The organism is Mycobacterium sp. FW102-FHT13B02, from assembly GCF_058790275.1.
Genome location: NZ_JBYTCM010000012.1, coordinates 1 through 111,338 on the forward strand (window position 1 = coordinate 1; position 111,338 = coordinate 111,338).

Below are 111,338 nucleotides of genomic sequence, written 5' to 3' on the forward strand. Positions count from 1 at the left end.
CATCGAACTTCCTTGGTGCACCCATATCTGCATTCTCCTGGTGAGATCACAGTCTCCACCAGCCCCAGGGTGGTTCACTCGTCGCGTGGCAGAGCGCTACCGCGCGCCTGTTGCCGCGGATGCTGGCCGACCGCACGAGCGGTCCACTGTTCCTCACCGCCCGAAAAGCCCGATCGTCCGTGGCTGCACGCGATGTCGACTCGTCGACGGGGCGGGCACGGCTGTCTTATCGGCGCGCGGCCGAGATGTTCGAAGGCCACACCGTCCACTACGACGACGGCCCGTACACGCTGCACCAACTACGGCATTCACGGCTGACGCATGCGGCCGAGGATGGCGCGTCGATGCCGGTGTTGATGACGCTGTCGGGTCAGATGTCGGTGCGAGGCCTTGTCGAGTACGCAAGAATCTCCGACGATGGGCTACGGCGCTTTCAGGCCGAGAGCGATCCGGCGGCGCGTCGGCCAGGGCGGTGATCGGCGCAGTGAGTCGCACCGTCAATCGCTCTCGTGGGCATCGGGATCGCGCAGCGGCCGGTGTGTTCCACCGAGGTCTGGTAAGTGGAAGGCGTAGTGGCCGTCGATACCGATGTGGGTGCGGATAAACGCCGATAGTCGCTGCGCGTCGGCGTCGAGCACCGGATAGCCCTGCGCGCGTAGCTGTTCCAGAGCGCGGTTGGTGTATAACGTATTCCACAGAACTGTGCAGTTGAGCACCAACCCCAGTGCGGAGAGTTGATCTTCCATGCCTTCGTAGTAGGTACGGGTCATCTCCCCCTTCTTTCCGTGGTAGATCCGGCGCGCCAGGTCGTGACGCCCTTCTCCGAGATTGGCCTGAATCTTGCCTTCCCTGCGGTACGGTTCGTCGTCGGCCAGGCGCAGGATGTGCAGGGTTTTGAAGATCCGCCCATAATGGGCGATCGCTTGACCCAAGGGGGTAGGTTTCCCGTCCCGGGAGATCATCCGGGTGACGTCGTGAGCGGAGACCTCACACTCGTTGATCGACACTGCAACTCGGCACATGTCCTCCCAGTGCGCGGCGATCTTGTCGGTGTCGATGTGACCCCGAGCGGCCTGGTTGAGTGGCCCGTAGTCCGCGGACCGGTCGAACCGCCATAACCGCTGATCGGGCAGATTCGCTAACTGCGGCCGGTATCTCTTGCCGATCAGGTGCATCAGACCGAACACGATGTCGCTGTAGGAGCCGGTGTCGGTGACGATCTCGTCGGGAGCTTTTCCGCCCTGCTGAAGCTGCACCACATCGATGAAGTTCAGGGAGTCGCGGGGCGTCCCGGACACGACCTTGGCCGCCAGCCCGGCGGACTGGTCGTTGAGCATGTTCAACCAGGTGATCCCGCGCTTACGGCCGAAGTACTTCGGGTTCGGTCTCGCGTGGATGGTGCGGACCGGAACCACGAACCGCATACCGTCCACCGAGGCGAGTAGCCCACCACCCCACAGCTGCGCCAATTCGATCTCGGACTGGGCCTCTACCAGCTCGACGTTGGCCGCAGTCAACGTCTCCACGCGAACGTAGTTCTGGTCGACATGGTGCAGACGGTCACGGGTCAGCGCGTGAACACCAGGGCTGGTCACCGGTGTGAAACCCACGTTCATCGCGTGCGCGCACAGTACGGCCGCGACCGACAATCCGAGATCGGCGACGCGGGCACCGTTGCCGGAGGCGTGGGTGAACGACTCGGTGAACCGGGGCACCCAGGACATGACTTCCAAGACCAGCTCGGGCAGGTCGACCTCGGGCAACATTGTCTGGACCCGGCGACGTAGATCGACCAGCGACGGCGGGTCCGGTTCTGCTTTCAGCGAGGCGAGGTGGAGACGCCCGTCCTCGCCGACGCTCGCCGGACCGTCACTGTCCAACCTCGCGGCGACCTCACGGTAGGCAGTGTCCATCGTGGCGGCATGCTCGGCGAGCAGCGGTGCCGGATCGCCCGGTAGGTTCAACGCGTTCATCCCGGCCTCGCGGGAGCGATCCCATGCTTGCCCGACCAGCAGCTGGGCTCGAGGGTCACGCCATCGCGTCGAGTGCGGGGCAAAGATGTTGCGATACTTGAGATGTCGATGGAACTGCTCCAGTAGGCACAAGGTGTAGGCGGCGCGGTCGACCGTCTCCGGTGGCCGAGGATCGCGATAGACCAGCCTCTTCCAGCCGCCACCGATGAGATCATGGTCGATCTGGCGGGCATCGAGCCAGCTCGCGGGTAGTTTCGACTTCGTCGACATCAGCTCACCGAGGGTCTTCATCGCTGCCAGTACCGCCGCACCGTCCGCGGTCGCTCCGAACGTCACGGTGTTCATCAGCCGGGGCAGGAACACCCGGACCGTGGCCAAGCGTCCCGCCAACTCTTCCAGGCGCTGCCCATCGAGTTCCGCGTCATCGACCGGCACCAACTCGTCGATCACCGCTACCGACGCGCGCAGCTCACTTTTGGTCGCGATGTTCTCGATCAGATCCCACAGCATGTTGACGCTGAGGTTCGGCTCGACCTCACTCATCTCCAACAGCATCTTGACCGCTGCCGAGAGCTTGCCTGCATGACGTGAGACGCGTGGGTATCGGCGCAGCTTCTCATCGCGTGACTCACGTTCGGCCTTCGACATCAGGTTCGTGACCATCAAAAGATCGAACAACTCGAGCACGTCATCAGTTGCCCTGTTCGACAGCACTTTCACCGTGGCGACCAGCACCGCCAGGCGATTGCGGCGGGGCTCGATGCGCCGCAATGTAGGGGCCTTACTCGATAGCCCGTAGGTGGCCAGTGCGATCACTCGACGCTGCGGAACCATCGACACATCCAGTGATTGCCCGCCCAGCCCGATGAGGTCGGTCAACCGTTCCAGGGCGTCGAGCATACCCTTCGAGCTGGTCCGGAACACGCCCCGGCGAAGCCGCTCCAGTTCGCTGACACGACGTTTGCCCTCGGGTACATCGAGCAACGCCAGTAGCGCCGAAGCAGAACCAGCAGTGAGTTGATCGGTCAGCTGACTCCACAACCGCTGATCAGCGGCCTGTCGCCCGTCGGTCACCACACGTACCAGAGTGCGGGGACCGGGAAGCAGCGCCTGATGTTCACGTAACCAGTCGACCGCACTGGCGAATATCGCTTTCGGCCCATCGCCGGTGACCCACGCCTGATCGGCGACCCACGCCGCCAACTCCGCCTCGACCTCAGCATAGGAACTCAAGCCGTACTCGCGCTGGATCTCCCAAGCGTGTTCGAGTTTGGTTTTCTTCCGCTCGGTGTACTGCTTCACACACGAGGAGTCCTCGATACCCAACTGCTCGGCGAGATAGTCGACCAGCTCCAGGGGCGCATCGAGCGGATCAGCCAAAAACATTCCGAGTTGGCGGACTGTCACGATCTGAAGGGCGAACCCCAACCGGTTGTAGTCACGACGCCGACCAGCGATCAGCTTCCGGTCCTCGTCATCGAGGTAGAAAAACCGTTCCAGCTCAACACGGGACAACGCCCCGAACCGGCCGTAGCCGCCCTCATCGGTCATGCCGACATGAAATCACCTGTAGGTCCACGCCGCCGACGTCACCGCTCGATGTTCATCGCTTAGCGCCGGATTGGGCGGGTTTTGCTCCTCGACCCCCGAGGCGGCGCCGCAGGCAATCCAACTGCCGGTCGAGCTGGCGGCACACCCCCGAGCCACGATGATTGCGGCCTGACGAGTGCAAATGATCAGCGTCTGCGGCAACCTCAGCGCGCCCGGCGATGACCGTGACCATCCACTCCCCTGCCTCGAGGTCGAATCGTGACCGATGTCAACACGTTCCATGGCGTGCATGGCCAACGGGTCGGTGGCGCCGGCAGCTCTGCCCAGCTGCGATCCATGCGCGTTCAACAACCGTTCGGAATGTTGCTCCGCAGATTCTGCGCGGGCGACAGCTCCCGAACTATGTCCGCAACCGACGAAAAAACGAGAACTGCCCGCCCGGCTCTGTCCTGACACAACAAACCTGTGCATGAGCAAACCGCCGGCCGGGCTTTGGCGACCGCCTACAGATAGGCGGTCTGATTCACCAACCGCACTGCGGAACCACCGTCACCGAAAAACTCGGCGATGCTCAACGACGCCAGGTCCAAGTGCAGCCGGTACAGGATGCCCGGGCCGGCATCGAGCGCCTGCCGCAGGATTGTCTTGATCGGTGTGACATGCGAGACCACGAGTACCGTCGCGGCGCCGTGCTCGGTGATGATCCGGTTGCGGGCCCGCCGAATCCGCTGAGTCACCGCGTCGAAGCTCTCGCCGCCGGGCGGCGCCACGCTGGTGTCACCCAACCAGCGGCCGTGCAACTCCGGATCCCGTTTCGCCGCTTCGCCGAACGTCAGGCCTTCCCAGGCACCGAAGTCGGTCTCGATCAGGTCATCGTCCACGGTGACGTCGAGGCCGAGGACATCCGCGGCCGCCTTTGCGGTGTCCAGCGCCCGCTGCAGCGGAGAGCTGACCACCGCCGAGACTCCTTCGATACCAGCGATATACGCGGCAGCCGCCGCGGCCTGCTCACGACCCACCTCGGTCAGCGGTGGATTGCCCCGGCCCGAGTACCGGCGGTGCACCGACAGTTCGGTCTGCCCGTGCCGCAGCAGCAGCAACCGGGTCGGCGCGCCGAGCGCGCCCGTCCAGCCCGGTGGAGACGGCTGTGCCGCAATGACTTTGGGATCAGGCGCCGCCACCGGCACCGAAGCCCGAGCCGACACCACCGCCGCGTCCATGGCCTCGTTGGCCAACCGGTCGGCATGTGCGTTCTGCGCTCGTGGAATCCACGTGTAGCTCACCCGCCCGAACCGCCGGGCCAACGCCACCGCCTCCCGGTTCAACGCGAGCAGGTCCGGATGCTTGACCCGCCAGCGGCCGGACATCTGCTCGACCACCAGCTTCGAATCCATGGACACCGCAACGTCATCGGCACCCAACTCCGCCGCCGCCTCCAGACCCGCGATCAGGCCCCGGTACTCGGCGATGTTGTTGGTCGCCACTCCGATGGACGCACTGCTCTCGGCCAGCACCTCGGACCGGTCAGCCGAAAACACCACGGCGCCATAGCCGGCGGGTCCCGGATTGCCCCGCGATCCGCCGTCGACTTCGACCAGAACTCTCACAGACCGTGCACTCACAGATCACTAGAACCGGCGCGGAAATCCTTGGCCCGCACCAGAATCACCCCACACTCGGGGCAGCGCAGCACGTCGTCGTCCGCCGCAGCGGAAATCCGGGACAGCTCACCACGATCCAGGTCGATGCGGCAGGCTCCGCACCGGCTGCCCTGCAGCAACCCGGCGCCGGCGCCGCCCTGCTTGCGCTGCTTCTCGTACATCTCGGCCAGCTCCGGGGCCACCGAGCCCAGCAGCGCCACGCGGCGGTCGGCCGCCACCTTGCGTGACTCGTCGATCGACACGAGCGCGTTGTCGCGCTCCACCTGCGCCGAGGTGAGATCACCCTGCAGCGCGTCGATCAGCGCCAGCTCCTCGTTCTGCTCGGCCTGCAATTGTTCGCGGCGCTCCATGATCTCCAGCTGCTGCTCCTCGAGCGCGGCCTGCCGGCGCTGCAGCGTCTCCAGCTCGTGTTGCAGCTCGGCCACCTGCTTGGCCCCGACCGAACCGCTGTCCATCAGCTTCTGGTCACGGGTCTCGCGCTGGCGTACCGCGTCGATCTCGGACTCGAACTTGGCCACCTGCGCGTCCAAATCTTCGACGGCGATGCTCAGCGCCGCCAGCCGATCGTTGGCTTCGCGGTGTTCGGCCTGCACGGCGTCGAAGCGCTGCTGCTCGACCAGATGCGTCGACCGGTGCGTCAAACGGGTCAGCGCGGCGTCCACTTCGGCCACCTCGAGCAACAAACGTTGTTGCGACACTTCAGCTTTCATGTTCACGTCTCTCAGCAGGTTATCTCGACGTTCCAGGGGTCGGTGCGGATCTGGCTGACCCGTACCGGCAACGCATCACCGAATTGTGCACGCAAGACCCCGGCGGCCTGCTCGCACCACGGAAATTCACTGGCCCAGTGCGCCACATCGACCAGCGCCACGTCCGATGCGCGGCGGTGCTCGTCGGCCGGATGATGGCGCAGATCGGACGTCACATAGACGTCGACGCCGGCGCGGGTCACCGCCTCCAGCAGCGAGTCGCCCGCGCCGCCACAGACCGCAACCCGCGACACCATCGCATCCGGATCACCCGCGGCCCGCACCCCCCACGAGGTGGCCGGCAAGCCACGCGCGACGCGAGAAGCGAAGGCCGACAACGGTTCCGGCGCCGCCAACGAGCAGATGCGGCCGATCCCGACATCCGACGGCAGCGGCGCCAGGGTGAGGACGTCGAACGCCGGTTCCTCGTACGGGTGCGCCGCGCGCATCGCCGTCAGCACCGCGCGGCGCAGCCGGGACGGCGCGATCACCTCGACCCGGTCTTCGGCGACCTGCTCGATGGCACCGACGATGCCGATGGTCGGCGTGGCGCCCGCGTGCGGCAGGAACTGGCCGACACCCATGGTGGCCCAGCTGCAGTGCGAGTAGTCGCCGATCTGCCCGCCACCGGCGGCGAACATCGCGTCCCGGACTGCGTCGGCGTTCGCATGGGGCACGAAGACAACCCATTTGTCCAGGTCAGCGCGCGCCTCGGCAGGGGCGAGCACCCCCTCGACCTGCAGGCCCAGCGCCTCGGCCAGGGCGTCCGACACTCCGGGTGCGGCCGCATCGGCATTCGTGTGCGCGCTGAACAGCGCTGCGCCGCGGCGGATCAGCGAGTGGATCAGTGCGCCCTTGCCGGTGTCGGCAGCCACGGTGTCGACCCCGCGCAGCAGCAGCGGATGGTGTGCCAGCAGCAGCCCGCCGTCGGGCACCGAGGCCGCCACGGCCGCCGTCGCGTCGACCGCGACGGTCACCGATGCCACGTCCTCGGACGGGTCACCGCACACCAGGCCCACCGAATCCCAGCTGTGCGCGAGCGCCGGCGGGTACGCGCGGTCCAGCGCGGCGATGACGTCACGCAACAGCACACTCACCAGAGCACCTCCTGTAGAGCCTCGACCAGGACCGGCCACTGCGGCCGGACCGCCGCGCGCAGGTGGCCGTCGGGCAGCCCGAAGAACGTGTCGCAACGGCGCACCGCGATCCCCTTCTCCGCCAGGTGCTTCCGGGCGAGCTCGGCGTCGGGCACGGAGAACAGGACGAAGGGTGCGACACCGTCGACCACGGGAAACCCGGCCGCCGACAAACCCGCCGCCATCTCGGCGCGCAGCGCGGCCAGCCGCTGAGCCCCAGCCTCGGCCTCCGCCACCGCGGCCGGCTCGCTGCAGGCCTTCAGGGCCTCGAGTTGCAGGGTGCCCAGTGGCCAGTGCGGGCGTTTGGCGGTCAGGCGCGCCAGAACTTCGGGCGCACCCAGTGCGTAGCCGACCCGCAGCCCGGCCAGCGACCACGTCTTGGTCAGGCTCCGAAGCACCACGACGTCCGGCAACGAGAGGCCGGCCACGGACTCCGGTTCACCGGGGGCCGCGTCGGCGAAAGCCTCGTCGACGACCACGATGCGCCCGGGCGCCCGCAGCGCCAGAATCTCGTCGCGGCGGTGCAGGACGCCGGTCGGATTGGTGGGATTGCCCACAACCACGAGGTCGGCGCCGGACGGCACCGCGGCGCCGCCGGCGAGCCGGTACGGCGCCTCCAGCACCACCTGTGCGACCTGTACCCCCGCGGCGTCGAACACGGCTTCAGGCTCGGTGAACGACGGCGCGATGAGCGCTGCCAGGCGCGGCTGCAGCAGCGGCAGCAGCGCAAACCCCTCGGCGCCGCCCGCGAGCAGCGCCACTTCGCCCAGGTCACGGCCATGTCGAGCTGCCACGGCCACGCGCGCTGCGGCCACATCGGAAGAGGTCGGGTAGCTACCCAGATCAGCCAGCCGGGCCGCGAGCCGGTCGGCCAGCCACGAGGGCGGGCCGGCGCCGCGAACGTTCACCGCGAAGTCGAGCATGCCGGGGGCCACAGCCTGATCGCCGTGATAGCGCGCCCCGGGTTCCACAGGTAGACCCTAATGCGCGGCATGGGCACCCTGTGCATCGCGGACTCCGTATCAGGGACAATGACACTGTGACCCCGCAGTTGGTGCTATTCGACCTCGACGGGACGCTGACCGACTCCGCCGCGGGCATCGTCGCCAGCTTCCGCCATGCGCTCGACGCGATCGGCGCCGCCCAGATGTGTGCACTGCCCGATGACGACTTGGCCAGAAAGATCGTCGGCCCGCCGATGCACGTGACGCTGGGCTCGCTGGGCCTGGGCGAGAAGGCCGACGACGCCATTGCCGCCTACCGCGCCGACTACACCACCCGCGGCTGGTCCATGAACCGCATGTTCGACGGCATCGAAGACCTGCTGGCCGACCTGCGGGCCGCCGGAGTGCGCCTGGCCGTCGCGACGTCGAAGGCCGAGCCGACCGCGCAGCGCATCGTCGAGCACTTCGGCATCGACGACCACTTCGAGGTCGTCGCCGGCGCCAGCATCGACGGCGTGCGCTCAACCAAGGCCGACGTCGTCGCACACGCACTGGCGCAGCTGGCCCCGGTGCCCGAACGGGTGCTGATGGTCGGTGACCGGTCGCACGACGTCCACGGTGCCGCGCATCACGGCATCGACACCGTCGTCGTCGACTGGGGTTACGGCGCCGCCGACTTCACCGAGGACTCGCCGGTCCGGCGCGTCGCCACCGTCGAGGAGCTACGGGAGGTGCTGGGTGTCTGACCTCCTGCACGTGACGTTCATCTGTTCGGGCAACATCTGCCGGTCGCCGATGGCCGAGAAGATGTTCGCCCACCAGATCAGCGAGCGCGGGCTGGCCCACCTGGTCCGGGTGACCAGCGCCGGCACCGGCGGCTGGCATGCGGGTGACCCCGCCGACAGCCGGGCCGAGCGGGTGCTCCGCGCGCACGGCTACCCCACCGCGCACGCCGCCGCGGCCATCGATGCCGACCACCTGGCTGCCGACATGGTCGTCGCCATGGGCCGCAACCACACTCGCATCCTGGGCGACCTGGGCGCCGACCCGGGCCGGGTCCGCATGATGCGCTCGTTCGACCCGCGTTCGGGCGCCCACGCGCTCGACGTCGAAGACCCGTACTACGGCCGCATCGATGACTTCGAAGAGACCTTCGTGGTGATCGAGGCGTCGCTACCGGGTCTGCACGAGTGGGTCGACAAGCAGCTGGCGGAACGGGGCGACTGATGCGCCGCTTCGCGTTTCTCTTCCGGCCGCAGTGGCTGGCGCTGTTCGTCGTGGTCATCGCGTTCGCCTATCTGTGCTTCACCGTGCTCGCGCCGTGGCAGCTGGGCAAGAACACCCGCACCTCGCGGGAGAACAACCAGATCGCCTCGTCGCTGAACACCGAGCCCGCGCCCCTGACTTCGGTGCTGCCGCACCAGGATTCGTCGGCCCCGGACGCGCAGTGGCGACGGCTGACGGCGACGGGCCGCTACCGCCCGGAGGGCGAGGTGCTGGTCCGGCTGCGGACCGACGACGGTGACCCGTCCTACGAGGTGCTGACGCCGTTCGCGGTCGACGGCGGCCCCACGGTGCTCGTCAACCGCGGGTACATCAAGGCCGGCGAAGGGGTGCCACCGTTCGCGGCGCCGCCGCCCGGCACCGTCACGATCATCGGGCGGCTGCGGGACTCCGAACCGCTCATGGCGGGCAAGGAGCCGTTCACTCAGAACGGCATTCGGCAGGTGTACTCCATCAACCTGACCCAGATCTCACAGCTGACCGGGGTCCCGCTGACCGGCGACTACCTGCAGCTCGTCGACGGCCAGCCGGGTGGTCTCGGCGTCATCGCGCTCCCCCACCTGGATGCCGGCCCATTCCTGTCGTACGGCATCCAGTGGATCGCGTTCGGCATCGTCGCACCCATCGGCCTGGGCTACTTCGTGGTCGCCGAGATCCGGCAGCGCCGGCTGGAAAAGGCCCAATCCGGTTCCGGCCCGGAAACATCCGGCGGTCCCGACCCCGAGGAGCCGGCGGCCCCGGTCACTGCCGAGGAAAAACTCGCCGACCGCTACGGTCGCCGGCGCTAGCTTCCCCGAGCCGCGGCGCGTGGACGAAGCCACAAACTGCGAAAGCAGCGCAACGGGGATTTCCTGAGCGTAAGTTCCGAAGTTATCGGCTGGACAATCGCTGGGCGCATTCGTGAGCTCAGTGGTACCGATCGCGGCGTCCGTGAGATCGCGAAGTCGGCGGCACCGGCCATCTTTGCCCGATCGGGCGGAGACGGCTGGAACAGCCAGCCGCAAGTAGGACCTGTCGCGCCACGGCGCTCGAGGTTCCGCTGGTGCACGACATCGCGACGACGCGCTTTGGAAGGCGATCACCATGGGTCTCCAAATCGATGTGTCCGGGCTGAGTATGTCGTTTGGTTCCGCGACCGTGTGGGAAGACGTCACGTTGACCATTCCCGCCGGTGAGGTCAGTGTGCTGCTGGGCCCGTCGGGTACCGGTAAGTCGGTGTTCTTGAAGTCGCTGATCGGTTTGCTGCGCCCTGAGCGCGGCTCGATCGTGATCGACGGCACCAACGTCCTCGAGTGTTCGGACCGGGAGCTCTACGAGATCCGCCGGTTGTTCGGGGTGATGTTCCAGGACGGCGCGCTGTTCGGCTCGATGACCATCTACGACAACACGGCCTTCCCGCTGCGCGAGCACACCAAGAAGTCCGAGTCCGAGATCCGCAAGATCGTGATGGAAAAGCTCGCTATCGTGGGTATGCCCAACGACGGGAACAAGTTCCCGGGCGAGATTTCCGGTGGCATGCGCAAACGTGCCGGCCTGGCCCGCGCGCTGGTGCTGGACCCGCAGATCATCCAGGTCGACGAGCCGGACTCGGGTCTGGACCCGGTGCGTACCGCGTATCTGTCCCAGCTGCTGATCGACATCAACGCCCAGATCGACGCCACGGTGCTGATCGTGACGCACAACATCAATGTGGTGCGTACGGTGCCGGACAACATCGGCATGTTCTACCGCAAGCACCTGGTCATGTTCGGGCCCCGTGAGGTGCTGCTGACCAGTGAGGAGCCGGCGGTCAAGCAGTTCCTTTGCGGTCGTCGTATCGGCCCCATCGGCATGTCGGAGGAGAAGGACAACGCGACCACGGTCGCGGAGCAGGCGGCGGTCGATGCGGGTCATCCCGATGGTGGTGTCGAGGAGATCGAGGGGGTGCCGCCGCAGATCGAGGTGACCCCGGGGATGCCGGTGCGTCGGGCGGTGGCTCGTCGTCAGGCTCGGGTGCGCTCGATCCTGCCCACCCTGCCCCCGGCCGCCCAGGCCGCCATCCGCAGGGAGCTGGACAAGGCTGCTACGTCTCCGGGTGCCGACGCGCCGGGTGACCGCGTAGATCCCTTGGGCCTGATGTAGTCATTCGATTCGCGCACGGAAACTGCGCCCAACTTTGAGTCCTACCGCAATGGCCGCCGCCAGCGTCTGAACCCGGCGGGTCAGCCGCACCGCCCTTTTCAAATCAGTCACAGCCGGTGGTGGACCGTCGCCCAACGTCGGTCGCAGCTCCAAACGGTGCGCGTACTGCGTCGGTCCCCCGAGTTGCACGCCGAGGGCGCCGGCGAACGACGCTTCCGCCACACCGGCATTGGGGCTGGGGTGCTTGTGTGCGTCCCTGCGCCAGGCGCGCCACGCCGCGCCGGGCCGACGGGACGCCACCATCACACACAGACCCGTCACGCGCGCCGGCACATAGTTGATGACGTCGTCGAATCGTGCTGCCGCCCAGCCGAATCGGGTATAGCGCGGGTTGAGGTGCCCGATCATCGCATCCAGGGTGTTCGCGCCTCGATAAACCAGCAGTCCAGGTACTCCCGCGACGGCACCCCACACGATCGGGGCGACCTCCGCGTCAGAGGTGTTCTCCGCCACCGATTCCAGCGCCGCCCGCGCCAGCCCGTCCGCGTCGAGTGCCGAAGGGTCCCGCCCGCACAACGACGGCAGCAGCTCTCGAGCCGCGGCCACGTCGCCGCGCTCCAGCCGCGCTGCCATGTCAGCGCCGGTACGTGCCAACGACGTCCCACCCAGCACCGTGTAGGTCGCCGCGGCGGTGACCAATGTCCTCGCGACCGGCCGGCGTGCGGCGCGCTCCAGACCGACGCCCAAGACCCCCAGCCCCACCAGCAGTGCAGCGGTATGACCGACTCCGGCCAACCGGTTGTCGCTGTACGTACGCCGTTCCAGGGCGGCGGCCGCCGTTCCGAACAGCGCTACCGGATGGCCGCGGCGCGGATCGGCCCAGCACACGTCGGCCAGGTAGCCGAGCGCCAAGCCGACCGCCCGCGGGGCGCTTCTGTCAAACACGCCGGGCAGCGTCTCACAGGGTGTTTACTCTCCCAACATGCGGCTCGGTCCACCTCGGCATCCCAGGCGGGTTGTCGACCTCATCAACCCCGCGGCGGCACTGGCGCCGGCGGCCAACGTGATCATGCAACTGGCCCTGCCGGGAGTGGGCTACGGCGTGCTGGAGAGCCCTGTCGACAGCGGAGACGTCTACAAACACCCGTTCAAACGGGCCCGCACGACAGGCACCTATCTGGCAGCCGCGGTGTACGGCACCGACGACGACCGGGCGCTGATCCGGCGCGAGGTCGACCGGGTGCACGCCCAGGTGCGGTCGACGGCATCCAGCCCGGTCCGGTACAACGCGTTCGACCCGAGGCTGCAGCTGTGGGTGGCCTCGTGCCTCTACCGCTACTACGTCGACCAGCACGAGTTCCTCTACGGACCACTGCGCCCCGACGCTGCCGACGCCATCTATCAGGACGCCCGCACTCTGGGCACCACGCTGCAAGTCCGCGAAGACATGTGGCCGGCTGATCGCGTCGCGTTCGACGAATACTGGAAATGCATGCTCGACGAGCTGCAGATCGACGAACCCGTCCGCGAACACCTGCACGGTGTGGCGTCACTGGCGTTCCTGCCCACGCCGCTACGGCAGCTGGCCGGTCCCGTCAACCTCTTCGCGACGACGGGCTTCCTGCCCGCCGAGTTCCGCACCCACATGCAGCTGCGGTGGACTCCCGGTCAGCAGCGCTGGTTCGACCGGCTCATGACCGCACTGCGGCTGGCCGACAGGGTGATCCCGCGCGACGTCTGGCTGTTCGGCTACCAGCTGTACCTGTGGGATATGCGGGCCCGCGCACGGCGCGGAAAATCGGTGGTATGAAACAACATTCACAATCAGGAGGCATTTCATGGCGTTCGCGGCCCTGAACCATGTCGCAGTCACCGTCAGCGACATGGCGGTCAGCGGTCCCTGGTATCGCGCCCTGATCGGCGCCGACCCGGTGCTCGACGAGCACACCGACGCGGGCTACCGACATCTGGTGTGGGCGCTGCCCGGCGGCACGCTGTTCGGCATCCACGAGCACGACCGCGCCATCGAGCCCGGCCCGTTCAGCGAATTCCGGGCCGGCCTCGATCACGTCGGCTTCGGCTGCGGCTCACGGGCCGACCTCGTCGAGTGGACCGCCAAGCTCGAAGCGCTGGGCATCACGCACGGCGGCGTGGTCGACGCCCCCTACGGCTCGGGCCTGAGCTTCCGCGACCCCGACGGCATCGCCCTGGAGTTCTTCGCACCGCCTGAGTGATCTCAGTGGTGCTGGCGCTCGCCGCCCGCGCCACCACCACACGCACCGTTCACCGCCGGACGCACCAGAGCAAACGTGGCCTGCAGCGTGCCGCTGCCGTCCTTGGTACCGCGCGCACCCAGACACATGCCGGTGGCGATGGCCTTGGCATCCGCGCTACTGCCCTTGGTGTAGTGGGTATCGGGCGTCACCGTAACGGTGGTCTGGCTGTTGTCGGCGGCAGTGACCACGATGGTGTTGCCATTCACCGACGCGACCGTGCCGTTGATGCCGTGCTCGCGCTGCTCACCCTTCTGACCGGCACCCTTCGTACCGCACTGGGTGTTGCCCGCTTGGTGGACGAGCACGTCCGCGGCGCTGACGGCGGAACCGTTGTTGTCGCTGCCCTTGACCGGGCGGACGGCGACGCACTCGCCGGCCGTGACATCGGTCAGCTGACCGGGGCCGAGTTGGGTGACACGGGTCGTGGACGTGATGGTCACCGTGCCTTGCTGGCCGTCTTTCCCGGTCACCGAGACCGTGCCACCCGATACCGAATTCACCAGGCCGGAGACGCGGTCCTTACCGCCGGGACCTCCGGGAGCGGGGCTGGCGGATGCCGGCGACGAACTGGCGGCGGCCGAGGAGGTGGCCGATGGGGTACTCGATGAGCCGCACGCCGCCAGGGAGAGCGCGGCGAAACCGGTGACGGTGGCAACGGCGTAGCGCCGGGCACGGGATGTAGTGGACATGAGCCCACAGTGACCGGTCCAGCCATGAATCAGCTCAGATCTTGATGTGAAGATGCTAGGCGCGGGCGCCAGCACACTCACGCCAAAGCGGCCCCGAACGACGACGGCAGGTTTAAGGTCGGTCACGTAGTCATGTGAGCGAGGACGCGGGGGTGCGTTTGGTCCTGCGCACGTGTTGACGCCCAATCGGCCCTCGCGTGAGTTCGATGCGTCTGCACAACACGAGGAGCTGTCATGAGCACAGCGGCCGAGCGCGCAGCCCAACTGGGCTTGGTGTCCCGACTGAAATCGTCCTATCCGGAACTCCCGGACGCCCCCTACCCCGACATGCTGGACTCCGCCCGCATCGCGGCCTATCTCAAACCGGTCCACGACGTGGGCGGCGAGCCCGACGCACCCATGGAGTACGTCAACAAGCAGTACGAGCTGTGGGAACACATGACCTATGTGATCTGCGAAGTGCTGGCCTGGCGTGGGATCTGGGTGTCGGAGGAGCGTCGTCGCATCGGCAACGTCGACGTGGGGCGTGCCGAGTATCTGGGCCTGCCCTACTACGGGCGCTGGCTGCTGTCGGTCGCCCGCATCCTCCTCGAGAAGCACCACATCACCCTCGGTGAGCTCATGGAGCGCATGGCCGAGGTCAAGGGCCGGTACGCCGACGGGCTCGACGGCAAGGCCCTCGAGGCCCGGCCCAAATCCGAGGGCGACGGCGCGAACGTCAAGCGCAACAAGCACCACATTGATGCCGTCGGCATCGGCGATCCGCAGATCTACGCCGGCAAGGCTGGTGAGCCGAAGTTCCAGGTCGGCGACAAGGTGGTGGTGCGGGAGCTGCCGGTCATCTTCTACACCCGCACCCCCGAGTACGCCCGCGGCGCAACCGGCACCATCGCCGTCGTCGCCTACGAGAGCCCGGCGGCCGAGGACGAGACCTGGGACCTCCTCGAGGCTCCCCCCGAGTGGTTCTATGTCGTCGAGTTCAACCAGTCGGAGCTGTGGCACGACTACACGGGAACGACGAAGGACACCTTGCGCACCGAAATCCCCGAACGCTGGCTGGAAGCCGCCACCTAGCTCGATTCACTGTTGCCAGAAAGGATTTGCATGTCGGATCACCACCATGATCATGACCACGACCACGCCCGCACGGTGAAGCCCATGGTCGACGAGGTCACCGACTTCGAGGTGCTCGAGATCGCGCTGCGCGAATTGTGCATCGAGAAGGGCATTTTCACCGCCGAGGAGCATCGGCGGTTCACCGAATTCGCCGAACAGATCGGGCCGACGCCCGCCGCCCGCCTGGTCGCCCGCGCCTGGCTGGATCCCGAGTTCAAAGAACTCGCCGTCAACGATTCGCTGGCCGCCAGCAAGGCCGTCGGCGTCGACTGGCTGGAGCCCACCGGCTTCGGCACACCAAGCGATTTCGTCGCGTTCCAGATCCTCGCCGATACGCCGACGGTGCATCACGTCATCGTCTGTGCGTTGTGCTCGTGCTATCCCCGGCCGATTCTGGGGAATTCGCCGGAGTGGTATCGCACGCCCAACTACCGGCGGCGCCTGGTCCGCTGGCCGCGGCAGGTGCTGGCCGAATTCGGGCTCTATCTGCCCGACGACATCGAGGTCCGAGTCGAGGACTCGAACCAGAAGCATCGGTTCATGGTGATGCCGATGCGTCCGGAGGGCACCGACGGCTGGACCGAAGATCAACTCGCAGAGATCATCACGCGCGACTGCCTGATCGGCGTGGCGCTCCCCAAGCCGGGCGTGACGACCAACGTGATCCAGAAGACCCGTCCGGCCGTGCACCCGGGAACGGCCGGATGAGCGAGATCGAGCCGCTGCGGGACATCGTGGCCCGCGACCAGGTGTGGTCGCGCATGGCTGCCAAGTGGGGCGTGGAAAACCCGGTTCCCCCTTGGAAAACCAGCCTCGACGGTCTGTGCGACGCACTCGACCATTCCGCGTGTGACACGGAAGTGCTCAGCTTCAAAGAGCGCCGCGACGAGGAGGACGCGCTCTCGGCAACCGTGTACGCCGGTCTGCCGTACCCGGAAAGCCAACTCGTCTCGCTCGCACACTCGCTCGTCAGCCGCGGGGTCATCGGCGAAGCCGAGCTGCAGGAACGACTCGCGAGCGTGCGGGCCCGGCTGGAGGCCTGACACGCCGATCAGGGCTACCAGCTCAACGCCATCGACGGTCCATTTCCCGCCGTTCGCGAATCAATGAGTGGGCGCGGACGGTATCGAACCGCCGACCGCTGGTGTGTAAAACCAGAGCTCTACCACTGAGCTACGCGCCCCGCCTCGGGCACGCTACACGCCGATGGCGGGTCAGGGAAAATCAGTCCAGGGCATCCAGCGCCGAAACCCAGACCGACTGGTCCCGCGCCTCGCCCGGTGACCTGCACTCGGCGAACCGCACGACGCCGTCCCTGTCCACGAGGAATGTCCCGCGGTCCGGATACCCCGCAGCCTCGTTGAAAACCCCGTAGAGCTGGGACACCGCGCCATGCGGCCAGAAGTCCGACAGGATCGGGAACTCGAAGCCCGATTCCCGGGCCCACACCTTATGGGTGGCCGGCGGACCGACGGAGATGGTCAACGTCTCCACCGACGAATTGCGATACCGGTCCAGATGTTCCTGAATCTCGCCCAGCTCGCCCGCACACACCGGAGTGAACGCCAGCGGGAAGAAGACCAGCAACACGGACTTCCCGCGCAGCGCCGACAGCGTCACCGCCCGGCCGTGCTGGTCTTTCAGGGTGAAGTCGGGTGCCGCGGCACCAACCGGAATCATCGCTGCCCCCGCGAATGCAACGCAGCGGCGGTTTCCAGGCCGATTTTCCGCCGTGCGGTTACGTTCGCGACGGCAGCCAGGCACAAACCAAGGGTCTGTCGCGCGGAGGCTGGCCCTTCGGCCGAACCGCCCAACCGCGCCACTCGAGCGCCGACCACTAGTGCCGGCCCGCGGCCTTCGACTTGGGCTGCACCAGGCGGCTGGCAATCCAGTCCCCGAGGTTGGCCGACGAGGTGACCACCAGCCCGGCTGTGGGCGCCGACTCGGCGATCTCGGCAGGCTGGACGTGGCCACCCTTGCCGGTCTTCGGAGTGATCACCCAGATAACGCCGTCGTCGGCCAGGGGGGTGATCGCGTCCATCAAGCGGTCCACCAGGTCGCCGTCGTCATCGCGCCACCACAGCAGCACGACGTCCACGACTTCGTCGGAATCCTCGTCGAGAAGCTCTCCGCCGCACGCATCTTCGATGTCGAGACGGATGTCGTCGTCGGTGTCCTCGTCCCAGCCCAACTCCTGGACGATCTGATTTTTATGAATGCCCAGTCTCTGGGCGTAGTTCGGCGCGTCCGCCGGGGCCACCGGTGTCCTCCTCTAACCTGCCTGTTTGCAGTCCGTGTGTGTGGAACCCAATAGTCGCATGCGGCGACGATTCATTCGACGCAAGACACATCTTTGATCGACAAGATCGGCACGTGTCTTACGAGCATGCCGTCTCAGTGGCCGACTTGGCCGTATTGAACGAGTCGACCGCCGCATTGAAGTCAGAGGTCGACGCATTGGTGCTGATCGCCGTGGCCAGCGTCTGAGCCGCCGCAGCCCAGCCGGCCAGCGCCGCCTTGAGGGCGGGCGACTGTACGGTGGCCGCGCTCTTTGTCACCGAGTCGGCCGCGCGGTGCAGTGCGTCGATGGCGGCCTGCTGCTTGGCGGCGTCGGTACCGCCGGCGTTCTCGGCGTCGACGTAGGCGTTCACCGCCTCCATCGACGGCTTGCCGGTGTCGACGAACACCTTGCAGGCAGCTTCGGTCGCCGCCGCCGAGGCGCTCGACGAACTCGAACTGGCCGACGCTGCCGCCGACAGCGACACCGACGTGCGGTACGCCGCTGCACCGGGCTGGTCGACCGTGGAATTGCCCTCGACGGACTTACTGCAGCCGACGATCACCATGGCGCAGACCGCCACGCCCCCGAACGCCAAAGCGGCTGCGCGAAGCCGCGAGACACCTGCCGCGCTGGTCATCATCAGCTGACCGTACAGGGTGAATAGGTCAAGCAGGGTCATCCGAACGCGTACTCGCCGGTAGCCCACCCCAACGCCTAATCTGCGCAACGATGGGGGGACGATGGGTAGTGCCAAAAGCATCCCCAAAATCGAATACCAAGGAGTGGCAGTTGACCACTGAGTTCGTGCGCCAAGACCTGGCTCAAAACTCCAGTACCTCAGCCGAACCCGACCGGGTCCGGGTGATCCGTGATGGCGTCGCGTCGTACCTACCCGACATCGACCCAGACGAGACCGCCGAATGGCTGGAATCGTTCGACGACCTGTTGAGTCGGTCGGGGCCCGCGCGGGCCCGCTATCTGATGCTCCGGCTGCTGGAGCGCTCGCGCGAGATGCGCGTGTCCATCCCCGCGCTGACGTCCACCGACTACGTCAACACCATCCCCACCGATCTGGAGCCGTGGTTCCCCGGTGACGAAGAGGTCGAGCGCCGCTTCCGCCGCTGGATCCGCTGGAACGCCGCGATCATGGTGCACCGCGCGCAGCGGCCGGGAGTCGGTGTGGGCGGCCATATTTCGACGTACGCGTCGTCGGCGTCGCTGTACGAGGTCGGCTTCAACCACTTCTTCCGCGGCAAGAACCACGCCGGCGGCGGCGACCAGATCTTCATACAGGGCCACGCCTCCCCCGGCATCTACGCCCGCGCCTTCCTCGAGGGCCGAATCGACGAACACCGCTTGGACGGTTTCCGGCAGGAGCGCTCGCACGCCGGACTGGGCGGCGGCCTGCCGTCGTACCCGCACCCGCGCCTGATGCCTGATTTCTGGGAATTCCCCACGGTGTCAATGGGTTTGGGTCCCATGAACGCCATCTACCAGGCACGCTTCAACCATTATCTGCACGACCGCGGCCTCAAGGACACCAGCGACCAGCATGTGTGGGCGTTCCTCGGCGACGGCGAGATGGACGAGCCCGAGAGCCGCGGCCTGATCCAGGTCGCCGCCAACGAGGCGCTGGACAACCTGACGTTCGTCGTCAACTGCAACCTGCAGCGGCTGGACGGCCCGGTCCGCGGCAACGGCAAGATCATCCAGGAGCTGGAGTCGTTCTTCCGCGGCGCCGGCTGGAACGTCATCAAGGTGGTGTGGGGCCGCGAATGGGACGCCCTGCTGCACGCCGACAAGGACGGCGCGCTGGTCAACCTGATGAACGTCACGCCCGACGGTGACTACCAGACCTACAAGGCCAACGACGGTGCGTACGTGCGCGACCACTTCTTCGGCCGCGACCCGCGCACCAAGGCCCTGGTCGAGTCGATGACCGACCAGGAGATCTGGAACCTCAAGCGCGGCGGCCACGACTACCGCAAGCTGTATGCCGCCTACCGCGCGGCCATGGAGCACAAGGGCCAGCCGACCGTGATCCTGGCCAAGACCATCAAGGGCTACACCCTGGGCAGCCACTTCGAGGGCCGCAACGCCACGCACCAGATGAAGAAGCTGGCGCTCGACGACCTCAAGAAATTCCGCGACGCCACCCGGGTGCCGATCACCGACGCCCAGCTGGAAGAGAACCCATACCTGCCGCCGTATTACCACCCGGGTTCCGAGTCACCGGAAATCCGGTACATGCTCGACCGGCGCCGGTCGCTGGGCGGTTTCCTGCCGGAGCGGCGCACCAAGGCCAAACCGCTGCCGCTGCCGGGCCGCGAGGTCTACAAGTCGCTCAAGAAGGGTTCGGGCAACCAGGCTGTGGCCACCACCATGGCGACGGTGCGTACCTTCAAAGAACTGTTGCGGGACAAGAACATCGGGCCGCGCATCGTACCGATCATCCCCGACGAGGCCCGCACGTTCGGGATGGACTCGTGGTTCCCGAGCCTGAAGATCTACAACCGCAACGGCCAGCTGTACACCGCCGTGGACGCCGATTTGATGTTGGCGTACAAGGAAAGTGAAATCGGCCAGATCCTGCACGAGGGCATCAACGAGGCGGGGTCGACGGCGTCGTTCACCGCGGTGTCGACGTCGTATGCCACGCACGACCTGCCGATGATCCCGATCTACATCTTCTATTCGATGTTCGGGTTCCAGCGCACCGGCGACGGGTTCTGGGCGGCGGCCGACCAGATGGGGCGCGGCTTCGTGCTGGGTGCCACGGCCGGGCGCACGACGCTCACCGGCGAGGGTCTACAACACGCGGACGGCCATTCACTGCTGCTGGCTTCGACCAACCCCGCGGTGGTGGCGTACGACCCGGCGTTCGCCTACGAGATCGCGTACATCATCGAGAACGGCCTCGAGCGTATGTACGGCGAGAACTCGGAGAACGTCTACTTCTACATCACCATCTACAACGAGCCGTACGCCCAGCCGGCCGAGCCCGAGAACTTCGATCCCGAGGGCGTGTTGCGCGGCATGTACCGCTACCGCGCCGCGACGGACAAGCGCTCGAGCACGGCGCAGATCCTGGCCTCGGGTGTCGCGATGCCCGAGGCGCTGCGGGCCGCGGACATGCTGGCCGCGGACTGGGATGTGGCGGCCGACGTGTGGTCGGTCACCAGCTGGGGCGAGCTCAACCGCGACGGTGTGGCCATCGACCGGCACGCGCTGCGGCACCCCGACCAGCAGGCCGGCGTGCCGTACGTGACCGCCAAGCTCGCGAACACCGCAGGCCCGGTCGTCGCGGTGTCGGACTGGATGCGCGCGGTGCCCGAGCAGATCCGTCCCTGGGTGCCGAATACCTACGTGACGCTGGGCACCGACGGGTTCGGCTTCTCCGACACCCGCCCGGCGGCCCGTCGCTACTTCAATACCGACGCCGAGTCGGTGGTGGTGGCGGTGCTGGAGGCCCTGGCTCGGGACGGCGAGATCGACCCATCGGTGGCCGTCGCGGCGGCCAAGCAGTACCGGATCGACGACGTCTCGGCCGCCGAGGTCTCGTACGCGGACACCGGCAGCGCTTAGGCATACATGCGCCGAGATGACGGTTTCTGACGAGAATTGCCCGATACACGTCAGAGACCGTTATCTCGGCGTCGCCAGTTGGCAGAAATCTCCAGAATTCAGGCGTAGCTTTTAGAAGTGCCCGACAATACGCCCGGCAAGCGGTTCGTCCCACCCAAGTCCACCCTCGAGGTGCTGGAGAACGTGCCAGACACCGTGCTGCGCCGCCTCAAGCAATACTCCGGCACGTTGGCCACCCAAGCGGTGCACGCACTAGAGGAGCGCCTGCCGTTCTTCGCCGAGCTGGAAGCGTCCCAGCGGGCCAGCGTCCACCTGGTGGTGCAGACGGCCGTGGTCAACTTCGTCGAGTGGATGCGTGACCCGAACAGCGATGTCAGCTACACCGCAGAAGCCTTCGAGGTGGTGCCCCAGGACCTGCGACGCCGGATCGCGCTGCGGCAATCGGTGGAGATGGTGCGGACCACGATGGAGTTCTTCGAGGAAGTCGTGCCACTCCTGGCCCGCACCGAAGAGCAGCTGACCGCACTGACCGCCGGCATCCTGCGATACAGCCGCGACCTGGCCTTCGCCGCGGCCAGCGCCTATGCCGACCAGGCCGAGGCCCGCGGCGCCTGGGATACCCGAATGGAAGCCAACGTCGTCGACGCCGTGGTGCGCGGCGACGTCGGCACCAGCCTGCAGTCGCAGGCCGCGGCGCTGAACTGGGACGCGACCGCCCCCGCGACCGTCGTGGTGGGGTATCCCCAGCCCGACCGCGCCGACCTGGCCGGCGAGGACGTGCACGACGTCGCCAGCCGGCACGGCCGCGTCGCACTGTCCGACGTGCACGGCACCTGGCTGGTGGCCATCGTGTCCGGTCCCATCGCGCCCACCGACCGATTCCTGGGCGAGTTGATGGCTGTGTTCGCCGACGGCCCGGTGGTGATCGGGCCGATGGCCGCGACGCTGGCGGCCGCCCACTACAGCGCCACCGAGGCAATCGCGGGAATGAATGCGGTGAGCGGTTGGACCGGCGCGCCGCGCCCCGTCCCCGCTCGCGAGCTACTGCCCGAACGCGCGCTGCTTGGCGACCGCTCGGCCGTTGCCGCACTGGAGTTAGAGGTGGTCCGGCCGCTGGCAGACGCGGGTCCGGCGCTTTCTGAGACGCTCGACGCCTACCTCGATACCGGCGGCGCCATAGAAGCGTGCGCCCGCAAATTGTTCGTTCATCCAAACACCGTCCGCTACCGACTCCGCCGCATCGCCGACTTCACCGGCCGTGATCCGATGGTGCCCAGGGATGCGTATGTGCTTCGCGTGGCCTCGACGGTCGGTCGATTGCACCGTCAGGCGTCTCAAGCCAACTCACAAACCACCTGATCAGGGCATACGGACGCGGCCTACCCAGCAGTAACTAACGCCACGGCAGAGTGATCCACGTCGCAGCGAGGTCTCGGCAACGTTGCATAACGTGCGTTTTTGTAGACATTCCACAAAACTTTAAGACGAGGTTCATAATCTCTTACACGGCATAAAACCCGCTTCACAGTGTTTTCTTAATCCGTGCCCCAAACACCTGTGCTTGCGCTGCTTGCCCCCGGGCAGGGATCTCAGACGCCCGGCATGCTCACCCCTTGGTTGGAGCTGCCCGGCGCTGCTGACCGGCTGGCCACCTGGTCTGAGATCAGCGGCCTCGATCTGGTCCAGCTCGGCACCACCGCGACCGCCGAGGAGATCACCGACACCGCGGTGACCCAGCCGCTGGTCGTCGCGGCCACGCTGCTCGCGCACGAAGAACTGACCAAGCGCGGCCTGTTGGCCGGCGCCACCACGATCGTCGCCGGCCACTCCGTCGGTGAGATCGCCGCCTACGCCATCGCCGGCGTCATCTCCGCCGACGAGGCCATCAAGCTCGCCGCCACCCGCGGCGCCGAGATGGCCAAGGCCTGCGCCCTCGAGCCCACCGGCATGGCCGCGGTGCTCGGTGGCGACGAGGCCGAGGTGCTGGCCCGTCTCGAAGCGCTGGAACTCGTCCCGGCCAACCGCAACGCGGCGGGCCAGATCGTTGCCGCCGGTGCCGTCGCGGCGCTGGAGAAGCTGGCCGAGGACCCGCCGGCCAAGGCCCGCGTTCGCGTGCTGGCCACCGCCGGTGCCTTCCACACGCACTACATGGGCTCGGCGCAGGAGCCGTACGCGGCTGCCGCGGCAACCGTGACCCCCAGCGAGCCGACCACCACCCTGCTGTCCAACGCCGACGGCCAACCGGTCGCCGACGCCGCGGACGCCATGGCCAAGCTGGTCGCCCAGATGACCCGCCCGGTGCGCTGGGACCTGTGCTCGGAAACGATGCGGAAGCGCTTCAGTGCCGCCCAGGAAGGCCAGGAAGTGACCGGCATCATCGAGTTCCCGCCGGCCGGCACCCTGGCCGGCATTGCCAAGCGCGAAGTCAAGGGCGTGCCGACGCATCCCATCAAGACCCCCGCAGACCTGGACGCACTCACCGAGTTCTGACAGGGCTGTTTGCCGAAACATCCAACCCGGCGCACCAAATCCGGTGTGCCGACACAACAAAAGAAGGAGCCATCGTGGCTGCCAGTCAAGAAGAAATCATCGCCGGCCTCGCCGAGATCATCGAAGAGGTCACCGGTATCGAGCCGTCTGAGGTCACCCCGGAGAAGTCCTTCGTCGACGACCTGGACATCGATTCGCTGTCGATGGTTGAGATCGCCGTCCAGACCGAGGACAAGTACGGCGTGAAGATCCCGGACGAGGACCTGGCCGGCCTGCGCACCGTTGGCGACGTCGTCGCCTACATCCAGAAGCTCGAGGAAGAGAACCCCGAGGCTGCTGCCGCACTGCGCGATAAGTTCACGAAGTGACCAGGCCTTCCACGGCTAACGGAGGCTTCCCGAACGTCGTGGTGACCGCCGTGGAGGCAACCACGGCGCTCGCTGCTGATATCGAGAGCACGTGGAAGGGCCTCCTGGCAGGCGAGAGCGGTATCCGCGAACTCACCGACGACTTCGTCACCAAGTGGGACCTTCCGGTGCGTATCGGTGGTCACCTGGTCGACGACATCGAAAGCGAGTTGACTCGCGTCGAGCTGCGCCGCAACTCGTACGTGCAGCGCCTGTCTCTGGTGCTGGCCCGACGGTTGTGGCAGAACGCCGGCGCGCCGGAGGTCGATCCCGATCGATTCTCCGTCGTGATCGGCACCGGTCTCGGCGGTGGCGAGAAGATCGTCGAGACCTACGACGCCATGAACGAGGGCGGCATCCGCAAGGTCAGCCCGCTCGCCGTTCAGATGATCATGCCCAACGGTGCGGCCGCGGTCGCCGGCTTGGAGCTGGGTGCCCGTGCCGGGGTCATCACCCCGGTGTCGGCGTGCTCGTCGGGTTCTGAGGCCATCGCCCACGGCTGGCGTCAGATCGTCATGGGTGACGCGGACTTCGCCGTCGTCGGCGGCGTCGAGGGCACCATCGAGGCGCTGCCGATCGCGGCGTTCTCGATGATGCGCGCGATGTCGACCCGCAACGACGATCCGGCCGCCGCGTCGCGGCCGTTCGACAAGGACCGCGACGGATTCGTGTTCGGTGAAGCCGGCGCGATGATGATCATTGAGACCGAAGAGCACGCCCTGGCCCGTGGCGCCAAGCCGATCGCTCGGTTGCTCGGTGCTGGTATCACCTCGGACGCGTTCCACATGGTGGCTCCGGCGGACAACGGCCTGCGGGCCGGTGCCGCGATGAAGCGGGCGTTGGAGACCGCGGGGCTGTCCCCCAAGGACATCTCGCACATCAACGCCCACGGCACGGCCACCCCGATCGGTGACACCGCCGAGGCCAATGCCATCCGGGTTGCCGGATGTCAGGACGCCGCGGTGTACGCGCCGAAGTCGGCTCTGGGTCACTCGATCGGTGCGGTCGGTGCGCTGGAGTCGGTGTTGACGGTCCTTGCGTTGCGCGACGGGGTCATCCCCCCGACGCTGAACTACGAGACGCCGGACCCCGAGATTGATCTCGATGTGGTTGCGGGCGAGCCGCGGTACGGCGACTACAAGTACGCCATCAACAACTCGTTCGGGTTCGGTGGACACAATGTCGCCCTGGCCTTTGGGCGCTATTAAGTCGAAGGGACATTGGAGCAGTAATGGCAGGGGTAACCACACGAGGGTTGTCTACGGGGAATGGTCTCCCCAACGTGGTCGTCACTGGTATAGCCATGACGACTGCGCTGGCAACCGACGCTGAAACCACGTGGCAGAAGCTCCTTGACGGAGAGAGTGGGATTCGTCTCCTCGATGACCCGTTCATCGAGGAGTACGACCTTCCCGTCCGCATCGGTGGGCATCTGCACGAGGATTTCGAAAGTGAACTGACGCGCGTCGAGCTGCGTCGGCTGTCATATCTGCAAAAAATGTCGACGGTCATCGGCCGGCGAGTCTGGGAAAACGCAGGCTCGCCGGACGTTGATCCGCGTCGGCTCATGGTGTCGATCGGCACCGGTATCGGTTCCGCCGAAGAGCTGGTGTTCGCCTACGACGGCATGCGTGAACGAGGCCTACGAGCGGTGTCGCCGCTGGTGGTGCAGATGTTCATGCCCAATGGGGCGGCGGCTGCCGTCGGGTTGGATCGCAAGGCCAAGGCTGGGGTGAGCACCCTGATCTCCGCCTGCGCGTCCGGTTCGGAAGCCATCGCCAACGCCTGGCGCCAGCTGGTGCTGGGCGAGGCGGACGTCGCCATCTGTGGTGGCGTCGAAACAAAGATCGAGGCAGTGCCGATCGCCGGGTTCGCCCAGATGCGCATCGTGCTGTCCAATACCAATGACAACCCGGCCGGTGCCTGCCGCCCGTTCGACCGCGACCGCAACGGCTTCGTGTTCGGTGAAGGCGGCGCCATGCTGGTGCTGGAGACCGAGGAACACGCGAAGGCCCGCGGCGCCAACATTCTGGCCCGCCTCATGGGTGCCAGCGTGACCTCGGACGGCTACCACATCGTGGCCCCGGACCCCAACGGTGAGCAGGCCGGCTACGCCATGACCCGGGCCATCGAACTCGCCGGACTGGTGCCGTCCGACATCGACCACGTCAACGCACACGCGACTGGCACCAGCGTTGGTGACGTCGCCGAGGGCGTGGCCATCAACAACGCCATGAAGGGCCACCGGCCCGCGGTGTACGCCCCCAAGTCGGCGCTGGGCCACTCGGTGGGCGCGGTCGGTGCGGTGGAATCCATTCTCACCGTGCTCGCCCTGCGCGACGGCGTCATCCCGCCCACACTGAACCTGGAAAACCTGGATCCGGAGATCGATCTGGACGTGGTCTCCAAGGCTCCCCGACAGGGCGATTACAAGTACGCAATCAACAACTCGTTCGGGTTCGGCGGTCACAACGTCGCGCTCGCCTTCGGCCGGTACTGAGCAACCCCGGAAAATCCAGCGCAGTCCTCGGGATGCGAGATCAAGGAGATTAGAAAATGACGACCCTGGCACCTGAGGCGACGGCCGCCGAATCACTTGATCCTCGCGACCCGCTGCTGCGCCTGCAGACCTTCTTCGACCCGGGCAGCGCGAAGCCGCTGCACGAGCGCGACAAGTCGGGCGTCCTGGCCGCCTCCGGCACCGTCAACGGTGTGCACACCATCGCGTTCGCCACTGACGGCACCGTCATGGGTGGCGCCATGGGCGTCGACGGCTGCGCGCACATCGTCCGCGCCTACGACACCGCCATCGACGAGCAGGCCCCCATCGTGGGTATCTGGCACTCCGGTGGCGCCCGTCTGGCCGAGGGCGTCAAGGCACTGCACGCGGTGGGCCTGGTCTTCGAGGCCATGATCCGGGCCTCGGGCTACATCCCCCAGATCTCGCTGGTCGTCGGCTTCGCCGCCGGTGGTGCCGCCTACGGCCCGGCGCTCACCGACGTCATCGTCATGGCCCCCGAGGGTCGCGTCTTCGTCACCGGGCCCGACGTGGTCCGCAGCGTCACCGGTGAGGACGTCGACATGGTCTCGCTCGGTGGCCCCGACACCCACCACAAGAAGTCGGGCGTGTGCCACATCGTCGCCGACGACGAGCTGGACGCCTACGAGCGCGGCCGTCGCCTGGTCGGACTGTTCTGCCAGCAGGGTCATTTCGACCGCACCAAGGCCGAGGCCGGCGACACCGACATCCGTGCCCTCATGCCCGAGTCGGCACGACGTGCCTACGACGTGCACCCGATCGTCGAGGCCCTGCTCGACGAAGGCATGCCCTTCGAAGAGTTCCAGTCCAAGTGGGCGCCGTCCATCGTGGTCGGCCTGGGGCGCCTCGCCGGTCGCTCCGTCGGCGTCATCGCCAACAACCCGCTGCGTCTGGGCGGCTGTCTGAACTCCGAAAGCGCCGAGAAGGCAGCACGTTTCGTCCGCCTGTGCGACGCCTTCGGCATCCCGCTGGTCGTCCTGGTGGACGTGCCCGGCTACCTGCCCGGTGTGGACCAGGAGTGGGGCGGCGTGGTGCGTCGCGGCGCCAAGCTGCTGCACGCGTTCGGTGAGGCCGAGGTCCCCCGCGTCACCCTGGTGACCCGCAAGATCTACGGCGGCGCCTACATCGCGATGAACTCGCGGTCGCTCGGAGCGTCGAAGGTCTTCGCCTGGCCGGACGCCGAGGTCGCCGTCATGGGCGCCAAGGCTGCCGTCGGCATCCTCCACAAGCGCAAGCTGGCCGCTGTCGAAGACGCCGCGGAACGCGAAGCCCTCCATGAGGAACTCGCCCTCGAACACGAGCGCATCGCCGGTGGCGTCGACTCGGCCATCGAGATCGGCGTGGTCGACGAGAAGATCGACCCGGCCCACACCCGGTCGAAGATCACGCAGGCCCTCGCCGAGGCCCCGGCCCGCCGCGGTCGCCACAAGAACATCGCGCTGTAATCACGTAAACAACCGCAAAGCTGCCCCTCTCCTGTGGAAGAGGTGCAGTTTTGTCTCGTCGCGATGAATATTGCCGACCGCGGAGGTCTACACGGCATGACTCAGCTGGTGAAAGTACAGAACTTCTGTGTGTCGGCCGACGGCTTCGGCGCGGGGACCGGCCAGAGTTTCGAGCGGCCCTTCGGCCACGCCGACCCGGCGACACTCGTCGGCTCCTGGGCCGGTGCCACCGCCAGTTGGCCCACTCGCACCGACGCTGGTGGTAGCCGCGGTCTCGATGACTACCTGGTGCGGGATTTCTCCAACAACATCGGCGCAGAGATCATGGGCGCCAACAAGTTCAGCCCCTACCGTGGCCCGGCCAGGCTCGACTGGCAGGGCTGGTGGGGCGACGAACCGCCATTCCACACCCCGGTCTTCGTGATGACGCACCACCTGCGGCCGTCATTCACGCTGTCGGACACCACGTTCCATTTCGTCGATGCTGCACCGGCCGAGGTGCTGGCGCAGGCCCGGGAAGCCGCGCAGGGCAAGGATGTTCGCATCGGCGGCGGCGCGCAGACCGTGCGGGAGTTCCTCGACGCCGACCTCATCGACACCCTGCACGTGGCGGTGTCCCCCAGCGTGACGCTCGGCGCGGGCTCACGACTCTGGGAGTCCCCCGACGAGCTGCTCGACCGCTACCACTGCGACGTGGTGCCGAGCCCCAGCGGCGTCATCCACCACTTGTTCTGGCGCCGCTGAGCTTCACCGCCAACTGGCGGCACCTCCCACTGGGCGGACTGCTCGGCTGGTGATTACCGCGTCGTGTAGCCACCGTTGGCGAAGATGGTCTGGCCGCTCACCCAATGCCCCTCGTCGGCGAGGAACACCACCAGCGGGGCGATGTCCTCGATACGGGTCAGTCGGTTCCCCATGGCCTGCGACTTGTGGAACGCCACGCGCTCGGGCGTCTCCTGGCCGTAGAAGAACGGGGTGTCCATGGGTCCGGGTCCGACGTTGTTGACGTTGATCCCGCGCGCCGCAAACTCTTTCGCCGCCGCGCGGGTGAAGTGCTCGACGGGGCTCTTCGCGCCGGCGTAGGTGCTGTACCCGTCGGTGAAGGCGGCCAACAGCGCCGTCACGATGGTGATCACCGAGCCGCCGTCGTTCAGCCGCCGGCCGGCCTGCTGCAAGAAGAAGTACGCCGCCTTGGCGTTGATGTCGAACATCGAATCATATTCGGCCTCAGTGGTTTCCACGATCGGCTTGCGCAGCACCTTGCCGACGGTGTTGATGGCGATGTCCACGCCGCCGAAAGCTCCGACGGCCGCATCGAACAGCTTCTCCACGTTGCCGGGGACGGTGAGGTCACCCTGAACCCTGATCGCCTTGGCACCGGACGACTCGATCGCAGCGATGGTCCGGTCGGCGTCGGCCTCGGTGGCCGCGCTGTTGTAGTGCACCGCGACGTTGACGCCCCGCTCGCCGAGCGTGGTGCTGATCAGACCTCCCAGGTTCTTGGCTCCGGCGGCGACGATTGCTGACTTCCCCTCGAGATTGCTCATGGCGCCCACGCTAGCCACGGCGAACCACAAACAGAAACGCAACTTTTCTACCTATTCACAAGCATCATTTGTGGATAAGGTGAACCTCGATGACCAGGCCATACCCCGACCTGCGCCGGCTGCGGCACTTCCTGGCCGTCGCCGACGCCGGCGGATTCACCCGCGCCGCCGACGAGCTGCACCTGAGCCAGCAGGCCCTGAGCAGCTCCATCCGCCAACTCGAAAAAGAGCTGGGTGCAACGCTTTTCGATCGCGACGGCCGACGCGTCACGCTGACACCAGCTGGCCGACAGCTACACAGCGATGCGCGCGCCCTCCTCGCTGCCGCCCACACCGTCGCCGACCACGTGCAGCGGGCAGCCAGCGCGGCGCGGGAGAACTACGTAGTCGGGCACACCCCCGCACTCAGCAGCATCGAGGCGTACGCGCTACTGGAGCCGGTGATCGACGCCTTCGACGACGTCTCCTTCACCTTCCGTCAGATGTTTCCCGATCAGCTGTCCCCTGCGCTGATCGACGGATCGATCCAGCTTGCGCTGCGCCGCGGCGTCGTACCGGATCGGGATCTCGCGACCGCCGTGCTGGGCTATCACCCGGTCCACGTGGCGGTGCTCACCACACACCCCCTGGCCCGGCGCGACACCGTCGACCTCACCGACCTGACTCACGAACGGATCGCACTCTGGGCGCCACCGGGCGCGTCGTACTACAGCGATCTCCTACTCGGCGCCTGCCGAAGAGCCGGCTTCGAGCCGGACTATGTGGTGAGCCGCGTGCAGGGCGCGGCCACGGTAGCGGCCCCGCTGACGACGGGTGCTGTCGCATTCGTGACGCATCCGGTCGGGCCCGTGATGGACGGCCGGGTGACGGTCGTCGACCTACAGCCGCCGCTGTTGGTGCCGGTTCAGGCCATGTGGCAGCGCCACACCAGCTCGCCGATCCGGGATCTCTTGCTGGCACAGCCGCATTGAACGAGTGCGGCACGCAGCAGTCAGCTCGTCACAGGACCAAGTGCCAGCAGGCTCCGTGCGCTGGCGTCAGTCGGCCACGAATCCCGCAGCTACGGCAGCGACACGCTCGCGGTCGGCGGCGACCAACCCGATCCGGGTACGACGATCCAGGATGTCGTCGGTGGTGAGCGCACCTTCGTGCGTGACGGCGTATTCGAATTCGGCTCGCGTGACGTCGATTCCGTCGGCCACCGGCTCAGTCGGCCGGGAACACGTGGCGACGGCGAACACGTTCGACGCCTCCGCGCCGTAACGCGCCACCAACGACTCCGGCAGCGCCGCAACACGATCGCCCGATACCGGGTTCTCCGGAGCACCGACCAGCGGCAGGTTCCTGGTGCGGCACTCCCCTGCGCCGAGCCCGCGCAGCGCCGCCGCCCGATCCAGTACATCCTCGGCCATGTACCGGTATTCGGTGAGCTTGCCGCCGATGACGCTGAGCACGCCGTTGCCCGATTCGACGACCGCGTGATCGCGGGAGACGTCGGCGGTACTGCCTTCGCCGGTGTCGATCAGCGGCCGCAGACCGGCATACGAACCCAACACGTCATCCGGTCCCAGGCTGGTGGCCAACGCAGTGTTGACGGTGTCCAGCAGGAATTTGACCTCCTCCGGAGTCGGTTGCGGCACATCGGGAATGGGGCCGGGCGCGTCCTCGTCGGTGAGGCCGAGGTATACCCGGCCGAGCTGTTCGGGCATGGCGAAGATGAACCGGTTGAGCGCGCCGGGGATCGGAACCGTCAGCGCCGCAGTCGGGTTCCCGAATGCCTTGGCGTCGAATACCAGGTGGGTGCCGCGACTGGGCCGCAACTTGATCGCGCCGTCGAGCTCGCCGGCCCACACGCCGGCGGCGTTGATCACCGCACGAGCCGTCAGGTCGAAGGACTCCCCGCTGAGCTGGTCGGTCAGCCGAACCGAGGTGCCGGTGGCGTCGGACGCGGCCACGCGAGTGAGAATGCGGGCGCCGTGCTGGGCGGCGGTCCGCGCCACCGCCGTGACCAGACGGGCATCATCGATCAACTGACCGTCGTAAGCGAGCAACGCACCGTCGAGTCCGTCACGACGGACGGCGGGCACCAATTCGGCGGCGCGGGCGGCGCTGACGCGCCCCGACCGCGGCAGGACCGACGCCGAGGTACCGGCCAGTCGGCGCAGGCCGTCACCCGCGATGAAACCAGTGCGCACCAAAGCCCTTGAGGCACGGTTCATCTCGGGTAGCAGCGGCACCAGCTGCGGCATGGCGTGCACCAGATGCGGGGCATTACGGCTCATCAGGATGCCGCGTTCGATGGCACTGCGCCGGGCGATACCGACGTTGCCGGTGGCCAGGTAGCGCAGCCCGCCGTGCACGAGTTTCGAACTCCACCGGCTCGTCCCGAAAGCCAGGTCATGCTTCTCCACGAGCACCGTCGACAGTCCGCGGCTGGCAGCGTCGAGGGCGATGCCCACCCCGGTGATACCGCCGCCGATGACGACGATGTCGACCGTGCCCCCATCGGCCAAGGCCGTCAGTTCGGTCGCGCGACGGGCCGCGTTCAGTGCACTGCGGCGGGCTGCCTCAGGGGTGTTCATGCCTTCAGGTATCCGTTCAGCGAGTGAGCGAGTTCGATGTCCAGTGCGGTGACATCGAGGACGGGCGCGACCATCTGTGCGGACTGGATGGCCGACTGCACGATCAGCAGACACATGGCCGCGAGTTGCCTGGGATCACCGGGGCGGACGCTGCCGTCGGCTTGTGCCGTGGCCAGCGCACCGGCGAGCACTTCCAGCAGAATCTGCTGGCTGGTACCCATCCGCTGGGCGATGTAGACCATCGCCAGCGCAGGTGCGCTGCTCAGCACGGACATGATGACCTCGTCGTCGCGCAGCCGCTCGGCCATGCCGACCATCCGTTTGACGATCGCCTCACGGTCGGTGCCGTCGACGGTGACTTCGCCCAGCACGTTGGTGATTCGTGTCGTCAACAGTGCCGCGAGGATCGCCTGGGTGTCCGGCCAGCGCCGGTACACCGTCGGCCGACTGACGCCGGCCCGGCGCGCGATCTCGGCCAACGTCACCCGATCGACCCCGAAGGCGATCACGCAGTCGGCCGCAGCGTCGATGATTCGGGCATCCGTAGACTCCACAACATCATCGTTACTGATTGACATCATATGTAATACTGTAACGCATGAGCGCGACACGTGACCACCTCGAACCGCCGATGAAGTGGAACGCCTGGGGTGACCCCGCTGCAGCCAAGCCGCTGTCTGAAGGCATCCGCGGACTGCTGACCGCGGCCCTCGGCATCGACGCCACCCCGGCCGACGAACTGGAGGCCGATCAGGTCACGTTGCGCCCCTCCGCCCTGACCGACGCCGACCGTGGCGCACTTGCCGGCATCGTCGGCGACGAGTTCTCCCGCACCGGCGATCACGACCGCCTGCTGCGGGCCGGCGGCAAGTCGACACTGGACCTGTTGCGCCGCAAGGACGCCGGCGAACAGGACGCGCCGGATGCGATCCTGTTGCCCAGCGCTGAAGACGAAATCGCCGACGTGCTCCAGTACTGCACCGAGCACCGCATCGCCGTCGTACCCTTCGGCGGTGGCACCAGCGTCGTCGGCGGACTGGACCCCATCCGGGGCGGCTTCAACGCCGTCGTATCGCTCGATCTACGCCGCCTGGACCGGCTGGTCGCCCTCGACAAGGAGTCCGGCGAGGCCGAACTCGAGGCCGGTGTCACCGGCCCACAGGCCGAAGAACTCCTTGGCGCCGAGGGCTTTTCCCTCGGCCACTTCCCCCAGAGCTTCGAGTTCGCCACCATTGGCGGGTTCGCGGCCACGCGGTCGTCAGGTCAGAACTCGGCCGGCTACAGCCGCTTCGACGACATGGTGCGCGGCCTGACCGTCGTCACCCCCGCCGGTGTGCTGGACCTGGGCCGCGCCCCGGCGTCGGCGGCCGGCCCGGACCTGCGTCAGCTGATCGTCGGGTCAGAGGGCACGTTCGGCGTCATCACCCGGGTGCGGGTCCGCGTCCACCCGGTGCCCGAGACCACCCGCTACGAGGCCTGGTCCTTCCCCGACTTCCCCACGGGCGCGGCGGCTTTGCGCGCCGTGGTGCAGACGGGTACCGGCCCGACGGTCATCCGGCTGTCCGATGAGGTCGAGACCGGGATCAACCTCGCGACCACCGAAAGCATCGGCGAACAGACCATCACCGGCGGCTGCCTGGCCATCACCCTGTTCGAAGGTTCTGCCGCGCATACCGCGAGCCGCCACGACGAAACACGTGCGCTGCTGGCCGCCCAGGGTGGCACGTCGCTTGGCGAGGCCCCGGCGCGCGCGTGGCAGCACGGCCGGTTCGGTGCGCCGTACCTGCGTGACTCGCTCCTGACAGCCGGGGCCCTGTGCGAGACGTTGGAGACCGCAACGACGTGGTCCAACCTGCCGGCGCTGAAGCAAGCCGTCACCGAGGCGCTCACGACGTCGCTCCAGGAAAGCGGCACAACGGCTTTGGTGATGTGCCACATCTCGCACGTCTACCCCACCGGCGCCTCGCTGTACTTCACCGTCGTGGCGGGCCAGCGTGGCAACCCCATCGAGCAGTGGCGGGCGGCGAAGACCGCCGCGTCCGAGGCGATGGTGCGCTGCGGTGCCACCATCACCCATCACCACGCGGTCGGCGCCGATCACAAGCCGTGGATGACGGCCGAGGTCGGCGACCTGGGCGTCCAGGTTCTGCGGGCCGTGAAGAACGTGCTCGATCCCGGCGGAATCCTCAACCCGGGCAAGCTGATCCCATGACGCGGACGCCCCAGCGTGTCACCCTACTGACCAACCCGGCGTCGGGTCAGGGGCACGGGTCTGTGGCCGCCCAACGGGCTGTGGTGCGGCTGCAGCGCCGCGGCGTCGACGTCGTGGAGCTCATCGGATCGGATGCCGCCCACGCGCGCCGATTGCTCGACGAAGCGCTGGACCGCGGCACCGATGCGGTGGTGGTCGCCGGCGGCGACGGCATGATTTCCCTTGTGCTGCAGGCGCTTGCACAGGGCGATGTGCCACTCGGGATCATCCCGGCCGGTACCGGGAACGACCATGCGCGCGAGTTCGGGATTCCGCGGGACGATCCGGAGGCGGCCGCCGACATCGTAGCCACCGGACGCACCGAGACCATCGACCTCGGGCACATCGAGGCCGCAGACGGCACCGTCAAGTGGTTCGGCACCGTGATGGCCGCCGGCTTCGACTCACTGGTCACCGACCGCGCGAATCGGATGACGTGGCCGCGCGGGCGAATGCGCTACAACGTGGCGATGCTCGCCGAGCTGTCACAGCTGCGCCTGCTGCCCTTCCACGTGAGTTTCGACGGCGGGCCGGTGGACCAAACACCGCTGACGTTCGCCGCGTTCGGCAACACCCGAAGCTACGGCGGCGGCATGCTGATCTGCCCGGGCGCCGATCCGCACGACGGACTGCTGGACGTCACGATGGCCGCCTCGGCATCCCGGACGAAGTTGATCCGGTTGTTCCCCACCGTGTTCAAAGGCACCCATGTCAACCGCGACGAGGTCAAGACGGTCCGCGCGCGCTCCATCACCATCGACTGCCCCGGGATAAATGCCTATGCCGACGGCGAATTCATGTGTCCGCTGCCGGTGACGGTGTCCGCGGCACCTGGGGCATTGCGGGTCCTGGTTCCGTAGCCGGGGCCGGGTCGACCGGGCATTCGAGGCCGAGGCGCCCGAACGCTCAGTCCTGCGTAGCCGCAAGGAGCGCGAGCAGGTTCATCAACCGGGTGATGGCACCGGTGACCGGCCGGGCCGGCAGCGACGGATCGATGGCGCGTTGGATGCCCAGGCCGATGCCGGCGCTGAGAAACAGGTTGCCGATGTCTTCCAAGCTGTCCATCACGCCGAGCGCGACCAATTGTTCTTCGGCAAGCCCCAGATCGTCTGACAGCGAACGCAATACCTCGACGACCATCTGGGCCGCCTCGTTGCGAAGATCGGTGATCATCTGCCCCAGTTCGGGGTCGTTGCGCGACAGCACCACGAATTCGAGTTCGAGCATCGTCCAGCCCACGTCGCCGGCGGTCCGTTCCAGCCAGGCGTTCACCGCTTCGACCCGACTCGGCACATCGGCGTCCGACATCGCCAGCTCGGACATCTCGGAGAACTTCTCGCGGTGGATGGCCTCCAGCACTTCGCGGCACAGGATCGGCTTGCTGCCGAAGTTCGAATACACCGCGCCCTTGCTGTAACCGGCGTCGTCTGCGATGTCCTCGAGGCTGGTGGACGCATACCCGTGTTCGAGAAACCGAGCCTTCGCCGCGGTGAGTATCTCGGCACGCGTCTGTTCCTGACGCTGCACCCTGGTCAATCGCGGCATGCGTTGATGTTAGTGGTTTGCGATACCCGGAGTACTGGCTTTACTGAGAGCATTCGGATACCGTGAGTATTCGAACGAGCCCAGCAAGGCTCCTACCAGCAGATTCGAGGCTATCGATGCGGCTAGCACGACGCTCAATCCCACTCGACGGCGCGACCGTTGTCGTCACCGGAGGCGCCCGGGGAATCGGCGCCAAGACCGCCGAACTCTTCTCACAGCACGGGGCCGACGTCTGGATCGGCGATGTCGACATCGACGTTGCGGAGCAGACGGCGCGCAGGATCCCCCGCTGTCGCAGCGCGCGACTCGACGTCACCCGGCGCGAGTCGTGGGATCAGTTCGTCGCGCAGGTGCTCGAGGAGTCCGGCCGCGTCGACGTCCTCGTGAACAACGCCGGCGTCATGCCGCTCGGCGCCTTCGAGACCGAAGCCGAGGCCACGACCGACCTCATCCTCGACGTCAACATCCGTGGCGTCCTCAACGGCATGCGGGCCGTGGTCCCCGTCATGGTCACCCGCGGCAGCGGCCATGTCGTGAATGTCGCATCGATGGCCGGCATGATTCCGGTTCCGGGCATGGTCACCTACAACGCCAGCAAGTTCGCCGCGGTCGGGGCGTCCCTGGCAGCGCGGACCGAGTACGCCGGGACCGGCGTCACCGTGTGCGCGGTGCTGCCGTCAGCGGTCCGCACCGAGCTCTCCTCGGGCGTCCAGCTCGGCGGCGGCATGCCGACGGTGGATCCCGAAGATGTGGCGCAGGCGGTGCTGAAGACGTTGCGCACCAAGGCTGCGCGCACCTCAGTACCCGAATGGGTGGCGCCCGGCTGGGCGCTGGTGGACGCGCTGGTTCCGGAATTCGTCCAACGTGCCGTGCGGTCAATCATCGACGATCGGCGGGCTCTGAACGGCATGGATCCCGTCGGCCGGTCGGCCTACCTGGAGCGGATCGTGCGGCAGTCGAAAGAGCATGCGGTGGAGTCGGGTTCGGAGTTGCAGGCGTGAAGCGGGCGCTGGTCATCGGCTGCGGCGGGACCATCGGCGGTGCGTGGATTGTCGCGGCCCTGCACGCGCTGCAGGAGCAGACGGGTTGGGACCCGCGAGAAGCCGCTGTGTTGCAAGGCACCTCGGCGGGCGCCGAGATCGTCACCATGCTCGGCGGCGGCGCGTCGGTCGACGAACTGGTGGCGATGCACCGCGGCACCAGCAGCGACGAACGCCTGAGCCGGCACATCGACGCGACGCCGCCCAGCCTGCCGCCGCTGCCATCACCCCGGCCGCTGAACCCCGCGCTGTTGCGCAGCCACAGCGGATTGGCCGCGGTCACCGGTATCGCTCCGACCGGTCGAGCCAACGCAGACTGGTTGCAGCGCTTGGCCTCTGGCTTCGCCAACCAGTCCGGTTGGGTGGACCACCCGGGAGCCCGCATGGTGGCCTTCGACTACCAGCGCGGCGAGCGGGTGGCCTTCGGCGCCCCCGACGCACCGAAAGCCACTGCAGGTGAGGCACTCCGGGCATCGTGGGGTGTGCCCGGCTGGATGCCGCCGGTCACCATCGGCGATCGCAAGTTCGTCGACGGCGGCGCCGCGTCCACTGCGTCGGTCGACCTCATCAGCCATGACGATGCCGATCTGATCTACGTCGTCACCCCGATGGCCTCCGAAAGCGGCGTTCGCGCACCGGGTCTGGGCGGCGTCCTCGAACACCGGCTCCTGCGCCGCCCGATGTCCACGGTGCTGGACGCCGAGATCGCCACCGCGCGCGCCCGCGGCATCGAGGTCGTCGTGATCCAGCCGGACGCCGCCGATCTGGCCGGACTGGGTGCCAACTTCATGCTGCGCAGCCGGCGGCGCGCCGCCTTCGAATCCGCCATGACCACCGCACCGAACACGGTGCACCGAGCTTGGGAGTCCTGATGAGCAACCGTGATCCGCGCATCGTCATCATCGGCGCCGGCGTGGCCGGCATCGCCTCGGCCTACACCTTCCAACAAGCCGGGTTCACCAACTTCACCATCCTGGAGAAGGGTTCGGACGTCGGCGGGGTCTGGCACTGGAACCGCTACCCCGGACTGACGTGTGACGTACCGTCGCACATCTACCAGTTCGCCTTCGCACCCAAGCCCGACTGGAGCCACATCTGGGCCGGCGGCAAGGAGATTCAGGAGTATCACCGCGACGTCGTCGAGCAGTTCGGGCTCGATGCCCACCTGCGGCTCAACACCGAAGTCACAGCGTTGCACTACGAGCAGGACCAGCACACATGGACGGTCACGACCGCGGATGAAACGCTGACGGCAGATTTCGTCATCTGCGCCACCGGCGTGCTGCACCACCCCTTCATCCCGGACATCCCCGGCATGGACATCTTCGAGGGCGCCGTGGTGCACACCGCGCGGTGGGACCCCGGACTCGAGACCGAGGGCAAGCGCATCGCCGTGATCGGCACCGGATCCACCGGGGTGCAGGTGGTTTCGGCGCTGCAGCCCAAAGCCGGCAAACTGCTGCACTTCGCCCGGTCGCCACAGTGGATGCTGTGGGCACCGATGAAGCTGCCCCAACCGGGCGCCGTCACCGCGCTGCTGCAGGCCATGCCGAAGCTGTATCAGGCTGTCGCCGAACGTATTCCACTCTGTGGATCGAGCGTCCTGGTCGACATCGTGACCAAGCCGACGTGGCGCCGCAAGCTGGTGCAGCAGTACGCCAGGCTTAGTCTGCGGGCCCAGATCCGCGACCCGAAGCTGCGCGCCGAGCTCACCCCGGATTACCAGCCGCTGTGCAAGCGTCAGGTGCTGTCGGGAACGTACTATCGGGCGATCACGGCTCCGGGCGCCCAATTGGTCACCGATCGCATCGCCGAGTTCACCCCCACCGGCATCCGCACCACTGAGGGTGAGCATCACAGGATCGATATCGCCGTGCTGGCCACCGGCTTTCAGGCGCACAATTACATGCGCCCGATACAGGTGGTGGGCCGCGACGGCGTCACCCTCGATGACGCCTGGGTCAAAGGCCCGCGCGCCTACCGGATGACCGCGATCCCCGGCTTCCCGAATCTGTTCACCGTGCTCGGCCCGAACTCGCCCACGGGGTCCATCTCACTGCAGTACACCGCGGAACTCACGGCGCGGTACATCGTCAAGTGGCTCAAGCGGTTCGAGCGTGGCGAGATCAATGAGGTCGAGGTCACCGAGCAGGCCACCGCCGAATTCAATGCCGCGGCAGTCGAAGCCATGGAACCGACGGTGTGGAACACCGGCTGCAATTCCTGGTACTTCAGCGAGGGCGGCACCATCGACCTGTGGCCGTTCGACCGCGGGACGCTGACGAAGATGCTGAGCGAGCCCGAGCCGGGGCACTACCGGGTCCGCTGACCCAAACAGTGTCGTACCCCAGGTGCATTCTGGGACCACCGACGACGGGAGGCGATCGATGTGCTGGAAATGCGACCACCCGGAAGCCACCATGGCCGACTGGATTGCCTACATCCGCGACAAGATCGATCGCCGCGGTTGGGCGATTCAATACGTGGAGGACGGTCTCAGGTCGTTCGCCTACACAATCGGGCTACACGGATTCGGACTGCCCGAGTTGCTCGTCACGGGCGTGGTACCGGCCTCCGCAGACCAACTACTCACCCACATGGCGGAGCGAGCGGTTGTCGACGGAGCTCCCGCGCCTGGATTACAGATGGCGACGGATGGACCGCCCTTCGTCGAGATCGTCGAAGTTGACTGTCCCCCAGCCCACATGGGTATGGCCAGCGCCATCCAGGGGTACGGCTACACCGCACGCCAACTGGTCTGGGCCGACGCCCATGGGGTGCTGCCGTGGGATGCCGACTTCGATCACGGGCGTACACGTCAGCCGGTGTTCGGAGTCAGGGCCTCCCACCGTTCCGCTTGATACAGGCCAAAGCCGGAGCCTTCAGTGGCATTTCGTGGATTTCGGGCACGAGTGACACAGCCAACCAGGACGCGACCGCACCGAGAGCAACTGCACGGCGGGAAATGCGACCAGGATTCGCCGTGTGGTTGCTTTCGCGGGGGCAGAGCGGGACCGCCCGACGCTACCCGACGCCCCGGTTCAGCCAGCTGACCTCGCCGGCCTCGGCGCCGCCACCGCGGTAGGGCTCCAGAGCCTCGTCCCAGGCGGTGCCGAGCACCGTGTCGAGTTCGGCGGCGAGCATGTCGGCGCCGGAAGCCATGAGGGTGCGCAGGCGCTGCTCACCGACCATGGTGTCGCCGTTGGCGCTCATCGACCCGCTCCACAGGCCCAGAGTCGGGGTGTGGCACCAGCGGTGTCCGTCGACGCCGGCGCTCGGGTCCTCGGTCACCTCGAAGCGCAGCACCGACCACGAGCGCAAGGCGCTGGCAAGCTGGGCTCCGGTACCGACCGGCCCCATCCAGTTGGTGATGGCGCGCAACTGACCGGGCATGGCGGGTTGGGGCGTCCACTTCAGGTTCGCCCGCGCCGACAGAGTCGACGAAAGTGCCCACTCCACGTGCGGGCATACCGCCGCGGGAGAGGCATGGATATACACCACGCCCGTCGTCGCGTCGGCGAGTTGGTTCGACGCACGCATCTTCTGCTCCTTCAGCTACACGAGGGACGTCTTCCCCAACGACCTGGTGTTGCCGAAATGTTGCAGTTGATTAGTGCGTGTCTATTGTGCCGCGTGAGACCCCTGTTGCGCTAGTCTGTCGCACAATCTCTCAGCGCAGCCTCAGAATCGAGCGCAACCCAACAGTCGCGCGTAGTGCCGGCCAGCCATCTATCTTCTAACGGTGACTGCCCTGGACCGGTTCTTCGAGATCTCCGCACGCGGCTCGACCGTGGCCGCTGAACTGCGCGGCGGCGTGGTGACCTTCATCGCGATGGCATACATCATCGTGCTGAACCCGATCATCCTGTCGAGCACGGCAGATATCGCCGGGCACAAGCTCGCGTTCAGCCAGGTCTCCGCGGTGACATCACTGGCAGCCGGCGCCATGACCATCCTGTTCGGCGTCGTCGCCCGCTTGCCGTTCGCCTTCGCCGCCGGGCTGGGCATCAACTCGTTCCTGGCCAGCTCGGTCGTGGGCGTCCTGACCTGGCCGGAGGCCATGGGGCTGGTCGTGATCGAAGGCCTCATCATCGTCGCGATGGCGGTCACGGGCCTGCGGCGCATGATCTTCGACGCCGTACCCATGCCGCTCAAACTGGCCATCACCGCCGGCATCGGGTTGTTCATCATGTTCATCGGTCTCGTCGACGCCGGCTTCGTCGCGTCGACGGGCCATCCGTCGCCTCCGCTCGGCCTGGGCGCCGGCGGCACCGGCTCGGTTCGCGCCGTGCCCACCCTGGTCTTCGTGTTCACCTTGCTGACCTCGGGCGTCCTCGTGGCCCGCAAGGTGCGCGGCGGCATCCTGATCGGCCTCATCAGCGGAACTGTGGTCGCCGCTGCGGTTGAAGCCATCTGGCACCTCGGCTCGGCAACGCAAAAACCCGGGGGCTGGAGCCTGTCGGTGCCGACGCTGTCCGGCTCCCCGTTCGCGGTGCCCAACCTGTCACTGATCGGCCACGTCGACTTCGGCAGCTTCGGGCGGATCGGCATGATCGCCGCGCTCATGCTGGTGTTCACCCTGCTGTTCACCAACTTCTTCGATGCCATGGGCACCATGACCGGCCTATCCCGGCAGGCCGGCCTGTCCGATGAACACGGCAACTTCCCGCGGCTGCAGTCCGCCCTGGTGATCGAAGGCACAGGCGCGGTGGTCGGCGGCGCGGTCTCGGCGTCGTCCAACACGGTGTTCATCGAATCGGGCACCGGCATCGGCGAAGGTGCCCGCACCGGCCTGGCCAGCCTGGTGACCGGTGGATTGTTCTTGGCCGCAATGTTTTTGACGCCGCTGACGGAGATCGTGCCCACCGAGGTCGCGGCGGCCGCGCTGGTGATCGTCGGCACCCTGATGGTCTCGGTCCTGCGCGAGATCGATTTCTCCGACTTCTCGGTGGCCCTGCCCGTCGTGCTGACGGTGGCCGTCATGCCGCTGTCCTACTCGATCGCCAACGGCATCGGTGTCGGCTTCATCGCCTGGGCAGTGCTGCGCGCGGCATCGGGCCGCGGCAAAGAGATCAGCCCGCTGCTGTGGGTGGTGGCCGTCGGGTTCCTGCTGTTCTTCGCCCGCGGCTGGATCGACAGCATGATCGGCGTCGTCCGCTGAGGCGACCGCTAAGAACGGAACTCGCGCAGAACCGCGGCCGACACGTCCGGCCACACCGCATGCGTCCAGTCCCCGAAGTCGCGGTCGGTCAGCACGACCAGCGCCAGGTCCGCTTCCGGATCGACCCAGAGGAACGTGCCCGATTGGCCGAAGTGGCCGAACGTGCGCCCCGAGTTGGTAGCAGCCGTCCAGTGCGGGCTCTTGCCGTCCCGAATCTCGAAACCCAGACCCCAGTCGTTGGGCCGCTGCGAGCCGAACCCGGGCAGCACCCCGTCCAGCCCCGGGAATTGCACCGAGATCGCATCGGCGTGCATGGGCGTCGAAACCAGAGTCGGGCGCAGCAGCTCACCGGCGAAGGCGGCGAGGTCGGTCACCGTCGACCACGCGCCGTAACCGGCGGTGTCGGCCCCACCGGGCAGATCGGAATCGGCCATGCCGAGCGGTTCGAACACCGCTTCGCGCAGGTACTGCCCGAACTCGATACCGGACTCGTGTTCGAGCACGTGCGCCAGCACCGCAAACCCAGCGTTCGAGTAGATCCGCCGGGTCCCGGGTGTGGCGATCGCGTCGGGAGTCTGCATCGCCAGCCCTGACGTGTGCGCCAGCAGGTGCCGCACCGTCGATCCCGGCGGGCCGGCCGGGGTGTCCAGTTCGACGACGCCCTCCTCCACCGCGATCTGTGCGGCACGCGCCACGAGCGGCTTGGTCACCGAAGCAAGCCGGAACGCGCGGTCGACGGGTCCGTGTGCGGCGACCAGGCCCGCGGGTGACACCACCGCGGCCGCAACATGCGGTACCGGCCAGGAATCCAACAGCTCGAGTGCGGTCACATGCACGACACTGTCATAGGTCACGCTGCCGGTGGGCGACGGCCGAGACGCCGTTAACCAGACATTTGTATGGACACCATTCCGGCTCTGCTCCGAGGCATTAGGTTGTAGCCATGAGTCAGACAGTGCGTGGTGTGATTTCCCGGGCCAAGAAGCAGCCAATCGAGCTGGTCGACATCATCATCCCCGATCCGGGCCCGGGTGAGGTCGTGGTCGACATCACCGCCTGCGGCGTATGCCATACCGACCTCACCTACCGCGAGGGCGGCATCAACGACCAATACCCGTTCCTGCTCGGCCACGAAGCCGCCGGCACCGTCGAATCCGTCGGCACCGGCGTCACCCACGTCGCCCCCGGCGACTTCGTCATCCTCAACTGGCGCGCCGTCTGCGGCGAATGCCGCGCCTGCAAGCGCGGCCGCCCGCACCTGTGCTTCGACACCTTCAACGCCACCGGCAAGATGACACTGACCGACGGCACCGAACTCACCCCCGCCCTGGGCATCGGCGCCTTCGCCGACAAAACGCTCGTGCATGAACGCCAGTGCACCAAGGTCGATTCCGAAGCCGACCCGGCCGTCGCCGGCCTGCTGGGCTGCGGCGTGATGGCCGGCATCGGCGCCGCCATCAACACCGGCAACCTCACCCGCGACGACACCGTGGCGGTCATCGGCTGCGGCGGGGTCGGTGACGCCGCCATCGCCGGCGCGGCGCTGGTCGGCGCCAAGCGGATCATCGCCGTCGACACCGACAACAAGAAGCTGCACTGGGCCCGCGAATTCGGCGCCACCCACACCATCAACGCCCGCGACCTGGACCCGGTCGAAACCATCCAGGATCTGACCGACGGCTTCGGCGCCGACGTCGTCATCGACGCGGTCGGCCGGCCCGAGACCTGGAAGCAGGCGTTCTACGCCCGCGACCTCGCCGGAACCGTTGTCCTCGTTGGTGTTCCGACACCCGACATGACGCTCGAAATGCCGCTCGTGGACTTCTTCTCCCGCGGCGGGGCGCTGAAGTCGTCCTGGTACGGCGACTGCCTACCCGAACGCGACTTCCCCACCCTGATCAGCCTGTACCTGCAGGGCCGGCTGCCACTGGACAAGTTCGTCAGCGAGCGCATCGGGCTTGACCAGATCGAGGGCGCCTTCCACAAGATGCACAGCGGTGAGGTGCTGCGCTCGGTGGTGGTCCTCAAGTGAGCAACATCGCGCGGGTCGTCACCAGCGGCACGTTCAGCCTGGACGGCGGCACCTGGGACGTCGACAACAACATCTGGCTCGTCGGCGACGACAAGGATGTCATCGTGTTCGACGCCGCCCATACCGCCGCGCCCATCATCGAGGCGGTGAACGGCCGCAACGTCGTGGCGGTGGTCTGCACCCACGGCCACAACGACCACATCACCGTCGCTCCAGAGCTGTCCGCGGCGCTCGACGCCCCCGTGCTGCTGCACCCGGCCGACGAGATGCTGTGGCGGGATGTCCACCCGGACAACCCTTTTCACACCGTGGGTGACGACCAGGTGCTCACCGTCGGTGGCCTGGAGATCAAGGCGATCCACACGCCGGGGCACTCCCCCGGCTCGGTGTGCTGGCATATCCCCGCACTCGGCGCGGTGATCTCCGGCGACACCCTGTTCCACGGCGGGCCGGGCGCGACCGGCCGTTCGTACTCGGACTTCCCGACCATCCTGGCTTCGATCGCAGAAGGATTGGGGAAACTTCCTTCTGACACGGTCGTCTACACCGGCCACGGTGACACCACCACCATCGGCGGCGAAATGGTCAACTACGACGACTGGGTGGCCCGCGGGCATTGATTCGGAGCGCGCCACACAGCTCACGGCGCTACCGTGAGACATGCCCGAGTCCAGTGTGGTGGTGCAGCCCGACCCGCTCGGGAGTTCGCGCCTGCAGACCGCCGGACTCCGCACGGCCACAAAGCTTTTCGAGCAAGCCGCGGCCGAGGTCTCGCTGCCGGCGGCACCACACTCAGTGGTGATCGCCGAGTACGGCTGCGGCAACGCCCTGGGTGGCCTGCTCCCGATCGGCGCCGGCATCGCCGCGCTGCGCAAACGCACGCGGCCCGAGCATCCCATCATGGTGACGCACACCGACATCCCCGACAACGATTTCAGTGCCCTGTTCCGGACCCTGCGCGACGACCCATTCAGCTACCTGCGCGCCGACCGGGCCACGTTCGCGTCGGCAGTGGGGCGTTCGTATCTCAGCCAGATTCTGCCGTCGGACGGCGTGCACTTGGGTTGGTCGGCGTGGGCCATCCACTGGCTCAGCCGCATGCCGGCCGAGATTCACGATCATGTCCAGGCGTCCTATAGCGGCGACGCGCAGGTGCGCGCCGCGTGCGCCCGGCAGGCGGCGCACGACTGGCACGAATTCATCGCGTTTCGCGGCCGCGAGTTGAGCCCGGGTGGCCGCCTCGTGGTGATGACCATGGGCCAGCACGACGACGGGCGCCTGGGGCTCGAGCCGCTATTCGACGGGCTGATGCACGCGCTGGCCGACCTGCACTCCCAACGGCTCGTCACCACCGACGAACTGCGGCGCATGCACCTGCCCATCGTGGGCCGCAGTATCGCCGACTTCCGGTCGCCGTTCGCCCCGTCGGGGCGCTTCGAGCGGCTGCAGATCACCCATCTGACGGTCGCCGACGAACCGGACCGCTTCTGGCTTCAGTACCAGAATGACCGTGACGCAATGGCTTTCGCAAAGAGCTGGGTGGCCTTCACCAGGGCCGCGGTGTTCGATTCCCTGTTTGAGGGGCTGGACCCGGCCGACCCGGCGCGACGCTGCCGGCTCGCCGACGCCCTGGCAGCCGCACTGATGGACCAGCTGTCCAGCGCGCCACAACCCATGCCGATCCCGGTGGCGCACATCGTCATGCAGAAACAGTTGCGCTGAGACCCTAGACGAAGACATCCAGGATCAGGACCATCGCCAGACCGACCACCGAGAGCACGGTCTCCATGATCGACCAGGTCTTGATCGTCTGACCGACGCTGAGCTTGAAGTACTCCTTGACCAACCAGAAGCCCGCGTCGTTCACGTGCGAGAAGAACAGCGAGCCGGCGCCGACGGCCAGCACCACCAGCGACAGCTCGCCGGAGCCCATCCCCTGCACCAGTCCGAGAACCAGCGACGACGCCGTGATGGTGGCGACGGTGGCCGAGCCGGTGGCCAGCCGGATGAGGACCGCGAGCACCCACGCCAGCACGAGCACAGAGATGTGCACGCCTTCGGCCCACCGCGCCAGCATCGTGCCGATCCCGGTGTCCACCAGCACCTGTTTGAATCCGCCGCCGGCGGCGACGATCAGAAAGATGCCCGCGACCGGGGGCAGGCTCGACTCGATGCACTTGGTGATGGCGCTGCGATCCATCCCCGCACCCCGGCCGAGGGTGAGCGTGCCGACGACGACGGCGATGAGCAGGGCGACCAGCGGCGTGCCCACAGCGTCGAAGGTCCGGCGGAACAACTGACTCTTGTCGTCGATGAAGATGTCGACCAGGGCCTTGCCGAGCATCAGCGCGACCGGCAGCAGCACCGAGAACAGCGTGACGCTGAACCGGGGCCGTTTGCCATGTGCCCGAAGGGTTTCCGGATCGGTGGCGAAGGTGTCCGGAGCCGCGACGACGACCCACTTACCGGCCAGCCGGCCGAACAGCGGGCCCGCGACCACGATGGTCGGGACCGCGACGAGCACGCCGAGCCCGAGCGTGACGCCGAGGTCCGCATTGAGCAGTCCGACGGCGGTCAACGGACCGGGATGCGGCGGCACGAAACCGTGCATGGCCGACAGGCCCGCCAGCGCCGGGATGCCGATGGTGATCAGCGACTGCTGCGAACGTCGGGCCACCAGATAGATGACGGGCATCAGCAGGACGAGGCCGATCTCGAAGAACATCGGGAGGCCGATGATCGCGCCGACCAGCGCCATGGCCCAGGGCAGGGCGCGCGGCGACGCGGCACCGACGATGGTGTCGACGATCTCGTCGGCCCCGCCCGAGTCGGCGAGCAGTTTGGCGAACATCGCACCGAGGGCGATCAGGATGCCGACCCCGGCCGCCGTGGCGCCGAATCCGTCGGAGAACGATGTGAGGGCGGCGGTGAGGTTCTCTCCGGCCGTCAGACCCACCGTCAGGCCGCCGAAGATCAGGGACAGGAACGGGTGCAGTTTGACCAGCGTGATGAGGACGACGATGACGCCGATGCCGGCGACGAACGCCAGGATCAGCTGGGTGGCCGAGGCGACGGGTTCGACGAGCTTGGGCGCGTCGGCCACGAAGGTGATGGCGGTGTCCATCAGATGTTCTCCCCGTCGCTGTGCTTGCCCCGGTGATCGCCTCCGGTGCGGGAAAGGTATTCCTCGACAATCGAATCGATGCTCTGCGCGACGTCGATGACGACGCCGGCCTCATCGGCGCGCAGCGGTTCCAGGGTTTCGAACTGTGAGGCCAACAGCGACGCCGGCATGAAGTGGCCCGGCCGGCTGGCCTGTCGGGCACCGATGACCTCGGGAGTGCCGAACAGGTGCAGGAACCTCGTGCCCGGACAGTGGCTCCGCAGCTGGACGCGGTACTGGTACTTGAGGGCTGAACAGCTCATCACGCCGCCGTCGCCGCAGTGCTCCCCGAGCCACTGGCCGATGGTCTCGAGCCAGGGCCGGCGATCGTCGTCGTTCAGTGGGTGACCGGCCGCCATCTTCGCGATGTTGGCGGCGGGATGGAAATCGTCGGCATCGGCGAACGGCACGCGGAGCCGCTGCGCGAGAGCCGCGCCGACAGTGGACTTGCCGGATCCTGAAACGCCCATGACGACGATGGGTGATGGCATCTTTGCACCCGCCCCTTGCTGTGGTTTGACTCACACAGCGTGGCTTAAAAGTCAGACTATTGCAATAGTCATGCAACAAAAATCATTTCTAAGCCAGCTAAGCGCAGGTATGACAGGATGTTATTCGTGTCTTCGCCCGCAAACGTCAGCGCTCTGCACGACAGTGTGCTGAGCGCGCTCGGGACCGCAGTGGTGGCCGGAACGTACGCCCCCGGCGAGGTCATCACCCTGGAAGGAGTGAGCGCAGAGCACGGCGTCTCCCGCAGTGTGGTGCGGGAAGCCGTCCGGGTCCTGGAATCGATGGGCATGGTCGCTTCGCGCCGCCGGGTCGGCATCACCATTCAGTCCGCCGCCAATTGGAATGTGTTCGACCCCAGACTGATTCGCTGGCGCCTCGACTCCGGCGATCGCGCCGCGCAGCTGACGTCGTTGTCGGAGTTGCGCCGCGGCTTCGAACCCGTGGCGGCCGCACTGGCCGCCGAGCGCGCGAACCCGCACCAGTGCCGCATCATGGCCGCCGCTGTGTCGGACATGGCGGTGCACGGACGCGACGGCGACCTCGCAGCCTATCTACAGGCGGACAAGGTCTTTCATCAGACCCTGCTGGAGGCCAGCGGCAACGAGATGTTCCGCGCGCTCAATGCGGTGGTGGCGGAAGTCCTGGCCGGACGCACCCACCACGGCATGATGCCCGACTCCCCCAATCCGGCGGCCATCGCGCTGCACGATGAGGTGGCCCGCGCCGTGCGGTTACGCGATTCAGCCGGCGCCGAACGCGCGATGCGCGCCATCATCGACGAGGCCGCGGCAGCGGTCGCCGGGGAGCCAGGTCCGGTCTGACCGACCGTCAGCGGCAGCGCTTGAGGCCGTCGTTCGGGTCGCAGTACAGCGGGTACTGCTGCACCGGAATCGGCAGTGGCTTCTGGAATTCCAACCGGAAGGACTTCTTGGTCATCGCCGCCGGCACGCCGCACTGATCGGTGTTCAAGGTGGTCCGGGTACCGGTCCAGTTGACGTCCTCGAACTCATAGTTCTCGACGATTTTGGACTTGCTGCCGTCCGGGCAGGTGAAGCCAGAGAGATCGGTCTGGGTGAACGCCCAGTGCCCCTCGCCACCGGTCTGGCGGGCGTCACCGCCATAGATGGCGCCGTACTGGTCGGGTGCGATGTGCAGCAGGCATGCCACGGGCAGTTCCATGTTGTTGCGCAGATCGCCGACAGTCGGGGTGCAGACGGGCCAGATGGTCCACACGCCGACCGGTGTGCCCTCCTGGATGAACGTGTAGATGCCCTCGGGCAGCGGGATGTCGGCATGCGCCGGCGCGGCCGCCGAGAAGAGCGAGCCCGCCACGGCGAAACCGAAACTCGACACCATAGCGAGAACACGTTTCATTTTCACCGCCCGAGTATCGCAGGCGCCTTGCCCGCGGCGTGAGAAAGTCACCGTATGAGTTCACTCAGCGGGAAAGTCGCGTTGATCACCGGAGCCTCGGCAGGCCTGGGAGCGGCCACGGTCAAGGTTTTCGCCGAACGCGGCGCATCGGTCTTCGGCATCGCGCGCGACGCCGAACGGATGGCGACGGTGTTCGCCGACGCCTACGACGAGGCGTCGGGTGGCGCGTTCTCGGCGGTGGACATCAGCACAGCCGACGCCTGCCGGCAGGCGGTCGACGACTGCATCGCGAGATTCGGCCGGCTGGACATCCTGGTCAATGTCGCCGGTTTCCACGTGATGCGGCACACGTTGTCGATGACCGACGACGACTGGGACCGCGATCTCGCGGTGAATCTGAACGGTCCGTTCTACCTGACCCGGGCCGCGCTGCCCCAGCTGCTGGAGAACGGCGGCAACGTCGTCAACGTCTCTTCGATCGCCGGTGTCGAAGGCGAGATCTATTCGGCCGGCTACTGCGCCGCCAAGCACGGGCTGATCGGCCTGACCCGGGCGCTGGCCGTCGAGTACACCAAGGAAAAGCTGCGGGTCAACGCGGTGTGCCCGGGTGGCATGCTGACGGCGCAGGTCACCGAGTTCGCCGCGCCGGAGAACGCGGACTGGGACCTGATCATGCGGATCGCCGCGCCGCGCGGCTTCATGGAACCGCGCGACGTGGCGAACGTCATCGCATTCCTGGCCAGCGACGACGCCGCCGCCATCCACGGCTCGGTGTACCGCGTCGACAACGGCAAGGGTCCGGCCTGACCTCAGGTCGGACCGGGTCGACCCCGGACGGCTAGTGAGCGAGCGCGACCAGCAGGTCGTGCTTGTCCGGGCAGTACGTGTCGAACGCGGCGTTGAGGAACTGGTACACCTGCTGCTCCGAGCTGCTGTTGCGCGGCAGGTTCTTCTTCAGGAACGCCGCCGAGTCGGTGGCGTTGTGGTCGACGTTGTTGTCGAGCCGCTGGCAGGTGATCTTGCCGATCCAGGCGTTGTAGTCCTTGGGGCCGTAGATCCCGTAGGTGTGCAGCTGGTTGGCGAAATCGGTGTCCGGGTCAGCCTGCGCGGGGACGGCCATCCCGACAGCAAGGGCGGCGGCGGCGATTGAACCGGCCACCCCGGCCAGAGTGCGTGCCTTCATGTGATGGAGTCTATTCGTGCTGGTTGCCATCTGCCCCTGCTCCCTGAACAGTCGTCGCCGTCTGTTCAATCCCATTGAACAGCTGCGTATTTGGTTCGATCTGCTGCGAGTGACCGGTTACGGTGATAGGGGCCACCCACAGCGGAGGTTTCCCATGATTAACTTAACTGGTCTAATCTAACACTTAAATGACCTAATCTGTCGCGGTCAGGGTCCGGGAAGCGGGGAACAGATAGTGCAGTCGACCATGGTGCCCGCAGCGTGATCGGCACTGCGCTCAAGAAGGCCTGGATCCCGCTGCTCATCCTCGCCGTCGCCCTCGTCGCCGGCTTCACCGTGCACCGCGTACGCGGCTACTTCGGCCAGAACCCCGTCATCGTCACCCCACGCAACTTCGCCGACGACGCCAAACCGTTCAAACCCAAGGTCGTCACCTACGAGATCACCGGCGACGGCACCTACGCCGACATCAACTACCTCGACCTGGACGCCAAGCCGCAGCGCGTCGACCACGCCAAGCTGCCCTGGAAACTCGTCCTGTCCACCACCGCACCGGCAGCATCGCCGAACATCGTCGCCCAGGGCGACGGTGACTCCATCACCTGCACCGTCCACGTCGACGACGAACTCAAAGACACCCGCACCTCCACGGGCGTCCACGCCCAGACCTTCTGCCTGGTGAAATCCGCATGAGCCACCCCCCGAACAACACTGCCGATGAACCGACGGCTGTCATCCCCAAAGCCGGGCAGCCGCCCCACCGGTCGCCGATCGCCCGTCTGATTCGCAAGTTCGCGATCCCGGTGATCCTCTTCTGGATCGGCATCATCATCTTCCTCGGCAGCGCCGTCCCGTCGCTGGACGAGGTCGGCAAGATGCGCTCGGTGTCGATGTCGCCCGATCAGGCGGCGTCGGTGATCGCGACGAAGCACGTCGGCGAGGTCTTTCAGGAGTTCAAGTCGAACAGCTCGGTCATGGTCGTGCTGGAAGGCGATCAGCCGCTCGGCGCAGAGGCACATGCCTACTACGACGAGATGATCAAAAAGCTCCAGGCCGACACCGCGCACGTCGAGCACATCCAGGACTTCTGGAGCGACCCGCTCACCGCGGCCGGCTCGCAGAGCAACGACGGCAAAGCCTCCTATGTACAGGTCTACCTGCGTGGTAACCAGGGCGAGGCGCTGGCCAACGAGTCCGTTCAGGCCGCGCAGGACATCATCAAGAGCATCAAGACGCCGCCCGGCCTGAAGGTGTACGTCACCGGCCCGGCCGCCTTGGCCGCCGATCAGCACATCGCCGGCGATCGCAGCGTCAAGATGATCGAGGGCGTCACGTTCCTGGTCATCATCGTCACCCTGCTGCTGGTGTACCGGTCATTCATCACGGTGCTGCTGACGTTGCTGATGGTGGTGCTGGAGCTGTCCGCGGCGCAGGGCGTCGTCGCGGCGCTGGGCTATTACGACATCATCGGCCTGTCGACCTTCGCCACCAACCTGCTGGTCACGCTGGCCATCGCGGCGGCCACCGACTACGCGATCTTCCTCATCGGCCGGTACCAGGAGGCGCGCGGCGCAGGCGAGTCTCGCGAAGACGCCTACTACACAATGTTCGAGGGCACCGCCCACGTGGTGCTCGGCTCGGGCCTGACCGTTGCGGGTGCCACGTTCTGCCTGCACTTCACCCGGATGCCGTACTTCGTGTCGCTCGGCGTCCCGCTGGCCATCGGCATGGTCACCGTCGTGTGCGCCGCGCTGACGCTCGGCCCAGCGGTGATTTCGGTGGCGAGCCGGTTCCGCAAGACACTGGAACCCAAGCGCGCCATGAGGGTGCGTGGCTGGCGCAAGATCGGTGCCGCCGTGGTCCGTTGGCCCGGGCCCATCCTGGTCGGCACCATCGCGCTGTCCCTGGTCGGCCTGCTCACTCTGCCGGGCTACCAACCTGCCTACAACGACCGGCTCTACCTGCCCGCCGACATCCCCGCCAACGAGGGCTACGCAGCAGCGGACCGGCACTTCTCGCAGGCTCGGATGAACCCCGAGCTCATGCTCATCGAGAGCGACCACGACCTGCGCAACTCCGCCGACTTCCTGGTGATCGACAAGATCGCCAAGGCCATCTTCAAGGTCCCGGGAATTTCCCGGTCGCAGACCATCACGCGCCCTGAAGGCAAGCCGATCGAGCACACCTCGATCCCGTTCCTGATGAGCATGAGCGGCACCTCGCAGAAGATGAACGAGAAGTACGCGCAGGACTCGATGGCCAACATGCTCAAGCAGGCCAACGACATGCAGATCAACATCGACACGATGAAGCGCATGCAGGCCATCACCACGCAGATGGCGGCCACCACGCACAGCATGGTCGGCAAGATGCTCAACATGACGCTGGACGTCGCCGATTTGCGTGACCACATCTCGGACTTCGACGACTTCTTCCGGCCTATCCGGAACTACCTCTACTGGGAACCGCACTGCTACGACATCCCGGTCTGCTGGTCCTTGCGCTCGATCTTCGACACCCTCGACGGCATCGACACCATGACGGACGACATCCAGAACCTGATGCCGGACATGCTGAAGCTCGACAAGCTGATGCCTCAGATGGTCGCCCTCATGCCGGACATGATCTCGACGATGTCGCGCATGAAGCAGTACATGCTGACCATGTACCAGACCCAGAAGGGTCTGCAGGATCAGATGCAGGCGCAGCAGGACAACGCGAGTGCCATGGGCGAAGCGTTCGACAACGCCCGCAACGACGACTCGTTCTACCTGCCACCCGAGGTCTTCGACAACGCGGAATTCAAGCGCGGCATGAAGAACTTCATCTCGCCGGACGGCAAGGCGGTGCGGATCATCATCTCCCACGAGGGTGATCCGATGAGCGCCGAAGGCATCTCGCACATCGACGCCATCAAGAACGCGGCCAAGGAAGCCATCAAGGGCACTCCCCTGGAGGGCTCCAAGATCTACCTCGGCGGCACCGCGGCGACCTTCAAGGACCTGCAGGAAGGTGCGGACTACGACCTCCTGATCGCCGGTATATCAGCGCTCGCACTGATTTTCGCCATCATGCTGATCATCACCCGCTCGGTGGTGGCCGCCGCGGTCATCGTCGGCACGGTCGTGCTGTCGCTCGGCGCGTCGTTCGGTCTGTCGGTTCTGCTGTGGCAGCACCTGATCGGGCTCAACCTGCACTGGATGGTCATCGCGATGGCGGTCATCATCCTGCTGGCCGTCGGCGCCGACTACAACCTGCTGCTGGTCGCCCGATTCAAGGAAGAGATCCACGCCGGTCTCAACACCGGCATCATCCGGTCCATGGGCGGCACCGGCTCCGTGGTCACCTCGGCCGGCCTGGTGTTCGCGTTTACCATGATGTCCATGGCGGTCAGCGAGCTGCACGTGGTCGGCCAAGTCGGAACAACCATCGGTCTGGGCCTGTTGTTCGACACATTGGTCATCCGGTCGCTGATGACGCCGTCCATCGCCGCCCTGATGGGCAAGTGGTTCTGGTGGCCGCAGCGCGTGCGTCAGCGTCCGGTGCCCGAACCGTGGCCGCAGCCCAAGCCGACGGGCGAACTGCAAACAGCCTCCAGCAGCACAGGTATCTAGGAAACAGGAGTAAGGACTATGGTCGAGATCATGCGTGGTCTGAAGCGCGCCGGGATGGCGGTCGCAGCCCTTGGTGCGGTCGCGACGACCCTCGCCGGACCGGCTGCTGCCGACGCCACCGACGACTACCCGATCCCCCACCGGATCATCGTCACCACCTGTGATGCCGAGCAGTACCTGGCCGCCGCCCGCGACACCAGCCCGGTCTACTACTCGCGCTACATGATCGACATGCACAACCGGCCCGCCGACATCCAGCAGATGGCCCAGGACCGCATCCACTGGTTCTTCTCGCTCGATCCCGTGGGCCGTCGCCAGTACTCCGAGGACACCGCCACCAACATCTACTACGAGCAGGTGGCCACCCACTGGGGCAACTGGGCCAAGATCTTCTTCAACAACAAGGGCGTCGTCGCCAAGGCCACCGACGTCTGCATGAACTACCCCAAGGGCGACATGGCCGTCTGGGACTGGGTCCAGGCGCCGTAGGTTTTGTCCCGGATTTCGGCGTGATTCGTAGCGGTTGCTACGAATCACGCCGTTTTCATTGCGCGTGCAAAGCGGTGACCAGGTCCTGCACATCGTCGGATCGCTGCTCGTAACCCGGGGAATAGCAACAGACTTCGCCGACGTGCCCGCCGAACCGCCGGCCGATCTCGGCGGCGCACTCCTCCGGGGTACCGACGATGCCGATGGTCCGGACCATCTCGTCGCTGATCAACGCCCGCATGCCGGCGAAGTCACCGACCTTGGACATGGCATTGAGCGCGGGCTGGAGATCGGCCCAGCCCTCGGTTTCCAGCACCGGTAGATAGGCGGGCGTGGAGCCGTAGAACGCGATCAGCGTGGCGACGCCGTTGATCGCCGCGGTCAAGTCCTCCTCGGTCCGTCCCACTGCCACCATGGCCTGGGCAATGATCTGCAGATCACCCGGCGCACGCCCGGCCCGCTGCAGTCCCTCGTCTACTGCCGCCAGGGTCCGGTCCGCGAAATGCCGGGCGCTGTGGAACGGCATCACCAACAGCCCGTCGGCGACCTGCGCGGCCGTGCGGGTCATGATCGGCCCCAACGCGCCCATGAGCACAGCGGGCGGCCCGAACGGGTTCGGGCCCGGGTTGAAGTTCGGCGGCATCAGGGTGTGAGTGAAGTGCTTGCCGCGAAAATTCAACGGCGCCTTGCCCTCCCAGCAGTCGAAAATGGCCTTGATCGCGGTGACGGTCTCGGCCATGCGTTCGGCGGGCTTGGACCACTGTGCGCCGTAACGCTTTTCGATGTGCACCTTGATCTGCGAGCCCAGACCCAGCCGGAACCTTCCGCCGCTGTACACCTGCAGATCGTAGGCGGCGTGCGCGAGATGCAGCGGGCTACGCGGGCCGGCGATCGCGACGTTGGTCATCAGGTCCAGGTCGGCGGCACCGGCTGCGGCCACCAGCGGCAGGAACACATCGTGCGGGCCTTCGAAGGTGAACACCCCGTCGGCACCGAGGCCGGCCAGTTCCCGGGCATGGCCGGCCGCCCGCTGGGGTGCCCCGTCGATCTGGAGTTGCACACGCATGGTCAATAGCTCCTCGTCAATTCCCGACGTAGTCCAGAATCGCCGCGGCCACCTCGGCGGGGCGGTCGACCTGCAGGAAATGCCCTGCGCCATCGATGGTTTGGACGACCGATCCGGCCGGCAAGGCCTCCGACAGCTGTTCGGTGTAGCCCACCTGCATCGCGCCGTCATCGGTACCGTGCAGGTACAGAATCGGGGTGCGCGGCAGCTCCCGCAGGTACCGCTCGAACTCGGCGTACGGTCCGTTGACGTCACCCGGTCGAACCAGCGCCCGGTAGTAGCCGACCGCGGCTGCCCGATGCTCGGGGGCCGGCAGCGCGGCAAGCGTGGCGGCGACGTCGTCGGCCACATCGGTACCCGCCGGCGACCAGTCCCGCCAGAGCCGCGGAATGACGCGGCGCAGCGTGCGCTCCGGCAGTCCGGGAAGCTGAAAGTACATGATGTACCAACTCATCCGGAGTTGGATCAGGCTCATCCGGACCGTGCGGGCCACACCGAACCGGGCCTGGCTGATCGCCGCCAGCGGCGGGACGGACATCGACACCACGGCATTGAACGGCGAATTCGGATACGCGGCAACGGCATTGGCGGCGAAGGCACCCCAGTCGTGACCCACCAGCACCGCGTCGGGCCCGCCGCCCAATGCGTCGTAGAGATCCAGCACGTCGGACACCAGCGCGCCGACGTGATAGTTGCCGTCGGCCGGCACCCCGCTCGGTGCATAGCCGCGCATGAAGGGTGCCACCACGCGGTAACCCGCCTCCGCCAGCAGCGGGGCAACCCGCCGCCAGCTATGCGCGCTGTCCGGAAAACCGTGCAAGCACAACATCAATCGTCCGTCGGGCGGCCCCCACGCCAGCGCCTGCATACGCAGGCGCGGCAACGCGAGCTCCAGGGTCTCCTGATTGGCCATCATTGCTACGGGGTCAGCGTGACCTTGATGCAGTCCGCGGTCCGCGCCGCGACAGCGGCGTAGGCCTTCGGCGCATCGTCGAGCGACATGGCATGAGTGAAGATGCCGTCGACATCGAGCCGGCCCGCCTGCAGCAGCGGGATCAACGCCGGCCAGGTCTGCTGCACCGGCGCCGTGGTCATGCGCAGCGTGATGCTGCGGATGAGCGACAGCGTCGCCGGGAACGGGAACGGATTGAGGTCGTGTACGCCGACCACGGACACCGTGCCGCCCGCGCGCACGGTGGTCAGTGCCGCGTTCATGGTGGTGTCATTGCCGACCGCGTCGATCACCGAGGCCGCTCCCCTGCCGCCCGTCGCCTCGTGGACGGCGCCGAGCTGATCCGGGGCGATCGCGGTGGCGCCATTGCGGTCAGCCATCTCACGGCGACCCTCGACCGGGTCGACGGCGAACACCTGTCCCGCGCCCTGTGCGATGGCGCAGCGCACCGCACACAGGCCGACAGCGCCCAGACCGAAGACGACGACGGTGCCGCCCGGTGGAATGTCGGCGCGCCTCGCCGCGGCCCAGCCCGTGGCGAGGTTGTCGGTGAGCAGCAGCGCAGCCTCGACGCTGAGATCGCTTGGCAACCGGTGCAACTGGAAATCCGCGGACGGCACGGCGAGCAGTTCGGCCTGCGCGCCGCCGAGGACGCCGGAGCCGAAGATCTGTGGGCCGGACACACAGGTGATCGGATCCAAGCTGGCGCAGCCGACACAGTGGCCGCAACCCGCAACCGACGAAATCAACACCGCATCACCGACTTTGACGGTGCGTACATCCGGGCCGACCTCGACCACCGTGCCGATGGCCTCGTGACCGAGCGCCACCGGCGTCGCGAGCGGGTAGTCACCTTCGTAGAAGTGCAGGTCCGATCCGCAGATGGCCGCCGTGGTGATCTGGACGACGGCACCGTCCGGCCCGGGCAGCACAGGGTCGGGCACAGTGTCGACGTAGATGCTGCCGGGGGCGTCGATCAATACGGTTCTCAACTGCGCACCTCTGCTGATCCGGTATTCCGTAACGGTGTTACAGGGTCACCTTACGGAGTCCGGATCCCGCTGTGTCGAGAACCCTCGACGAACGTCAGACCACCTCGCGGCGGCGGCGCCCGATGTAGACGCTCAGCCCGACGGCACCCAGGCTCAGCAGGCCGCAGGTCACCGCGGCGATGGTCAGCGCCTTGTTCGGGTTCTCCAGCCCCTTCTGATCGTTGACGAGTTGCATGTTGTAATCACCGGGCAGCGGTGCCTCACGCGGCTCGTCGAGACCCGGGAACTGCTGCGTCCGGTGCACCTCGAATTGGCGTTCGCCACTGGGGCTTTGGGTCCACTGGCCCCAGGCCGGGGTGACTCCGTCGAGCAGCACCCGGCGCTCGCCGTACTGGGCGTCATCACCGGCGTCGACGACGCGCTGCACCCGGAACGGCTGGTAGACCGCATCCGAGTAGCGAACCTGGACAGGCACATTCGCGTAGCTCAGCACCGGCGGAGGCGGTGGGGGCAGCGGCACGCCGACGCCCGGGTAATAGCCGCCGCCGAAGAAGCTACCCACCGCCACGTTGACGGCCGTGTTGACGGCGTTCACCACGACCGCGGTGAAGCTGTACGCCGCGAGGTCGGCGACCTCCATGACGATGCGCTGCAGCGGCGGGATGTACACGATGCGCGGCGCGTTCCGGTAGACGTACACGACGCGGACGGGATCGCGGTACGGGTTGAACAGCACCGGACGGTAGTAGTCGTCGTACTGCACCCAGTCGGGCCGCCACTGCCGCACCCGGTTGTCCCAGTCCCGGCCCATGGGCCGGTCGTCGCGACGATCCCAGTCCGGCCGGTTGTCACGACGGTCCCAGTCGGCCCGGGTGTCGTGCTGGAAGTTGGCGACGTTGACGACCTTGGCCAGATCAGCCACGTCGTGCACCGGTGCCGGCTCCGGTAGCTTCACGTCGACCGCAGCGGCTGCCTTTGCCGTGGCGACGTCCTCGACCGGCGCGGTCAGCGTCTCGGGCTTCAGCAGTTCGATCTGCCGCACCTCACGGACTGCCGAGGTCGACGGCGAGGCCGACTTCGACGAGCCGGCCGTCACCGTGGCCGACGCCGTCGCGGACGTATCGACCCGACCGGGCCCGGCCTCGACGGCCGCGTGCTCGCCGAGTTGCCCTTCCAGGCCCGCGAGCGGCTTGCCTTCTGCCACAGCCTCATCGGTGGGAACCGTCGACTTGTCCGGCTTCTCGGCACCGGCCGGCGACGGACGCTCCGCAAGCGCCGTGGTCGGGCCGGGCGCCACCGATGTGGCCGACGGAGCTGAAGTGGACGAGGGCGCCGGCTCGGCGACAGCGGTCGACGGGCGTGCCGGCGTGGTGGGATCCGCAGGGGCCTCCTGCGCCTTGGTGACCTTGGTGGTCGGCGCGGGGGCGTCAGCGGTGTGCGACGGCGGAGCCGCGACGGCGGGCGTCTCGACCGGCGGTGTCGTGGTGGGCGCCTGCGGTGTCTTTTCCGGAGCCTTGTTGTCGGGCATCGCCTTCTCCGGAGCGGTCACCACCGGAGCGACGGGTGCCGCGGGCGGGTCGGCCGGCGGCTTGGGCTGGACCACCGGAACGTCTGCGGGAGCGGGGCGGCTCGGCGCCTCGGCGTCCGTCTGATCCCGCTGCTTGCGTCCGCGCTGGCCGCCGTCCTGCCCGTAGCCGCCTGCCGAGCCGGAGCCGTCCTGCGCCGAGGAAGAGTCCTGCCTGGGCGGCTTGGGCGCCAGCGTCGTGGTGCTCGGACTGTCTGAATCACTGCTCGGTTTGGCGGACACCGGCGCTGCGCCCACGGTGAGCGCCGTCAATGTCGTCGCCACACCGGCGGCGACCACTCCCACGAACCGTCCCTGACGGCGTCCCTGCTGGTAATCGGATTTATCGGTTTGAGTACCCATCACGGATCGACTCCCTGCTATGTCGCAACGACCTCACAGAGTCCATCTACTTAGACCGGCTCAGCGTTACAGCAGCGCGTTACTTCCCTGGGGGCGGCCCGGCTGCGACCGATGTGGCCGCGCCACTGGGTGCCGCGGGGGCGGCCGATCCCGCGGGGAAACCGCTCTTCGGAAGTCCCGGCGTACCCAGTTGACCGGCCAGCCACGGCAGGCTCTTCTGGAACGCCGTAACCGCGAACGGCCAGTCATGTTTACCGGGTTGGGTACCGACAGCACAGTCGATGCCCAACTGCCGGCCCGATGCGCACAGCGTCTTCGCGGCTTCGGTCTGGTCGCCGGGGTTGCCGGCACCATCGCGACCGCCCAGGCCGACGGCGTCGGGACGGGATTTCCCCTTCCACTGAGTCGGGGCATCCGACGAGATGGCGAACCAGCCTGAAACACCTTGATAAGGGCCGTGTTTGGTCATCACCGTGCGGGGGTCGAAGGTGGCCCACTGCGCTTCGCTGCCGCCATAGAGCCGGGCGATGGTCTGCGCCTTGGTACCCGCGTTGGGACCCATGTCACCGGCGATGTCGATGAAGGTGCCGAACTGCTCGGGGTGCATGACCGTGAGGTCGACCGCACAGGTGCCGCCCATGGACCAGCCGACGACACCCCAGTTGGCCGATTTGGCGCTGACCCCGAACGTCGACTCCATGTAGGGCGGAACGTCTTTGGTGAGGTGGTCGGCGACGTTGCCCCGCGGACCGTTGACGCACTCGGTGTCGTTGTTGAACGAGCCACCCGCGTCGACGAAGACGAAGACCGGCGCATATCCACCGTGCGCCGCGGCAAAGTTGTCGAACATGCTCGCCACGTTGCCGATGCGCAGCCAATCCGCCGGCGTGTTGAACTCGCCGGCGATCATCATGACGGTGGGCAGCGCGGGGGCATTCTGCGCGAACCAGGCAGGCGGCAGGTAAACCACTTCACTGCGGTGCTTGAAGCCCGAGGCGCTGTCCGGGATGTCGACGTGAACCACGGCACCATGCGAAGGGACCATGCCGGCCGCCTTCATCGAGGTGACGCTGGACATCTCGGTCTCGTCGGTGAGCGGGCCGGCGGTGAGCTCATTCCACGCGGCCTGCACAGTCATGAAGTAGCCGACCCAGTCGTTGAGTGCCACACCCGCGCTCAGCACGCACAGCGGCACGGCGAGCACCGAGACCGCGCGGCGCCACCATTGCGCGCCACGCCAACCCAGGATGAGTACGCCGACCGCGAGCGCGGACAGACCGATCCAGACCCACAGCGAATCCGGCGCGGGGTTGCCCGCGAGGCCTTCTGAATTGATGAACCAGTTCGCGCCCAAAGCGGCCGCGACGCCGATCGCGACGCAAACCGGCAGCCACACCAAGCGCCACCGACGGACCCGCCATCCGATGGCGAACACCAGCACGACCGCGGCGACCACCTGGATGGTGACCGGCACCCAGCCCTCGAGCAGGGACACGCCGTGGTGATTGGGAGCGACGACAGGCGGTAACGGCGGGAGCGCCGGATTGGGCGGGGCGTCGGCCAGCAGCGTCGTCGTCACAGAATTCGATGATGGCGATGCTAGCTGTGCGCCGGCTGTGTTGACCGCATGAGGCTCGTTAGCTTCTAAAGCCCCAGCCCGATACCGAAATACAGCTCGGGCACGACGCCCGGATACAAGTCACGCGGGTTGGCGCCGCCGGCCTGCCCCGGAATACCCACGCAGACGTCCTCCTCGACGCCGTCGACGTGCCGGCTCTGGCAGGTGGCCGGCGGATCGGCAGCCGCGGCCGGCGCCATCAGGAAGCCGACTCCGAGACCGCCGCATATCGCCAGCAGCCCGACGGCCATCCGCCGTTGCGTTGCCCTGATCGCTGCCTTCGCCATCGCTTGCCCTGCATTTCGTCGGCCACACCGAATTTCGGCCTAAGAGAAGTCTGCGCGCTGATCGACCGCCACGCCAGAGCCGCTGGCCCCGGCACGAGCGAGCAAATTCACTTGAGTCACACCAGTCACAGCTGCCACATAGAAAACTCTAATGTCTTTTTATAACTTTAATCACTTTAATAACAATTGCATCACTAAGCACGACTGAATCACTAATAACAAAAGAATCACAGGCCACTTGAGTGCCTATAACCACACGGTAAACACTAGTCGCGTAACAACGCACTGACCTGCAGCGACACGCTAGGTAACAACTGTCAATGTGGTTTCTTCTGCATCAGAAGTATGCAGAAACACTAAAATTACTCGAAGAATAACAATTACCCCATTAGCACAGCTGATTATCAGGTTTAACGTCTGTATAGACAGCACCATGCGTCAATTGCGAACCATTTGCGGACCGGCATTACGCCCGTTCGCACAACAGGATCGAGGTGGGTATGAGCGGGCACCTATTTGTTCGTGCGGTCGCCATATCCGGCGTGCTCGCGATCTCCCAACTTTCGTTGACGATCTCCGAGGCCAACGCCGAACCCAACTGGGACGCCATCGCCCAATGCGAATCGGGCGGCAACTGGTCGGCCAATACCGGTAACGGCTACTACGGCGGGCTCCAGTTCAGTCCGGGCACGTGGGCCGCCAACGGCGGCATGGGCTCACCATCCACAGCCAGTCGCGGAGAACAAATCCGAGTAGCGCGAAATGTGATGCGGACGCAGGGCATTGGCGCCTGGCCGGTATGCGGAAGCGCGGCAGGACAGGCTCAGGCACCCAACGTGTGCCGCACCCTGGTGCAGTTCATCCCGCTGTCGAACCTGCCGTTCCTGTGCCGGACACTGCTCAGCATCTTCCGCTGACGAGCCCGAGCGCTACTTGCTCAGCAGGGCGAGTTCCTGCTGGGTCACCAAGCGCTCCATCTCAGCGCGATAGGCCTGGTCGTCAGGCGTACGGCGAGTGACGGCGGCGCTGATCTGCGCGACGATGCGTTCCACCTTGTGAGCTGTAGACATTGGACGCTCCCAACCACGAACCGAGTGACCTGACTGCCCTCAAGTCACTCTCATCACACTGGTCTACACGCGTCACATTTCGGACACGTCTGCATCACATGTCGCACACTATGGCGCGCCGCGCGCGTGTCGTCCGCCGCACCGTGCGATGGTGCCGCGCCCGGGCGGCCCGACGCTGCTCAGGCGGCGTCGGCGCGTAGCGCCGCCAACAAGGCCGGGGCCGCTTCGTCGAAGAAGCTGTCTTGGGCGTCTCCGCCGATCTGCACGAGAGCGATGTCGGTGAACCCGGCCTCGCGGTAGGCACTCACCGCTTCGACGACGGCGTCGATGTCGGGGCCACATGGAATCTGCTGTGCCACGTCCTCGGGTCGCACGAACTGCGTCGCGGCGTCAAAAGCCTTGGGATTGGGCAATTCCGCGTTGGTCGGCCAGCCGCCGCCGAACCACCGGAACTGTTCGTGTGCGCGCGTCACCGCTTTGTCGCGGTCCCTGTCCCAGCAGATCGGCAACTGGGCCACCGCCCGCCCCGTCGTGTCCAGGCCTTGCACGCGTCGCTCATGGAGCCACTGCTCGACGATCGGTTTGTCCGGGGCCACATCGATCATGAAGTCCGCGAAATCAGCCAGCCGTTGGACGGACTTCTCCCCCGTCATCGAGATGCCGATCGGAACGGGATCAGCCGGCAGGTCCCACAGTCGGGCGGCATCAACCTGGAAATACTCGCCCTTGTGGTTGACGACTGCGCCGTCGAGCAACTGGCGAATGATCTTCGTCGCCTCGCACAGCATGTCCAGCCGGCGTTCGTACGCCGGCCAGCCCTGGCCCACCACATGCTCGTTGAGGTTCTCACCGGTCCCCAACCCGAGCAGGAAGCGCCCATCCGCGAGGATCTGCGCCGTCGCGGCCTGTTGCGCGACCACCGCGGGGTGGTACCGCATGGTGGGACACGTGACGTACGAACACAGCTCGACCCGATTGGTGGCGTGCGCAACGGCGCCCAACACCAACCAGGCGTTGGGCGCGTGCCCCTGCGACACCAGCCACGGCGAGTAGTGGTCACTGCAGACCTCGAAGTCGAACCCGAGCTCCTCGGCCCGCACAGCATGTCGGACAAGCTCTCTCGGGCCGCACTGCTCAGTCATGAGGGTGTAGCCGAATCGGGTCATGCGCTCATCTCTCCCGTGTCGCGACAACTACTGCTCTGACTGGTTCGCGCGCTGACGTTCTTCTGCCGCCCGCGCCGCAACCCGAGCCGATTCCGCTTCGGCCTCCTTCTTCGCGGCATCGCGCTGCGATTCGGCCTTGTCCTGCTGCGCCTGCCCCTCGCGGAACAGGTCATCGCGACCGACCAGCGCGCCGACCAACGTCTTCACCTTGCCCTTGATGCCTTCGACGACACCCTCGGCAGCTTCTTCCGGACCGCTCTTGCCCATAGCGCTCCCCTTTCCGGTCGTAGGTTCCCGGCAACCGTGCATAACGGACGCCACAGTGAGGGTTCCCCTGCAGCCGGATGCGAAACCTGCAGCCCGCCGAGCGCCGGCTGACGAGCAGTCAGCTCCCCAGCGACGCGAGGTAGCGGATGGCGCCGATGCCCGGCAGGAAGAAGTAGGCACCGCCCTTCATCGTGGTGAAGGCCGGAAGTCCTTTGTGCACCTTCCGAATCGGCCGTTTCGGGACAGTGAAGTCCAGAGTGCCGTCCTGCGTGCCGCAGATTGGATCGTGTTCGTTGCCGAGCTCGTGGAAGGCCTTGTCGTTGATCCAGACGTTCTGCGCAAACTCGAACTGGCGCACCAGATCCGCACAGATGATGAATGCCGCGATGCCACGGTCGACGCCGTCGTCCGGTGCTCCCTTGAAGTCGTTGTTGCGCATCGGATCCGCACCCAACTCGGGATCGTCCTTGTCCGGCGCCAGCACCAGTGGGGCGCCGCTGCGCCATCGGCCCATGAACTTCGCGGCCAGCAACTGTTGTCCTTCGGGCGTATCTGCGTTGTCCTGCAGATAGTCTCGAAACACACCGACGTGCTCCTCGAGTCTGCGATACGCCAGGTAGCTGCCGTTGCGCGAAAGCACCTCGGGCTGAGGCAGATCCACCACCGGACCGTTCTCGTCGTCATACCCCAGGATGAATTCCCCGGGCTCCAACGGGTCACCCGAACCCGGCGCCGGCGCTTCCCCAGATCCTTTCATCACCGGCCGCGAAAGGCGGTCCCGGAAGCCGAAGTGATCATGGGCGTAGTTGAACGGCGGCGTGGCGTTGAGATCCGGGTCCGACAGGCTGCGCACCTCGAAGTACCCCTCTTTTCGGGATCTCCATGGCGGCCGGCTTGGTCCAATCCTGGCCGTTCTCGCTCATATTGACCCCTTCGTCACGCATACTCGACAAAGTCGGACGGTACCACCGCCGTCCGATCTTGCGCGGCGGTTGCAGCACAGTCGCGCAACGCATCACACGAAGGATCAACACAGGCCAGACACCGCAATAATCGCGCAACAGCTTCTTGAACGGTAACGCCGAATTATGCTCAGCCGAAACCGGTTCCGCGCCCCGGCAGAGTGCCGCTCACCGCGAACCAGCCGTCCGAAGGAAGAAGACCATGCGACTGAAGCAGCGCTCCCTGAGTCTGGGTCTGGCGCTCACGTTCGTACCCATCGGCATCAGTGCGGCAGCGCCGGCATCCGCCGACTGCACCGGCGCCGGATACGCCACCGTGTGCGCGCAGGGTGACGTCCGCGGTGGCGGCCCCACGCCCCCCTCCGCGGCCTACCCGTCGTACTGCGCCGATCCCTGGTATTGCGACGACGGCTGGGGCGTCGACGTCATCGTCCCGATCCGCCCGATCCGCCCTCCCGGCGGCGGTGGTGGCGGTATCGGACCGCGTCGCTGATCCCCGTAGTTTCCACAACCTTTAGGAGCAACCACACATGAGAATCCGCAACATCGTCGGTGCCGGTGTGATCGCCGGTGCAACCTTCCTCGGCACGGCCACGACCGCCATCGCCGACCCGCCGGACTGCACTGCCGGCGATCTCGCCAACGTGATGTCCGGGGTGAACGGCGCTACGTCGGCCTACCTGTTCAGCCACCCCGATGTGAACGCGTTCTTCACCGGTCTCAAGGGCAAGACGCGCGACCAGATGCGCACCGAGATCACCGCGTACATGGACGCGAACCCTCAGGTGAAGACCGAAATCGAGGGTATCCGACAGCCGGCGGCCGACTTCCGCGCGCGCTGCAACGCGCCGCTTCCAGATGGTCCGTTGAACTGATGGCTTCGGCCGGAGAGGAATCGGTGCCAATGAGCACTCACATGAGAGTGGCCGGCGGTGCGGTTGCGGTCAGCGCAGCAGTGATCCTGTCGATCACCGGCTGCAGCAAGGGTTCCGCGCCACCCGCCGCGTCGAAATCGTCGACGTCGGCGAGCACGAGCACGTCGGCAAGCACGAGCACGTCGGCGACCAGCTCGGCTCCGGCGCCGTCTGTCGACTACTCGGCGCTGCTGATCAAGGGCACCGACCTGGTCGCACCCGAACAGTTCATCGCGACCCCGCCGATACCAGACCCGAACGGGAAGCCCGGCATCGCAACGTCGTTCAAGAACGCCGACGGCACCCATGTCGTCGGCGACACGATCCTGGTCCTGCCGGATCCCGCCGCCGCCACCGCTGCGCTCGAGGCTGCGAAGGCGACGCTCGGTGCCACCGTGGTGGGTGGGACACCCGCGCCGTTCCAAGTCGGCACCGGCGGTATCTCGGCGACGGGGAGTTCACCCGACAAGACGAAATCGGTGACTGTCGTGCTGTTCACCGAAGGGAAGGCGTTCGTCACCCTGCAGTTCGACGGCCCTCCCGGCGCCGACCCGCCACCCGATTTCATTCTCGACGTCGGCCAGAAGCAGGCCACGGCGATCAAGAACGGGTTGCACGGCTGACGGTCATCCACGGCGATCTCCGTCCGCTTCACTACCGGCACGGCGCCAGAGTGACGTTGAGACAGCCTGTGCCGCAATGCGACCGTCCGTCACCCAGACGTCGGGCGACGACGCGCGGCGTCAGTCTGTAGACGGCAGCCCGGGTGAGTGCGGCATGGCGGTCGAATCGCCGTCGGCGCTGTCGCGGTAACCAGGAAACGGCGTCCCGGGCGCCGACGAATCACCCGGCGCTTGAGGCATCGTCGGCGCTTGCGACGGCGGCCGACCACCGCCACCACCATCTACACCCATGGCGAAGCCGACCAGGAAAAGTACCGCCACAAATCCGAAGACGATCAGACGCATGGTCGTTTCGTGGCTCATGATGCTCCTCGTTACTGCGCCGGGTAACGAGACGTTATGACAGCTGCCGGGTCACGGCTGCAGTCGGCAGTCCTCCGGTGCAGGGCCGAAGGTCACTTGTCAATGCGGCGCGGTACCCGTTGCATGCCTGACTCCTTCGCAGCGGCCGAGAGCCGATTCAGCCCGCGCTCCCGGCGTCGCCAAAATTTTCATATCCGGCAATTTTTGCCGGCAGGCGGCGCATACTCGTTGGCGATGAGCGCAGCACAACGCCGTGAGTTGCACATCGTCGCAGTGATGGCGCTGTGGCTGACGATTGTTTGCTCGGTACCGGTGGCGCGGTCGGCGCCTGGCGCCGGCGGACAGTTAGCTGACGCACCGACCTTGGGGCTGGCGGCACTTGGGTCCGAACCGACTCTGCAGTTCTACGGCGACCAGGGATCCGTCGATCTGACGATTCCGGTGCCGCAAGGCATGGCCGTTGACAGCTTGGACGCGGTGGTCGAAATGCCGGTGAACGTGTCCGCTGCAACTGTCACCGCAGTCCAGGAAGATCGGGTCTTGTCCCGGGTGGATCTACCCCCGCGCGGCGGCCCCATCTCGATTCCATTGACAGGCGCGAAGATAACCGACCATGCGGTGGCGGTGACATTACGCGGCTATCTCACCGCAAACCAGGGTTACTGCCTGGATCCGTCGAATCCGATGCGGCTCGTCGCGGCAAACATCCGCTATGCCGGCCGGGAGTTGCCACCACGCGCAGTTGCCGACTTCCTGCCGCCGGTGCTCACGCAATTGAATCTGTTCCTGCCACGCAATCCGACCAGAGCGGAGTCGGAGACGGCAATGCGCCTGGCGCAAGCCGTCGTCGCCCATTACGGGAAGCAGTATCCGAAGGTGACTGTGTCGGCGCTGCCGGACGACCGGAATATGCCCCCGGAGCCTTCCGGCCCGTTGCAGCGCGAGATCGTGTTCCGAGAAACTCCGAGCGTGGGTGTCGCACTGCAGGGTGAGGCAGGCGTGCCCTCCCTGTTGGTGTCGGGCCCCGCCGATCGTTTGATCGACCAGGCTCGACTCCTGTCGAGTGAAATGAGTCGGCTCGCCGTGAGCTCCAAAGCCGTTGTCGGCCCGCTTCGGCCGAGCCCGTTGCTGCCGCCGAAGGTGACCACCTTGCACGACCTCGGTCAAGCGGGCCTGCGCGCCACCGCGCTGGCGCCGCAGGTCTCCATCGGATTGGACCAGACGCGGTTCGGCCGAGCGGTGCACAGCGTGCGCATCCATTTACGCGGATCGCATACCCCGTTGCCAGTGTCAGTCGCCGGCCAGGTGGTGGCATCTGTGGGCGGCCAGACGGTCGATCGATGGCCGGTCGAAACGTCGGGATCGATCGATCGATGGATCGATGTTCCCGATGAGCTGCTGATGCGCTACACCAACCTTGTTGTCGCGGTGGACATCTCCGGAAACACCGGACGCTGTGGCGAGTTCCAGCCGATCACGTTGACGGTCAACGGCGATAGCCAGATCGAAAGCGGCGCGGCGAAACCCCCGCTGCCGGGCGGTTTTCAGGCCATCCCGCAGACGTTGATGCCACGCGTGGCAATCGGCTTCAACGGTGGATTCGATGACACCCGACGGGCGGTGGCGATGTTGGTGGCACTTCAGCGATTGAGCGCGCTGCCCTTCGACATCACGGCGATGTCGGTGGCACAAGCAATCTCCTCGCCCACGCCGGCGATCCTGATCAGCGCCGACGGATGGTCAGACGGACGCCTAGCCTTGCCCGTTTCCGTCGGCTCGGCTGATCAGATCACTGTCGAGCACGTCGACGGCAGCCCGGCCGACGGCACGTTGACACTTGACCCCGCACAGAAATTCGGGTCGCTGCAAACCAAGTACGACGGCAATCGCATGCTGTTCATCGCCACGTCGAACAAGGCGCCCGAACAGCTGGACAAGCTGTTGGAATGGATCAATTCCGACGTGGTCAGGTGGTCCCGAGTGTCCGGAGGCGTCCTCATCGGGATGCCGGACCGGGAACCCGTCGTGGTCGGCACCGACAATGCCCGAAACCCGGACGCACCGGTGGCCCAGAGTGGATTCCACGGGTGGCGAGTTGTCGGAGCCGGGGCCGCCGCGCTGATCCTCATCGGGGCCATCCTCGTCATTCGGCGCCGCACGAGAAGGCGTCGCGAACCATGACTGCTGCTGCCGCGACCGCGGAAGGCTCCGCGTCGCGTCCTGCCGCAGCGATCCGAGAGCTGGCGTCATGGTGGTACTCCCGGCATCCGGCATACCGACTGTTGTCACGCTGGGTGATCATCGCAATCTGTACCGGTATTGCGTTCTACGCCAACCTCGAGGTACTGGTTACCAGCACTCGCAAACATGACCTGGTCGGTTATATCTGGACCCTACCTCTGGTCGCGATCTTGGTCGCAATCGGTGTGTCTCGTCGGCGGCGCGGCGAACTACCCATTCATGATCGCCAGACAGACATCATCGTCGGAACGATGGGACTGATTCTGGCGGTTCTCGTCGAGAAGGTACTGCTCCCGCGTTTCAATTTGTACTACCACCTGCTGCACCTCGATCTGGTGGCGATGTGGTTGTTCGTCCTCAGCTCGGGCGTGCTCCTGTTCGGCCTTCGGCCGGTGACCCGCTTCGGATGGGTCTGGGCAATGCTTTTCATGGTCTTCCCGCTCCCCTACTTCGTGCTGGTTTTCGTTCTGGGCGGTGGACGTTTCGCGGCCGGTCTGGCGGCGCTGGTCGTTTCGGGTGTCGGGACCGGCATTGCCGTCGGCCGGACGCTCCGACGTGGATTCGTCGGTTCACTGATGTCATGGCTGATCGGTCTCGCTGTCTTGAATGCCCTTGCGGCGCAATGGCCCAGCGCGCCAGTGCTCGCCTACCAGCTGATCCCGACACTGACCGCCATCACTGGCGCGAGCATCTTCATGTTCATCAGCGGACGCCGCGGCATGCCCAAGCCACTTTTCTATCGCGCGGTCGCACCCGTCGCATCGAATCAAGTATGGGGCGCGTCGATCCTCGTTGTGACAGCGGCGTTGCTGCTGACGCTCATTCCCTTGCCGCCACAAGCCACCTCCACGAGCATATCTCGTGGGGCCGCAACGCAACTCGTGGCCGGTCGCCCTCTCACCACGCCGCCGGGATGGCACACGACGGACGTCCGCGACTACCCATGGGTACGCCAGCTTTACGGCGACGGCTCTGTACTCGTCCGCCAGCAGATGACCGCGGACATCGGCGAGACGCGCTTCGACAAACTGGGCCGACCACGGACGCTTATCGTTTACAGCCTGGTCAGTCGACGTCCATTCGCCTTCGACGTCTATCCGGCCCGTGTGGTGTACGGGTTCTCCCAGGCGCGGATAAGTCAGTCGCGGATGGTTGACCTCGGGCATGGCGTGACCAGCCAAATGCAGACCATCGTCGAGGAGAAGCAACTCATCACGTGGACTTCGATACGGTTCGCGTGGGGCGATTCGCATCTCGGCCAACGAGTCTCCGTCTTCGCCGTCGATAACCACGATCCTGGCGCACCTTTCCCCGCGCCCTCCACCTCGCCGTGGTCCGCGATGGGGGCCCTCTTCACCATGCTGATCCGGGGCAATGCTGTACTCGACGAACACAATTCGCGCTTCAAAGACGCCACGCTGCTCACCGAGTTCGGCCGTAAGTTGGTTGCCGCCCAGTTTGGAGCAGTGGCACAAACCCCATGAGACCAGGCACGAGTAGGTCAGTTCCAGACATAAATGACCCGGCGGAGCGGGCCTACGCATTGAGACGCGCGATCGACGGTTTGCGCGAAGATGATCCGATTCGATCGGCATCGGTCTCGTTGGTACCGTGGCAGCGACTGATGATCTGGTCTGGCCTGACAATCGTTCTCGCCTGCGCACTCTGGCGGCCACTGAGTACGACGGTGGTACTGGTCGCCGTCTGCACGGTCGCCTACCTGCTGACGATGGCGGATCGAGTGCTGATCTTCCGAGAAGGCTTGGCATCTCGTGCGATCGTGATCAGCGACGCAGAGGCACGGGCATTGCCAGACGAGGAATTGCCGCAGTACACCATCCTCGTTCCCGCCTACCACGAACCGGAGGTGGTCGGCGATCTCATCGGTGCGATAGCTGCATTGGAGTATCCGCCCGACAAACTCCAAGTCCTACTACTCCTGGAGGCCGACGATGAGGTGACCATCGCGGCAGCCAAGGGATGTGCTGATTCCAGTGCCATCACAATCGTCCTGGTCCCACCGGCTGAACCGCGTACCAAACCCAAAGCCTGCAACTACGGCCTGCACTTCTCCAGTGGCGACATCATCACCATCTACGACGCCGAAGACATGCCGGAACCGCTTCAGCTGCGACGCGTGGCGGTCGCCTTTCGACAGCTGCCAGACAACGTCGCCTGCGTGCAGGCCAAACTGGCTTATCACAACGGCCACCAGAACATGCTCACCGCATGGTTCACTGCTGAGTACGCGCTGTGGTTCGGCTACCTCTTACCCGGGATGATGATATCCACCTCGCCAATTCCTTTGGGCGGCACGTCAAATCACCTACGCCGTGCCGTGCTCGACGAGATCGGCGCATGGGATCCGCACAATGTCACCGAGGACGCTGACCTCGGATTGCGCATCGCCGCAAGCGGATACCACACGGCGGTGATCGATTCGAGCACCCTCGAGGAGGCCAACAGCGACGCCATCAACTGGATTCGCCAGCGCTCCCGTTGGTACAAGGGCTATCTGCAGACGTGGCTGGTACAGGTGCGTCGACCTATACGGTTACTACGAACGATCGGGCCTCGCAGCTTCCTGCGGTTCAACCTCGTGTTGGGCGGCACGCCAATTGTGGCTGTCTTGAACCTCGTCTTCTGGCTCATAACCGTCCTGTGGTTCCTTGGCCAGCCCACCCTGGTCGAGGCCATCTTCCCTTGGTACGTCTACTTTCCTGCCCTCGTCGCGTTGGTCCTCGGTAACGGCGCCACGCTCTACATGAACTTGATCGCGCTCCGGGAGGACGACCGCTCCGATCTGCTGTGGGCCGCGCTGACCGTCCCGGTGTTCTGGGCGATGATGAGTATCGCCGCCGCCAAAGGGCTGTATCAACTGATTCGTAGTCCGTCTTACTGGGAGAAGACGTTCCATGGACTCTCTGATACGCCCGTGCATTCACCAGAGTCAGCGCAAGCGCCATGACCCGGCTACTGTCCGAGCGCGGTCTCAAGGTGTTGCTCTTCGGCACCACATTCGCCACATACTCGGCAGTCGGATATTGGCTGCAGGTTCGTCACGGCTTCATCCTCGGGGACGCACTATCACGGGTCTCAGCTGCGCAGGCGGTGCTCTTCAGTCGCGATCCGCACCTGGCCGCAATCGGCTTCATCTTCACACCGCTTTCGGCCTTGCTACAGATTCCGGCGATTGGGCTCGGCCGGTTCTGGCCCGATATCACCGAGCGGGCGTTCTCCGGTTCCCTGGTGTCAGCGGCATTCATGGCCGGTGCGGCGGTCCAAATCCTCAGCATGGGCACCGACCGCGGGCTCGCGCGTCCATATGCGTTGACCATCACCCTGCTGTTCGCGTTCAATCCGATGATCCTGTTCTACGGCAGCAACGGCATGAGCGAGGCGCCGTTCATCTTCTTCATTTCCTGGGCCGTCAGGCGACTGATCTTGTGGATGCGCGACGACGACGTCCACCACCTGGTGACGGCCGGCGGCATCGCCATGGGTCTGGCGTACCTGACGCGCTATGACGCACTGGCGTGCATCGCCGCGGCCGGCGCGTTGATCGGGAGCACCACCTATCTGCGAGCGCGTCCGCCACCGCGCGTACGACGAGCGGTGTTGGATCTTCTGATGGTCAGCGGCCCTGGCGTTCTCGCGTTCATCGGATGGGCGGCGATCAGCTGGCTGATCACCGGTGAGGCCTTCGCCCAATTCACCTCGCAGTACGGCAATACCGCGATCCTCGCGCAGTCCGGTCAAAGCAAGCCGGCGTTCGGTATTGGCCTCGGGTTCGCAGCGACCTGCACCATGCTGCTGGCACCCGCCCTCGTCCCAGTCGGACTCTGCGCCGTGTCACGGCGGTGGCGGCGCCCCAGCTGGACCGCCATCCTGCCACCAGTCGCCATCTACGGCGCCGCGTTGGGATTCCAATCTCTCAGCTACGCAACGGGTTCGACGTTTCCTTTCCTGCGGTTCTACATCGTCGCAATTCCGTTCACCGCCTGCCTGGCGATGCTCGCCGTGCCCGACCAGATCAGTGCGCCCGTGAAGCGCCGAGGCAGGTACGCCCCAGCAGTGCCGCAACCGAGGCCGTCCACGAGCCGGCACCCGTACGCTGTTCCAGTCGGCGTCGTCGCCGTGTTGGCGATATCGATACCGGTCACCCTTTGGGGCATGCGCCAACCTAGGTATGCGCCTCAGGAATACGCACTCGGCGCCGTACTGGCACCGCAGCCGGACAGTGTCAGCGATCGCGAAGCCACTGAGCGCAGCATCGCCGCCAGCTTCTCGACGGAACGCGAAATCGCACATTACCTCGATGATTTGGCCCTGCCCGAGGGGTCGGTGATCCTCGACACCGAGTACGGCTTTGCCGTCGTCGCCGCATCACATCGCCCAAGAACCTTTGTCGTACCGTCAGATTTTGATTTCGTCACGGACCTCGACGAACCCGTGAGAAATGGCATCAAGTATCTCCTGGCCGTGCCGCGGGTTGGACGCGGGACAGTCGACGCACTCAACTTGCGCTACCCCACGCTGTACGACACCGGTGCAAACATCGCCACCCTCGAATTGGAGATTCCGAACAACGGTGCCAATCAGCCGAACTGGCGGCTGTATCGGGTGAACCAGGCTGAGTCAGACCTGGCAAGTTGAGTCGTCGATTCACAGCGAACCACCACAGCGGTCCTAGCCAGACCCGGAAACCGTCGAGATAGCCAGAGCAGGTCAGGAATTCACCATCCTGACCCGCTCTCTGCGGACCTCCGGCTTCACACCCGCGTGGTGACTTCGGTGAGCGCGCGATCCAGCATGTTCAGCGACCGGACCGCCGCGCGTACCGGACCGGGCCGCATCTCCGGCATCCCGATGTCGAAAGCGGCTATCTCACTTCGCTTTTCCCCGTCATCCAGATCGCCGCCGGCAACCAGTTTCCGCACCCGCGCCAGTGCATCACAGGTCCGTGCCACGGCTTGCTCCAGCGCGTCGGCTGCACCTTCGGGAACCGGGCCGCCATGTGACGCGGTCACTCCCGCGCGAGCCAACGCGTGAGCGGAGCGGTTGGCGATCTGTAATCCGCGCATCAGCCGCCGGACCCCATGCCGCAGTTCCGAAAGTGGGCCCATCTGTAGCGGTTTGCCGGCAGCAATTGCCGCCTTCAAGGCATTGTCCATCCGACGGGTATCCGCTACGAGATCGCTGGCATCGTCGGGCATCAGCACCTCGGCCACCGCGGCGTTGATGACCTTCTCCATCTGCCCCAGGTAGTCGTCGACCTTGTCGACGAACGTGGCGCGCGTCTTGGTCGAGAAGATGAAGTACGCCGAGGCGATGCCTACCAGACCGCCTGCGGCTGTTTCCGCGATCCGCACCTCCAGCACCTGGAGGCTGAAATTGCCCAGAAGTCCGTACAGCATCGCCAAAAGCACGGTCACGAAGAACGTCAACCAGAAATAAGCGACGGTCACCAGATAGAACGCGAAGAACACGCACACCAGAAGGACGGTGATCTGCACGGGCGGGTTCCGCCCGATGACGGCGGCCAGCACCACGCCCGCCATGACCCCGACCACCGTGCCGACGATGCGGTGTCCCGCGCGGGTGAGAATCTCACCGCGCGTCGTGACGCCGGTGAAGACCAAGAATGCCGTCAGCACCGCCCAGTACCACCGGTCAGGTGAGATGAGCTCACCCAGAACGGTTGCCGCGCTTGTCGCCACGGCGACCTGAATCGCGGCTTTGGTGCTGGGGTTCAGTCCAGTCGGCGCTTCCTCGCCGTCGTCCCCGTCTTCCCGGTGGGCTCCGGCTTCGGCGATATCCTCGTCGCTGAGACCTCGGGCGTTGGTGGTGATGTGGTGAATTGCCAAGTGCGCCTGCATCGCCCGGTAAGCGGTCACGGTCGCGACGCCGGCGGAGGTCGACAAGTCCGCCTGGTCCGCTGCCGCGGCACCCATGCGTCGGGCCTGCCGGAGTTGTTCGACGGTGGGATTGTTCATCAGACAGATCTGCAGCGCTGCGACCGCGTCCCGCAGACCGTCGGGCCACGGCTGATCCTGGTCGAGCCACCACAGGAACGACGCGGCCTGCTCCAGCATGATCTGCGCCTCGAATACGCGCAGCGCCAGATCCTTGCTGGTGACGCTCAGCGAGTTCGCCGCCTCATGTCGATCCAGCCAGTCATCGATCAGCAACGCCGTCTCACCGAGCTCATCGAGTCGACGGCGCAATACCTCGACCTCAACCACGCCGCGCTGGTTGACCGCCACGTCCAAGGCGGCCGTCGAGGCGGCGCGCAACGCGGACAGCAGACGCCGGGCCTCGACGCGCGGCCGCTCCGGGAACAGCAGCATGTGCACCAGCAGTGAGGACGTGATCCCGACAGCGACGGCGACCGCCAGCACCGGCAGCTGATGCAGCGGAGTGCGCAGGAACAGCGCGAAGAAATAGGAGATGAAAGCGACCATCCCCAGCGCATTCCCCCGGGGCCCGTACCGCCGCACCCATACCGCGGCGAACAGGACGGCGATGAAGCCGACGTCGGCGATCTTCCCGTGCGGGCCCAAGAATGCGGCGAGCGCGATGGCGCCGATCGCCGGGAAGACCAGCAGGCCCGTGGTGATATTGCGGCTGCGCTGATCGCGGTCTTTGACAGCGGCGGACGCCTGCATGGCCACCACGGCGCCGAGCATCGCGACGGTGACCGGCTGCCCTGCCACCCGAGTGAATGCCAGCATCACGCCGATCGCCAGCATCAGCGAGAAGGTGGTCGCTGCCGCACTGCGCAGCCGGATCCGGCCCGGGTCGGCTGCGGTCAGAACACTCGCTCTATTCACCGCCGCCGATAACTGCACAGGTCAATTCTGCGGCATCGGGCTGTGTCGGCTGATGCACGTCCTCTCATCAGCTCCCCGGCTTACCTGAGGTCGATGTTCCCGTGAACGGCGATCCAGTAGTACCGGAGTGCCACCCGTTCCGCTACCGACCGAGAAAGTGCCAGTGTCAGCGGCGGGTTTCCTGACCGAGAGGCAGTCAGACCGCAACCAGTGGGCGGGTGATCCGGTCGTCGTCGACCGGCTTGTAGGGACCGGGCTTGGGCGCGGGCTTGCCGCCGGGAAAAGCGAGCCGGACGATCGTTCGCTGGACGCTGCCGAATTGCTTACCCAGCCGACCGGTGTTGTAGGGCAGCCCGTAGCGCTCGCAGATGTCTTTGACCTTGGGCGCGATCTCCGCGTACCGACTCGACGGCATGTCGGGGAAGAGGTGATGCTCCACCTGGTAACCCAGATTCCCCGACAGCACGTGGAAGACAGGCGAGCCGTCGATGTTGGCTGCCGACAGCAGCTGGCGTAGGTAGAAGCCGCCTCGACTCTCGTTTTCGACTTCTTCCTCGCTGAACGTGTACGTCTGATCAGGGAAGTGTCCGCAGAAGATGATCGCGTAGGACCAGATATTGCGAATCAGGTTGGCCGTGAAGTTTGCCTTCAGGGTGCGCTTGAAACCCTTCGGCCCGGACAGTGCCGGGAATGCGATGTAGTCCTTGACGATCTGGCGCCAGCCCTTGTAACCGATGCCGCGCAACTCTTTTCGCAACTGCTCTTTGCTCTTGGTGCCGCTGCGAATGGCCTCGGCGTCGAGATCGTGCAGGGCGACGCCCCATTCGAAGAACCCGGCGAGGATCAGGTTGTAGAAGGGTTGCAGCAGATAGATCGGATGCCAGTTCTGGTGCGGATCGATCCGCATGATCTCGTAGCCCAGGTCTTTGTCCTTGCCCCGGATGTTTGTGTACGTGTGGTGGACGTAGTTGTGAGAGTGCTTCCACGCGTCGGCAGGCGACGCGGTATCCCAGTCCCACGTGGCCGAGTTGATACGCGGATCCTGCATCCAATCCCATTGGCCGTGCAGCACGTTGTGACCGATCTCCATGTTTTCGAGAATCTTTGCGATCGCGAGCACGGCCGTGCCGAGCAACCACGCCGGCCGGTAGCGGGAGCCGAGCAAGATCGCCCGTGAGAGCAGCGCCAGCTCACGATGCAGCGCGATGATGCTGCGGATGTAGTGGGCGTCGCGGTCGCCGAGGCTGTCGAACACCTCGTCGTGGATGGCATCGAACTCCCTGCCGATCGCCTCGATCTCACTTGGTGTGAGTCGTGCCAACGGACTCTCGATCATCGAGTTGCTCATCGTGTCGGAAACCTTTCTAGAGGTCGATCTTGACGGGTCCGTACGCGCAGTTGATGCACGTACGGATCTCCACGCCGGCATGGGTCAGTTCGCCTGTGCGCAGGTCACGCACCGATCCCGCGGCCAGCTTGCCGGTACACGTGTGACATATCCCCATGCGGCAGCCGTACGGCAGATCCAGGCCTTCTTCTTCGCCGGCCACGAGAATCGGCGTCGTTCCGTCGCAGTCGGCGGTGGCCCCGGACCGGGTGAACTCGATGGTGCCGCCGCGCCCATTGACGGCGAGGCTCACGTAATGCTCGAACGATTCCACGTGCAGCCGCCCGGACAGGCTCGCGTCGGCGAAGTGCTCTCTCAGCGCCTCGAGCATCGCCCCAGGGCCACACGCGTAGGTCTCCCGTTCCCGCCAATCCGGGCACGCCTCGTCGAGATGCTCGGGCAGCAGGCGTCCCGCTGTGCTGGTCTCGCGCAGACTGTATCGATAGCTGCCGTAGCGGTCATTGAGCCCGGCGAGGTCCCCGGCGAAGATCGCCTCGGCCGCCGTCCGCGCGGAATGGACGTGAACGACGTCCGGCACCTCCCCACGGCGGTCGAGCGCTCGCAGCATGGCCATGACTGGGGTGACACCACTACCCGCCGTGAGAAACAGCAACTTTCGTGGCGGCGGGTCGGGAAGCGTGAACTCACCCTCCACTTCACCCAAGGTGACCACCGAGCCCGGCGCCTGAGTCGAGTTCAAGAAGCGCGACACGACACCATCCGCCGTTTGCTTGACGGTGATCGTCAGCTGGCCGTCGGGCCGGGCCGCGTCGCTGCTGAGCGAATATGCTCGCCAGTGCCGTTTGCCCTGGATATCGAAGCCGATACGGAGGTACTGCCCGGGGACATGCCCGCGCCAGCGGAAACCCGGTGTGATGAACACGGTCACGCTGTCATCGGTTTCGCGATGCACTCGCTCTATCCGGCCGCGTAGCTCCTCGGTGGACCAGAGTGGGGTGATCAGTTCCAGATAGTCGTCGAGCTTCAACGGCCAGGTGAAGTACTCCATACCGCGCAACACGATCCGCGCCACGCGCGGCATCTGGACCTGTGTCCCACGTTCCGGCATGTGGCCGCCTCTCCGCACCTACGCTGGCTGCGGATGACTACCCTGACGGCCGGGCGCCCAAACGGTCGCACTGCTCACATTTTTCCGCGTCCCGTTCCGGAACCGCCAACACGTCTCAGTACCGCTGTGCGACCACGCTCAACTCCCTCATTCAGGGAGCTTCAACGATCAACCGAAGCAGCTGTCAAGCATCCGCCGAAACACTGTCGGGCATCATCCGACATAGAAATTCCAGCCATCGGCCGACGTAATAGAGGACTTGAGTAGGGCGGGCGGGGCTCGAACCCGCGACCAAGGGATTATGAGTCCCCGGCTCTAACCAACTGAGCTACCGCCCCATTGCGAGGATCGCGGCCACTATGGTCGCACGCCGTCCGGTGACGACACGCCACGGGCCGACTCGACGCCTACCGACGCCAGGCATCATGTTGAGCGTGACCGGCACCTTCTCGTTCGATAGAGCCTTGGAACTGCTGCCCGTCGATGCCGACCGCATGCGTGGCAGGACGCAGCCAGACTGGGCGAACATGGTCGGACCCTTCGGCGGGATCACCGCAGCGGCACTATTGCACACGGTCGAGCTGCGGCCGGACCGCATCGGCGAACCGCTCGCGCTCACCGTCAACTTCGCGGCACCCATCGCCGACGGCGAATTCGACATCTCGCTCAAAGCTGCCCGAACTAATCGCACCAACCAGCACTGGATCGCCGAGCTCAGTCAGGACGGCAATATCAAGTCCACGGCCACCATGGTTTTCGGCATCCGCCGCGACACGTGGTCGGACGACGAGTCGCGGATGCCGAGCGTGCCGGCACCCGAAGGGCTCACCATCAGCGGTCCTCCCCTGCCGTGGGTGAGCCAATACGACACGCGGTATGTCGAAAACCCCTTCCCCGGAGAGGATTCCGGACCCAGCGAGTCATCGAGGACGACGCTGTGGGTACGTGACGCGAACCAGCGCGGCCTCGACTTCGCCGCCCTCGCTGCGATGTCCGACATCTTCTATCCCCGGGTGTTCCTGCGGCGCGGCGGATTCTTCCCCGCCGGGACCATCTCGCTGACCACGTACTTCCACGCCAACGGACAAGAGCTCGAAAGCATTGGGGGTGACTACGTGTTGGGCAGCGCCCACGCAAACCGCTTCTCCGATGGGTACTTCGACCAGAGCGCACATGTGTGGGCCCGCGACGGCGCATTGCTCGCCAGCACCCATCAGATCGTGTACTTCAAGGGCTGAAATTCCTTGCGCCACGCAACCGGCCATCGACGCCGCTCTTTCACTTACCGGTGGGCATTTCAGACTGCCGCCGTGCCACCGTCGACCATCAACCCCACACCGTTGACGTAGCTTGAGTCGTCCGAGGCGAGGAACAGTGCGACCGTTGCGATCTCCTCAGAGCTGCCCATCTTGCCTCGAGGGATCAGCGCCTCGAACTGTGCTCTCGTTTCTTCGTCGAACAACCGCCCTTGGATGGGCGTGGCGATCTGGCCCGGTGTCAGCACGTTGACCCGAATCCTCCGGTCCTTCAACTCGGACAACCACACGCGGGCGTAGGCCTGCAGTACCGCTTTGCTGCCCGCGTACACACTCCAGGCCGGAAAGCCTTTGACCGATGCCATCGAGCCGGTCATGAAGATCGAGCCGCCGTCGTTGACCAGTGGGAGTGCCTTCTGCACCGTGAAGAGTGTGCCCCGCGCATTCAGGCCGAAAGTGGCATCGAAGTGCTCCTCGGTGATCTCGCCGAGCCCCCGCGCCTCGCCGGTACCGGCGCTCGTCCACAGCACGTCTATGGCGCCCTTTTCCTGCTTCACTGCGTCGAACAATCGGTCCAGATCATCGAGATTTGATGAATCAGCTTGCACACCAGTCACATTCCGACCGATCAGCGCCACAGCTTCGTCCAGTGCGTCCTGCCGCCGACCCGAGATGAAGACGTGAGCTCCTTCTTCCACGAACAACTTGGCACCGGCCAGCGCCATACCACTCGATCCCCCGGTAATGACCGCTACTTTTCCGTCAAGCTTGCCCATGATTCCTCCAGCGATCGATTACCTCGCTCGCGAAGTCGAGCGTCTGGTCAAGGGTCGGGAACGCCGCGAAGGCATCCACGAACGCCTCGTCAGTACCCAACGCGGCGAAACGTTCAAGATTCCGAGCGACCGAGTCCGCGGACGTACCCGGTTCGAGGTTCACCCGCATGGCAGTCTTCAGGGCATCGGGATCGCGACCGGCGTCCTGCGCCGCGCGGCGCGCAATCGACCACAGGTGGTCGGTGGCCTCGCCCTGCAGCCCGTCAACGCCGAGCCAGCCGGTGCCGCTGCGACCGACCCGGCGCATCGCGGCCTCGCTGACACCGCCGATCCAGATGGGCGGACCGCCGAACTGCACCGGACGCAGGTCGGCATGAACCGGAGGCAGCGAAAAGAACTCGCTGTCCCAGGACACCGGGGTGGTCGTCCACCACTCGTGCAGGAACGCCAACAGGTCGTCGACCATCCGCCCACGGCGGCGCCAGTCCGCGCCACGGGCGATGTCGAGTTCGTCCTTCATCCACCCGACTCCCACGCCAACGTCCAGGCGGCCATCGCTGAGCACGTCGAGCGTGGTCAGCAGCCGGGCCAGGTGTACCGGGTCGTAGTAGAACGTGCTCAGCGTGCTGGAGTTCAGCCGCATCCGCGTGGTCGCCGTTGCGGCGACCGTCCACAGCAGTACCGGATCGAGGTAACGCTTCATCTCCGGCGGATACGGCTGTTCCTTGCCCGGATAGGTGCTGTGCATATCAACAGGTGTGACCAGTCGGTCGCCGACCCACAGCGTGTCGTAGCCCAGGTCCTCTAGTCCGCTGCAAAACGCGCTCAGGCCACTGGCGCTGGTCACTGCGGGTCCGACGATGGGAATTGCGAAACCAAGCTTCATCGCGAAAGTCCTCTCCCGGCAGGCAACCGCCTGCCGGCACTCGTATCTGACATATCCGCTATTTTGTTGATATATCAACCATTTCAAAGAGCCACGACACCCCGCCCATCGACGGTTCGACAGGGTGCGGCTCAGCCGGGCACGGCGGCGCCGAGAGCGAAGTCGAAGTTCCCCACCCCGTGGCGCGCGAGGCCCATCATGACCAGGCCCGCCCCTTCCAGCCAATGCGCCATCTGCAAGCCGCCGACGTCCAGTGGGCGCAGGCCGAGGCTCGCGATGAACTCCGCAAAATCCGACTTGACCTGGGTATCGTCGCCGGCGAAGAAGACGTCCAGCGGTCGACCCTTGGCGAGGACCACCCCAAAGACGGTGTTGAACGCTTTCACCACGCTCGCACTGGCCGGGGCCGCCTTGGCGACTTCCTGCGCGACCGAGGTGCCATCGGGGATGGCGAGCCCGTCGGCTGCAGAGTTGAACGGGTTGCTGATGTCGACGATGACCTTGCCCGCGAGGGCATCGCCATATAGCGCGACGACCGGAACGACATCGGCGTACAACACCGACACGATCACAATGTCCCCGGTGGGGACGGCACCGTACTCACCCACCGTGGCGTTGCCGCCGAGAATTCTGGCCAGATCAGCGGCTTTCGCCTGATCGCGGCCCATGACCTCGACGCTGTTACCGCCCGCTACCGCCAGCGCGCCGATGGCGCGGGCCATGTTTCCGGTGCCAATAATGCTGATGCTGCTCATGAGGTGTCCTATCTGGATTTACGATGAAAAAAGGTTGACTCCTCCACCATAGACCAGGTTGGTTGATGCATCAACCAACCAAGCTTGGAGACCGATGGAACCGAACTGGCTGAGCCCTCGCGAAGACCGCGCCTGGCGGGCCTTCGTACACGCGCATCATCAGCTCGAGGTGCACTTGAACCGGCGCCTGCAGGGATGCGGCCTGTCCGGGGCCGACTACGAAGTGCTGGCGGTGCTTTCGAGCCAGGACGGCGACCGCATGCCCGCCCACGCCCTGTCCAACACCCTGGACTGGGAGAAAAGCCGTGTCTCCCACCAAGTTCGGCGCATGGAGAAGGACGGACTGATCAGCCGCGAACCCAACCCCGACGACGCCCGCAGCACCATCGTCCGCTTGCTGCCGGCCGGCCGCGCCGCCATCGAGAAGGCGGCCCCCAGGCACGTGGCGGACGTTCGACAGAACTTCGTCGACCTGTTCAGCCCCGCCGAGCTCGACATGCTCGCGGCGCTCAACGAACGAGTCCTGCAGCACCTGGCCAAAGACGATGACACGTCCGCAGAACGCGAACTCTCGTAGCCTTCGTCCTAGGAGAAAACCGGCTGCCCGTCGGCCCCGAGCAGATAGCGCTCGGTGCCCTCGGCGACCCGCGGTGCGTCACCGCCCAGCGCGACTGCGATCTTGTTGATGGCGTTGCGCATGACATCCAACGTGATCTCCGTGGCCTCGGCGTCGGAGAAGTGCGCCCGCACGCCCGCGGCCACCTCGGCAGGAATCCGCGCCGGCGTCCAGACCAGGGCGTCGACGTAACGCAGCGCCGCCTTCTGCCGCTCGTCCAGCAGCGACGACGACTCGTACAGCTCGATCTCGGAGTACATCGACTCGTTGCCGCCCGCATCCAGCGCCGTACCCTCGCGCAGCGACTTGCACAGCCGGCAGTTGTGCGCAGCAGCGCCGCGCAGTCGCACCACCTCGGTCGTCACCGGGTCCAGCTCGCGGCGCGCCCCGACGGAACTGGCGAACCGGTTGAGCAGCAGGTCCACCGGATCGGTCTGACCATCCCAGCCGTCGGGATCCACCAACCGCGGCAGGCCCAGCGCCGCGAACCCGGCCCGCACCCGCGGCACGAAGTCGGCGACGAACATCAGCGTCACGACGCGAAAGCTGTTGGCGCCCAGCACCGATGTGAGCTGCCCGCGCTGGGACGAGGTCACCGCCGACACGTCGGTGGCGAATTGCTCGGCGAACTCAGCCACCAGGGGCTCGGCGTCGGACACGGGCCCGAACACCTCTTCATAGGGCAACGGCGCAAGGCCCAACGTCTCGGCACACGTCTGCCGCATCGCCGCGTTGAGCCGGCGATCAGCAGGCGGCGACAATGCAATCAGGGACGTCAGTAGCTCCTCCACACTCCGGATTATTGCCGCGATGAGACCATCGACGCATGGGTTCGACCGTCTCGGCCGCATTCGCCTCCGACAACGCTGCTGGTGCTCACCCACGGGTGATAGCGGCCATCGTCGGCGCCAACCAGGGCCCGGTGGGCTCCTACGGCACCGACCCCAGCACAGAACGCGCAGCGCAGGCCCTCAGAGAGGCCTTCGAGGCGCCCGACGCCGACGTGCTGTTCGCGCTGACCGGCACCGCGGCCAACATCATCGCGCTGGCCTCCGCAGTGCAGCCGTGGCAGGAGATTCTGTGCAGCGATGTCGCGCATGCGTTGCTCGATGAAGCCGGCGGGCCCGTGCGCCTGTCCGGCGCGCAGCTGACTCCCCTGCCCAGCGATGACGGCCTGATCGCGCCACAGGCTCTTGACCGGCACCTCGCCCGCCGCGGCGAGGTCCACCATTCCCAGCCCCGCATTGTGACCATCACCCAATCCACCGAGAACGGCCGCGTCTGGTCACCCGGCGCGCTGACGGATTTCATCGACTACGCCCACCAGCACGATTTGTTGGTGCACGTCGACGGCTCCCGGATCGCCAACGCCGTTGCCGCCCTTGATGTCGATCCGCACGATGCCATCGGCGACGCCGACATCGTCACCGTCGGCGGCACCAAGAACGGCTTGCTGTTCGGTGACGCCGTGCTGGTCCGCCGGCCTGCACACTTCCCCGGAATTCGCTTCGTGCAGAAGCAGATCGGCCACCTGGCGAGCAAACACCGCTTCGTCTCGGCGCAGTTCGAGGCGATGCTGTGCGACGGCCTGTGGTTGCAGACCGCAGCCCACGCCAACCGCATGGCCGCAATCTTGAGCGCCGGGATGACGGCAGCAGGCTTGCGACTGGCCGCACCGACCGAGGCCAACGAGGTGTTCGTCGTCCTCGACGCCACCACCACCGCGCGGGTCCGCCAGTATTTCGCCGTTCACGCTCCCGACCCGCTACGACCGATCGTTCGGTTCGTGTGCTCCTGGGCTACCACAGAGGACGACGTTGCCGCGGTACTGAAAGTTATTGCGCCTGACTGACCGACGACATGTGAAAGTCCGGAATCCGGAGCGACGGCATTTGTGCCCTCGTGGCCCAATCGCCCCACTCGCGAGGCAGCGTGGTTTCGCTGACGCCGGCTTCGGTAGCCCGGCGCAGCAGGTCCAGCGGACTCTCGTTGAACCGGAAGTTGTTGACCGCCGCCGTCACCTCGCCGTCTTCGATGAGGTAGACGCCGTCGCGGGTCAGGCCGGTCAGCAGCAGCACCGTCGGATCGACTTCACGCATGTACCAGAGCGTGGTCAGCAGCAGGCCGCGTTCGGTTCCGGCGATCATGTCGGCCAGGCTCACAGCGCCACCTGTCATCAGTAGGTTGTCGGCAGGCACGGCCACGGGTGCGTCGAATTCCGCTGCGGCGGCACGCGGATAGGCCAGCGCATTCACCACGCCATCACGAATCCAGTCAACGCGGCCGATGTCGAGGCCGTTGTCGAACACCGACACCCGCTCCGACGAACTCGATGTCGCGACGAACGGCAGGCAATCCAGCCCTGGCGCAAAGGGATCCGAGTACAGCGTCAGGCCGAGATCGGTCAGCTTCTCCCCCACCCGAGTGCCACCCGGTGCCGACAGCGCGGTCCGTCCCTCCTGGGCACCGCGGCCGTCCATGCTCCAGCCGAGGTAGATCATCATGTCGGCGACGGTCGACGGCGGCATCAGCGTCTCGTACCGACCGGCGGGCAAATCCACCGTGCGCGCCGCCCACCCCAACCGCAGACCCAGGTCGTCGAGCATGGAATCGATTGGCACGTCGGCGAAATCAGCGGTGCTGACCCCGGCCCAGGCACTGGCGCTGTCACGTTTGGCGTTGATCTCCACCGAGCCGGTCGGTTGGGTGAACCGTCGCCGGATGCCACCCGACGTGGCCAGATAGGTGGTGTCGAGTTCATGCCGGGCAAAGCCGTACAACGCATCACTGCGGTGGAAACCGTCGACGAGCCGTGCGGCGATGTTGCCGAACACGCCGGCACCGGTCAGCGGCGACGGCGCCTCCCAGTCGTCGGGCACCTCCTGACCGGTCAGTGCCGGTGCGCTGTCGCGAGCCTCGGGCGCGGCCTGTGCCGCGTCCTGCGACGCCGCGACCAGGCCGGCGATGGTGTCCGGATCGACCTCACTGGATTTCATCGCGCCAACCCGGGCCTTATCTCCTTGGCGGACAATCGAAATGACGGTGGTCTCACGACTCACCGACTCACCGTTGGTGGTCATGGTGTTTCGGGCCCAGCGCAGCGATGCGGTGGACCGGTCCGTCACGAGGACGATGGTCTCGTCGGCTCGACCCCGGCGGGCGGCCTCGGCCAGAACCAGGTCGACAACCTGCGGTGCACTGATCATCAACGCCCCGATTCAGTTCGTGTGTTGAGCACATTGATTCCGCGGAACAGCGCGGACGGGCAGCCGTGGCTGACGGCGGCCACTTGGCCGGGCTGGGCCTTGCCGCAGTTGAAGGCCCCGCCGAGGCGCCAGGTCGACTCTCCGCCTACGGCTTCCATCGACCCCCAGAAGTCGGTGGTAGTTGCCTGATACGCGACATCGCGCAGCTGGCCATCCAGCTTGCCGTCGCGAATTTTGAAGAACCGCTGACCGGTGAACTGGAAGTTGTACCGCTGCATGTCGATTGACCACGATTTGTCGCCGACGATGTAGATGCCGTCTTCGACACGGCTGATCAGGTCATCGGTGCTCAGATCCTCGGCACCCGGCTGCAGCGAGACGTTGGCCATCCGCTGGATCGGGACGTGATGCGGTGAATCCGCGTACGAGCAGCCGTTGGAACGGGCCACCCCCAGCTTCGGCGCGAACACCCGGTCCAATTGGTACCCGACGAAGACGCCGTCGCGCACCAGGTCCCAGCTCTGCGCGCGGACGCCTTCGTCGTCGAATCCGATGGTCGCCAGGCCGTGTTCGACGGTGCGGTCGGCAGTGACATTCATGATGGACGACCCGTACCGCATGGTGCCGAGCTTGTCCGGAGTGGCGAACGATGTTCCGGCATAGGCGGCTTCGTAGCCGATGGCCCGGTCGTATTCGGTGGCGTGGCCGATGGACTCGTGGATGGTCAGCCACAGATTGGTCGGGTCGATCACCAGATCGGTGCGGCCCGCAATCACGCTCGGCGCCTTCACCTTTTCAGCCAACAACGATGGCAACTCGGCCAATTCGGTTGTCCAGTCCCACACCTCGTCACCCGCCACGGCTTCCCACCCGCGAGCGGTCGGCGGCGCCAGGGTCCGCATCGTTTCGAAGGCCCCGGCTGCGACATCTACGGCGACGGCCTCGAGCATCGGCTGCACCAGCACCCGCTGTTGCGTGATCGACGAACCGAAGGCATCGGCGTAGAACACCTGCTCCTTCACTGCCTGCAGACCCGCCGAGACGTGGTCCACTCCGTCGGCCGCGAGCAATCGGCCCGAGTACTCGCCCAGCAGCGCGATCTTGTCGGCGGCGGTGACGTCGAACGGGTCGACGCGATACGGCGATACCCACGACACCTCGGCATACACGGGCTCCGGGGCCAACTCGATGCGTTCGGCATTCAGCGGCGCCAACGCCACCGCGACTTGCACCGCGCGCCGGGCGGTCTCGGCCGCCACCTCGGGGTTCAGCTCGGCGTGCGACGCAAAACCCCAGGTGCCGTCCACGATGACCCGGACCGCGAGACCGATCTCGCGGGTCACCACCGAGGTCTCCAGCTCGCCGTCACGCAGCTGAATGTGCTCGGTGGTGATCCGGTGCACCCGGAGGTCGGCGTAGCTCGCGCCAGCGGCCAGCGCGGCTGACACCGCGGACTCGGCCAGCAAATGGCGCGGCAAGGCCAGGAAGTCGGCGTCAACCCGTCGCAGCGCAGTCACGGCTACACCGTAGTAGCACCACACGCTTTAATGATCCGGTGGCACGCCGCAGGTTTCGGGATACCCTGACCGGCTACGCGCTGCTCGCTCCCAGCCTGTTCGGCGTCGTCATGTTCCTGCTGCTCCCCATGCTGGTGGTCGGTTGGCTGAGCCTGCAGCGGTGGGACCTCTTGGGCCCCATCCGGTTCATCGGGCTCGACAACTGGCATGGCGTGCTGACCGACCCGACGTTCGGCCGCTCGATGGCGGTGACCTTCGGTTTCATCGCGCTGGTGGTGCCCATTCAAACCGCCCTGGGACTGGGGGCGGCCATGCTGTTGGCCCGCGGACTGCCGGGCACCGGGTTCTTCCGCACGCTCTATGTCCTGCCGTGGATCTGCTCGCCGCTGGCGATCGCGGTGTTGTGGCGCTGGATTCTCAGCCCCACCGACGGCGCCGTCAGCACGGTTCTCGGGCACCGCATCGAATGGCTGACCGACCCGACGTTGGCCCTACCGCTGGTTTCTGCGGTCACAGTGTGGACCAACGTCGGCTACGTGACGCTGTTCTTCCTCGCGGGAATCCTCGCCATCCCGGGCGACGTTCACGACGCGGCCCGAATCGACGGCGCGACGGCCTGGCAACGGTTCCGCCGCATCACCCTACCGATGCTGCGGCCGACGCTGTTCTTCGTCCTGGTGACGGGAATCGTCAGTGCGGCGCAGGTTTTCGACACCGTCTACGCGTTGACCGGCGGCGGCCCCGAGGGCCGCACGGATCTGATCGCGCACCGCATCTACGCCGAGGCATTCGGTTCGGCAGCGGTCGGTCGCGCCGCGGTGATGGCGCTGATTCTGTTCGTCCTGCTGCTCGGCGTCACGCTGGTCCAGCACCTCTACTTCCGCCGACGGGTCAGCTATGACCTCACGTAACGCCCCATGGTTCTCGCCGGCTCGGCCGGCGGCCATCTACGCAGTACTTGCCCTCGCCGCCGCGATCACGCTGGTGCCATTCGTTCTGGGCCTGCTGACATCGTTCACCTCGGCCCGCCAGTTCAACACGGAATCGCCGCTGTCAGTGCCGAATCCGCCGACACTGTCCAACTACACCGCGCTGGCCGATGCCGGCTTCGGCCGGGCCGCGCTGGTGACCGCCCTGATGACCGCGGTGATCCTGTTGGGCCAGCTGACCTTTTCGGTGACCGCCGCCTATGCCTTTGCCCGGCTGGAATTTCCGGGGCGGGACGCCCTGTTCTGGCTGTACCTGGCGACGCTGATGGTGCCGGCGACGGTCACCGTGGTGCCGCTGTACCTGATGATGGCCGAGGCCGGACTTCGTAACACGTTCTGGGCGTTGGTGCTGCCATATACGTTCGGCTCGCCCTACGCGATTTTCCTGCTGCGCGAGTACTTCCGGTCCATCCCGGCCGACCTCATCCGCGCCGCCCGCATCGACGGCGCCGGCACCCTGGACGTCATCGTGCACGTGGTGCTGCCGGCCAGCCGGTCGATCCTCGTCACGCTGGGCCTGATCACCGTTGTCTCGCAATGGAACAGCTTCATGTGGCCGCTGGTGATCACCAGCGGCTCCTCGTGGCGCGTGCTGACCGTCGCCACCGCCGGGCTGCAGTCCCAGTTCGACGCCCAGTGGACCGTGGTGCTGGCGGCAACAACCGTCGCGATCGTGCCGCTGATCCTGCTGTTCAGTCTGCTGGGCAGGCACATCGTCCGCTCGATCGTCGTCACCGGTATGAAATGAAGTTCTCGACCCGCTTCGTGACTGCCCTGGCCGCCGCCGTGGCAGTGCTGCTGGTGGCCGCCGTGCTCATGGGCCGGACGCAGGACGCCGGAAAAGCCATTGTCACAGTGCGGCTATGGGACGCCCAGGTTGCGGCCGCATACCGCGCCTCGTTCGCGGAATTCACCCGCCGGCACCCCGACATCGAGGTCCGGGTGGACGTCGTCGCGTACGCGTCGTATTTCGATTCGCTGCGGACCGATGTCGCGGGCGGCGGCGCCGACGACATCTTCTGGCTGTCCAATGCCTACCTGGCCGGCTACGCGGACACCGACCGGCTCCTGGACGTCGGAAAACTGTTGGGCCCTGGCGCCTCCGACGCCTGGGACGGTTCGGTGAACCAGCAGTTCACCCGCAACGGAACCTTGTGGGCGGTGCCGCAACTGACCGACGGTGGCATCGCGGTGTACTACAACGCCGATCTGCTGGCGACCACCGGAATCGACCCGGCCGAGCTGGACACGCTGCACTGGTCCCCCGGCCCCGATGACACCCTGCGTCCGCTGCTGGCCCGACTGACGCTGGACCAGCACGGAAACCACGCCGGAACGCCGGGATTCGACGCCGGGCAGGTGCGGCAATGGGGCTACAACGCCGCGAACGATCTACAGGGGATCTACCTCAACTACATCGGCTCGGCCGGCGGCACGTTCAGCGAAGGCGACCGGTTCGCGTTCGACAACCCCGGTGCACGGGAGGCATTCGAGTATGTGGTCAGCCTGATCAATACCGACCACGTGTCCCCGTCAGCGGCCGACACCAACGGCAATGGCGGCTTCTCCCGCAACCAGTTCCTGCAGGGCCGCATGGCACTGTTCCAGTCGGGCACCTACAACCTCGCTGCCATCGCCGACCAAGCGCGCTTCCGTTGGGGCGTCGCGATGTTGCCCAGCGGCCCGGCCGGCCGCGTCAGCGTCACCAACGGGATTGCCGCCGCCGCGAATTCGGCCACCCGCCATCCCGACGCCGTGCGTGCGGTGCTGGCGTGGATGGGCAGCACCGACGGAAACGCGTTCCTGGGCACCAAAGGAGCAGCGGTGCCCGCGGTACTCGGTGCCCAGCCGGTCTACTTCGACTACTGGAAACGGCGCGGGATCAACGTTCTGCCCTTCTTTCAAGTGCTGGACGGCCCTCGTCTCCCAGCCCCGGGCGGCGCGGGCTTCCCGGCCGGCTTCGTCGCCATCAGGCCGTTTTTCGACGAGATGTTCCTGGGCCGCGCGCCGGTCGCGGCGACCCTGGCCGCCGCGCAGCGGGCTGCCAACGCCGCCGCCGATCGCTAAAGCCGGTGGGTGGCCAGCGGGGTCGCCACCTCGACCCACACCGACAACACACACATCGCGACCACCAGCAGCAGCGCCACCGCGTCTGCCCATCCCGGCCGCGCCGGACTCGCGACGATCTGACCCACCCCACCGCGCGCGGTGATGGCGTCGCCCATCTCGTCGCCGCGGCGCAGCGCCACCGTGATCGCGGCCGCCAGCAGGTCGACGATCTCGGCGCGACGTTGCCGCCGGCGCTCCCGGCGGGTTGCGGGCCGCACCTTGGGTCGCAACCGACGGGCCGCGAACAGCACGCGGTACTCGTCGATCAGCATCGGGAACGCGCGCAAAGCCAAGGCCAGCGTGACGGCCCACTCGTCGACCGGGATCCGCAGCCACTTCAGCGGGCGGCCCAAAGTGGCCACAGCAGGAGCGATTTCGGCGACGTTGGTGGTCCAGGAGACCAGGCCGCCCAAGCCCAGCAGAACGAGGGACAGCACGGTGATTCGCAGGAAGTTCAGGAAGCCGCCCAGCCCCAGATGCACCGACGCGATGTCGAGGAACGGCTCGCCGCCGGCCAGCGCCGCCGTGCCGCCGCCGACCAACATCAGCACCCACACCAGGCGCGGCACCGACGGCAGCACGGTGCGCGGAATGCGCGCCAGCCACGCCGTGAGCATCACCAGCAGCGCGACCAGGCCAATGGGCACCCAGCCCGGATACATGGTCAGGACCACGCCGAACAGCCCCACCACGATGAGTTTGGTGCCGGCCCACAGTTCGTGGGCCGGCGACGTGCCGGGCACGGGACGCAGCAGCACCATGGACCGGCGCTGGGTCGCGGGAGCGGTCATGATCGTCCTCCCGCAGTGATCGGAGCTTCAGCGAGTTCGCCGCGATGCAGCCGCAGGATGCGCGGGCACAGTTCATCGAGCCCGGCGAAGTCGTGCGAGATGACGACGACCGTCAGCCCGGTGGTGCGGCGCAATTCGGCGAGCAGCGTCACCAGACCGCGCTGGCTGGCAGCATCGAGCCCGGCCAGCGGTTCGTCCAGGATCAAGGCCCGCGGACGGCGAGACAGCAACCCCGCCAGCACCACCCGGCGCATCTGGCCTCCGCTGAGCTGATCGATCCGCCGGTCGGCCAGCTCCGGGCCCAGCCCGACCATCGCGAGGGCTTCCCTGATGCGAGCGGTGTCCCGCCGCGAGAATCCGGCCGCCGAGGCGATTTCGGGGCCCACGCGCGACCGCATCAACTGCAGCCGCGCCGCCTGGAACGAAATGGCCACGGCACCAACCTGATCGGATACCGGCTTGCCGTCGAGCAGACAGCTGCCAGTGGTCGGCACGGTGAGTCCGGCCAGAATCCAGGCCAGCGTCGACTTGCCGGAGCCGTTGAGCCCGTGGATCAGCACGCCCTCACCCTCGTGGACGGTGAAACTGATGTCACGCAATGCCGTTGATTCCCAGGGCGTTCCGCTGCCGTACTGATGGCCGACGCCCCGGACCTCGAACACCGCCGGGCCGCCGGGTTCGATGCCGGGCGCCACGATCGGCACCGGCGCGGTGGCGACCATCTCGATGTTGTCGCTCGCGCCATCGAGTCGCACCACCCGGTCGGCCGAGTCCGCTTCGTCGTTGTAATGCGTGATGTGCACCAGTGACGTCCGGTGGTGCCGCGTCAGATCGGACAGCACTGAGAGCAGCACGTCGCGGCCCTCCTGGTCGACCATGCTGGTGACTTCGTCGGCGATCAGCAGTGCCGGCTCACGGGCCAGGGCGGCCGCGACCGCCAAGCGCTGCAGCTCGCCGCCGGACAGCCCGCCCGTGTCCCGGTCGGCCATACCACTCAGACCGACCTCACCCAGCAGCCGTTCGACGTCGGTGGTAGTCCCCGACGGCAGGCCCCAGACCACGTCGTCGGCCACTCGAGTGCCGAGCACCTGACTCTCCGGATGCTGCATCACCACGGCGGTGCCACCGGCCCGGCCGAGCCCCACCGCACCCGGTCGGTCGATGGTGCCGGCGGTCGGTGCGCGGCCCGCGAGCATGAGCATGAGCGTGGTCTTGCCCGATCCATTGGCACCGGTGACGGCGACGTGCTCACCGGCGTTGATGTCCATGCTCACCGGCCCGAGCGCATCACGATTGGTACCCGGGTACCGGAATCGGATGTCGCGCAGCCGGGCCGGGACCGGCGCCACCGGACCGGTGGATTCGACGGTGTCGAGCTTGTGGACGTCGGGAATGCCGAACAGCCGCTTCAAGACTCGCGACAGCGCCCACCAGCCCAGCAGCGTGACGACCACGATGTGCAGGATCATCGAGAACATCACCGGCACCGGCCAATAGTGCAGGAAGGTGGCGAACCCGGTGCGCAGATCCTCGGCCGCGCGCTCGCCGCCGGGCACCGCAGCGACAATGTTGGCGATTCCGTTGATGTTCGAGGTCATCGACGCGAAGATCAGCTCCCGCAGCCGCCCCACCAACAGCAGAATGCCGATGACATAGGCGCCGAACGCCACTCCCGCCACCACCGAGGCCCACAGCACCGTGAAGATGCCACGGCCCGTCCGTTTGACGATGCCCGTCAGGCCACCGATGTAGGCGCAGAACACCACTGTCATCAAGCCGCCCATCCCGGCGATCAGGAACGCGATGGTGCTGCCGGCGACGGCCGCGGCCACCAGCACCCGAAGCCGGTAGCGGTAAGCGAGCAGCCCCATCGGGACCGTGCCCAACATGCCGAGGCCCGCGGCGAACGGGACGACGACGGCAATGATGGCGGTGGCCGCGCTCAGCGCCGCCATCACAGCGGCCTGGGCGTACTCGCCCGGATTGAGGGGACCGGCCTTGTCTCGGGTGCCGGCAGCAGTCATTGCACAATTCTGCCAGGCGTTTTGACGAGTAAACTCAACAGCGTTGTGACCGTCACCACTCGCGGCGGTTGTTCGACTACATAGAGAATCTATGAAACCATGTTGAACATGACAGCTGCACCGGCGACCGAAACAACTCTCGCCTCGGATCTCCTCGCCGTCGTTGCACGCATCAACCGCTTGGCCAATCAGCGCGTCCGGCTCTCGTTGCCGTTCGCCCAGGCTCGACTGCTCGCCACCATCGAAGGCGAAGGCAGCGCCCGCATCTCCGACCTCGCCGCGATCGACCACTGTTCGCAGCCGACCATGACGACCCAGGTCCGTCGGCTCGAGGACGCCGGGCTGGTGTCCCGCACCGTCGACCCCGACGACGCTCGCGCCGTGCTCATCAGCATCACCCCGCAGGGTGTCGCGGCCCTGGCTCAGGTCCGCGCCGACCGCGGCAAGGCCATCGACCCGTTCCTGGCCGAACTCGACAACTCCGACCGAGAAACCCTGGCGGCCGCCGTCGGAATCATGCGCGGCCTACTCGCCGCACACTGACGGTTACGGCCCGGGGATCGGATCCAGCGCCTTGAGCGCACCACCGTCGACGGTGAACCGCACGCTGCCGATACCCGTGGGCATTCCCGGCTGATCCTTGGCCTGCTGCCACTGGTACTGAACCGTCACGCTGTCCGGAGCACTCGCCGTCACGGTGATGTACGGCCGCGCGTCGGCGGTCGGCGTACCGAGCATCGTGTTCTTGTTGAAGAACACCACCTGTTGCGGGCTGTCCGGCGTCGAGTTGTTCTGGCCGACCTGCACCCAGTACAGCGCACAATTCGCGGTGTGGCCGCTGCCCATCTGCGTCCACTTGCCCGACGGCGGTGCCGGCAACGCGTAGATGGACGCTGTCACGACGTTCTGCGCCGGCCCGTCAGCGGGCGTGCACTTGTCGGCCTGCGGGGCGGGATCCGGGCCTTTCGGACTCCAGCCACACCCGGCAGTGAGCAGGGCCGCCCCCGCGAGCAGGACAAACGCTGACGTGTAACTGATGGGCCGCATGAGGTCAGCCTACGTGCCTGCGCACCAAGCCTTTTGAGATCGGCATGGTTTGCCCGGTCGATCCGCGGGGCACTCAGACATTGTCTTTGCCGCCCGGTTGGAGTTAGCCGGGCGCGAAATCCATTGCGACTAGGGGAAATTCGATGTGGCGCAGGCAGAAGAGAGGTCAATCCAAGAGGCCGGTGGTCAAGACCGCTGTGACGGCGGCAATCTCGACGGCATTGCCAGTCGGGGTTGCAGGTTTATTATTTGCGAGCGCAGGCACCGGTCCCGGACCGGTGCCTTACATGTTGTCTGCAGCGATCACCGACTCCAACACGACGGTCGGATTCGCCGATTCGGACATCATCGGGATGTCGACGGCCGACATCAACAAGACACTCGACGAAATGCAGTCGCTGGGCGTCCAGAACGTCCGGATCCTGATCCCCTGGAACAACGTCGAGCCCGCACAGGGCTATTGGAACTGGAGCACCGTCGACACCCTGGTGAACGCTGCCGCCGCTCGCAACATGGGCATTCTCGGCGTGCTCAACGCCACGCCGGCGTGGGCCGTACCAGCGGGTGATCCAGCCGTGGCCACGCCGCCGGCGGACAACGCGCAGTATGCGCAGTATGCCAGCGCAGTAGCGCAGCGCTACGCCGGCAAGGTATCGGCCTACGAGGTATGGAACGAGCCCAACGCGGCACCCTCCTGGTACCCGACACCCGATCCGGCGGCGTACACCAAGCTGCTGCAGGCGGCGTACCCGGCGATCAAAGCCGCGGATCCGAACGCGAAAGTGATCGGAGGCGTCGTCGGCTGGGTCACCGACACCCCTGGCCTGGCTATCAACGCGGCGTCATACATCCAGGACATGTATGACAACGGAGCTCAGGGGTATTTCGACGCGCTGTCGTTCCACCCGTACCAGTACCAGGTGCCCTTCGGAAACGGCACACCGTACGGGCCGATGGCGCCCATCAACCAGCTGGCGACGATCCATCAGGAGATGGTCGCGGCAGGTGACGGCAGCAAGCAGATCTGGGCCACCGAATACGGCGAGCCGACCTCTGTCGTCGACGAGGCCACGCAGGCCTCGTTCATCTCCAACTTCATCAACTCGTGGAGCAGCTTCAACTACACCGGGCCGGTGTTCATCTACACCACCCGTGACCGCAACACCGGCAGCACCAGCGATCAGGACACTCTCGGTGTCTTCCGAACAGATTGGACGCCCAAGGCCGCTGCCAACGTCATCGCGCAATGGACTGCGACGCATCCGCAGACACCGGTCGATCCGCCGGCTCCCACCGCGGTCCCGGTGACCGCCCTCACGACACTGAGTGCCACCACCAAAACCCTTGCCGACCAGACGCTGTCGACAACGAAGGCCGTCTCCAGCGATAGCATGCCGGCGGCGAAGACTGCGGGCACGACGGCGACCGCGGACGCTTCAACAACACCGGTCTTGCCCGCGGCGGTGTCCGTCACGGCAACGCCAGCCACTCCGGCGACTCCCGCGGCCCCCGCCACTCCGGCAACGCCGGCCACACGGGCAATCCCGGCCACGCCCGCAACGCCTGCGACCCCGGCAACGCTGGCATCTCCAAAAGCGTTGGCGCCCAACGCTTCGGTGACCGATACCGACACCGCGGCACCGGCAGCGTCCACCAAGGTGAAGCCACCGAAACAGGACTCCAAGGCAACGTCGGCTCCGACAAACTCCGGTCCGAAGAACACCGGGCCGAGGAGCGCCGGATCCAAGAAACCCGGATCGAAGAACAAGTAACCAGATCGGCACATCCGGGGCGGCGCGCAAGCACCGCTCCGGATAGCTGCGCGTTTGGTGGCGCCATGGCAGGGGTAATCAATGGCCATGTCAATCACGGTCGGTGGTGGACCGCCAGAGTACGACGGTGATTTGCCCGGAGGCGTCGCTGGGCTGTACGGCGGCGGGACGTGGCCGGCCTCGGGTAACAAGGCACAACGTCGCGTCCTGGCCCTTGCCGTCGGCGTCCTCGTTGGGTTGCAACGGCGGCGTTGGCAAGACGCCGCCGTGGAATTGATCGGCGTCGCCCACGACTCGGACATGTCGCCCTACGTGCTGGCCGAGGCATTGGTCGAGCTGTCCGGTGGGCATTCCCTGCGGCTAGCGGGCGGGTCCCGTCCCGACGCGGTACGCACCGCCCTCAAGCATTGGGGCGACTTACTCGATCCCGTTCCGGCGGACGGTGAGGAAGAACCGGGCCCGGAACAACTTCTTACTTGGTGAGGTCACCGATCCTGTCAGTACCCTGTGAACGTGACCACCCCTCATCGCTTCGCGCTCCGCCCCTGCCATGGCCCCACGGAATGGCCTGAACTGGTGCGCATCTGGCGAAGCGCGGTCGAAGCGACACACGACTTCCTGACCGTCGATGACATCGACTTCTACGAACGCCGGCTGGCCGAGGAGTACTTGAAGCTGGTCGAGGTGACCGTGGCGGACTCCGATGGCGTGCCCGTCGGATTCGCGGGCGTCGCAGACGGGAGCCTGGAGATGTTGTTCATCGACCAGCAGCATCGTGGCCGCGGCGTGGGATCGGTCTTGCTGGCCGACGCGATGGCCAAGAACCCGGGCCTGGTTGTCGACGTGAACGAGCAAAATTCACAAGCCGTCGGTTTTTACCATCGCCACGGCTTCGTCACCTTGAGCCGCTCGGAAACCGACGGCGACGGACGCCCCTTTCCGATCCTGCACCTCGGGCCTGCCGAGTCCGCTGCCGAGCCCGGCTCACACCTCACGGTTCTCTGAGCGGGTCATCGCAGTCATCAGAAAGCGACTCCGGCTCAGCGGTGCGCGCGGCGGTGTTCGCTGCCGTGCCGCCGATTCCCGCCGCCGCGGCAGCGGCATCCAGCAGGCGTTTGCCCGAGGTTGAAGACAGCGACTGGACTGCGTCCAGCCCGGTTGTCTGCTCCGCAGACATTCCGTAATGCTTGCGCAACCCGGCCTCCTCTGCCGGCGTGACGTGACCCGCACCGTCGATCGACGGAGCACACTTGACGATGTCTTTCGCGACTGCCAATCGCACCGAACCGTCGTCACCGTCTCGCACGCCGGCCAACGGGACCAGCGGCTCCGAGATGCCTAACAATCCGAGATGAACCGACACCCATCTCGGTTGTCCGCTCTGATCGAGGTACACCTGGTGAATCTTGCCGATCCTGGCTCCCGACAGGTCATAAGCAGTCGCGCCCACCAGCTGACCGACGTCCGACATCGATTTGGTCCCCTATTCTCCACCGCGCTCCTGCGCGGGATCAGGCGTGCCGACCGTGCGAATGGTGATGCTCGCCGAGCAACATGCCCGACAGCAACCACACGGCGCCGAATGTCGCAGCAGCCAGCGAAACGATCATCGCCACTGCGCCGAACGTCAAATATCCGGCCACCATCGCGACGGCACCGACGACCAGTGCCACGAAACTCGTGCCGATGGTCACCAGGCCCGGCACCATGGCGCCAGTCGAGGGAGGCGATTCATTCATATATTGCGGGTACCCCTGAGCGCCGCCACCAAAACGCTGCGCGCGTGCCGAGCGTGGGGCTCTCCGAGACGACACGCCGGGCAGCGCCACGGCAAGCCCCACGCTCGGCGCAGAACCCGCACCGGTGGCAGCACCCGCCGTCAAAACGCAAAATGACCAGCACTTTCGTGCTGGTCACCGTTGCTCCCCCGATTGGACTCGAACCAATAACCGCCCGATTAACAGTCGGGAGCTCTGCCAATTGAGCTACAGGGGATTGTGCTCAGGCCCTGGGCGCGTGTCCCTGAACCGAGGCATGACTCTAGCGCATGACTGCGCGGATCTTTGAATCGGCTGGTAGCCGCCGGTCGGGCCAGACGCATCGGCGATCGTGAGGCAGGATGGAGCCAAGCACCGTCATCAGGGAGGGGTCCAGTGATCCGAGCCGTCGCCGTCATGGCCGTTGGCTATGTTCTGGGAGCCAAGGCAGGCCGTCGCCGTTACGAGCAGATCGCCGGCACTTACCGCGCCATCACCGAGAGCCCGAAGACCAAGGCGATGCTGGATGCGGGCCGGCGCAGGCTGGCCGACAAGGTGTCACCGGACCCGAACATGGTGCGGTTGACCGCCATCGATTCGCAGACCACGGTGCTGCATCCGGAGTCCATTCACGACTGACCGGCAGGCCTGACGACTGCCCCCGGGCGGCTGCCGGTTCGAGAACCGTCAGCCGAGCGGCTGGTTCCAGCTCTGGCCCGGCAGCAGCGGACCGCTGCTGACGCCGGCGCTGGGACCCCAGACGCCCCACGGCGTGCCGACGTTCACGGGCTGCCCATTGGACCGGCCCATGCAGTTGCCGTCTTCTTTGTTGCCGAACCAGGCGAGGCACCCGCCGTCCGCCGTCGACTGCGAGGCCGGGGCGCTGCTCAGCGCGACGATGACCGGGGCAGCCACTGCGGTGGCCACGTGCGCTGCTGCGGCGAAGAGCCGGGTTGCCCGAATGGTCATGGTGAGCTCTCCCCTACGGTCGGTTCTGCCCCACCATATCGCGCACGGTGGTTCCGCGTGTTACAGCAGACGGAAAGGCTCAGCTGAGGTCGTCACCGCTGGCCTGCTGCAGCAGGCTGCGCCGGTACTGCTCCATGGCGACGAGGTCACCGAACAGGGCGTGGTACTCGGTGCTCTGCTCCACCGGCGACATCCGCTGCAATTTCGACTTCAATTCCGCGATCTCGCGGCCCACCCAGACCTCTTGCAGCCGGGCCAGCACGCTCGCGATGTACCGCGGCAGCCTGTCCTCTTCCACCTGGAAGGACTCGACCGATAGTTCGGTGAGCAGGCTCGCCGCGGCCGGCCCGGCCTCGCGTACGGCCTCGATCCATTCCGCGCCACCCATCCCCGAGGCCGTGCCACCGGCGGTGGTGATCGCCTGCCGGACTGCCGCGTACCCGGGGTGGGTGAAGCTGTCGACGGGCAGCCCGTCGAATACCGGGCCGGCCATCGCCGGGTGCTGCAGCGCCGACTTGAGTGCCTCCCGCTGCGGCCACAACGTCGGGTCCTTCGGATTCGGCCGTCCCACCGTCGCGGCCGGGGCCGCCGGCGCCGCCGGGCGCCGGCTGTCCCGCTTCGACGTCGCCGGACCCGACTTGGCCGACTCGCGGACCCGTGAAATCACCTGCGCCACATCATCCCAACCGACCCAGCCGGCCAATTGGCGGGCGTATTCGTCACGCAGGGTGGGGTCCTTGATCCGGGCCGCCAACGGCACGCAGCGGCGCAGCGCCGCCACTCGGCCCTCGGCACTGTCCAGGTCGTGCTCTTCGAGAGCGGTGCGAATCACGAACTCGAACAACGGTGTTCGGCGCGCCACCAGATCCCGCAGCGCCCCGTCTCCGGCCGCCAGGCGCAGATCGCACGGGTCCATGCCGTCGGAAGCCACCGCGACGAACGACTGGCCGGTCAAATTCTGTTCGCCCTCAAAGGCTTTCACGGCGGCAGCGCGGCCGGCGGCGTCTCCGTCGAAAACGTAGATCAGCTCGCCGCGAAAGAAGTTGTCGTCCATCATCAGTCGCCGCAGCATCGACAGGTGCTCGTCGCCGAAGGCGGTGCCGCAGGACGCGACCGCGGTGGTCACGCCGGCCAAATGCATGGCCATGACGTCGGTGTAGCCCTCGACGACGACGGCCTGATGCCCCTTGGCGATGTCACGCTTGGCCAGATCGAGGCCGAACAACACGTTCGATTTCTTGTACAGCACCGTTTCCGGTGTATTGACGTACTTGGCTTCCATCTGGTCGTCGTCGAACAGGCGGCGGGCGCCGAACCCGATCACCTCACCCGTCGCACCCCGGATGGGCCAGAGCAGCCGACGGTGGAATCGGTCCATCGGGCCGCGGCGGCCCTCCCGGGACAACCCGGCGGCCTCCAGCTCCTTGAAGGTGAATCCCTTGCGCAGCAAGTGCTTTGTCAGGGTGTCCCAGCCCGACGGCGCGAACCCACAGCCGAAACGCTTGGCCGCGTCGGCGTCGAAGTTTCGGTCGATCAGATACTGCCGGGCCGCGGCGGCCTCCGCCGACTGCAACGCCTCGGCGTAGAACTCCTGCGCGGCGGTGTTGGCGGCGAGCAACCGGCTACGGCTGCCCCTGTCCCGCTGCACGTTGGTGGCGGACGCCCCCTCGTAGCTGACGGTGTAGCCCAGCCGGTCGGCGAGGAGTTCGACGGCTTCGACGAAGGTGACGTGCTCGACCTTCTGCACGAAGGCATAGACGTCGCCGCCCTCACCGCATCCGAAGCAGTGGAACTGGCCGTGGTTGGGCCGCACATGAAACGACGGGGACTTCTCGTCGTGGAACGGGCACAGGCCTTTGAGCGAGTCGGCACCCGCACGCCGCAGCTGCACATGCTCGCCGACGATGTCCTCGATGCGGGTGCGTTCACGAATGGCCGCGATATCGCGATCAGGAATCCGGCCGGCCACGCGCCCAGTGTAGGCGGGCGCTACCCGACCACTACGCGGACGCTATATGGACTCAGTCGAGCGGGCGCGGCGAGCGCGCCTCGTGGACGCGTTCCAACCGCGTCTCGGTGTACGAGGCGATCTGGTCGACGACCACCCGCAGCCGGGCGCCGTCGTCGTCCGCGAGGGCGAACTCGGCGGCGAACTGCGGGTCGAGGCTCGCCGGGGCCTGGCCCCACAGCGCCAGCGCGACCTCGCGGACCATCGTGCGCTGGTCGGCCTGAATCTGCAGATGCTGATGGTCGGACATGATGAACTGCAGCGCCAGCATCTTGAGCACCGCGACCTCGGCGCGGACCAGACTCGGCACCGCGAGATCGGCCTCGAAACGGCGCATGGTCGCGCGCCCCGCCTGCTTCTTGGTCTCGCTGACCGCGGCGTTGGCGAACCGCCCGACCAGCTCACTGGTGAGCCGCTTGAGCGCCACCGACGTCGCGACCGAGCCGTCGTACTTACCGACGCCGGTGACCACCGGCAGCTGCGACAACCGCGCGGCGGCCGCCAGCATGTCGTCGTGCGTGACCGTCGGATGGGACCGCGCACCGAGGCGCGCCAGGGTGTCGGCGGCGTCCGCGTCGGCGAGCACGCGCAGATCGATACGGCCGGAGATGATGCCGTCCTCGACGTCGTGCACCGAGTACGCGACGTCATCGGCCCAGTCCATGACCTGAGCTTCCAGGCACAACCGCTCGTCCGGGGCGCCCTCGCGCACCCAGGCTGCGGCGGCCGCGTCGTCGTCGTAGAAACCGAACTTCACGCGGTCCTCGCGGAACCAGGGGTACTTGATCACGGCGTCGAGCGCCGCCCTGGTGAGGTTGAGCCCGGCCGAGCGTCCTTGACTGTCAAGCGTTTTCGGTTCGAGCCGGGTCAGGATGCGGAAATTCTGGGCATTGCCCTCGAACCCGCCGAACGGTTTGGCGATCTCGTCGAGCGCGCGCTCGCCGTTGTGGCCGTACGGCGGGTGGCCGATGTCATGGGCCAGACCGGCGAGGTCCACCAGGTCGGGGTCACAACCCAGCCCCACGGCCATGTGACGTCCGATCTGGGCCACCTCGAGCGAGTGGGTGAGCCGGGTCCGCGGAGTCTCGCCCTGGCGGGGCCCGACCACCTGGGTCTTGTCGGCCAGCCGGCGGAGCGCGGCACTGTGGAGAACGCGGGCCCGGTCACGCGCGAAATCGGTGCGGTGGCCGGCATCGGTACCGGGCAGCGCGGCGCTCTTCACGCCCTCCCCGACCAGCCGCTCCCGGTCGAAGTCACTGTATCCGTCGCTTGCGATGCCCACGGCCGAAGTCTGCCAGCCCGGCCGCACCTGACTACCACATACCCTGTCACTACATTGGGCGGCATGCGCATCGTGCGGCTGCTCTGGCTGATGATCTCGGTCCTGATGGTGGGGACGCTGGTGGCTCCGGCCGCGTCCGCCGAGCCACCCATGCGGCTGCCGGACTACGTCACCGACAGGGCCGACGCGCTGAACGCGCAGCAACGGAGCGAGGTTTCCGGCGCCGTGCAACAGCTGTACGACAAGCGGGGCACCCGGCTGTGGGTGGTCTACGTCGACAGCTTCTCCGGAGCCGATCCCCGCGGCTGGGCGGAAAACACCTGGCGCCAAAGCTTTCTCGGCGACCACGACGCCATCCTCGCGGTGGCGATCGAGGATCGGGCCTATGCGCTCCTGGTCCCGAAGGCCGCCACGGGCGACGTGGACGTCGACAAATTGCGCCGCGATGCGGTCGAACCGAAGCTGCACGACCGCAATTGGGCCGGCGCGGCCGTCGCTGCGGCCGACGGGCTTCGAGCGCCGACTCCGCCGTTCAACTGGGTCGGGTTGATCGCCGCGCTGGCGGCGATCGGCCTCGCACTGGCCGGATTGATCTGGTGGGTCCGGCGTCGGCGCGGGCAGCGCCGGAAAGCCGACCTGAACGCCGCCCAGCAGGCCGACGCCACCGATGCCAATGCCCTCGCGACGATGTCGCTGGAGACCTTGGAGGACCTGTCCAAGTCGATCCTCGTCGAGGTCGACAATGCAGTGCGCACCAGTGACAACGAGCTGGCGCTTGCGCTCGGCGAGTTCGGCGAGCGCGACACTGCACCCTTCACCACAGCGGTCCAGAACGCGAAAACGGCCATGGCACAAGCGTTCAGCGTGCGTCAGACCCTCGACGACGCGATGCCCGAGACGCCGCAGCAGCGGCGCGACCTGCTGACCCAGGTCGTCGTCGCGGCGGCCCGCGCCGACAAGGAACTGGAGAACCAGCGCACGGCCTTCCATCAGCTGCGTGATCTGGTGATCAACGCCCCGACCCGGTTGGACGCCCTGACCCAGCAGATGGTCGTTCTCACGGCGCGCGTCGAGCCCGCGCAGCAGACCTTGACCGGGTTGCACGGTCGGTTCGCGCCGGCCGCCCTGACGTCGGTGGCCGGCAATGTGGACGACGCCCGGGATCGATTGCGCTTCGCCGACCAGAACATCACCACCGCCCGCGGTCTGGTCAGCAAGCCCGGTGACGGTCAGGCCGCCCTGGTCAATGCGATCCACGCCGCCGAGTCGGCGCTGGGACAGGCGCAGCGGATGCTGGATGCCGTCGACAGCGCCGCGGACGACATCGCGCACGCGACCAGCGCGCTACCCGCCGCGATCACCGATATCCAGCAGGGAATCGCGGCCGCGGACGCGATCCCGCCGGGAGCGCACTCCGCCGAACTGACGGCAGCGCGCACCGCCGCGGTGCAAGCTGTTTCGAACGCGCAGGCGACCGGCGCAACCGACCCGTTGAGCGCCTTCACGCAACTGACCGCCGCCGACTCGCAGCTGGACAAGCTGCTCGCCACCATCGCCGAGGAGACCGCTGCCCTGAACCGGCTGCGACAGTCGTTCGGTCAGGCCCTGCTGGCGGCGCAATCCCGCGTACGCGGCGTCTCGGATTTCATCGACACCCGCCGTGGCAGCGTGGGTTCTGAAGCCCGCACGCGGCTGGCCGAGGCCCAGCGCCGCCTGGATGCCGCGCAGTCGCTTCAGTCCACCGATGTGGCGGCCGCCATCGAGCAGGCCAATGCCGCGGATGCCCTTGCCGCGCAGGCCCAATCGCACGCCGACGCCGACGTCCGCGCCGCGCGCCAGGCCTACGCGCAGACCGGTACGAGTACCGGCGCGGACCTCAGCGGCATCGTCATCGGCGGTCTGCTGTCGGGCATGCTCCGGGGCGGCGGTCACAGCCACGGCGGCGGTTGGAGCTCGACGACTTTCGGCGGCTCCGGTGGCGGTTTCTCCGGCGGTGGCGGCCGGTTCTAGGCCTGGGCGGCCGCGACGCGGGCGCGTTCGCGCATCGAGGCGACGACACCACCGTCGTTGAGGATGTCGGTGCCCGTGAGATATCCGGCCTTGTCACTGGCACAGAACGCGAACAGCGCCGCCATCTCTTCGGCCTTGCCCCAGCGCGGGACCGCGGCGTTCATGACCATCGCGCCGGCGCCGGCGTCCGCCTCCAGCAGGCCCATCTCGGTGTCGACCGAACCCGGGGAGACCGAGACGATGCGCAGTCCTTTGGCGTTGAAGCGCTCGGCCTGCGCACTGCTGTACCACTTGACGAAGTTCTTGCTCACGCCATAGGCCATGCCCGAACGCAATTCCTCGGGCGCGAACGCGCAGGCGGCCGCGATCTCGGCCAGGAATGCGTCGACGTCGGTGAGCGCCAGCGGGAATTTCGCCGTCGGGACGATCTGGTCGGGCAACAGGTGTGCCGCCATGGACGCGACGTTGACGATCGCCGCGCCGTCGCGGGCGACGTCGTAGAACGCCTCGTTGACGTTCACGGTGCCAACCGCGTTGGTGCGCGTCACGTAGTCCGCCGCGCCCATGCTGGGGCTCACGCCGGCGGTGTGGATCACCGAGACGAGGGGACCGAGACCTGTTGCAGTCGAGAACAGTTGGTCCACTGCGGCGCGGTCGGTGACATCGGCGTTGACGGGGGTTGCGGCGATGCCGAGGCCGGCCAGTTCGGCCACCGCCGCGTCGAGGCGGTCCTGCCGTACGTCGGCCAGCACCACCGAGTGGTCCTGCCCGACGATCTTGGCCGTCGCCACACCCATGCCGCCGGCGCCGCCGGTGATCACCGAAACTCGCGTCATGCCCGCACGCTATACCGAAAGCCCAACGGGATCGACGGCGGGTGCTGACAGACCGCTCAGCAATCCGGCTCAGGTGGTGTACAGCGACACGTGGACGTAGATCTCGCCGGGCCCGCGTTGGTCGACGACGACCTCGCGGTTGACCAGCCGGTGGGCCTTGGTGGTGATCTTGTCCTGCAGGAACAGGGGCTTGGGCGCGTCGACCAGAGACGGTCCGGCGAGCACCGTAATGGTTTTCGGAATCTCCGACGGCCGCGGCGCTGCCGGGAACTGGGCCAGAAAGTCGCGCAGCTGGCTGTCGGTCATCCGCATTGCCAGGCGATAGCGGGTGTCCCGGCCCGAATCGGTATCGGTGGCAAGGACTTCGACACCCTTCGGCAACGTCACATCGCCGAATTCCGTGGCCGTTTCAGCAGACACTTTCTGGCTTCCCCTTTTCGCCTCTGTCGAACACGCGGACAACACCCACAGCACCAGGAAGGCGGCGGCCAGCGCGCTCAGGTACCGCATCATCGCGGGACGCCGTCGTACATCGCGACGGACGACGCCCCCGCGATCTCGAATTCACGTGCCATTCCGGCGGTCTGGAGGCCGCCCATGTCCTTGTCGGTAATGGTGATGGGTCCCACGTCGGTCTGCTTCCCTTCGTCCCAGTTGTATTGGTCGGCGACGTTCACCTGAGATTCGACGTGCACTCGCGGCGGTCCGCCGGGCGTCTCCGGCGGATAGACCGTCACGACCCCGCCGACCGACATGTCGACGCCACCGACGGCGTGGTACCAGTCGGGATTCGCCTCGGCATCCATGTAGTAGCCGTCCCAGCCCGTCCGGAACGCCACCGGTTCGCCATACTGCCCCGTCGCCGACGCCTGCGCCGCAATCCGATTCACCTCGTCGTTGACCTTCGCGTCCGCGCGCGCCCGCATCTGTGGAATGTCGTTCATCATGGCGTTGACGTCGAGTTTGTACGGCGTCCCGGTGTTGTCCAGGTAATGGTCGAGCAGGTCGGCCGCATGTGGCCATTTCAGGCCGATCACCGGCAGGCCGGCTTCGATGGCGGCCTTGAAGGCAGCATCATCGGCGCGCGAGTACCACGGCTGCGAACCCCAATCCCCCGCCCCTCCATCATGTTTCGTCCACGGCGGGGCCGGCGGGATGGTGTCGCCGGGCTGCGTGCCGGGCGGCGGGTCTGTCGGTTTGCCGTTCGGATCGTCGGTATCGCGCCCGTCGCGGCCGTCGCGCCCGGTGAGGTTGTCGTAGCCGCTGCCGATCGTCCGGATGCGCGCCGCGATGGCGTCCATATCCGCATTGGACCGATTGATGATCTCGGCGATCTCGGCCGTCCCCTTGGCCACCACGGGCAGCAGCGTACGGTCACCCGCCGCGGTCGGCGGCACGCTGGCGGCGGCATCGACGACCCACTGTTTGACGGCGTCGAGCTCGCGGCGTCCCGCCGTCACCACAGCCGCAGACCGATCGACCTCGGCCCCGAGGCGCCGGTCGAGTTCGGCGAGCCTGCCGATGGTCCCGGCATGCTCGCGATTACGGCCGTCGTACGCCTCGGCCGCGGTGCCCGTCCACTCCCCTCCCGGCGCCGCAGACAGGACCGTGCTGCGCAGTTCGTGGAACTGGGCACTCATATCGAATTCGGAACCGCCAACCGGTGTGCCCGACCCGAACGCCGCCCGCGCGTCGTCCCACGTCGAAAGAAATGCGCCGAGAATCGTCACTGCCGCCCCCTCAAGCGTCCCTTGGCCCTATGGCTCACAAGCCTATTCGAGCCCGCGGCAGGTCCCCGGCGGCAATTTTTCCGCTCCCGAACCAGAGGCGCCTTCCGTTTGAGCTGGAACGCGAAAACCCCCAAATCTAGGGCGATTTGGAGGTTTTCACGACGCTCGACGGAAGAACTCAGCAGCCCTTGAGGCGCACCGCGAGGTAGTCGCCGACGGCGTCGATGGCGACGCGCTCCTGGGTCATGGCGTCACGCTCGCGGATGGTCACGGCGTGGTCCTCGAGCGAGTCGAAGTCGACCGTGATGCAGTACGGCGTGCCGATCTCGTCCTGGCGACGGTAGCGGCGGCCGATGGCGCCGGCGTCGTCGAACTCGACGTTCCAGTTCTTGCGCAGCTCAGCGGCCAGGTCGCGGGCCTTCGGCGACAGGTCGGCGTTGCGCGACAGCGGCAGCACCGCGGCCTTGACCGGCGCCAGGCGCGGATCGAGCCCCAGCACCGTGCGCTTGTCGACGCCACCCTTGGCGTTGGGGGCCTCGTCCTCGCGGTACGAGTCGACCAGGAACGCCATCAGCGAGCGGGTCAGGCCGGCTGCGGGCTCGATGACGTAGGGCACGAACCGGGTGTCGGTGCCCTGGTCGTAGAACGACAGGTCGACGCCCGAGTGCTCACCGTGCGTACTCAAGTCGAAGTTGGTGCGGTTTGCGATGCCCTCGAGCTCACCCCACGGGTTGCCGGCGAAGCCGAACTTGTACTCGATGTCGGTGGTGCCGGCGCTGTAGTGCGACAGCTTCTCCAGCGGGTGCTCGTACAGCCGCAGGTTCTCCGGGTTGATGCCGAGGTCGACGTACCACTGGAAGCGGTTCTCGATCCAATACTTGTGCCACTCCGGAGCCGTCGACGGCTCGACGAAGAACTCCATCTCCATCTGCTCGAACTCCCGGGTGCGGAAGATGAAGTTGCCCGGCGTGATCTCGTTGCGGAAGCTCTTGCCGATCTGGCCGATGCCGAACGGCGGCTTCTTGCGCGCGGTGGTCACCACGTTCGCGAAGTTCACGAAGATGCCCTGCGCGGTCTCCGGACGCAGGTAGTGCATGCCTTCCTCGGACTCGATCGGGCCGAGGTAGGTCTTGAGCATCATGTTGAAGTCACGCGGCTCGGTCCACTGGCCCTTGGTGCCACAGTCCGGGCAGACGATCTCGTCCATCGGCACGGCGTCGGGATCATCCAGCCCCTTCTTGAGGGCGTAGGCCTCCTGCATGTGGTCCTGACGGTGCCGCTTGTGACAGTTCAGGCACTCGACCAGCGGGTCGTTGAACACCGCGACATGGCCAGAGGCCACCCACACCTGGCGCGGCAGGATGATCGCGCTGTCCAGGCCGACGACGTCGTCGCGGGAGGTGACGACGGACTTCCACCACTGGCGCTTGATGTTCTCCTTGAGCTCGACGCCCAGTGGCCCGTAGTCCCATGCCGACTTGGTACCGCCGTAGATTTCTCCCGACTGGAAGACGAGGCCCCGGCGTTTGGCCAGGTTGGCAACGGTGTCGATGATGGACGCCACGATGTTCGAGCACTCCTCGAGTCAGGTTGGATGCAACCCGTCCAGACTAGTGGGGGCTATTCGGCCACGAATTTCGCATCCACCGCGGCACCGATCGTGATGTCGTCCGGGCTCAGGTCCAGGGTGGGCCCGCCGCCCGCCATCCCGGCCGGGGCCGCCATGGCCATGGCGCGTGGGGTGCCGTATTCGGCTTGCGCCTGCAGCATGCCCGGGTCGGCCAGTTGCACCGCCGTCACCTCACCACGCCCCGCGGCGTTGGCGAGGACCCTGGCTTTGATTGCGGCATTGCGCACGGCTTCCTGCCGCAATTCGGCTTCATACGCCTCCCGGTTCTGTTCGGTGACGTCCCAGTCGATCGTGCCGATCTGCACCCCGTCCTCGACCGCCCACCGGTCCAGGAACATTGACAGCTGTTCGAAATCCCCGAATTCCGCTTCCACCCTGATGTCGACCCGGAACCTCAGCTGGGCCCTGCCGTTCTTCGCGTACGGCCGATAGCTGAACACCCGAACCTGGTCGCTGGTCCATTTGTTCACCGCGCCCCCGTCGTGCAGTTCCCGTAGATCGGTGATCAACCGATCCTGCAGCGCGACGGCGCGCCGGTAGACGTCGGTTCGCTCCGCATCGTCCAGGCTGGCCGCCACGGCGACGGTCGCCCTTTCAGCGGCGTACTTGCGGCGGGCATGCCCGCGGACCACGACTTCCAGTGCTGTCATGCCACGACCGTATCCGCGGGCGACGACGAATCCTTTGACATGCGCATACCTGGATGGAAAGCTAAATGAAAACTATTTCCAATAGCTGGGAGTACCGGGTTGCCACCCACCACCACGCATGACGAGCTCGACCACCAACACAGCGGTGCGCCGTTCCGGTCGTCCCCACCACGGGAGACGCTCGACGCCGCTGGCGACCTGCTGCGCGCCCTGGCCGCCCCCATCCGCATTGCGATCGTGCTGCAACTGCAGGAGTCGAAGCGCTGCGTGCACGAACTCGTCGACGCCCTGAACGTGCCCCAACCGCTGGTCAGCCAGCACTTGCGCATCCTCAAGTCCGCCGGGGTCGTCGCCGGCGAACGCGTCGGCCGCGAGGTGATGTACCGCCTGGTCGACCATCACCTCGCGCACATCGTCGTCGACGCCATTGCCCACGCCGAGGAGGAACGGTCGTGAGCGCCCCCACCCGCTCGACCAAACAGCGCACCGCGATCGCCGCGCTGCTGACCAATGTCGAAGAGTTCCGGTCGGCGCAGGAGCTGCACGACGAACTGCGCCGGCGCGGCGAAGGCATCGGCCTGACGACCGTGTACCGCACCCTGCAGTCGATGGCCGCGGCCGGCCAGGTCGACAGCCTGCGCAACGACAACGGCGAAGCGCTCTACCGGCGCTGCTCGCAAGCCCACCATCACCATCACCTGGTGTGCCGGCAATGTGGTGCGACGGTCGAGGTGGCCGGCACCGAGGTCGAGTCCTGGGCTACCGATACCGCTGCGGCCCATGGCTTTTCGGACGTCAGCCACACCATCGAGATTTTCGGGGTGTGCGCGGCCTGCACCGTATCCGCGCCGGTCAGCTGATCCGGGCGAACTCCAGCACAGTGTCGCGGGTCAGCGGCGCCAACTCGATGTCGCCGGGGTCGTGCGGATCGATCCAGGCCATCTCCTCGATCTCGGCGGCAATCTCCGGCACGCCGTCGAGATTCACGAAGAACAGATCGGCCTCAACCGTGTGCCCGGGCTCGTTGGCCGCAATCGCGGTGTGGTGCCCCAGCTCCCGCACGTCGGTGATCCCGACCCCGAGTTCCTCCCGGACCTCGCGCGCCAGCGCGGCGGCCGGCGACTCCCCTGCTTCGAGCTTGCCGCCGGGCTGCATGAAGGCCGTCGTCCCGCGCTTGCGGACCACCAGCAGCCGCCCGTGCTCGTCGACCACCACCGCGGCGACGATCCGGATGACAGTCACTTCGGGCTTCACCGGGTCAGGTCGGCCCGCACGTCGACGCCGGTGGACAGCACCAGCATGACCAGTGTGGACAGTGCGTCGTCGCTGAGGCCGGCGGCCGGGAAGTTGTAGCGCAGCATCACGTCGCCGACCTTCTTGGCGCCATTGCCCCGGGGATCACCGGCCCGCTCCACCAGCACCACCGAGCCGAGCATGGTGCGCCCCGCATGATCAGCCACCCGGTCACGGACGTCGTTGTCCAGCTTGATGTCCCATGCCAGCGGTTGGGTCAGCGAGACCAGCTCCAGCCCCTCGCCGATGGTCACCACCCGCAGCGAGGCCACCGTCCCGTCGTGCGCGACGGTCAGGGCGCCGTCGCTTTCTTCGACGATGGTGACCGACTCGGCGAGCACAGATGCCAACCGCTGCAGCAGGTTCGACATCAGGCCCTGCCGAACCGACGATTGCGGTTGACGTACTCCTCGCACGCGGCCCAGAGGTCGCGGCGGTCGTAGTCCGGCCACAGCTTGTCCTGGAAGACGTATTCCGCGTACGCCGCCTGCCACAGCATGAAGTTGCTGGCGCGCTGCTCACCCGAGGTCCGGATGAACAGGTCGACGTCAGGGATGTCGGGGCGGTGCAGGTGCTTGGCGAACGACGCCTCGGAGATGCGGCTCGGGTTGATCTTGCCCGCGGCGGCCTGCTCGGCGAGTTCGCGTGCAGCTTCGACGATCTCGGTGCGCCCACCGTAGTTCACGCAGTAGTTGACGGTGATGACGTCGTTGCCGACCGTCATCTGCTCGGCGATGTCGAACTCCTTGATGACGCTGCTCCACATGCGCGGCCGGGACCCGACCCAGCGCATGTTGACGCCCATCGCGTTGAGGTTCTCCCGGCGCCGGCGCACCACCTCGCGGTTGAAGCCCATGAGGAACCGCACCTCTTCGGTACTGCGCTTCCAGTTCTCGGTGGAGAACGCATACACCGAGAGGTGTTTGATGCCCAGTTCGATGGCTCCGCAGGTGA

Annotated in this window: 110 protein-coding genes, 3 tRNA genes and 2 pseudogenes (1 of these 115 running past the window's edge); 56 read left to right on the plus strand and 59 right to left on the minus strand. The window is 66.5% G+C overall.

What is annotated here, in order from left to right:
• Positions 1 to 179 precede the first annotated feature (179 nt).
• Entirely contained in the window at positions 180 to 476 is a 297-nt protein-coding gene (locus tag AC3WTE_RS19835; protein WP_232490984.1) for a hypothetical protein, read from the plus strand.
• A 21-nt stretch (positions 477 to 497) separates the two neighbouring features.
• On the opposite strand, the gene AC3WTE_RS19840 is transcribed toward AC3WTE_RS19835, so the two are convergent.
• The 5 genes from AC3WTE_RS19840 to cobC form a co-directional block, all read right to left on the minus strand.
• Complete coding sequence (locus AC3WTE_RS19840; RefSeq protein ID WP_135422487.1) at positions 498 to 3,524, minus strand: Tn3 family transposase; 3,027 nt, start codon at positions 3,522 to 3,524, stop codon at positions 498 to 500.
• Between the two features lie 503 nt (positions 3,525 to 4,027).
• Positions 4,028 to 5,131, minus strand: a complete 1,104-nt coding sequence (locus AC3WTE_RS19845) for a bifunctional RNase H/acid phosphatase (RefSeq protein ID WP_492440211.1) — start codon at positions 5,129 to 5,131, stop codon at positions 4,028 to 4,030.
• Between the two features lie 11 nt (positions 5,132 to 5,142).
• Positions 5,143 to 5,895: a zinc ribbon domain-containing protein gene (locus AC3WTE_RS19850; protein ID WP_492440213.1), complete on the minus strand. Its 753-nt coding sequence runs from the start codon at positions 5,893 to 5,895 to the stop codon at positions 5,143 to 5,145.
• Positions 5,896 to 5,906: 11 nt separating this feature from the next.
• Entirely contained in the window at positions 5,907 to 7,031 is a 1,125-nt protein-coding gene (locus AC3WTE_RS19855) for a Nif3-like dinuclear metal center hexameric protein (RefSeq protein ID WP_492440214.1), read from the minus strand.
• Positions 7,028 to 7,993, minus strand: coding sequence for an Rv2231c family histidinol phosphate aminotransferase CobC (cobC, locus tag AC3WTE_RS19860; RefSeq protein WP_492440467.1), 966 nt, complete (start codon positions 7,991 to 7,993; stop codon positions 7,028 to 7,030). Before cobC ends, AC3WTE_RS19855 begins: the two co-directional genes overlap by 4 nt.
• A gap of 116 nt (positions 7,994 to 8,109) precedes the next feature.
• Here cobC and AC3WTE_RS19865 point away from each other — a divergent pair, with 116 nt between their 5' ends.
• The 4 genes from AC3WTE_RS19865 to AC3WTE_RS19880 all read left to right on the plus strand — a co-directional run bounded on the left by AC3WTE_RS19865 (position 8,110) and on the right by AC3WTE_RS19880 (position 11,419).
• On the plus strand, positions 8,110 to 8,760 hold the full coding sequence (locus AC3WTE_RS19865; protein WP_492440216.1) for an HAD-IA family hydrolase: 651 nt from the start codon (positions 8,110 to 8,112) through the stop codon (positions 8,758 to 8,760).
• Positions 8,753 to 9,241: a low molecular weight protein-tyrosine-phosphatase gene (locus AC3WTE_RS19870; protein WP_492440217.1), complete on the plus strand. Its 489-nt coding sequence runs from the start codon at positions 8,753 to 8,755 to the stop codon at positions 9,239 to 9,241. Before AC3WTE_RS19865 ends, AC3WTE_RS19870 begins: the two co-directional genes overlap by 8 nt.
• A complete protein-coding gene (locus AC3WTE_RS19875; RefSeq protein WP_492440218.1) occupies positions 9,241 to 10,086 on the plus strand; it encodes an SURF1 family cytochrome oxidase biogenesis protein in 846 nt (281 codons plus the stop codon). The genes AC3WTE_RS19870 and AC3WTE_RS19875 overlap by 1 nt, the downstream gene beginning before the upstream one ends.
• 295 nt (positions 10,087 to 10,381) lie before the next feature.
• Entirely contained in the window at positions 10,382 to 11,419 is a 1,038-nt protein-coding gene (locus tag AC3WTE_RS19880) for an ABC transporter ATP-binding protein (protein ID WP_492440220.1), read from the plus strand.
• On the opposite strand, the gene AC3WTE_RS19885 is transcribed toward AC3WTE_RS19880, so the two are convergent.
• Positions 11,420 to 12,364 carry a cobalamin biosynthesis protein gene (locus tag AC3WTE_RS19885; RefSeq protein ID WP_492440222.1) on the minus strand — a complete coding sequence of 315 codons (945 nt, stop codon included), beginning with the start codon at positions 12,362 to 12,364 and terminating at the stop codon, positions 11,420 to 11,422.
• A 37-nt stretch (positions 12,365 to 12,401) separates the two neighbouring features.
• On the opposite strand from AC3WTE_RS19885, the gene AC3WTE_RS19890 reads away from it, so the two are divergent.
• Positions 12,402 to 13,229 (plus strand): oxygenase MpaB family protein, encoded by an 828-nt coding sequence (locus AC3WTE_RS19890; protein WP_492440224.1) that lies wholly within the window; start codon positions 12,402 to 12,404, stop codon positions 13,227 to 13,229.
• Between the two features lie 28 nt (positions 13,230 to 13,257).
• Positions 13,258 to 13,653: a VOC family protein gene (locus tag AC3WTE_RS19895; RefSeq protein WP_459369258.1), complete on the plus strand. Its 396-nt coding sequence runs from the start codon at positions 13,258 to 13,260 to the stop codon at positions 13,651 to 13,653.
• 2 nt (positions 13,654 to 13,655) lie between these two features.
• On the opposite strand, the gene AC3WTE_RS19900 is transcribed toward AC3WTE_RS19895, so the two are convergent.
• Positions 13,656 to 14,384, minus strand: coding sequence for a DUF5666 domain-containing protein (locus AC3WTE_RS19900; protein ID WP_492440226.1), 729 nt, complete (start codon positions 14,382 to 14,384; stop codon positions 13,656 to 13,658).
• A gap of 234 nt (positions 14,385 to 14,618) precedes the next feature.
• Here AC3WTE_RS19900 and AC3WTE_RS19905 point away from each other — a divergent pair, with 234 nt between their 5' ends.
• The 3 genes from AC3WTE_RS19905 to AC3WTE_RS19915 are packed head-to-tail and all read left to right on the plus strand — an operon-like array spanning position 14,619 to position 16,543.
• Positions 14,619 to 15,458: an SH3-like domain-containing protein gene (locus AC3WTE_RS19905; RefSeq protein ID WP_492440227.1), complete on the plus strand. Its 840-nt coding sequence runs from the start codon at positions 14,619 to 14,621 to the stop codon at positions 15,456 to 15,458.
• Positions 15,459 to 15,488: 30 nt separating this feature from the next.
• Positions 15,489 to 16,208: a thiocyanate hydrolase subunit gamma gene (gene scnC / locus AC3WTE_RS19910; RefSeq protein WP_492440229.1), complete on the plus strand. Its 720-nt coding sequence runs from the start codon at positions 15,489 to 15,491 to the stop codon at positions 16,206 to 16,208.
• Positions 16,205 to 16,543 carry a thiocyanate hydrolase gene (locus tag AC3WTE_RS19915; RefSeq protein ID WP_492440230.1) on the plus strand — a complete coding sequence of 113 codons (339 nt, stop codon included), beginning with the start codon at positions 16,205 to 16,207 and terminating at the stop codon, positions 16,541 to 16,543. Before scnC ends, AC3WTE_RS19915 begins: the two co-directional genes overlap by 4 nt.
• 68 nt (positions 16,544 to 16,611) lie before the next feature.
• On the opposite strand, the gene AC3WTE_RS19920 is transcribed toward AC3WTE_RS19915, so the two are convergent.
• The 4 genes from AC3WTE_RS19920 to AC3WTE_RS19935 form a co-directional block, all read right to left on the minus strand.
• Positions 16,612 to 16,683, minus strand: a tRNA-Val gene (locus AC3WTE_RS19920).
• Positions 16,684 to 16,724: 41 nt separating this feature from the next.
• Entirely contained in the window at positions 16,725 to 17,180 is a 456-nt protein-coding gene (locus AC3WTE_RS19925; RefSeq protein ID WP_492440232.1) for a peroxiredoxin, read from the minus strand.
• Between the two features lie 157 nt (positions 17,181 to 17,337).
• Positions 17,338 to 17,760 (minus strand): DUF3052 domain-containing protein, encoded by a 423-nt coding sequence (locus AC3WTE_RS19930; RefSeq protein ID WP_492440234.1) that lies wholly within the window; start codon positions 17,758 to 17,760, stop codon positions 17,338 to 17,340.
• 118 nt (positions 17,761 to 17,878) lie between these two features.
• Positions 17,879 to 18,460 (minus strand): Rv2240c family protein, encoded by a 582-nt coding sequence (locus AC3WTE_RS19935; protein WP_492440236.1) that lies wholly within the window; start codon positions 18,458 to 18,460, stop codon positions 17,879 to 17,881.
• 110 nt (positions 18,461 to 18,570) lie between these two features.
• Between AC3WTE_RS19935 and aceE the strand changes: the two genes are divergently transcribed.
• The 8 genes from aceE to AC3WTE_RS19975 all read left to right on the plus strand — a co-directional run bounded on the left by aceE (position 18,571) and on the right by AC3WTE_RS19975 (position 28,991).
• Complete coding sequence (gene aceE / locus AC3WTE_RS19940; protein WP_492440238.1) at positions 18,571 to 21,366, plus strand: pyruvate dehydrogenase (acetyl-transferring), homodimeric type; 2,796 nt, start codon at positions 18,571 to 18,573, stop codon at positions 21,364 to 21,366.
• Positions 21,367 to 21,483: 117 nt separating this feature from the next.
• On the plus strand, positions 21,484 to 22,725 hold the full coding sequence (locus tag AC3WTE_RS19945) for a PucR family transcriptional regulator (RefSeq protein WP_492440240.1): 1,242 nt from the start codon (positions 21,484 to 21,486) through the stop codon (positions 22,723 to 22,725).
• A gap of 198 nt (positions 22,726 to 22,923) precedes the next feature.
• Entirely contained in the window at positions 22,924 to 23,856 is a 933-nt protein-coding gene (locus AC3WTE_RS19950; RefSeq protein WP_492440468.1) for an ACP S-malonyltransferase, read from the plus strand.
• Positions 23,857 to 23,930: 74 nt separating this feature from the next.
• Positions 23,931 to 24,224, plus strand: a complete 294-nt coding sequence (gene acpM / locus AC3WTE_RS19955; protein ID WP_459369239.1) for a meromycolate extension acyl carrier protein AcpM — start codon at positions 23,931 to 23,933, stop codon at positions 24,222 to 24,224.
• Complete coding sequence (gene kasA / locus AC3WTE_RS19960; RefSeq protein ID WP_492440242.1) at positions 24,221 to 25,471, plus strand: 3-oxoacyl-ACP synthase KasA; 1,251 nt, start codon at positions 24,221 to 24,223, stop codon at positions 25,469 to 25,471. The genes acpM and kasA overlap by 4 nt, the downstream gene beginning before the upstream one ends.
• 23 nt (positions 25,472 to 25,494) lie before the next feature.
• Positions 25,495 to 26,763, plus strand: coding sequence for a 3-oxoacyl-ACP synthase KasB (gene kasB, locus AC3WTE_RS19965; RefSeq protein ID WP_492440243.1), 1,269 nt, complete (start codon positions 25,495 to 25,497; stop codon positions 26,761 to 26,763).
• Between the two features lie 56 nt (positions 26,764 to 26,819).
• The gene (locus tag AC3WTE_RS19970) at positions 26,820 to 28,247 is read left to right on the plus strand and encodes an acyl-CoA carboxylase subunit beta (RefSeq protein ID WP_492440245.1); all 1,428 of its coding nucleotides are present in this window, start codon (positions 26,820 to 26,822) and stop codon (positions 28,245 to 28,247) included.
• Between the two features lie 96 nt (positions 28,248 to 28,343).
• The gene (locus AC3WTE_RS19975; protein ID WP_492440246.1) at positions 28,344 to 28,991 is read left to right on the plus strand and encodes a dihydrofolate reductase family protein; all 648 of its coding nucleotides are present in this window, start codon (positions 28,344 to 28,346) and stop codon (positions 28,989 to 28,991) included.
• A 53-nt stretch (positions 28,992 to 29,044) separates the two neighbouring features.
• On the opposite strand, the gene AC3WTE_RS19980 is transcribed toward AC3WTE_RS19975, so the two are convergent.
• Positions 29,045 to 29,794, minus strand: a complete 750-nt coding sequence (locus AC3WTE_RS19980; protein ID WP_492440247.1) for an SDR family oxidoreductase — start codon at positions 29,792 to 29,794, stop codon at positions 29,045 to 29,047.
• Between the two features lie 89 nt (positions 29,795 to 29,883).
• On the opposite strand from AC3WTE_RS19980, the gene AC3WTE_RS19985 reads away from it, so the two are divergent.
• Complete coding sequence (locus tag AC3WTE_RS19985; RefSeq protein ID WP_492440248.1) at positions 29,884 to 30,765, plus strand: LysR family transcriptional regulator; 882 nt, start codon at positions 29,884 to 29,886, stop codon at positions 30,763 to 30,765.
• A gap of 66 nt (positions 30,766 to 30,831) precedes the next feature.
• Here AC3WTE_RS19985 and AC3WTE_RS19990 read toward each other — a convergent pair whose 3' ends face one another.
• Both AC3WTE_RS19990 and AC3WTE_RS19995 read right to left on the minus strand, forming a co-directional pair.
• The gene (locus tag AC3WTE_RS19990; protein WP_492440250.1) at positions 30,832 to 32,376 is read right to left on the minus strand and encodes a glycerol-3-phosphate dehydrogenase/oxidase; all 1,545 of its coding nucleotides are present in this window, start codon (positions 32,374 to 32,376) and stop codon (positions 30,832 to 30,834) included.
• Complete coding sequence (locus AC3WTE_RS19995; RefSeq protein ID WP_492440252.1) at positions 32,373 to 32,957, minus strand: TetR/AcrR family transcriptional regulator; 585 nt, start codon at positions 32,955 to 32,957, stop codon at positions 32,373 to 32,375. Before AC3WTE_RS19995 ends, AC3WTE_RS19990 begins: the two co-directional genes overlap by 4 nt.
• Before the next feature lie 50 nt (positions 32,958 to 33,007).
• Between AC3WTE_RS19995 and AC3WTE_RS20000 the strand changes: the two genes are divergently transcribed.
• Positions 33,008 to 34,588, plus strand: coding sequence for an FAD-binding oxidoreductase (locus AC3WTE_RS20000; protein WP_492440470.1), 1,581 nt, complete (start codon positions 33,008 to 33,010; stop codon positions 34,586 to 34,588).
• Positions 34,585 to 35,487 carry a diacylglycerol kinase gene (locus tag AC3WTE_RS20005; protein ID WP_492440254.1) on the plus strand — a complete coding sequence of 301 codons (903 nt, stop codon included), beginning with the start codon at positions 34,585 to 34,587 and terminating at the stop codon, positions 35,485 to 35,487. Before AC3WTE_RS20000 ends, AC3WTE_RS20005 begins: the two co-directional genes overlap by 4 nt.
• A gap of 46 nt (positions 35,488 to 35,533) precedes the next feature.
• On the opposite strand, the gene AC3WTE_RS20010 is transcribed toward AC3WTE_RS20005, so the two are convergent.
• Complete coding sequence (locus AC3WTE_RS20010) at positions 35,534 to 36,172, minus strand: TetR/AcrR family transcriptional regulator (RefSeq protein WP_492440256.1); 639 nt, start codon at positions 36,170 to 36,172, stop codon at positions 35,534 to 35,536.
• A 116-nt stretch (positions 36,173 to 36,288) separates the two neighbouring features.
• On the opposite strand from AC3WTE_RS20010, the gene AC3WTE_RS20015 reads away from it, so the two are divergent.
• The 4 genes from AC3WTE_RS20015 (at position 36,289) to AC3WTE_RS20030 (ending at position 40,073) form a co-directional block, all read left to right on the plus strand.
• Entirely contained in the window at positions 36,289 to 37,173 is an 885-nt protein-coding gene (locus tag AC3WTE_RS20015) for an SDR family oxidoreductase (RefSeq protein WP_492440258.1), read from the plus strand.
• Entirely contained in the window at positions 37,170 to 38,084 is a 915-nt protein-coding gene (locus AC3WTE_RS20020; protein ID WP_492440259.1) for a patatin-like phospholipase family protein, read from the plus strand. The genes AC3WTE_RS20015 and AC3WTE_RS20020 overlap by 4 nt, the downstream gene beginning before the upstream one ends.
• Entirely contained in the window at positions 38,084 to 39,541 is a 1,458-nt protein-coding gene (locus tag AC3WTE_RS20025) for a flavin-containing monooxygenase (RefSeq protein WP_492440261.1), read from the plus strand. The genes AC3WTE_RS20020 and AC3WTE_RS20025 overlap by 1 nt, the downstream gene beginning before the upstream one ends.
• 91 nt (positions 39,542 to 39,632) lie before the next feature.
• The gene (locus AC3WTE_RS20030; protein WP_492440262.1) at positions 39,633 to 40,073 is read left to right on the plus strand and encodes a DUF4262 domain-containing protein; all 441 of its coding nucleotides are present in this window, start codon (positions 39,633 to 39,635) and stop codon (positions 40,071 to 40,073) included.
• 163 nt (positions 40,074 to 40,236) lie between these two features.
• Here AC3WTE_RS20030 and AC3WTE_RS20035 read toward each other — a convergent pair whose 3' ends face one another.
• The gene (locus tag AC3WTE_RS20035) at positions 40,237 to 40,752 is read right to left on the minus strand and encodes a DUF3145 domain-containing protein (RefSeq protein ID WP_492440264.1); all 516 of its coding nucleotides are present in this window, start codon (positions 40,750 to 40,752) and stop codon (positions 40,237 to 40,239) included.
• 202 nt (positions 40,753 to 40,954) lie between these two features.
• On the opposite strand from AC3WTE_RS20035, the gene AC3WTE_RS20040 reads away from it, so the two are divergent.
• A complete protein-coding gene (locus tag AC3WTE_RS20040) occupies positions 40,955 to 42,373 on the plus strand; it encodes an NCS2 family permease (protein ID WP_492440266.1) in 1,419 nt (472 codons plus the stop codon).
• Between the two features lie 8 nt (positions 42,374 to 42,381).
• Here AC3WTE_RS20040 and AC3WTE_RS20045 read toward each other — a convergent pair whose 3' ends face one another.
• On the minus strand, positions 42,382 to 43,203 hold the full coding sequence (locus AC3WTE_RS20045; protein WP_492440268.1) for a serine hydrolase domain-containing protein: 822 nt from the start codon (positions 43,201 to 43,203) through the stop codon (positions 42,382 to 42,384).
• A gap of 113 nt (positions 43,204 to 43,316) precedes the next feature.
• Between AC3WTE_RS20045 and AC3WTE_RS20050 the strand changes: the two genes are divergently transcribed.
• The 3 genes from AC3WTE_RS20050 to AC3WTE_RS20060 are packed head-to-tail and all read left to right on the plus strand — an operon-like array spanning position 43,317 to position 46,127.
• Positions 43,317 to 44,405: an S-(hydroxymethyl)mycothiol dehydrogenase gene (locus AC3WTE_RS20050; protein ID WP_492440270.1), complete on the plus strand. Its 1,089-nt coding sequence runs from the start codon at positions 43,317 to 43,319 to the stop codon at positions 44,403 to 44,405.
• Positions 44,402 to 45,025: an MBL fold metallo-hydrolase gene (locus AC3WTE_RS20055; RefSeq protein ID WP_492440272.1), complete on the plus strand. Its 624-nt coding sequence runs from the start codon at positions 44,402 to 44,404 to the stop codon at positions 45,023 to 45,025. The genes AC3WTE_RS20050 and AC3WTE_RS20055 overlap by 4 nt, the downstream gene beginning before the upstream one ends.
• A 40-nt stretch (positions 45,026 to 45,065) precedes the next feature.
• Positions 45,066 to 46,127: a class I SAM-dependent methyltransferase gene (locus tag AC3WTE_RS20060; RefSeq protein WP_492440274.1), complete on the plus strand. Its 1,062-nt coding sequence runs from the start codon at positions 45,066 to 45,068 to the stop codon at positions 46,125 to 46,127.
• Between the two features lie 4 nt (positions 46,128 to 46,131).
• Here AC3WTE_RS20060 and AC3WTE_RS20065 read toward each other — a convergent pair whose 3' ends face one another.
• Entirely contained in the window at positions 46,132 to 47,529 is a 1,398-nt protein-coding gene (locus AC3WTE_RS20065) for a GntP family permease (RefSeq protein ID WP_492440276.1), read from the minus strand.
• On the minus strand, positions 47,529 to 48,059 hold the full coding sequence (locus AC3WTE_RS20070; RefSeq protein WP_492440278.1) for a gluconokinase: 531 nt from the start codon (positions 48,057 to 48,059) through the stop codon (positions 47,529 to 47,531). The genes AC3WTE_RS20065 and AC3WTE_RS20070 overlap by 1 nt, the downstream gene beginning before the upstream one ends.
• A 126-nt stretch (positions 48,060 to 48,185) precedes the next feature.
• Here AC3WTE_RS20070 and AC3WTE_RS20075 point away from each other — a divergent pair, with 126 nt between their 5' ends.
• Entirely contained in the window at positions 48,186 to 48,899 is a 714-nt protein-coding gene (locus tag AC3WTE_RS20075; protein ID WP_492440280.1) for a FadR/GntR family transcriptional regulator, read from the plus strand.
• Positions 48,900 to 48,906: 7 nt separating this feature from the next.
• On the opposite strand, the gene AC3WTE_RS20080 is transcribed toward AC3WTE_RS20075, so the two are convergent.
• Complete coding sequence (locus AC3WTE_RS20080) at positions 48,907 to 49,452, minus strand: hypothetical protein (protein ID WP_492440282.1); 546 nt, start codon at positions 49,450 to 49,452, stop codon at positions 48,907 to 48,909.
• 54 nt (positions 49,453 to 49,506) lie between these two features.
• On the opposite strand from AC3WTE_RS20080, the gene AC3WTE_RS20085 reads away from it, so the two are divergent.
• Positions 49,507 to 50,259 carry an SDR family NAD(P)-dependent oxidoreductase gene (locus tag AC3WTE_RS20085; protein ID WP_492440284.1) on the plus strand — a complete coding sequence of 251 codons (753 nt, stop codon included), beginning with the start codon at positions 49,507 to 49,509 and terminating at the stop codon, positions 50,257 to 50,259.
• A gap of 31 nt (positions 50,260 to 50,290) precedes the next feature.
• Here the strand turns inward: AC3WTE_RS20085 and AC3WTE_RS20090 are convergent, their stop codons facing one another.
• Positions 50,291 to 50,635, minus strand: a complete 345-nt coding sequence (locus AC3WTE_RS20090; RefSeq protein WP_492440286.1) for a DUF732 domain-containing protein — start codon at positions 50,633 to 50,635, stop codon at positions 50,291 to 50,293.
• Positions 50,636 to 50,896: 261 nt separating this feature from the next.
• Between AC3WTE_RS20090 and AC3WTE_RS20095 the strand changes: the two genes are divergently transcribed.
• Genes AC3WTE_RS20095 through AC3WTE_RS20105 form a run of 3 tightly spaced genes read left to right on the plus strand, consistent with a single transcriptional unit; the run spans position 50,897 to position 54,738 of the window.
• Positions 50,897 to 51,328, plus strand: a complete 432-nt coding sequence (locus AC3WTE_RS20095) for an MmpS family transport accessory protein (RefSeq protein WP_459367965.1) — start codon at positions 50,897 to 50,899, stop codon at positions 51,326 to 51,328.
• Positions 51,325 to 54,249: an MMPL/RND family transporter gene (locus AC3WTE_RS20100; protein ID WP_492440288.1), complete on the plus strand. Its 2,925-nt coding sequence runs from the start codon at positions 51,325 to 51,327 to the stop codon at positions 54,247 to 54,249. Before AC3WTE_RS20095 ends, AC3WTE_RS20100 begins: the two co-directional genes overlap by 4 nt.
• 30 nt (positions 54,250 to 54,279) lie before the next feature.
• Complete coding sequence (locus tag AC3WTE_RS20105) at positions 54,280 to 54,738, plus strand: DUF5078 domain-containing protein (protein ID WP_459369208.1); 459 nt, start codon at positions 54,280 to 54,282, stop codon at positions 54,736 to 54,738.
• 55 nt (positions 54,739 to 54,793) lie between these two features.
• Here AC3WTE_RS20105 and AC3WTE_RS20110 read toward each other — a convergent pair whose 3' ends face one another.
• The 6 genes from AC3WTE_RS20110 to AC3WTE_RS20135 form a co-directional block, all read right to left on the minus strand.
• Positions 54,794 to 55,804, minus strand: a complete 1,011-nt coding sequence (locus AC3WTE_RS20110) for a TIGR03617 family F420-dependent LLM class oxidoreductase (RefSeq protein WP_492440290.1) — start codon at positions 55,802 to 55,804, stop codon at positions 54,794 to 54,796.
• A 16-nt stretch (positions 55,805 to 55,820) separates the two neighbouring features.
• Positions 55,821 to 56,717 (minus strand): alpha/beta fold hydrolase, encoded by an 897-nt coding sequence (locus tag AC3WTE_RS20115; protein ID WP_492440292.1) that lies wholly within the window; start codon positions 56,715 to 56,717, stop codon positions 55,821 to 55,823.
• A 5-nt stretch (positions 56,718 to 56,722) separates the two neighbouring features.
• Positions 56,723 to 57,748, minus strand: coding sequence for a zinc-binding dehydrogenase (locus AC3WTE_RS20120; protein WP_492440294.1), 1,026 nt, complete (start codon positions 57,746 to 57,748; stop codon positions 56,723 to 56,725).
• Between the two features lie 94 nt (positions 57,749 to 57,842).
• On the minus strand, positions 57,843 to 59,675 hold the full coding sequence (locus AC3WTE_RS20125; protein WP_492440296.1) for a hypothetical protein: 1,833 nt from the start codon (positions 59,673 to 59,675) through the stop codon (positions 57,843 to 57,845).
• Positions 59,676 to 59,754: 79 nt separating this feature from the next.
• Positions 59,755 to 61,254, minus strand: a complete 1,500-nt coding sequence (locus AC3WTE_RS20130) for an alpha/beta hydrolase (protein ID WP_492440298.1) — start codon at positions 61,252 to 61,254, stop codon at positions 59,755 to 59,757.
• Positions 61,255 to 61,319: 65 nt separating this feature from the next.
• Positions 61,320 to 61,580 (minus strand): hypothetical protein, encoded by a 261-nt coding sequence (locus tag AC3WTE_RS20135; RefSeq protein WP_492440300.1) that lies wholly within the window; start codon positions 61,578 to 61,580, stop codon positions 61,320 to 61,322.
• 596 nt (positions 61,581 to 62,176) lie between these two features.
• On the opposite strand from AC3WTE_RS20135, the pseudogene AC3WTE_RS20140 reads away from it, so the two are divergent.
• Positions 62,177 to 62,497 (plus strand): annotated as a pseudogene (locus AC3WTE_RS20140) (transglycosylase family protein); the annotation flags it as partial.
• Positions 62,498 to 62,509: 12 nt separating this feature from the next.
• Here AC3WTE_RS20140 and AC3WTE_RS20145 read toward each other — a convergent pair.
• The 4 genes and pseudogenes from AC3WTE_RS20145 to AC3WTE_RS20160 all read right to left on the minus strand — a co-directional run.
• Positions 62,510 to 62,650, minus strand: a complete 141-nt coding sequence (locus tag AC3WTE_RS20145) for a hypothetical protein (RefSeq protein ID WP_492440301.1) — start codon at positions 62,648 to 62,650, stop codon at positions 62,510 to 62,512.
• A 179-nt stretch (positions 62,651 to 62,829) separates the two neighbouring features.
• Positions 62,830 to 63,816, minus strand: coding sequence for a TIGR03557 family F420-dependent LLM class oxidoreductase (locus tag AC3WTE_RS20150; RefSeq protein ID WP_492440303.1), 987 nt, complete (start codon positions 63,814 to 63,816; stop codon positions 62,830 to 62,832).
• A gap of 27 nt (positions 63,817 to 63,843) precedes the next feature.
• A complete protein-coding gene (gene mbp1, locus AC3WTE_RS20155) occupies positions 63,844 to 64,083 on the minus strand; it encodes a microaggregate-binding protein 1 (protein WP_492440305.1) in 240 nt (79 codons plus the stop codon).
• A gap of 118 nt (positions 64,084 to 64,201) precedes the next feature.
• Positions 64,202 to 64,936: pseudogene (locus AC3WTE_RS20160) on the minus strand (Dyp-type peroxidase); the annotation flags it as partial.
• Between the two features lie 311 nt (positions 64,937 to 65,247).
• Here AC3WTE_RS20160 and AC3WTE_RS20165 point away from each other — a divergent pair.
• The 3 genes from AC3WTE_RS20165 to AC3WTE_RS20175 are packed head-to-tail and all read left to right on the plus strand — an operon-like array spanning position 65,248 to position 66,582.
• Positions 65,248 to 65,538, plus strand: coding sequence for a hypothetical protein (locus AC3WTE_RS20165; RefSeq protein WP_492440307.1), 291 nt, complete (start codon positions 65,248 to 65,250; stop codon positions 65,536 to 65,538).
• Between the two features lie 37 nt (positions 65,539 to 65,575).
• A complete protein-coding gene (locus AC3WTE_RS20170) occupies positions 65,576 to 65,920 on the plus strand; it encodes a heme-binding protein (protein ID WP_492440309.1) in 345 nt (114 codons plus the stop codon).
• Between the two features lie 29 nt (positions 65,921 to 65,949).
• A complete protein-coding gene (locus AC3WTE_RS20175; protein ID WP_492440311.1) occupies positions 65,950 to 66,582 on the plus strand; it encodes a hypothetical protein in 633 nt (210 codons plus the stop codon).
• 120 nt (positions 66,583 to 66,702) lie between these two features.
• Here the strand turns inward: AC3WTE_RS20175 and AC3WTE_RS20180 are convergent, their stop codons facing one another.
• A complete protein-coding gene (locus AC3WTE_RS20180) occupies positions 66,703 to 66,945 on the minus strand; it encodes a hypothetical protein (RefSeq protein WP_492440313.1) in 243 nt (80 codons plus the stop codon).
• A 234-nt stretch (positions 66,946 to 67,179) separates the two neighbouring features.
• Here AC3WTE_RS20180 and AC3WTE_RS20185 point away from each other — a divergent pair, with 234 nt between their 5' ends.
• Genes AC3WTE_RS20185 through AC3WTE_RS20200 form a run of 4 tightly spaced genes read left to right on the plus strand, consistent with a single transcriptional unit; the run spans position 67,180 to position 73,842 of the window.
• The gene (locus AC3WTE_RS20185) at positions 67,180 to 69,126 is read left to right on the plus strand and encodes a hypothetical protein (protein ID WP_492440315.1); all 1,947 of its coding nucleotides are present in this window, start codon (positions 67,180 to 67,182) and stop codon (positions 69,124 to 69,126) included.
• Entirely contained in the window at positions 69,123 to 70,670 is a 1,548-nt protein-coding gene (locus tag AC3WTE_RS20190; protein ID WP_492440317.1) for a hypothetical protein, read from the plus strand. The genes AC3WTE_RS20185 and AC3WTE_RS20190 overlap by 4 nt, the downstream gene beginning before the upstream one ends.
• The gene (locus AC3WTE_RS20195) at positions 70,667 to 72,154 is read left to right on the plus strand and encodes a glycosyltransferase (protein WP_492440319.1); all 1,488 of its coding nucleotides are present in this window, start codon (positions 70,667 to 70,669) and stop codon (positions 72,152 to 72,154) included. The genes AC3WTE_RS20190 and AC3WTE_RS20195 overlap by 4 nt, the downstream gene beginning before the upstream one ends.
• The gene (locus tag AC3WTE_RS20200; protein WP_492440321.1) at positions 72,151 to 73,842 is read left to right on the plus strand and encodes a glycosyltransferase family protein; all 1,692 of its coding nucleotides are present in this window, start codon (positions 72,151 to 72,153) and stop codon (positions 73,840 to 73,842) included. Before AC3WTE_RS20195 ends, AC3WTE_RS20200 begins: the two co-directional genes overlap by 4 nt.
• A 116-nt stretch (positions 73,843 to 73,958) precedes the next feature.
• On the opposite strand, the gene AC3WTE_RS20205 is transcribed toward AC3WTE_RS20200, so the two are convergent.
• The 4 genes from AC3WTE_RS20205 to AC3WTE_RS20220 form a co-directional block, all read right to left on the minus strand.
• Complete coding sequence (locus tag AC3WTE_RS20205; RefSeq protein WP_492440323.1) at positions 73,959 to 76,037, minus strand: FUSC family protein; 2,079 nt, start codon at positions 76,035 to 76,037, stop codon at positions 73,959 to 73,961.
• A gap of 178 nt (positions 76,038 to 76,215) precedes the next feature.
• The gene (locus AC3WTE_RS20210) at positions 76,216 to 77,367 is read right to left on the minus strand and encodes a fatty acid desaturase family protein (RefSeq protein WP_492440325.1); all 1,152 of its coding nucleotides are present in this window, start codon (positions 77,365 to 77,367) and stop codon (positions 76,216 to 76,218) included.
• A 16-nt stretch (positions 77,368 to 77,383) separates the two neighbouring features.
• Positions 77,384 to 78,475 carry a ferredoxin reductase gene (locus tag AC3WTE_RS20215; RefSeq protein WP_492440327.1) on the minus strand — a complete coding sequence of 364 codons (1,092 nt, stop codon included), beginning with the start codon at positions 78,473 to 78,475 and terminating at the stop codon, positions 77,384 to 77,386.
• Between the two features lie 264 nt (positions 78,476 to 78,739).
• Positions 78,740 to 78,813, minus strand: a tRNA-Ile gene (locus tag AC3WTE_RS20220).
• 96 nt (positions 78,814 to 78,909) lie between these two features.
• Here AC3WTE_RS20220 and AC3WTE_RS20225 point away from each other — a divergent pair.
• Positions 78,910 to 79,713 carry an acyl-CoA thioesterase gene (locus AC3WTE_RS20225; RefSeq protein ID WP_492440329.1) on the plus strand — a complete coding sequence of 268 codons (804 nt, stop codon included), beginning with the start codon at positions 78,910 to 78,912 and terminating at the stop codon, positions 79,711 to 79,713.
• A 59-nt stretch (positions 79,714 to 79,772) separates the two neighbouring features.
• Here the strand turns inward: AC3WTE_RS20225 and AC3WTE_RS20230 are convergent, their stop codons facing one another.
• The 3 genes from AC3WTE_RS20230 to AC3WTE_RS20240 form a co-directional block, all read right to left on the minus strand.
• Positions 79,773 to 80,507 carry an SDR family NAD(P)-dependent oxidoreductase gene (locus tag AC3WTE_RS20230; protein WP_492440330.1) on the minus strand — a complete coding sequence of 245 codons (735 nt, stop codon included), beginning with the start codon at positions 80,505 to 80,507 and terminating at the stop codon, positions 79,773 to 79,775.
• Positions 80,494 to 81,393, minus strand: coding sequence for a TIGR03619 family F420-dependent LLM class oxidoreductase (locus tag AC3WTE_RS20235; protein ID WP_492440332.1), 900 nt, complete (start codon positions 81,391 to 81,393; stop codon positions 80,494 to 80,496). Before AC3WTE_RS20235 ends, AC3WTE_RS20230 begins: the two co-directional genes overlap by 14 nt.
• A 131-nt stretch (positions 81,394 to 81,524) precedes the next feature.
• Complete coding sequence (locus tag AC3WTE_RS20240; RefSeq protein ID WP_492440334.1) at positions 81,525 to 82,148, minus strand: NADPH-dependent F420 reductase; 624 nt, start codon at positions 82,146 to 82,148, stop codon at positions 81,525 to 81,527.
• A gap of 94 nt (positions 82,149 to 82,242) precedes the next feature.
• On the opposite strand from AC3WTE_RS20240, the gene AC3WTE_RS20245 reads away from it, so the two are divergent.
• Entirely contained in the window at positions 82,243 to 82,725 is a 483-nt protein-coding gene (locus AC3WTE_RS20245) for a MarR family winged helix-turn-helix transcriptional regulator (RefSeq protein ID WP_492440335.1), read from the plus strand.
• An 8-nt stretch (positions 82,726 to 82,733) separates the two neighbouring features.
• On the opposite strand, the gene AC3WTE_RS20250 is transcribed toward AC3WTE_RS20245, so the two are convergent.
• Positions 82,734 to 83,576 carry a carboxymuconolactone decarboxylase family protein gene (locus AC3WTE_RS20250; RefSeq protein WP_492440472.1) on the minus strand — a complete coding sequence of 281 codons (843 nt, stop codon included), beginning with the start codon at positions 83,574 to 83,576 and terminating at the stop codon, positions 82,734 to 82,736.
• A 14-nt stretch (positions 83,577 to 83,590) separates the two neighbouring features.
• On the opposite strand from AC3WTE_RS20250, the gene AC3WTE_RS20255 reads away from it, so the two are divergent.
• Entirely contained in the window at positions 83,591 to 84,616 is a 1,026-nt protein-coding gene (locus AC3WTE_RS20255; RefSeq protein WP_492440337.1) for a threonine aldolase family protein, read from the plus strand.
• Here AC3WTE_RS20255 and AC3WTE_RS20260 read toward each other — a convergent pair.
• A complete protein-coding gene (locus AC3WTE_RS20260; protein WP_492440339.1) occupies positions 84,600 to 85,970 on the minus strand; it encodes a metallopeptidase TldD-related protein in 1,371 nt (456 codons plus the stop codon). The genes AC3WTE_RS20255 and AC3WTE_RS20260 overlap by 17 nt on opposite strands.
• Positions 85,970 to 87,487, minus strand: a complete 1,518-nt coding sequence (locus AC3WTE_RS20265) for a TldD/PmbA family protein (RefSeq protein WP_492440341.1) — start codon at positions 87,485 to 87,487, stop codon at positions 85,970 to 85,972. Before AC3WTE_RS20265 ends, AC3WTE_RS20260 begins: the two co-directional genes overlap by 1 nt.
• 38 nt (positions 87,488 to 87,525) lie before the next feature.
• On the opposite strand from AC3WTE_RS20265, the gene AC3WTE_RS20270 reads away from it, so the two are divergent.
• The 3 genes from AC3WTE_RS20270 to AC3WTE_RS20280 are packed head-to-tail and all read left to right on the plus strand — an operon-like array spanning position 87,526 to position 90,543.
• Positions 87,526 to 88,398, plus strand: coding sequence for a carbohydrate ABC transporter permease (locus AC3WTE_RS20270; RefSeq protein ID WP_492440343.1), 873 nt, complete (start codon positions 87,526 to 87,528; stop codon positions 88,396 to 88,398).
• On the plus strand, positions 88,385 to 89,224 hold the full coding sequence (locus AC3WTE_RS20275) for a carbohydrate ABC transporter permease (RefSeq protein ID WP_492440345.1): 840 nt from the start codon (positions 88,385 to 88,387) through the stop codon (positions 89,222 to 89,224). Before AC3WTE_RS20270 ends, AC3WTE_RS20275 begins: the two co-directional genes overlap by 14 nt.
• Positions 89,221 to 90,543 carry an ABC transporter substrate-binding protein gene (locus AC3WTE_RS20280; RefSeq protein WP_492440347.1) on the plus strand — a complete coding sequence of 441 codons (1,323 nt, stop codon included), beginning with the start codon at positions 89,221 to 89,223 and terminating at the stop codon, positions 90,541 to 90,543. The genes AC3WTE_RS20275 and AC3WTE_RS20280 overlap by 4 nt, the downstream gene beginning before the upstream one ends.
• On the opposite strand, the gene AC3WTE_RS20285 is transcribed toward AC3WTE_RS20280, so the two are convergent.
• Both AC3WTE_RS20285 and AC3WTE_RS20290 read right to left on the minus strand, forming a co-directional pair.
• The gene (locus AC3WTE_RS20285) at positions 90,540 to 91,376 is read right to left on the minus strand and encodes a CbiQ family ECF transporter T component (protein WP_492440349.1); all 837 of its coding nucleotides are present in this window, start codon (positions 91,374 to 91,376) and stop codon (positions 90,540 to 90,542) included. The two genes, AC3WTE_RS20280 and AC3WTE_RS20285, sit on opposite strands and share 4 nt — an antisense overlap.
• Positions 91,373 to 93,400 (minus strand): ABC transporter ATP-binding protein, encoded by a 2,028-nt coding sequence (locus tag AC3WTE_RS20290; RefSeq protein ID WP_492440351.1) that lies wholly within the window; start codon positions 93,398 to 93,400, stop codon positions 91,373 to 91,375. The genes AC3WTE_RS20285 and AC3WTE_RS20290 overlap by 4 nt, the downstream gene beginning before the upstream one ends.
• A gap of 99 nt (positions 93,401 to 93,499) precedes the next feature.
• On the opposite strand from AC3WTE_RS20290, the gene AC3WTE_RS20295 reads away from it, so the two are divergent.
• Positions 93,500 to 93,943 carry a MarR family winged helix-turn-helix transcriptional regulator gene (locus AC3WTE_RS20295; protein ID WP_459369170.1) on the plus strand — a complete coding sequence of 148 codons (444 nt, stop codon included), beginning with the start codon at positions 93,500 to 93,502 and terminating at the stop codon, positions 93,941 to 93,943.
• 3 nt (positions 93,944 to 93,946) lie between these two features.
• Here the strand turns inward: AC3WTE_RS20295 and AC3WTE_RS20300 are convergent, their stop codons facing one another.
• Positions 93,947 to 94,447, minus strand: a complete 501-nt coding sequence (locus tag AC3WTE_RS20300; RefSeq protein ID WP_492440353.1) for an LppP/LprE family lipoprotein — start codon at positions 94,445 to 94,447, stop codon at positions 93,947 to 93,949.
• A 287-nt stretch (positions 94,448 to 94,734) separates the two neighbouring features.
• On the opposite strand from AC3WTE_RS20300, the gene AC3WTE_RS20305 reads away from it, so the two are divergent.
• From AC3WTE_RS20305 to AC3WTE_RS20315, 3 genes are all read left to right on the plus strand, one after another.
• Positions 94,735 to 96,219, plus strand: a complete 1,485-nt coding sequence (locus AC3WTE_RS20305) for a cellulase family glycosylhydrolase (protein ID WP_492440354.1) — start codon at positions 94,735 to 94,737, stop codon at positions 96,217 to 96,219.
• 87 nt (positions 96,220 to 96,306) lie between these two features.
• Entirely contained in the window at positions 96,307 to 96,702 is a 396-nt protein-coding gene (locus tag AC3WTE_RS20310) for a hypothetical protein (RefSeq protein ID WP_492440356.1), read from the plus strand.
• Positions 96,703 to 96,726: 24 nt separating this feature from the next.
• Positions 96,727 to 97,224, plus strand: a complete 498-nt coding sequence (locus tag AC3WTE_RS20315) for a GNAT family N-acetyltransferase (RefSeq protein ID WP_492440358.1) — start codon at positions 96,727 to 96,729, stop codon at positions 97,222 to 97,224.
• Here the strand turns inward: AC3WTE_RS20315 and AC3WTE_RS20320 are convergent.
• The 3 genes from AC3WTE_RS20320 to AC3WTE_RS20330 all read right to left on the minus strand — a co-directional run bounded on the left by AC3WTE_RS20320 (position 97,211) and on the right by AC3WTE_RS20330 (position 98,214).
• Entirely contained in the window at positions 97,211 to 97,690 is a 480-nt protein-coding gene (locus tag AC3WTE_RS20320; protein ID WP_492440360.1) for a PRC-barrel domain-containing protein, read from the minus strand. The genes AC3WTE_RS20315 and AC3WTE_RS20320 overlap by 14 nt on opposite strands.
• Before the next feature lie 40 nt (positions 97,691 to 97,730).
• The gene (locus AC3WTE_RS20325; protein WP_492440362.1) at positions 97,731 to 97,958 is read right to left on the minus strand and encodes a hypothetical protein; all 228 of its coding nucleotides are present in this window, start codon (positions 97,956 to 97,958) and stop codon (positions 97,731 to 97,733) included.
• 183 nt (positions 97,959 to 98,141) lie between these two features.
• Positions 98,142 to 98,214 (minus strand) — tRNA-Asn (locus AC3WTE_RS20330).
• A gap of 158 nt (positions 98,215 to 98,372) precedes the next feature.
• Here AC3WTE_RS20330 and AC3WTE_RS20335 point away from each other — a divergent pair.
• The gene (locus tag AC3WTE_RS20335; protein WP_459369164.1) at positions 98,373 to 98,615 is read left to right on the plus strand and encodes a hypothetical protein; all 243 of its coding nucleotides are present in this window, start codon (positions 98,373 to 98,375) and stop codon (positions 98,613 to 98,615) included.
• 48 nt (positions 98,616 to 98,663) lie between these two features.
• On the opposite strand, the gene AC3WTE_RS20340 is transcribed toward AC3WTE_RS20335, so the two are convergent.
• The 3 genes from AC3WTE_RS20340 to AC3WTE_RS20350 all read right to left on the minus strand — a co-directional run bounded on the left by AC3WTE_RS20340 (position 98,664) and on the right by AC3WTE_RS20350 (position 102,235).
• Entirely contained in the window at positions 98,664 to 98,945 is a 282-nt protein-coding gene (locus AC3WTE_RS20340; protein ID WP_492440364.1) for a DUF7155 family protein, read from the minus strand.
• A 79-nt stretch (positions 98,946 to 99,024) separates the two neighbouring features.
• The gene (gene dnaG / locus AC3WTE_RS20345) at positions 99,025 to 100,914 is read right to left on the minus strand and encodes a DNA primase (RefSeq protein WP_492440366.1); all 1,890 of its coding nucleotides are present in this window, start codon (positions 100,912 to 100,914) and stop codon (positions 99,025 to 99,027) included.
• Between the two features lie 52 nt (positions 100,915 to 100,966).
• Positions 100,967 to 102,235, minus strand: a complete 1,269-nt coding sequence (locus tag AC3WTE_RS20350; RefSeq protein ID WP_492440367.1) for a deoxyguanosinetriphosphate triphosphohydrolase — start codon at positions 102,233 to 102,235, stop codon at positions 100,967 to 100,969.
• 63 nt (positions 102,236 to 102,298) lie between these two features.
• Between AC3WTE_RS20350 and AC3WTE_RS20355 the strand changes: the two genes are divergently transcribed.
• Entirely contained in the window at positions 102,299 to 104,245 is a 1,947-nt protein-coding gene (locus tag AC3WTE_RS20355; protein WP_492440369.1) for a TPM domain-containing protein, read from the plus strand.
• Here the strand turns inward: AC3WTE_RS20355 and AC3WTE_RS20360 are convergent.
• The 5 genes from AC3WTE_RS20360 to AC3WTE_RS20380 all read right to left on the minus strand — a co-directional run bounded on the left by AC3WTE_RS20360 (position 104,242) and on the right by AC3WTE_RS20380 (position 109,091).
• On the minus strand, positions 104,242 to 105,081 hold the full coding sequence (locus tag AC3WTE_RS20360; RefSeq protein ID WP_492440371.1) for an SDR family oxidoreductase: 840 nt from the start codon (positions 105,079 to 105,081) through the stop codon (positions 104,242 to 104,244). The genes AC3WTE_RS20355 and AC3WTE_RS20360 overlap by 4 nt on opposite strands.
• Positions 105,082 to 105,150: 69 nt before the next feature.
• Positions 105,151 to 105,594 (minus strand): hypothetical protein, encoded by a 444-nt coding sequence (locus AC3WTE_RS20365; protein WP_492440373.1) that lies wholly within the window; start codon positions 105,592 to 105,594, stop codon positions 105,151 to 105,153.
• Positions 105,591 to 106,811 carry an EspA/EspE family type VII secretion system effector gene (locus AC3WTE_RS20370; RefSeq protein ID WP_492440375.1) on the minus strand — a complete coding sequence of 407 codons (1,221 nt, stop codon included), beginning with the start codon at positions 106,809 to 106,811 and terminating at the stop codon, positions 105,591 to 105,593. Before AC3WTE_RS20370 ends, AC3WTE_RS20365 begins: the two co-directional genes overlap by 4 nt.
• 178 nt (positions 106,812 to 106,989) lie before the next feature.
• On the minus strand, positions 106,990 to 108,375 hold the full coding sequence (locus tag AC3WTE_RS20375) for a glycine--tRNA ligase (protein WP_492440377.1): 1,386 nt from the start codon (positions 108,373 to 108,375) through the stop codon (positions 106,990 to 106,992).
• Between the two features lie 56 nt (positions 108,376 to 108,431).
• Entirely contained in the window at positions 108,432 to 109,091 is a 660-nt protein-coding gene (locus AC3WTE_RS20380) for an SIMPL domain-containing protein (RefSeq protein ID WP_492440379.1), read from the minus strand.
• A 99-nt stretch (positions 109,092 to 109,190) separates the two neighbouring features.
• On the opposite strand from AC3WTE_RS20380, the gene AC3WTE_RS20385 reads away from it, so the two are divergent.
• Both AC3WTE_RS20385 and AC3WTE_RS20390 read left to right on the plus strand, forming a co-directional pair.
• Positions 109,191 to 109,547: an ArsR/SmtB family transcription factor gene (locus AC3WTE_RS20385; RefSeq protein ID WP_492440380.1), complete on the plus strand. Its 357-nt coding sequence runs from the start codon at positions 109,191 to 109,193 to the stop codon at positions 109,545 to 109,547.
• The gene (locus AC3WTE_RS20390; protein ID WP_492440382.1) at positions 109,544 to 109,951 is read left to right on the plus strand and encodes a Fur family transcriptional regulator; all 408 of its coding nucleotides are present in this window, start codon (positions 109,544 to 109,546) and stop codon (positions 109,949 to 109,951) included. Before AC3WTE_RS20385 ends, AC3WTE_RS20390 begins: the two co-directional genes overlap by 4 nt.
• Here AC3WTE_RS20390 and AC3WTE_RS20395 read toward each other — a convergent pair.
• The 3 genes in view from AC3WTE_RS20395 to AC3WTE_RS20405 are tightly spaced (each overlapping or abutting the next) and all read right to left on the minus strand, a layout consistent with a single transcriptional unit that may run on beyond the window.
• The gene (locus AC3WTE_RS20395) at positions 109,944 to 110,345 is read right to left on the minus strand and encodes an NUDIX hydrolase (RefSeq protein WP_492440384.1); all 402 of its coding nucleotides are present in this window, start codon (positions 110,343 to 110,345) and stop codon (positions 109,944 to 109,946) included. The genes AC3WTE_RS20390 and AC3WTE_RS20395 overlap by 8 nt on opposite strands.
• On the minus strand, positions 110,342 to 110,755 hold the full coding sequence (locus AC3WTE_RS20400; protein WP_492440386.1) for a hypothetical protein: 414 nt from the start codon (positions 110,753 to 110,755) through the stop codon (positions 110,342 to 110,344). The genes AC3WTE_RS20395 and AC3WTE_RS20400 overlap by 4 nt, the downstream gene beginning before the upstream one ends.
• A protein-coding gene (locus AC3WTE_RS20405) for a decaprenyl diphosphate synthase (RefSeq protein WP_492440388.1) crosses the window boundary here: on the minus strand, positions 110,755 to 111,338 show its 3' portion. 301 nt of this gene lie beyond the right edge of the window; the window shows 584 of its 885 coding nt (coding positions 302-885); its start codon lies beyond the right edge, outside the window; the stop codon is at positions 110,755 to 110,757. The genes AC3WTE_RS20400 and AC3WTE_RS20405 overlap by 1 nt, the downstream gene beginning before the upstream one ends.

What these genes read in the sequence shown, in the direction of transcription:
- AC3WTE_RS19840 (WP_135422487.1), bottom strand. Translation starts at nt 3,524, where the DNA reads ATGACCGATGAGGGCGGCTACGGCCGGTTCGGGGCGTTGTCCCGTGTT.
- AC3WTE_RS19850 (WP_492440213.1), bottom strand. Translation starts at nt 5,895, where the DNA reads ATGAAAGCTGAAGTGTCGCAACAACGTTTGTTGCTCGAGGTGGCCGAA.
- cobC (WP_492440467.1), bottom strand. Translation starts at nt 7,993, where the DNA reads ATGCTCGACTTCGCGGTGAACGTTCGCGGCGCCGGCCCGCCCTCGTGG.
- AC3WTE_RS19875 (WP_492440218.1), top strand. Translation starts at nt 9,241, where the DNA reads ATGCGCCGCTTCGCGTTTCTCTTCCGGCCGCAGTGGCTGGCGCTGTTC.
- AC3WTE_RS19880 (WP_492440220.1), top strand. Translation starts at nt 10,382, where the DNA reads ATGGGTCTCCAAATCGATGTGTCCGGGCTGAGTATGTCGTTTGGTTCC.
- AC3WTE_RS19890 (WP_492440224.1), top strand. Translation starts at nt 12,402, where the DNA reads ATGCGGCTCGGTCCACCTCGGCATCCCAGGCGGGTTGTCGACCTCATC.
- AC3WTE_RS19895 (WP_459369258.1), top strand. Translation starts at nt 13,258, where the DNA reads ATGGCGTTCGCGGCCCTGAACCATGTCGCAGTCACCGTCAGCGACATG.
- AC3WTE_RS19900 (WP_492440226.1), bottom strand. Translation starts at nt 14,384, where the DNA reads ATGTCCACTACATCCCGTGCCCGGCGCTACGCCGTTGCCACCGTCACC.
- AC3WTE_RS19905 (WP_492440227.1), top strand. Translation starts at nt 14,619, where the DNA reads ATGAGCACAGCGGCCGAGCGCGCAGCCCAACTGGGCTTGGTGTCCCGA.
- scnC (WP_492440229.1), top strand. Translation starts at nt 15,489, where the DNA reads ATGTCGGATCACCACCATGATCATGACCACGACCACGCCCGCACGGTG.
- AC3WTE_RS19915 (WP_492440230.1), top strand. Translation starts at nt 16,205, where the DNA reads ATGAGCGAGATCGAGCCGCTGCGGGACATCGTGGCCCGCGACCAGGTG.
- AC3WTE_RS19925 (WP_492440232.1), bottom strand. Translation starts at nt 17,180, where the DNA reads ATGATTCCGGTTGGTGCCGCGGCACCCGACTTCACCCTGAAAGACCAG.
- AC3WTE_RS19935 (WP_492440236.1), bottom strand. Translation starts at nt 18,460, where the DNA reads ATGACCCTGCTTGACCTATTCACCCTGTACGGTCAGCTGATGATGACC.
- kasB (WP_492440243.1), top strand. Translation starts at nt 25,495, where the DNA reads ATGGCAGGGGTAACCACACGAGGGTTGTCTACGGGGAATGGTCTCCCC.
- AC3WTE_RS19970 (WP_492440245.1), top strand. Translation starts at nt 26,820, where the DNA reads ATGACGACCCTGGCACCTGAGGCGACGGCCGCCGAATCACTTGATCCT.
- AC3WTE_RS19975 (WP_492440246.1), top strand. Translation starts at nt 28,344, where the DNA reads ATGACTCAGCTGGTGAAAGTACAGAACTTCTGTGTGTCGGCCGACGGC.
- AC3WTE_RS19980 (WP_492440247.1), bottom strand. Translation starts at nt 29,794, where the DNA reads ATGAGCAATCTCGAGGGGAAGTCAGCAATCGTCGCCGCCGGAGCCAAG.
- AC3WTE_RS19985 (WP_492440248.1), top strand. Translation starts at nt 29,884, where the DNA reads ATGACCAGGCCATACCCCGACCTGCGCCGGCTGCGGCACTTCCTGGCC.
- AC3WTE_RS19990 (WP_492440250.1), bottom strand. Translation starts at nt 32,376, where the DNA reads ATGAACACCCCTGAGGCAGCCCGCCGCAGTGCACTGAACGCGGCCCGT.
- AC3WTE_RS19995 (WP_492440252.1), bottom strand. Translation starts at nt 32,957, where the DNA reads ATGATGTCAATCAGTAACGATGATGTTGTGGAGTCTACGGATGCCCGA.
- AC3WTE_RS20000 (WP_492440470.1), top strand. Translation starts at nt 33,008, where the DNA reads ATGAAGTGGAACGCCTGGGGTGACCCCGCTGCAGCCAAGCCGCTGTCT.
- AC3WTE_RS20005 (WP_492440254.1), top strand. Translation starts at nt 34,585, where the DNA reads ATGACGCGGACGCCCCAGCGTGTCACCCTACTGACCAACCCGGCGTCG.
- AC3WTE_RS20010 (WP_492440256.1), bottom strand. Translation starts at nt 36,172, where the DNA reads ATGCCGCGATTGACCAGGGTGCAGCGTCAGGAACAGACGCGTGCCGAG.
- AC3WTE_RS20015 (WP_492440258.1), top strand. Translation starts at nt 36,289, where the DNA reads ATGCGGCTAGCACGACGCTCAATCCCACTCGACGGCGCGACCGTTGTC.
- AC3WTE_RS20025 (WP_492440261.1), top strand. Translation starts at nt 38,084, where the DNA reads ATGAGCAACCGTGATCCGCGCATCGTCATCATCGGCGCCGGCGTGGCC.
- AC3WTE_RS20030 (WP_492440262.1), top strand. Translation starts at nt 39,633, where the DNA reads ATGGCCGACTGGATTGCCTACATCCGCGACAAGATCGATCGCCGCGGT.
- AC3WTE_RS20035 (WP_492440264.1), bottom strand. Translation starts at nt 40,752, where the DNA reads ATGCGTGCGTCGAACCAACTCGCCGACGCGACGACGGGCGTGGTGTAT.
- AC3WTE_RS20050 (WP_492440270.1), top strand. Translation starts at nt 43,317, where the DNA reads ATGAGTCAGACAGTGCGTGGTGTGATTTCCCGGGCCAAGAAGCAGCCA.
- AC3WTE_RS20060 (WP_492440274.1), top strand. Translation starts at nt 45,066, where the DNA reads ATGCCCGAGTCCAGTGTGGTGGTGCAGCCCGACCCGCTCGGGAGTTCG.
- AC3WTE_RS20065 (WP_492440276.1), bottom strand. Translation starts at nt 47,529, where the DNA reads ATGGACACCGCCATCACCTTCGTGGCCGACGCGCCCAAGCTCGTCGAA.
- AC3WTE_RS20070 (WP_492440278.1), bottom strand. Translation starts at nt 48,059, where the DNA reads ATGCCATCACCCATCGTCGTCATGGGCGTTTCAGGATCCGGCAAGTCC.
- AC3WTE_RS20080 (WP_492440282.1), bottom strand. Translation starts at nt 49,452, where the DNA reads ATGAAACGTGTTCTCGCTATGGTGTCGAGTTTCGGTTTCGCCGTGGCG.
- AC3WTE_RS20085 (WP_492440284.1), top strand. Translation starts at nt 49,507, where the DNA reads ATGAGTTCACTCAGCGGGAAAGTCGCGTTGATCACCGGAGCCTCGGCA.
- AC3WTE_RS20090 (WP_492440286.1), bottom strand. Translation starts at nt 50,635, where the DNA reads ATGAAGGCACGCACTCTGGCCGGGGTGGCCGGTTCAATCGCCGCCGCC.
- AC3WTE_RS20100 (WP_492440288.1), top strand. Translation starts at nt 51,325, where the DNA reads ATGAGCCACCCCCCGAACAACACTGCCGATGAACCGACGGCTGTCATC.
- AC3WTE_RS20105 (WP_459369208.1), top strand. Translation starts at nt 54,280, where the DNA reads ATGCGTGGTCTGAAGCGCGCCGGGATGGCGGTCGCAGCCCTTGGTGCG.
- AC3WTE_RS20110 (WP_492440290.1), bottom strand. Translation starts at nt 55,804, where the DNA reads ATGCGTGTGCAACTCCAGATCGACGGGGCACCCCAGCGGGCGGCCGGC.
- AC3WTE_RS20115 (WP_492440292.1), bottom strand. Translation starts at nt 56,717, where the DNA reads ATGGCCAATCAGGAGACCCTGGAGCTCGCGTTGCCGCGCCTGCGTATG.
- AC3WTE_RS20125 (WP_492440296.1), bottom strand. Translation starts at nt 59,675, where the DNA reads ATGGGTACTCAAACCGATAAATCCGATTACCAGCAGGGACGCCGTCAG.
- AC3WTE_RS20135 (WP_492440300.1), bottom strand. Translation starts at nt 61,580, where the DNA reads ATGGCGAAGGCAGCGATCAGGGCAACGCAACGGCGGATGGCCGTCGGG.
- AC3WTE_RS20145 (WP_492440301.1), bottom strand. Translation starts at nt 62,650, where the DNA reads ATGTCTACAGCTCACAAGGTGGAACGCATCGTCGCGCAGATCAGCGCC.
- AC3WTE_RS20150 (WP_492440303.1), bottom strand. Translation starts at nt 63,816, where the DNA reads ATGACCCGATTCGGCTACACCCTCATGACTGAGCAGTGCGGCCCGAGA.
- mbp1 (WP_492440305.1), bottom strand. Translation starts at nt 64,083, where the DNA reads ATGGGCAAGAGCGGTCCGGAAGAAGCTGCCGAGGGTGTCGTCGAAGGC.
- AC3WTE_RS20165 (WP_492440307.1), top strand. Translation starts at nt 65,248, where the DNA reads ATGCGACTGAAGCAGCGCTCCCTGAGTCTGGGTCTGGCGCTCACGTTC.
- AC3WTE_RS20170 (WP_492440309.1), top strand. Translation starts at nt 65,576, where the DNA reads ATGAGAATCCGCAACATCGTCGGTGCCGGTGTGATCGCCGGTGCAACC.
- AC3WTE_RS20175 (WP_492440311.1), top strand. Translation starts at nt 65,950, where the DNA reads ATGAGCACTCACATGAGAGTGGCCGGCGGTGCGGTTGCGGTCAGCGCA.
- AC3WTE_RS20180 (WP_492440313.1), bottom strand. Translation starts at nt 66,945, where the DNA reads ATGAGCCACGAAACGACCATGCGTCTGATCGTCTTCGGATTTGTGGCG.
- AC3WTE_RS20185 (WP_492440315.1), top strand. Translation starts at nt 67,180, where the DNA reads ATGAGCGCAGCACAACGCCGTGAGTTGCACATCGTCGCAGTGATGGCG.
- AC3WTE_RS20190 (WP_492440317.1), top strand. Translation starts at nt 69,123, where the DNA reads ATGACTGCTGCTGCCGCGACCGCGGAAGGCTCCGCGTCGCGTCCTGCC.
- AC3WTE_RS20195 (WP_492440319.1), top strand. Translation starts at nt 70,667, where the DNA reads ATGAGACCAGGCACGAGTAGGTCAGTTCCAGACATAAATGACCCGGCG.
- AC3WTE_RS20200 (WP_492440321.1), top strand. Translation starts at nt 72,151, where the DNA reads ATGACCCGGCTACTGTCCGAGCGCGGTCTCAAGGTGTTGCTCTTCGGC.
- AC3WTE_RS20210 (WP_492440325.1), bottom strand. Translation starts at nt 77,367, where the DNA reads ATGAGCAACTCGATGATCGAGAGTCCGTTGGCACGACTCACACCAAGT.
- AC3WTE_RS20215 (WP_492440327.1), bottom strand. Translation starts at nt 78,475, where the DNA reads ATGCCGGAACGTGGGACACAGGTCCAGATGCCGCGCGTGGCGCGGATC.
- AC3WTE_RS20230 (WP_492440330.1), bottom strand. Translation starts at nt 80,507, where the DNA reads ATGGGCAAGCTTGACGGAAAAGTAGCGGTCATTACCGGGGGATCGAGT.
- AC3WTE_RS20235 (WP_492440332.1), bottom strand. Translation starts at nt 81,393, where the DNA reads ATGAAGCTTGGTTTCGCAATTCCCATCGTCGGACCCGCAGTGACCAGC.
- AC3WTE_RS20240 (WP_492440334.1), bottom strand. Translation starts at nt 82,148, where the DNA reads ATGAGCAGCATCAGCATTATTGGCACCGGAAACATGGCCCGCGCCATC.
- AC3WTE_RS20245 (WP_492440335.1), top strand. Translation starts at nt 82,243, where the DNA reads ATGGAACCGAACTGGCTGAGCCCTCGCGAAGACCGCGCCTGGCGGGCC.
- AC3WTE_RS20255 (WP_492440337.1), top strand. Translation starts at nt 83,591, where the DNA reads ATGGGTTCGACCGTCTCGGCCGCATTCGCCTCCGACAACGCTGCTGGT.
- AC3WTE_RS20260 (WP_492440339.1), bottom strand. Translation starts at nt 85,970, where the DNA reads ATGATCAGTGCACCGCAGGTTGTCGACCTGGTTCTGGCCGAGGCCGCC.
- AC3WTE_RS20275 (WP_492440345.1), top strand. Translation starts at nt 88,385, where the DNA reads ATGACCTCACGTAACGCCCCATGGTTCTCGCCGGCTCGGCCGGCGGCC.
- AC3WTE_RS20280 (WP_492440347.1), top strand. Translation starts at nt 89,221, where the DNA reads ATGAAGTTCTCGACCCGCTTCGTGACTGCCCTGGCCGCCGCCGTGGCA.
- AC3WTE_RS20285 (WP_492440349.1), bottom strand. Translation starts at nt 91,376, where the DNA reads ATGACCGCTCCCGCGACCCAGCGCCGGTCCATGGTGCTGCTGCGTCCC.
- AC3WTE_RS20290 (WP_492440351.1), bottom strand. Translation starts at nt 93,400, where the DNA reads ATGACTGCTGCCGGCACCCGAGACAAGGCCGGTCCCCTCAATCCGGGC.
- AC3WTE_RS20295 (WP_459369170.1), top strand. Translation starts at nt 93,500, where the DNA reads ATGTTGAACATGACAGCTGCACCGGCGACCGAAACAACTCTCGCCTCG.
- AC3WTE_RS20300 (WP_492440353.1), bottom strand. Translation starts at nt 94,447, where the DNA reads ATGCGGCCCATCAGTTACACGTCAGCGTTTGTCCTGCTCGCGGGGGCG.
- AC3WTE_RS20305 (WP_492440354.1), top strand. Translation starts at nt 94,735, where the DNA reads ATGTTGTCTGCAGCGATCACCGACTCCAACACGACGGTCGGATTCGCC.
- AC3WTE_RS20310 (WP_492440356.1), top strand. Translation starts at nt 96,307, where the DNA reads ATGTCAATCACGGTCGGTGGTGGACCGCCAGAGTACGACGGTGATTTG.
- AC3WTE_RS20320 (WP_492440360.1), bottom strand. Translation starts at nt 97,690, where the DNA reads ATGTCGGACGTCGGTCAGCTGGTGGGCGCGACTGCTTATGACCTGTCG.
- AC3WTE_RS20325 (WP_492440362.1), bottom strand. Translation starts at nt 97,958, where the DNA reads ATGAATGAATCGCCTCCCTCGACTGGCGCCATGGTGCCGGGCCTGGTG.
- AC3WTE_RS20340 (WP_492440364.1), bottom strand. Translation starts at nt 98,945, where the DNA reads ATGACCATTCGGGCAACCCGGCTCTTCGCCGCAGCAGCGCACGTGGCC.
- AC3WTE_RS20355 (WP_492440369.1), top strand. Translation starts at nt 102,299, where the DNA reads ATGCGCATCGTGCGGCTGCTCTGGCTGATGATCTCGGTCCTGATGGTG.
- AC3WTE_RS20360 (WP_492440371.1), bottom strand. Translation starts at nt 105,081, where the DNA reads ATGACGCGAGTTTCGGTGATCACCGGCGGCGCCGGCGGCATGGGTGTG.
- AC3WTE_RS20365 (WP_492440373.1), bottom strand. Translation starts at nt 105,594, where the DNA reads ATGATGCGGTACCTGAGCGCGCTGGCCGCCGCCTTCCTGGTGCTGTGG.
- AC3WTE_RS20380 (WP_492440379.1), bottom strand. Translation starts at nt 109,091, where the DNA reads ATGACAGCACTGGAAGTCGTGGTCCGCGGGCATGCCCGCCGCAAGTAC.
- AC3WTE_RS20400 (WP_492440386.1), bottom strand. Translation starts at nt 110,755, where the DNA reads ATGTCGAACCTGCTGCAGCGGTTGGCATCTGTGCTCGCCGAGTCGGTC.